General features: G+C 69.9%; 116 protein-coding genes and 1 tRNA gene (2 of these 117 cut by a window edge). 52 read left to right on the top strand and 65 right to left on the bottom strand.

What is annotated here, in order from left to right; all coding sequences use genetic code 11:
- The 3 genes from ftsZ to ACZ5KW_RS16545 form a co-directional block, all read right to left on the bottom strand.
- Window positions 1-1,006, bottom strand: the 5' portion of a protein-coding gene (ftsZ, locus tag ACZ5KW_RS16555; protein WP_343777050.1) for a cell division protein FtsZ. The gene continues 230 nt to the left of window position 1, outside the view; 1,006 of the gene's 1,236 nt are visible here — the first part of the coding sequence; it begins with the start codon at window positions 1,004-1,006; its stop codon lies off the left edge, out of view.
- A 4-nt stretch (window positions 1,007-1,010) separates the two neighbouring features.
- Complete coding sequence (locus tag ACZ5KW_RS16550; protein ID WP_004595187.1) at window positions 1,011-1,190, bottom strand: ribbon-helix-helix domain-containing protein; 180 nt, start codon at window positions 1,188-1,190, stop codon at window positions 1,011-1,013.
- 214 nt (window positions 1,191-1,404) lie between these two features.
- Window positions 1,405-2,004: a double zinc ribbon domain-containing protein gene (locus tag ACZ5KW_RS16545; RefSeq protein ID WP_343777051.1), complete on the bottom strand. Its 600-nt coding sequence runs from the start codon at window positions 2,002-2,004 to the stop codon at window positions 1,405-1,407.
- 158 nt (window positions 2,005-2,162) lie between these two features.
- Between ACZ5KW_RS16545 and ACZ5KW_RS16540 the strand changes: the two genes are divergently transcribed.
- The 3 genes from ACZ5KW_RS16540 to ACZ5KW_RS16530 are packed head-to-tail and all read left to right on the top strand — an operon-like array spanning window position 2,163 to window position 7,202.
- On the top strand, window positions 2,163-2,612 hold the full coding sequence (locus ACZ5KW_RS16540; protein ID WP_343777052.1) for a DUF7518 family protein: 450 nt from the start codon (window positions 2,163-2,165) through the stop codon (window positions 2,610-2,612).
- A 17-nt stretch (window positions 2,613-2,629) separates the two neighbouring features.
- Window positions 2,630-6,214 carry a chromosome segregation protein SMC gene (gene smc / locus ACZ5KW_RS16535; protein WP_343777053.1) on the top strand — a complete coding sequence of 1,195 codons (3,585 nt, stop codon included), beginning with the start codon at window positions 2,630-2,632 and terminating at the stop codon, window positions 6,212-6,214.
- Window positions 6,207-7,202: a ScpA family protein gene (locus ACZ5KW_RS16530; RefSeq protein ID WP_343777054.1), complete on the top strand. Its 996-nt coding sequence runs from the start codon at window positions 6,207-6,209 to the stop codon at window positions 7,200-7,202. The genes smc and ACZ5KW_RS16530 overlap by 8 nt, the downstream gene beginning before the upstream one ends.
- 363 nt (window positions 7,203-7,565) lie before the next feature.
- Here the strand turns inward: ACZ5KW_RS16530 and mtnP are convergent, their stop codons facing one another.
- The 13 genes from mtnP to ACZ5KW_RS16465 form a co-directional block, all read right to left on the bottom strand.
- On the bottom strand, window positions 7,566-8,444 hold the full coding sequence (gene mtnP / locus ACZ5KW_RS16525) for an S-methyl-5'-thioadenosine phosphorylase (RefSeq protein WP_343777056.1): 879 nt from the start codon (window positions 8,442-8,444) through the stop codon (window positions 7,566-7,568).
- A 67-nt stretch (window positions 8,445-8,511) separates the two neighbouring features.
- Entirely contained in the window at window positions 8,512-9,510 is a 999-nt protein-coding gene (locus tag ACZ5KW_RS16520; RefSeq protein WP_343777057.1) for a YeiH family protein, read from the bottom strand.
- Complete coding sequence (locus ACZ5KW_RS16515) at window positions 9,507-9,683, bottom strand: hypothetical protein (RefSeq protein WP_343777058.1); 177 nt, start codon at window positions 9,681-9,683, stop codon at window positions 9,507-9,509. Before ACZ5KW_RS16515 ends, ACZ5KW_RS16520 begins: the two co-directional genes overlap by 4 nt.
- 53 nt (window positions 9,684-9,736) lie before the next feature.
- Window positions 9,737-11,158 carry an FAD-dependent oxidoreductase gene (locus tag ACZ5KW_RS16510; protein ID WP_343777059.1) on the bottom strand — a complete coding sequence of 474 codons (1,422 nt, stop codon included), beginning with the start codon at window positions 11,156-11,158 and terminating at the stop codon, window positions 9,737-9,739.
- Window positions 11,159-11,279: 121 nt separating this feature from the next.
- Entirely contained in the window at window positions 11,280-11,921 is a 642-nt protein-coding gene (locus ACZ5KW_RS16505; RefSeq protein ID WP_343777061.1) for an HD domain-containing protein, read from the bottom strand.
- 12 nt (window positions 11,922-11,933) lie between these two features.
- Window positions 11,934-12,629 carry a phosphoribosyltransferase gene (locus ACZ5KW_RS16500; RefSeq protein WP_343777062.1) on the bottom strand — a complete coding sequence of 232 codons (696 nt, stop codon included), beginning with the start codon at window positions 12,627-12,629 and terminating at the stop codon, window positions 11,934-11,936.
- 101 nt (window positions 12,630-12,730) lie between these two features.
- Window positions 12,731-13,696 carry a bifunctional 2-dehydro-3-deoxygluconokinase/2-dehydro-3-deoxygalactonokinase gene (gene kdgK1, locus ACZ5KW_RS16495; protein WP_343777063.1) on the bottom strand — a complete coding sequence of 322 codons (966 nt, stop codon included), beginning with the start codon at window positions 13,694-13,696 and terminating at the stop codon, window positions 12,731-12,733.
- A gap of 125 nt (window positions 13,697-13,821) precedes the next feature.
- Window positions 13,822-14,424, bottom strand: a complete 603-nt coding sequence (locus ACZ5KW_RS16490; protein WP_371153035.1) for a DUF7519 family protein — start codon at window positions 14,422-14,424, stop codon at window positions 13,822-13,824.
- Complete coding sequence (locus ACZ5KW_RS16485; protein WP_343777066.1) at window positions 14,421-15,893, bottom strand: DUF58 domain-containing protein; 1,473 nt, start codon at window positions 15,891-15,893, stop codon at window positions 14,421-14,423. The genes ACZ5KW_RS16490 and ACZ5KW_RS16485 overlap by 4 nt, the downstream gene beginning before the upstream one ends.
- Window positions 15,890-16,444 carry a DUF7269 family protein gene (locus ACZ5KW_RS16480; RefSeq protein ID WP_343777383.1) on the bottom strand — a complete coding sequence of 185 codons (555 nt, stop codon included), beginning with the start codon at window positions 16,442-16,444 and terminating at the stop codon, window positions 15,890-15,892. The genes ACZ5KW_RS16485 and ACZ5KW_RS16480 overlap by 4 nt, the downstream gene beginning before the upstream one ends.
- 14 nt (window positions 16,445-16,458) lie before the next feature.
- Window positions 16,459-17,406, bottom strand: coding sequence for a DUF4129 domain-containing protein (locus ACZ5KW_RS16475; RefSeq protein WP_343777068.1), 948 nt, complete (start codon window positions 17,404-17,406; stop codon window positions 16,459-16,461).
- Window positions 17,407-17,455: 49 nt separating this feature from the next.
- Window positions 17,456-18,505, bottom strand: a complete 1,050-nt coding sequence (locus ACZ5KW_RS16470; protein WP_343777069.1) for an MBL fold metallo-hydrolase — start codon at window positions 18,503-18,505, stop codon at window positions 17,456-17,458.
- Between the two features lie 25 nt (window positions 18,506-18,530).
- Window positions 18,531-19,571, bottom strand: coding sequence for a PAS domain-containing sensor histidine kinase (locus ACZ5KW_RS16465; RefSeq protein WP_343777070.1), 1,041 nt, complete (start codon window positions 19,569-19,571; stop codon window positions 18,531-18,533).
- Window positions 19,572-19,684: 113 nt separating this feature from the next.
- On the opposite strand from ACZ5KW_RS16465, the gene ACZ5KW_RS16460 reads away from it, so the two are divergent.
- From ACZ5KW_RS16460 to ACZ5KW_RS16440, 5 genes are all read left to right on the top strand, one after another.
- A complete protein-coding gene (locus ACZ5KW_RS16460) occupies window positions 19,685-20,062 on the top strand; it encodes a hypothetical protein (protein WP_343777071.1) in 378 nt (125 codons plus the stop codon).
- Between the two features lie 318 nt (window positions 20,063-20,380).
- Window positions 20,381-22,639, top strand: a complete 2,259-nt coding sequence (gene purL / locus ACZ5KW_RS16455; RefSeq protein ID WP_343777073.1) for a phosphoribosylformylglycinamidine synthase subunit PurL — start codon at window positions 20,381-20,383, stop codon at window positions 22,637-22,639.
- 159 nt (window positions 22,640-22,798) lie between these two features.
- The gene (locus ACZ5KW_RS16450; RefSeq protein WP_343777075.1) at window positions 22,799-23,983 is read left to right on the top strand and encodes an ABC transporter ATP-binding protein; all 1,185 of its coding nucleotides are present in this window, start codon (window positions 22,799-22,801) and stop codon (window positions 23,981-23,983) included.
- A 38-nt stretch (window positions 23,984-24,021) separates the two neighbouring features.
- On the top strand, window positions 24,022-24,624 hold the full coding sequence (locus ACZ5KW_RS16445; RefSeq protein WP_343777076.1) for a hypothetical protein: 603 nt from the start codon (window positions 24,022-24,024) through the stop codon (window positions 24,622-24,624).
- Complete coding sequence (locus ACZ5KW_RS16440; protein ID WP_343777077.1) at window positions 24,602-24,868, top strand: hypothetical protein; 267 nt, start codon at window positions 24,602-24,604, stop codon at window positions 24,866-24,868. Before ACZ5KW_RS16445 ends, ACZ5KW_RS16440 begins: the two co-directional genes overlap by 23 nt.
- 97 nt (window positions 24,869-24,965) lie before the next feature.
- Here ACZ5KW_RS16440 and ACZ5KW_RS16435 read toward each other — a convergent pair whose 3' ends face one another.
- The 3 genes from ACZ5KW_RS16435 to ACZ5KW_RS16425 form a co-directional block, all read right to left on the bottom strand.
- Complete coding sequence (locus ACZ5KW_RS16435) at window positions 24,966-25,115, bottom strand: DUF7550 family protein (RefSeq protein ID WP_343777078.1); 150 nt, start codon at window positions 25,113-25,115, stop codon at window positions 24,966-24,968.
- A 46-nt stretch (window positions 25,116-25,161) separates the two neighbouring features.
- A complete protein-coding gene (locus tag ACZ5KW_RS16430; RefSeq protein WP_343777080.1) occupies window positions 25,162-25,878 on the bottom strand; it encodes a hypothetical protein in 717 nt (238 codons plus the stop codon).
- A gap of 290 nt (window positions 25,879-26,168) precedes the next feature.
- Entirely contained in the window at window positions 26,169-26,747 is a 579-nt protein-coding gene (locus ACZ5KW_RS16425) for a DUF7344 domain-containing protein (protein ID WP_343777082.1), read from the bottom strand.
- A gap of 465 nt (window positions 26,748-27,212) precedes the next feature.
- Here ACZ5KW_RS16425 and ACZ5KW_RS16420 point away from each other — a divergent pair, with 465 nt between their 5' ends.
- The 10 genes from ACZ5KW_RS16420 (at window position 27,213) to ACZ5KW_RS16375 (ending at window position 39,202) form a co-directional block, all read left to right on the top strand.
- Window positions 27,213-27,809 (top strand): hypothetical protein, encoded by a 597-nt coding sequence (locus ACZ5KW_RS16420; protein WP_343777084.1) that lies wholly within the window; start codon window positions 27,213-27,215, stop codon window positions 27,807-27,809.
- A gap of 448 nt (window positions 27,810-28,257) precedes the next feature.
- Window positions 28,258-28,713, top strand: coding sequence for a hypothetical protein (locus ACZ5KW_RS16415; protein ID WP_343777085.1), 456 nt, complete (start codon window positions 28,258-28,260; stop codon window positions 28,711-28,713).
- 359 nt (window positions 28,714-29,072) lie between these two features.
- Window positions 29,073-30,296: a TasA family protein gene (locus ACZ5KW_RS16410; RefSeq protein WP_343777086.1), complete on the top strand. Its 1,224-nt coding sequence runs from the start codon at window positions 29,073-29,075 to the stop codon at window positions 30,294-30,296.
- Window positions 30,297-30,311: 15 nt separating this feature from the next.
- Window positions 30,312-31,484: a TasA family protein gene (locus tag ACZ5KW_RS16405; RefSeq protein WP_343777087.1), complete on the top strand. Its 1,173-nt coding sequence runs from the start codon at window positions 30,312-30,314 to the stop codon at window positions 31,482-31,484.
- 147 nt (window positions 31,485-31,631) lie between these two features.
- A complete protein-coding gene (locus ACZ5KW_RS16400; RefSeq protein ID WP_343777089.1) occupies window positions 31,632-32,552 on the top strand; it encodes a hypothetical protein in 921 nt (306 codons plus the stop codon).
- Window positions 32,553-32,601: 49 nt separating this feature from the next.
- On the top strand, window positions 32,602-33,126 hold the full coding sequence (locus ACZ5KW_RS16395) for a signal peptidase I (protein WP_343777090.1): 525 nt from the start codon (window positions 32,602-32,604) through the stop codon (window positions 33,124-33,126).
- An 898-nt stretch (window positions 33,127-34,024) separates the two neighbouring features.
- Complete coding sequence (locus ACZ5KW_RS16390) at window positions 34,025-35,596, top strand: DUF1102 domain-containing protein (RefSeq protein ID WP_343777091.1); 1,572 nt, start codon at window positions 34,025-34,027, stop codon at window positions 35,594-35,596.
- 108 nt (window positions 35,597-35,704) lie between these two features.
- The gene (locus tag ACZ5KW_RS16385; protein ID WP_343777093.1) at window positions 35,705-36,640 is read left to right on the top strand and encodes a hypothetical protein; all 936 of its coding nucleotides are present in this window, start codon (window positions 35,705-35,707) and stop codon (window positions 36,638-36,640) included.
- A 151-nt stretch (window positions 36,641-36,791) separates the two neighbouring features.
- A complete protein-coding gene (locus ACZ5KW_RS16380) occupies window positions 36,792-37,955 on the top strand; it encodes a signal peptidase I (RefSeq protein WP_343777094.1) in 1,164 nt (387 codons plus the stop codon).
- A 5-nt stretch (window positions 37,956-37,960) separates the two neighbouring features.
- The gene (locus tag ACZ5KW_RS16375; RefSeq protein ID WP_343777095.1) at window positions 37,961-39,202 is read left to right on the top strand and encodes a DUF5305 domain-containing protein; all 1,242 of its coding nucleotides are present in this window, start codon (window positions 37,961-37,963) and stop codon (window positions 39,200-39,202) included.
- A gap of 96 nt (window positions 39,203-39,298) precedes the next feature.
- Here ACZ5KW_RS16375 and ACZ5KW_RS16370 read toward each other — a convergent pair whose 3' ends face one another.
- Window positions 39,299-39,493: a heavy-metal-associated domain-containing protein gene (locus tag ACZ5KW_RS16370; RefSeq protein WP_007344879.1), complete on the bottom strand. Its 195-nt coding sequence runs from the start codon at window positions 39,491-39,493 to the stop codon at window positions 39,299-39,301.
- Between the two features lie 100 nt (window positions 39,494-39,593).
- Between ACZ5KW_RS16370 and ACZ5KW_RS16365 the strand changes: the two genes are divergently transcribed.
- Complete coding sequence (locus ACZ5KW_RS16365; RefSeq protein ID WP_343777096.1) at window positions 39,594-40,184, top strand: AsnC family transcriptional regulator; 591 nt, start codon at window positions 39,594-39,596, stop codon at window positions 40,182-40,184.
- 69 nt (window positions 40,185-40,253) lie between these two features.
- A tRNA-Gln gene (locus ACZ5KW_RS16360) sits at window positions 40,254-40,326 on the top strand.
- A gap of 270 nt (window positions 40,327-40,596) precedes the next feature.
- Here the strand turns inward: ACZ5KW_RS16360 and ACZ5KW_RS16355 are convergent.
- Complete coding sequence (locus tag ACZ5KW_RS16355; RefSeq protein WP_343777097.1) at window positions 40,597-41,286, bottom strand: hypothetical protein; 690 nt, start codon at window positions 41,284-41,286, stop codon at window positions 40,597-40,599.
- A gap of 106 nt (window positions 41,287-41,392) precedes the next feature.
- Here ACZ5KW_RS16355 and ACZ5KW_RS16350 point away from each other — a divergent pair, with 106 nt between their 5' ends.
- Window positions 41,393-41,881: a hypothetical protein gene (locus tag ACZ5KW_RS16350; RefSeq protein WP_343777099.1), complete on the top strand. Its 489-nt coding sequence runs from the start codon at window positions 41,393-41,395 to the stop codon at window positions 41,879-41,881.
- Between the two features lie 30 nt (window positions 41,882-41,911).
- Here ACZ5KW_RS16350 and ACZ5KW_RS16345 read toward each other — a convergent pair whose 3' ends face one another.
- The 4 genes from ACZ5KW_RS16345 to ACZ5KW_RS16330 form a co-directional block, all read right to left on the bottom strand.
- Window positions 41,912-42,964 (bottom strand): hypothetical protein, encoded by a 1,053-nt coding sequence (locus tag ACZ5KW_RS16345; RefSeq protein WP_343777100.1) that lies wholly within the window; start codon window positions 42,962-42,964, stop codon window positions 41,912-41,914.
- Window positions 42,961-43,446, bottom strand: coding sequence for a FlaD/FlaE family flagellar protein (locus ACZ5KW_RS16340; protein ID WP_343777102.1), 486 nt, complete (start codon window positions 43,444-43,446; stop codon window positions 42,961-42,963). The genes ACZ5KW_RS16345 and ACZ5KW_RS16340 overlap by 4 nt, the downstream gene beginning before the upstream one ends.
- 127 nt (window positions 43,447-43,573) lie before the next feature.
- Window positions 43,574-44,392, bottom strand: coding sequence for a phosphatase PAP2 family protein (locus ACZ5KW_RS16335; RefSeq protein ID WP_343777103.1), 819 nt, complete (start codon window positions 44,390-44,392; stop codon window positions 43,574-43,576).
- 10 nt (window positions 44,393-44,402) lie between these two features.
- The gene (locus tag ACZ5KW_RS16330) at window positions 44,403-44,912 is read right to left on the bottom strand and encodes a zinc ribbon domain-containing protein (protein WP_343777104.1); all 510 of its coding nucleotides are present in this window, start codon (window positions 44,910-44,912) and stop codon (window positions 44,403-44,405) included.
- A 149-nt stretch (window positions 44,913-45,061) separates the two neighbouring features.
- Here ACZ5KW_RS16330 and ACZ5KW_RS16325 point away from each other — a divergent pair, with 149 nt between their 5' ends.
- From ACZ5KW_RS16325 to ACZ5KW_RS16315, 3 genes are all read left to right on the top strand, one after another.
- Window positions 45,062-45,925 (top strand): pantoate kinase, encoded by an 864-nt coding sequence (locus ACZ5KW_RS16325; protein ID WP_343777106.1) that lies wholly within the window; start codon window positions 45,062-45,064, stop codon window positions 45,923-45,925.
- A gap of 411 nt (window positions 45,926-46,336) precedes the next feature.
- Window positions 46,337-47,731 carry a signal recognition particle protein Srp54 gene (locus ACZ5KW_RS16320; protein ID WP_343777108.1) on the top strand — a complete coding sequence of 465 codons (1,395 nt, stop codon included), beginning with the start codon at window positions 46,337-46,339 and terminating at the stop codon, window positions 47,729-47,731.
- 176 nt (window positions 47,732-47,907) lie between these two features.
- Window positions 47,908-49,131, top strand: a complete 1,224-nt coding sequence (locus tag ACZ5KW_RS16315; protein WP_343777109.1) for an MFS transporter — start codon at window positions 47,908-47,910, stop codon at window positions 49,129-49,131.
- A 32-nt stretch (window positions 49,132-49,163) separates the two neighbouring features.
- Here ACZ5KW_RS16315 and ACZ5KW_RS16310 read toward each other — a convergent pair whose 3' ends face one another.
- Complete coding sequence (locus ACZ5KW_RS16310) at window positions 49,164-50,183, bottom strand: DUF7972 family membrane protein (protein WP_343777110.1); 1,020 nt, start codon at window positions 50,181-50,183, stop codon at window positions 49,164-49,166.
- Between the two features lie 57 nt (window positions 50,184-50,240).
- Entirely contained in the window at window positions 50,241-50,678 is a 438-nt protein-coding gene (locus tag ACZ5KW_RS16305) for a DUF2237 family protein (protein ID WP_343777111.1), read from the bottom strand.
- Window positions 50,679-50,819: 141 nt separating this feature from the next.
- Between ACZ5KW_RS16305 and ACZ5KW_RS16300 the strand changes: the two genes are divergently transcribed.
- Genes ACZ5KW_RS16300 through ACZ5KW_RS16290 form a run of 3 tightly spaced genes read left to right on the top strand, consistent with a single transcriptional unit; the run spans window position 50,820 to window position 53,894 of the window.
- On the top strand, window positions 50,820-52,643 hold the full coding sequence (locus ACZ5KW_RS16300) for a helix-hairpin-helix domain-containing protein (RefSeq protein ID WP_343777113.1): 1,824 nt from the start codon (window positions 50,820-50,822) through the stop codon (window positions 52,641-52,643).
- Window positions 52,640-53,200, top strand: coding sequence for a Mut7-C RNAse domain-containing protein (locus tag ACZ5KW_RS16295; protein ID WP_343777115.1), 561 nt, complete (start codon window positions 52,640-52,642; stop codon window positions 53,198-53,200). Before ACZ5KW_RS16300 ends, ACZ5KW_RS16295 begins: the two co-directional genes overlap by 4 nt.
- 49 nt (window positions 53,201-53,249) lie before the next feature.
- Complete coding sequence (locus tag ACZ5KW_RS16290) at window positions 53,250-53,894, top strand: DUF7095 family protein (RefSeq protein WP_343777117.1); 645 nt, start codon at window positions 53,250-53,252, stop codon at window positions 53,892-53,894.
- A gap of 26 nt (window positions 53,895-53,920) precedes the next feature.
- On the opposite strand, the gene ACZ5KW_RS16285 is transcribed toward ACZ5KW_RS16290, so the two are convergent.
- The 4 genes from ACZ5KW_RS16285 to ACZ5KW_RS16270 all read right to left on the bottom strand — a co-directional run bounded on the left by ACZ5KW_RS16285 (window position 53,921) and on the right by ACZ5KW_RS16270 (window position 57,165).
- Window positions 53,921-54,766, bottom strand: coding sequence for a class I SAM-dependent methyltransferase (locus ACZ5KW_RS16285; protein WP_343777118.1), 846 nt, complete (start codon window positions 54,764-54,766; stop codon window positions 53,921-53,923).
- Window positions 54,767-54,830: 64 nt separating this feature from the next.
- Window positions 54,831-55,286 carry a hypothetical protein gene (locus ACZ5KW_RS16280; RefSeq protein ID WP_343777120.1) on the bottom strand — a complete coding sequence of 152 codons (456 nt, stop codon included), beginning with the start codon at window positions 55,284-55,286 and terminating at the stop codon, window positions 54,831-54,833.
- 117 nt (window positions 55,287-55,403) lie between these two features.
- Window positions 55,404-56,240: a deoxyribonuclease IV gene (locus ACZ5KW_RS16275; protein ID WP_343777122.1), complete on the bottom strand. Its 837-nt coding sequence runs from the start codon at window positions 56,238-56,240 to the stop codon at window positions 55,404-55,406.
- Window positions 56,241-56,313: 73 nt separating this feature from the next.
- Entirely contained in the window at window positions 56,314-57,165 is an 852-nt protein-coding gene (locus ACZ5KW_RS16270) for a lipoate--protein ligase family protein (protein WP_343777124.1), read from the bottom strand.
- A 144-nt stretch (window positions 57,166-57,309) separates the two neighbouring features.
- Between ACZ5KW_RS16270 and ACZ5KW_RS16265 the strand changes: the two genes are divergently transcribed.
- The 9 genes from ACZ5KW_RS16265 to ACZ5KW_RS16225 all read left to right on the top strand — a co-directional run bounded on the left by ACZ5KW_RS16265 (window position 57,310) and on the right by ACZ5KW_RS16225 (window position 66,324).
- Window positions 57,310-58,224 (top strand): serine/threonine-protein kinase RIO2, encoded by a 915-nt coding sequence (locus tag ACZ5KW_RS16265; protein ID WP_343777126.1) that lies wholly within the window; start codon window positions 57,310-57,312, stop codon window positions 58,222-58,224.
- Window positions 58,225-58,411: 187 nt separating this feature from the next.
- Entirely contained in the window at window positions 58,412-59,674 is a 1,263-nt protein-coding gene (locus tag ACZ5KW_RS16260) for an ABC transporter substrate-binding protein (protein ID WP_343777127.1), read from the top strand.
- Complete coding sequence (locus ACZ5KW_RS16255) at window positions 59,671-60,675, top strand: FAD-dependent oxidoreductase (RefSeq protein WP_343777128.1); 1,005 nt, start codon at window positions 59,671-59,673, stop codon at window positions 60,673-60,675. The genes ACZ5KW_RS16260 and ACZ5KW_RS16255 overlap by 4 nt, the downstream gene beginning before the upstream one ends.
- Window positions 60,672-61,871, top strand: a complete 1,200-nt coding sequence (locus tag ACZ5KW_RS16250) for a FecCD family ABC transporter permease (protein ID WP_343777129.1) — start codon at window positions 60,672-60,674, stop codon at window positions 61,869-61,871. Before ACZ5KW_RS16255 ends, ACZ5KW_RS16250 begins: the two co-directional genes overlap by 4 nt.
- Window positions 61,872-62,759 (top strand): ABC transporter ATP-binding protein, encoded by an 888-nt coding sequence (locus ACZ5KW_RS16245; RefSeq protein ID WP_343777131.1) that lies wholly within the window; start codon window positions 61,872-61,874, stop codon window positions 62,757-62,759.
- A gap of 98 nt (window positions 62,760-62,857) precedes the next feature.
- The gene (locus ACZ5KW_RS16240; RefSeq protein WP_343777133.1) at window positions 62,858-64,093 is read left to right on the top strand and encodes an ABC transporter substrate-binding protein; all 1,236 of its coding nucleotides are present in this window, start codon (window positions 62,858-62,860) and stop codon (window positions 64,091-64,093) included.
- A complete protein-coding gene (locus ACZ5KW_RS16235; protein WP_198945714.1) occupies window positions 64,094-64,270 on the top strand; it encodes a hypothetical protein in 177 nt (58 codons plus the stop codon).
- Between the two features lie 142 nt (window positions 64,271-64,412).
- Window positions 64,413-65,225 (top strand): FAD-dependent oxidoreductase, encoded by an 813-nt coding sequence (locus ACZ5KW_RS16230; protein ID WP_343777135.1) that lies wholly within the window; start codon window positions 64,413-64,415, stop codon window positions 65,223-65,225.
- Between the two features lie 25 nt (window positions 65,226-65,250).
- Window positions 65,251-66,324 (top strand): DUF7551 domain-containing protein, encoded by a 1,074-nt coding sequence (locus ACZ5KW_RS16225; protein ID WP_343777137.1) that lies wholly within the window; start codon window positions 65,251-65,253, stop codon window positions 66,322-66,324.
- Between the two features lie 113 nt (window positions 66,325-66,437).
- Here the strand turns inward: ACZ5KW_RS16225 and ACZ5KW_RS16220 are convergent, their stop codons facing one another.
- Together ACZ5KW_RS16220 and ACZ5KW_RS16215 are read right to left on the bottom strand one after the other, a co-directional pair.
- Entirely contained in the window at window positions 66,438-67,499 is a 1,062-nt protein-coding gene (locus tag ACZ5KW_RS16220; protein ID WP_343777138.1) for a TrmB family transcriptional regulator, read from the bottom strand.
- A 98-nt stretch (window positions 67,500-67,597) separates the two neighbouring features.
- Window positions 67,598-69,943, bottom strand: a complete 2,346-nt coding sequence (locus ACZ5KW_RS16215) for an alpha-amylase family glycosyl hydrolase (RefSeq protein WP_343777139.1) — start codon at window positions 69,941-69,943, stop codon at window positions 67,598-67,600.
- Window positions 69,944-70,047: 104 nt separating this feature from the next.
- On the opposite strand from ACZ5KW_RS16215, the gene ACZ5KW_RS16210 reads away from it, so the two are divergent.
- Window positions 70,048-72,168, top strand: a complete 2,121-nt coding sequence (locus ACZ5KW_RS16210) for a DUF7997 domain-containing protein (RefSeq protein WP_343777140.1) — start codon at window positions 70,048-70,050, stop codon at window positions 72,166-72,168.
- A 399-nt stretch (window positions 72,169-72,567) separates the two neighbouring features.
- Here the strand turns inward: ACZ5KW_RS16210 and ACZ5KW_RS16205 are convergent, their stop codons facing one another.
- The 4 genes from ACZ5KW_RS16205 to ACZ5KW_RS16190 all read right to left on the bottom strand — a co-directional run bounded on the left by ACZ5KW_RS16205 (window position 72,568) and on the right by ACZ5KW_RS16190 (window position 75,232).
- Window positions 72,568-72,756 (bottom strand): DUF7511 domain-containing protein, encoded by a 189-nt coding sequence (locus ACZ5KW_RS16205; protein ID WP_343777142.1) that lies wholly within the window; start codon window positions 72,754-72,756, stop codon window positions 72,568-72,570.
- 84 nt (window positions 72,757-72,840) lie between these two features.
- Complete coding sequence (gene hisF / locus ACZ5KW_RS16200; RefSeq protein WP_343777144.1) at window positions 72,841-73,659, bottom strand: imidazole glycerol phosphate synthase subunit HisF; 819 nt, start codon at window positions 73,657-73,659, stop codon at window positions 72,841-72,843.
- 104 nt (window positions 73,660-73,763) lie between these two features.
- Window positions 73,764-74,861, bottom strand: a complete 1,098-nt coding sequence (locus ACZ5KW_RS16195) for a glycosyltransferase (protein ID WP_343777146.1) — start codon at window positions 74,859-74,861, stop codon at window positions 73,764-73,766.
- A 98-nt stretch (window positions 74,862-74,959) separates the two neighbouring features.
- Complete coding sequence (locus tag ACZ5KW_RS16190; RefSeq protein WP_343777147.1) at window positions 74,960-75,232, bottom strand: MarR family transcriptional regulator; 273 nt, start codon at window positions 75,230-75,232, stop codon at window positions 74,960-74,962.
- Between the two features lie 151 nt (window positions 75,233-75,383).
- Here ACZ5KW_RS16190 and ACZ5KW_RS16185 point away from each other — a divergent pair, with 151 nt between their 5' ends.
- Window positions 75,384-75,776 carry a PPOX class F420-dependent oxidoreductase gene (locus ACZ5KW_RS16185; RefSeq protein ID WP_343777149.1) on the top strand — a complete coding sequence of 131 codons (393 nt, stop codon included), beginning with the start codon at window positions 75,384-75,386 and terminating at the stop codon, window positions 75,774-75,776.
- Window positions 75,777-75,909: 133 nt separating this feature from the next.
- Window positions 75,910-76,629 (top strand): class I SAM-dependent methyltransferase, encoded by a 720-nt coding sequence (locus ACZ5KW_RS16180; RefSeq protein WP_343777150.1) that lies wholly within the window; start codon window positions 75,910-75,912, stop codon window positions 76,627-76,629.
- Between the two features lie 16 nt (window positions 76,630-76,645).
- Here ACZ5KW_RS16180 and ACZ5KW_RS16175 read toward each other — a convergent pair whose 3' ends face one another.
- Window positions 76,646-77,056 (bottom strand): TRAM domain-containing protein, encoded by a 411-nt coding sequence (locus ACZ5KW_RS16175; RefSeq protein ID WP_343777151.1) that lies wholly within the window; start codon window positions 77,054-77,056, stop codon window positions 76,646-76,648.
- A gap of 124 nt (window positions 77,057-77,180) precedes the next feature.
- Between ACZ5KW_RS16175 and ACZ5KW_RS16170 the strand changes: the two genes are divergently transcribed.
- Window positions 77,181-78,086 (top strand): dihydrodipicolinate synthase family protein, encoded by a 906-nt coding sequence (locus ACZ5KW_RS16170; protein ID WP_343777153.1) that lies wholly within the window; start codon window positions 77,181-77,183, stop codon window positions 78,084-78,086.
- Window positions 78,087-78,117: 31 nt separating this feature from the next.
- On the opposite strand, the gene ACZ5KW_RS16165 is transcribed toward ACZ5KW_RS16170, so the two are convergent.
- The gene (locus ACZ5KW_RS16165; protein ID WP_343777155.1) at window positions 78,118-78,909 is read right to left on the bottom strand and encodes a YkgJ family cysteine cluster protein; all 792 of its coding nucleotides are present in this window, start codon (window positions 78,907-78,909) and stop codon (window positions 78,118-78,120) included.
- Between the two features lie 115 nt (window positions 78,910-79,024).
- On the opposite strand from ACZ5KW_RS16165, the gene ACZ5KW_RS16160 reads away from it, so the two are divergent.
- A complete protein-coding gene (locus ACZ5KW_RS16160; protein ID WP_343777157.1) occupies window positions 79,025-79,471 on the top strand; it encodes a DUF5788 family protein in 447 nt (148 codons plus the stop codon).
- A gap of 24 nt (window positions 79,472-79,495) precedes the next feature.
- On the opposite strand, the gene ACZ5KW_RS16155 is transcribed toward ACZ5KW_RS16160, so the two are convergent.
- The 6 genes from ACZ5KW_RS16155 to ACZ5KW_RS16130 form a co-directional block, all read right to left on the bottom strand.
- Window positions 79,496-79,966: a Rieske (2Fe-2S) protein gene (locus tag ACZ5KW_RS16155; RefSeq protein WP_343777159.1), complete on the bottom strand. Its 471-nt coding sequence runs from the start codon at window positions 79,964-79,966 to the stop codon at window positions 79,496-79,498.
- An 88-nt stretch (window positions 79,967-80,054) separates the two neighbouring features.
- Complete coding sequence (locus tag ACZ5KW_RS16150) at window positions 80,055-80,654, bottom strand: DUF5789 family protein (protein WP_343777161.1); 600 nt, start codon at window positions 80,652-80,654, stop codon at window positions 80,055-80,057.
- A gap of 120 nt (window positions 80,655-80,774) precedes the next feature.
- A complete protein-coding gene (locus tag ACZ5KW_RS16145; RefSeq protein WP_343777164.1) occupies window positions 80,775-81,710 on the bottom strand; it encodes an aminotransferase class IV in 936 nt (311 codons plus the stop codon).
- Window positions 81,707-82,342 carry an anthranilate synthase component II gene (locus ACZ5KW_RS16140; RefSeq protein ID WP_343777166.1) on the bottom strand — a complete coding sequence of 212 codons (636 nt, stop codon included), beginning with the start codon at window positions 82,340-82,342 and terminating at the stop codon, window positions 81,707-81,709. The genes ACZ5KW_RS16145 and ACZ5KW_RS16140 overlap by 4 nt, the downstream gene beginning before the upstream one ends.
- Window positions 82,339-83,973 (bottom strand): anthranilate synthase component I family protein, encoded by a 1,635-nt coding sequence (locus ACZ5KW_RS16135; RefSeq protein WP_343777169.1) that lies wholly within the window; start codon window positions 83,971-83,973, stop codon window positions 82,339-82,341. Before ACZ5KW_RS16135 ends, ACZ5KW_RS16140 begins: the two co-directional genes overlap by 4 nt.
- 58 nt (window positions 83,974-84,031) lie before the next feature.
- Window positions 84,032-84,628: a helix-hairpin-helix domain-containing protein gene (locus tag ACZ5KW_RS16130; RefSeq protein ID WP_343777171.1), complete on the bottom strand. Its 597-nt coding sequence runs from the start codon at window positions 84,626-84,628 to the stop codon at window positions 84,032-84,034.
- A 102-nt stretch (window positions 84,629-84,730) separates the two neighbouring features.
- Between ACZ5KW_RS16130 and ACZ5KW_RS16125 the strand changes: the two genes are divergently transcribed.
- Together ACZ5KW_RS16125 and ACZ5KW_RS16120 are read left to right on the top strand one after the other, a co-directional pair.
- A complete protein-coding gene (locus ACZ5KW_RS16125; protein ID WP_343777173.1) occupies window positions 84,731-85,189 on the top strand; it encodes a transporter in 459 nt (152 codons plus the stop codon).
- Between the two features lie 125 nt (window positions 85,190-85,314).
- On the top strand, window positions 85,315-85,677 hold the full coding sequence (locus ACZ5KW_RS16120) for a DUF5789 family protein (RefSeq protein WP_343777175.1): 363 nt from the start codon (window positions 85,315-85,317) through the stop codon (window positions 85,675-85,677).
- A gap of 72 nt (window positions 85,678-85,749) precedes the next feature.
- Here the strand turns inward: ACZ5KW_RS16120 and ACZ5KW_RS16115 are convergent, their stop codons facing one another.
- The 7 genes from ACZ5KW_RS16115 to ACZ5KW_RS16085 form a co-directional block, all read right to left on the bottom strand.
- Entirely contained in the window at window positions 85,750-86,574 is an 825-nt protein-coding gene (locus ACZ5KW_RS16115) for a shikimate dehydrogenase (RefSeq protein WP_343777177.1), read from the bottom strand.
- 106 nt (window positions 86,575-86,680) lie between these two features.
- Window positions 86,681-87,817 (bottom strand): DUF373 family protein, encoded by a 1,137-nt coding sequence (locus ACZ5KW_RS16110; RefSeq protein ID WP_343777178.1) that lies wholly within the window; start codon window positions 87,815-87,817, stop codon window positions 86,681-86,683.
- A gap of 141 nt (window positions 87,818-87,958) precedes the next feature.
- Window positions 87,959-88,894, bottom strand: a complete 936-nt coding sequence (gene sppA, locus ACZ5KW_RS16105; protein WP_343777180.1) for a signal peptide peptidase SppA — start codon at window positions 88,892-88,894, stop codon at window positions 87,959-87,961.
- A gap of 152 nt (window positions 88,895-89,046) precedes the next feature.
- Window positions 89,047-89,970, bottom strand: coding sequence for a coiled-coil protein (locus tag ACZ5KW_RS16100; RefSeq protein ID WP_343777182.1), 924 nt, complete (start codon window positions 89,968-89,970; stop codon window positions 89,047-89,049).
- Window positions 89,971-90,282: 312 nt separating this feature from the next.
- Window positions 90,283-90,993 carry a hypothetical protein gene (locus tag ACZ5KW_RS16095; RefSeq protein WP_343777184.1) on the bottom strand — a complete coding sequence of 237 codons (711 nt, stop codon included), beginning with the start codon at window positions 90,991-90,993 and terminating at the stop codon, window positions 90,283-90,285.
- Window positions 90,994-91,151: 158 nt separating this feature from the next.
- Window positions 91,152-91,511, bottom strand: coding sequence for an ArsR/SmtB family transcription factor (locus ACZ5KW_RS16090; RefSeq protein ID WP_343777185.1), 360 nt, complete (start codon window positions 91,509-91,511; stop codon window positions 91,152-91,154).
- Between the two features lie 88 nt (window positions 91,512-91,599).
- Window positions 91,600-92,277, bottom strand: coding sequence for a 2,5-diamino-6-(ribosylamino)-4(3H)-pyrimidinone 5'-phosphate reductase (locus ACZ5KW_RS16085; protein WP_343777187.1), 678 nt, complete (start codon window positions 92,275-92,277; stop codon window positions 91,600-91,602).
- A gap of 93 nt (window positions 92,278-92,370) precedes the next feature.
- Between ACZ5KW_RS16085 and ACZ5KW_RS16080 the strand changes: the two genes are divergently transcribed.
- The gene (locus ACZ5KW_RS16080; protein ID WP_343777189.1) at window positions 92,371-92,496 is read left to right on the top strand and encodes a hypothetical protein; all 126 of its coding nucleotides are present in this window, start codon (window positions 92,371-92,373) and stop codon (window positions 92,494-92,496) included.
- A gap of 39 nt (window positions 92,497-92,535) precedes the next feature.
- Window positions 92,536-92,955: a VOC family protein gene (locus tag ACZ5KW_RS16075; protein ID WP_343777191.1), complete on the top strand. Its 420-nt coding sequence runs from the start codon at window positions 92,536-92,538 to the stop codon at window positions 92,953-92,955.
- 27 nt (window positions 92,956-92,982) lie between these two features.
- On the opposite strand, the gene metG is transcribed toward ACZ5KW_RS16075, so the two are convergent.
- The 8 genes from metG to ACZ5KW_RS16035 form a co-directional block, all read right to left on the bottom strand.
- On the bottom strand, window positions 92,983-95,169 hold the full coding sequence (gene metG / locus ACZ5KW_RS16070) for a methionine--tRNA ligase (RefSeq protein WP_343777192.1): 2,187 nt from the start codon (window positions 95,167-95,169) through the stop codon (window positions 92,983-92,985).
- Between the two features lie 303 nt (window positions 95,170-95,472).
- Window positions 95,473-96,381: a thiamine-phosphate synthase family protein gene (locus tag ACZ5KW_RS16065; RefSeq protein ID WP_343777194.1), complete on the bottom strand. Its 909-nt coding sequence runs from the start codon at window positions 96,379-96,381 to the stop codon at window positions 95,473-95,475.
- Complete coding sequence (gene dcd / locus ACZ5KW_RS16060; RefSeq protein WP_343777195.1) at window positions 96,378-97,001, bottom strand: dCTP deaminase; 624 nt, start codon at window positions 96,999-97,001, stop codon at window positions 96,378-96,380. The genes ACZ5KW_RS16065 and dcd overlap by 4 nt, the downstream gene beginning before the upstream one ends.
- Window positions 97,002-97,092: 91 nt before the next feature.
- Entirely contained in the window at window positions 97,093-97,836 is a 744-nt protein-coding gene (locus ACZ5KW_RS16055; RefSeq protein ID WP_343777196.1) for a YIP1 family protein, read from the bottom strand.
- Between the two features lie 54 nt (window positions 97,837-97,890).
- Entirely contained in the window at window positions 97,891-98,547 is a 657-nt protein-coding gene (locus ACZ5KW_RS16050; protein ID WP_343777198.1) for an NfeD family protein, read from the bottom strand.
- 127 nt (window positions 98,548-98,674) lie between these two features.
- Window positions 98,675-98,914 carry a DUF7312 domain-containing protein gene (locus ACZ5KW_RS16045; protein WP_343777200.1) on the bottom strand — a complete coding sequence of 80 codons (240 nt, stop codon included), beginning with the start codon at window positions 98,912-98,914 and terminating at the stop codon, window positions 98,675-98,677.
- Window positions 98,915-98,996: 82 nt separating this feature from the next.
- Window positions 98,997-100,754 (bottom strand): pyruvate kinase, encoded by a 1,758-nt coding sequence (gene pyk, locus ACZ5KW_RS16040; protein ID WP_343777202.1) that lies wholly within the window; start codon window positions 100,752-100,754, stop codon window positions 98,997-98,999.
- A 450-nt stretch (window positions 100,755-101,204) separates the two neighbouring features.
- The gene (locus ACZ5KW_RS16035; RefSeq protein ID WP_343777204.1) at window positions 101,205-102,140 is read right to left on the bottom strand and encodes a sulfide-dependent adenosine diphosphate thiazole synthase; all 936 of its coding nucleotides are present in this window, start codon (window positions 102,138-102,140) and stop codon (window positions 101,205-101,207) included.
- Window positions 102,141-102,629: 489 nt separating this feature from the next.
- Between ACZ5KW_RS16035 and ACZ5KW_RS16030 the strand changes: the two genes are divergently transcribed.
- From ACZ5KW_RS16030 to ACZ5KW_RS16000, 7 genes are all read left to right on the top strand, one after another.
- On the top strand, window positions 102,630-102,896 hold the full coding sequence (locus ACZ5KW_RS16030; protein WP_343777206.1) for an eL43 family ribosomal protein: 267 nt from the start codon (window positions 102,630-102,632) through the stop codon (window positions 102,894-102,896).
- Between the two features lie 4 nt (window positions 102,897-102,900).
- A complete protein-coding gene (locus tag ACZ5KW_RS16025) occupies window positions 102,901-103,035 on the top strand; it encodes a DNA-directed RNA polymerase subunit P (protein ID WP_007998131.1) in 135 nt (44 codons plus the stop codon).
- Between the two features lie 16 nt (window positions 103,036-103,051).
- Window positions 103,052-103,309, top strand: coding sequence for a KEOPS complex subunit Pcc1 (locus tag ACZ5KW_RS16020; protein WP_343777209.1), 258 nt, complete (start codon window positions 103,052-103,054; stop codon window positions 103,307-103,309).
- A gap of 120 nt (window positions 103,310-103,429) precedes the next feature.
- Window positions 103,430-103,816 carry a prefoldin subunit beta gene (locus ACZ5KW_RS16015; protein WP_343777385.1) on the top strand — a complete coding sequence of 129 codons (387 nt, stop codon included), beginning with the start codon at window positions 103,430-103,432 and terminating at the stop codon, window positions 103,814-103,816.
- 7 nt (window positions 103,817-103,823) lie between these two features.
- Window positions 103,824-104,066, top strand: a complete 243-nt coding sequence (locus ACZ5KW_RS16010) for a DUF3194 domain-containing protein (RefSeq protein WP_343777210.1) — start codon at window positions 103,824-103,826, stop codon at window positions 104,064-104,066.
- 165 nt (window positions 104,067-104,231) lie between these two features.
- Window positions 104,232-104,429: an HVO_0649 family zinc finger protein gene (locus tag ACZ5KW_RS16005; protein ID WP_343777212.1), complete on the top strand. Its 198-nt coding sequence runs from the start codon at window positions 104,232-104,234 to the stop codon at window positions 104,427-104,429.
- A gap of 24 nt (window positions 104,430-104,453) precedes the next feature.
- Entirely contained in the window at window positions 104,454-104,879 is a 426-nt protein-coding gene (locus ACZ5KW_RS16000) for a universal stress protein (RefSeq protein WP_343777213.1), read from the top strand.
- An 11-nt stretch (window positions 104,880-104,890) separates the two neighbouring features.
- Here the strand turns inward: ACZ5KW_RS16000 and ACZ5KW_RS15995 are convergent, their stop codons facing one another.
- From ACZ5KW_RS15995 to ACZ5KW_RS15975, 5 genes are all read right to left on the bottom strand, one after another.
- Window positions 104,891-105,445 (bottom strand): GMP synthase subunit A, encoded by a 555-nt coding sequence (locus ACZ5KW_RS15995; protein ID WP_343777214.1) that lies wholly within the window; start codon window positions 105,443-105,445, stop codon window positions 104,891-104,893.
- Window positions 105,446-105,581: 136 nt separating this feature from the next.
- Complete coding sequence (gene truD, locus ACZ5KW_RS15990; protein WP_343777215.1) at window positions 105,582-107,063, bottom strand: tRNA pseudouridine(13) synthase TruD; 1,482 nt, start codon at window positions 107,061-107,063, stop codon at window positions 105,582-105,584.
- Window positions 107,064-107,402, bottom strand: a complete 339-nt coding sequence (gene pth2, locus ACZ5KW_RS15985) for a peptidyl-tRNA hydrolase Pth2 (protein WP_343777216.1) — start codon at window positions 107,400-107,402, stop codon at window positions 107,064-107,066.
- Between the two features lie 101 nt (window positions 107,403-107,503).
- Window positions 107,504-108,322: a bacteriorhodopsin gene (locus tag ACZ5KW_RS15980; RefSeq protein ID WP_343777386.1), complete on the bottom strand. Its 819-nt coding sequence runs from the start codon at window positions 108,320-108,322 to the stop codon at window positions 107,504-107,506.
- A 201-nt stretch (window positions 108,323-108,523) separates the two neighbouring features.
- A protein-coding gene (locus ACZ5KW_RS15975; RefSeq protein ID WP_343777218.1) for a phytoene desaturase family protein crosses the window boundary here: on the bottom strand, window positions 108,524-109,544 show its 3' portion. It continues 512 nt past the right edge of the window; the window shows 1,021 of its 1,533 coding nt (coding positions 513-1,533); the start codon falls outside the window, past its right edge — the gene reads right to left on this strand; the stop codon is at window positions 108,524-108,526.

The following is a 109,544-nucleotide window of genomic DNA, read 5'->3' as shown; positions in this document are numbered from 1 at the left end:
GCGCGCTCTGGACGCCCGTCATGATCGCCATGACGCGCACCTTGCCCTTGTACTCCTCCTGAATGCGGGCGCCCCAGATCACGTTCGCGCTCGCGTCCAGTCGCTCGGTGATGTTGTTCGCGATCCCCTCGGCCTCTTTCAGCGTGAGGTCCGGGCCGCCCGTGATGTGGACGAGCCCGCCGGAGGCACCGCGGTAGTCGACGTCGAGCAGCGGGTGGTTCATCGCGTCGTTGACCACCTCTTGGGTCTTGTTCTTGTCTTGGGTCTCGCCGACGAGCATGACCGCCACGCCGCCCTGGTTCATGATCGTCGACATGTCGGCGTAGTCGAGGTTGATCAGGCTCGGTTGGGTGATCGTCTCCGAGATTCCCTTCACCGTCTCCGCGATGATCTGGTCCATCACGGAGAACGCCTTGCCGATCGGCAGGTTCGGGACGTAATCGAGGAGCCGGTTGTTGTCGAGGACGATGATCGAGTCGGCCTCGTTGCGGAGGTCCTCTAACCCCTCCTCGGCTTTCACCGTGCGGGCGCGCTCGACGTTGAACGGCGTCGAGACCATCCCGACGACGATCGCACCCTGCTCTTTGGCGATCTTCGAGACGACCGGCGCCGCGCCGGTGCCCGTGCCGCCGCCCATCCCGGCGGTGACGAAGACGAGGTCGGCATCGCCCAGTACCTCTTTGATCGTCCCCTGCGCCATCTCCGTGGCGCGCTCGCCCATCTTGGGGTCGCCGCCGGCACCGAGCCCCTGCGTGAGCGACTTGCCCACGAGGATCTTGGTGTCGGCCTCGATCATCTTGAGGTGCTGTTTGTCCGTGTTGATGGCGACGGTGTCGGCGCCGTCGACGCCGATGTTGTACAGCCGGTTGATCGTGTTGTTACCGGCGCCGCCGGCACCGACGATGACGATCCGAGGGTCCCCGAACTCGTCGTCGTCCATGTCGACGTCCATGTCGCGCTTCTCCGCTTCCGCGTTGTCGAGGGCGTCTTGAACGAGATCTTGCATCGATCTACACCTTGGCCCAGTTGCGGTTGCGGCCGCGCTCGTCGCGCTCGCCGTCCTGTTCGTTCAGCATGTCGCGGACGGCCGACCGGATCGCCTCGCTCCGGTTCGGGAACTCGCCCGTCTCCACCATCTGTTCGACCTCGTCGATCTGCTGTTTCGGAATTCGTAGTGTCACACGCTCCATTGGTATTCCCCCGGTAAGACGGCGAACACGCGACGCGTGTGTCTTACAGCGGTGAGCCGCCCGAATGCGGGGTTTCCCCCGCACCGGACGCCCGCTGTAAGACGACCGTCTTACGCAACTGAAGTCATCGAGCCTACCAATATAAAACTACCGGTGGTTGTAAGACAATCGGTGAAAACGCGCGTTCTGTGGCGTTTTGAGCCCTCTGAAGCGGTTATCGATCGTTCAACACGTCCGCAGCCGGGGTCCGGCGACCACAGCCGGGGCAGAACGCCCAGTCGGTCCGGAGCTCGTCGCCGCACTCGCAGAACGCCCTGTGGGACTGCTTTTCGCCGCAATTCGGGCAGTAAACGTGGTCTGCGGGCACCACATCGCCGCATCCGCTACAGGCGCTTTCCCCGGTCCGCGCGCCCTCCGTCTTACGCGGCGTCGGCTCCGCGTCGCTCGCCGTCTCACGCGTCACACGCACGTCGTCGTCCGGATAGTCCGACTCGGCGCTCGGGGCGTCGAGTGTGACGTTTACGTTGATGTCGCCGGCGGATCCGGACGTATGCGACGGCGTCGCCGCCCCGGTTGCGGGACCGAGCCGCTCGTCGAGCGCGGCGTCGAGCCGGTCGGCGATCAGTTCGTCGACGCGGTCCGCGAGAGCGTCGTCGACGCTGCCGTCCGTCCCGTCCGACGCGTCCGACGCGTCGGCGGCGTCCCCGCCGAGGTACGTCCGGAGCGCCTCTCGCATCACCTCGCTCTTCGAGGCGTCACACGCTTCCAGCCGGTCGACGAGGTCGTCGTCCGCCCGGAAGGTGATCTTACTCATACCAAGGGGGTACCGCCGGTCGGTACAAGTATCTTCCCCCGTCGTCTGACACGTTTCACGACGCCGAAACGTTCGGCCGCCGGCCCCCGATCGTGGTGCTTGATCACACGTGTGTCTGACGCAGATTTATACGCGTCGCGCGAGCACACGTGTGTATAATGAGTAACCGCGTCGAGGACCTCGAACGGCAGGTCGCGGAGCTACAGGCGGCGGTCAACGGGCTCACCGAAGAGCTCGTCGAGATGAAAGAGCGCGTCAGACAGCTCGAAGACGAACGCTCGGTGGGCGTCGAGACGGGTTCGACGGCCGGCTCGGCGGAAGCGACCGACTCGCCGGAGGCGACGCCGAACGCCGCCTCCGACGAGTCCGACGCGCAGTCCGCGACGGCGTCCGACGGCGAGCGGACGACCCACTCGGACGATCACGTCGACGTGTTCGAGTCCGTCGAGGGGTCGTCCGACGGTGACGAGGCAACGGCCGAGGCCGACGGAGACGACGTCATCGTGCCCGAGCAGTCGGCGACGACGCCGGACGCGGAGGCGTCGACCGACGAGGCCGACGAGGACGAGAGCGAGTCGAGCGAGGGCGACGACATCATCGTCGCGTAAGCGGTCGCCTCGACCACATGCACATCACTGAAGTCGTTCTGGACGGGTTCAAGAGCTTCGGGCGGACGACGAGGATACCCTTTTACGAGGACTTCACCGTCGTCACGGGGCCGAACGGCTCAGGGAAGTCGAACATCATCGACGGCGTGCTGTTCGCGCTCGGTCTCGCCCGCACCCGGGGCATCCGCGCCCAGAAGCTCACCGACCTCATCTACAACCCCGGCCACGACGGCGACGAGGCGGGCGACGGGCCGACGGAGGCCTCGGTCACCGTGGTCCTCTCCAACGAGGACGGCACCCTCGACCGGTCGCAGGTCGTCTCCGCCGCGGGCACCGAGAACGTCGGCGACGTCTCCGAGATCACGATCAAACGTCGGGTGAAAGAGACCGAGGACAACTACTACTCGTACTACTACCTCAACGGCCGGTCCGTGAACCTCTCGGACGTTCGGGACCTGCTCGCGGCCGCCGGCGTGACGCCGGAGGGGTACAACGTGGTGATGCAAGGTGACGTCACCGAGATCATCAACATGACCCCGTACCAGCGGCGGGGGATCATCGACGAGATCGCGGGCGTCGCCGAGTTCGACGAGAAGAAGGAGGCCGCCTACGAGGAGCTCGACACGGTCGAAGACCGGATCGGCGAGGCGGACCTCCGGATCGGCGAGAAGCAGGACCGGCTCGACCAGCTCGCGGACGAGCGCGAGACCGCCCTCGAGTACCAGGAGCTCCGCGACGAATTAGAGGAGTACCGCGGGTTCCGCAAGGCCTCGGAGCTGGAGGAGAAACGCGAGGCGCTCGCGACCGTCGAGGGAGACATCGACGACGCGGAGGCGAACCTCGATGACCTCCGCACCGAACTCGACGCCAGACAGGGGAAGCTCACCCGGCTGGAGGAGGATCTGGCGGACCTCAACCACGAGATCGAGACGAAAGGCGAGGACGAACAGATCGCGATCCGCTCGGAGATCGAAGAGATCAAAGGGGAGGTCTCGCGGCTCGAAGACAAGATCGAGACGGCCGAGTCGCGCGCCGAATCGGCCGAGAACGACCGGCGGCAGGCGTTCGTCCAGATCGACCGAAAGGAGGAGACGATCGACGACCTCGACGCCGAGATCCGCGAGACGAAAGTCGAGAAGGCGTCGGTGAAATCGGAGCTGGCGACGAAGCGGTCCGAACTCGCCGACGTGGAGGCGGAAATCGAGGGCGCGGACACCGAGTTCGACGAGCTGAAAGCTGATCTCGCGGAGAAGAAGGAAGCGATCGAGTCGCTCCGCGAGGAGAAAAACGAGACCCAACGCGAGAAGGACCGCCTGCTCGACGAGGCCCGCCGCCGCTCGAACGCGGTGAGCGAGGCCCGCGAGGAGCTGGAAGAGGCCCGCGGGTCGCTCCCGGAACACAAAGCGCGGATCTCCGAGCTGAAGAGCGAACTCGACAAAGCCGAGAAGAACGAGGCGACGATCGAGGACGCGGTCGCCGACCTGTTCGCCGAGAAGGCCGAGAAGGACGAGCGGTTGGCGGAGATCGAATCGACCCTCCGCGAGAAGCAGAACGAGTACGCCAAGCTGGAGGCGGCGGCCGACCAGCGGGGCGACGCCTCGTGGCCCCGGGCGGTCACCGAGGTGAAGAACGGCGGCATCGACGGCGTCCACGGCGCCGTCGGCGAGCTGGCTTCGGTCGAGGCCCAGTACGCCGAGGCCTGCGAGACCGCCGCGGGCGGGCGGCTGGCGAACGTCGTCGTCGACGACGACGGCGTCGGCTCGACCTGTATCGACTACCTGAAACAGCGGAACGCGGGGCGCGCGACGTTCCTCCCGATCACGAAGATGGACGACCGGAGCCTGCCGCGGAAGCCGTCGGTGCCGGGCGTCGTCGGCTTCGCGCGCGACCTCGTCGACTACGACGCCGAGTACGAGTCGATCTTCTCGTACGTCCTCGGGTCGACGCTGGTCGTCGAAGACATGGCGACCGCCCGGGACCTGATGGGCGACTACCGGATGGTCACCCTCGACGGCGACCTCGTCGAGAAGTCCGGCGCGATGACCGGCGGCTCCGGCGGCGGCTCCCGCTACTCGTTCACGAAGTCCGGCGGCGGGAAGCTCGAACGCCTCGCGACGGAGATCTCCGAGCTCGAAGACGAGCGCCAGTCGGTCCAAGCCGAGATCGACGCGCTCGACGACGACATCGAGGACGCGCGCGACCGCAAGGCGGACGCGGCCGAGCGCGTCCGGTCGCTGGAGACTGACGTCGAGCGCGCCGAAGACGAACTGGCCGAGGCCGAAGCCCGCATCGAGGAGCTGGAGACGGAACTCGAAGAGCTGGAGGCGGAACGCGAGTCCGTCGACGCGGAGATGACCGCGCTCGACGAGGAGCTGGCGGAGATCGACGCGGATATCGACGAGCTCGACGCGGAGATCGGTGAGATCGAAGCCGAACTCGCCGACTCGAAGATCCCGGAGCTCTCGGAGCAGGCCGACGAGATCCGCGCCGAGATCGACGACCTCGAAGGCCGGATGAGCTCGCTCGACGGCCGGATCAACGAACTGGAGCTAGAGAAGGGGTACGCGGAGGACGCGCTCGAAGAGCTCCACGACGACGTCGAGGAGGCCCAGAACGCGAAGGCGGAGGCGGAGGAGGCGATCGCCGACCACGAGGCCGAGATCGACGAGAAGCAGGTCGAACTCGACGAGAAGAAGGAGGCGATCGCCGACCTCGAGGAGGAGCTCACCGAGCTCAAAGCCGAACGCGAGGAGCTCCGCGAGGAGATCCGGGAGGCGACCCGGAAACGCGACGAACAGCGGTCGCTCGTCTCGGAGGCGGAGTCGGACCTCTCCGATCTCACCGACCGGCGCGACCGGCTCGACTGGGAGATCGACGAGTTAGAGTCGCAGGTCGGCGACTACGACGCCGACGAGATCCCCGACCTCGACGAGGTGGAGTCGCGGATCGAAGAGCTCGAAGCAGAGATGGAGGCGTTAGAGCCCGTGAACATGCTCGCGATCGACGAGTACGAGGAAGTCGAGGAGGCGCTCGACGAACTCCAAGAGCGCCGGGACGTGCTCGTCGAGGAGCGCGACGCCATCCAGGAGCGCATCGAGGGGTACGAGGCCGAGAAGAAGGCGACGTTCATGGAGACGTTCGAGTCGATCAACGACCACTTCCGAGACATCTTCGCCCGCCTCTCCGCGGGCTCCGGTGACCTCGTCTTGGAGAACCCCGAAGACCCCTTCGAGGAGGGGCTGACGATGAAGGCCCAGCCAGCCGACAAGCCGGTCCAGCGGCTCGACGCGATGAGCGGCGGGGAGAAGTCGCTCACCGCCCTCTCGTTTATATTCGCGATCCAGCGCCACAACCCCGCGCCGTTCTACGCGCTCGACGAGATCGACGCGTTCCTCGACGCGGTCAACGCCGAGCGCGTCGGCGAGATGATCGAGGAGCTGGCCGAGGACGCGCAGTTCGTCGTCGTCGGCCACCGCTCTGCGCTGTTGGAGCGGTCCGACCGCGCGATTGGCGTCACGATGCAGGGCGACAACCTCTCTGCCGTCACCGGGATGCAATTCGGTGACGACGCGGACGAAGATGGGGTGAGCGCCGATGACTGAGGACGACGCCTCGGGGTCGGGATCCGGCGGCGCCGTCCCCGACCTCGACCTGACGAGCGAGCGCGACGGGGCGGACCCGTTCGCCGACGAGTCTCCGGCAGACGGCCGCTCCGACTCGTCTGACGACGGTTCCGACTCGTCCGACGGATCCGTCTCGGCCGTGGCCGACGTGTCGCCGCCCGACGCGACCGACGACGACGAGGTCGAGCCGGTCGAACTCCTCGTCCAACTCGCCGAGGAGGGCGAGATCGAGCCGTGGGACATCGACATCGTCCAGGTGACGGACGCGTTCTTAGCGAAGCTCGACGAGACGGACCTCCGGACGACCGGGCGGGCGCTGTTTTACGCCAGCGTCTTACTCCGGATGAAAAGCGACGGGATGCTGGCGGACGACGACGAGGACGACGAGCCGGAGCCGGAGCCGTGGGAGGTCGCGATGGAGGGCGGCGCGCCCGACCCCGCCGACGGCGACTTCGACCCCGTCGACGAACTCGAGGCGGAGATGGACCGCCGGCTCGACCGCAAGAACACCCGCGGGTCGCCGGAGACGCTCGACGAGCTGGTCCGCGAGCTCCGCGAGGCCGAGCGCGGCTCGTGGTGGAAAGACTCCCGCGAGTACGACACCTCGGAGTCGCCGAGCGGGCACGCCCGCGGCACGCAGACGCTCGATTACCACGCCGGCGACGAGTTCCGGCAGGACGGCGAGCCGACCGCGGGCGAGGCGACCGACCGCACCCACGACGAGGACATCGAGGAGGTGATAGTGGAGATCGACAACGCCCTCCGGAGCCACTTCGAGCGCGGGCGCACGGAGGTGCTGTTCGCGGAGATCGAGACGGCGGGCGGCCGCCCGTTCATGACGTACCTCGCGCTGCTTTTCATGGCCCACCGCGGCTCGGTCCGGCTCCAGCAGGACGATCTGTTCGGCGATCTCTGGGTGAAAGACCCGTCGGCGATGACCGCGGAGTCGGAAGCGATCGCGGACTAGTACGTTTCCGAGAGTGTAGTCTGTCGGTTATAAACTGCGACTGCTGTCGTGAACATCCCTAAAGCCCCGGCCACTCGGCCACACGTGGTAGATCACAGATCCACGGTGACCTCTTCCAAAGCCCCAGTCGCGAGGACTCGGGGGCCTTGCTGTGCTCCTCGCTCACTCCGTTCGCTGCGGTGCTTGCTGCGACCGCCTTCGCCCTCGCGACTGCCCCTTTGAGTCCCGCCCGACAGCGACCGCACCGCGGCCTCACACCTCCCCACCCTCGCCGCTCACGCCCTGCGGGCGTTCGCGGCGTCCCTCGCGCGTGCGGTTCGCGGCCTACCGGCCGCTCACCGGCACGCGCCACCGCGAATCTAGCTATAAATAATCGCCCAGCAGCGGCTCGACGCGTTCCTTCGTCTCCGCCGGAATCGCCTCGGTCGGCGTGTTGACGGTGCCCTCCAGCGACGTGTGCGCGTCGCACTCGAGGTCCTCCGGGAGCGTCCGCACGGCCGCCTCGACGGCGGCTTTGATCGCCTTTTGATTCTGCTCCGCGTTTTCGAGCACCTCTTCGAGCGTCACCTCGCTGTCCTCCTTCCAGACGTCGTAGTCGGTGACGCCGGCGATCGTCGCGTACGCGATCTCGGCTTCGCGGGCCAGTTTCGCCTCCGGGATCGCGGTCATGCCGACGAGGTCCCAGCCCTGGCTCTTGTAGAACTCCGACTCGGCGCGCGTCGAGTACTGCGGGCCCTCGATACAGACGTAGGTGCCGCCCTTCACGACCTTCGTGCCGTCGTCGCCCTCGCCGCCCACGGCCGACTCCGCGGCCTCGGTGAGGTGGTCGACCAGCTCCGGGCTGTACGGGTCCGCGAACGGCTGGTGGACGACGACCCCGTCGCCGTAGAAGGAGAGGTCGCGGCCCTTCGTCCGGTCGTAGATCTGGTCGGGGACGACGAGCGTGCCGGGTTCGAGCTCCTCTCTGAGGCTCCCGACCGCGTTCGACGCGAAGATGTGAGTGACGCCCGCCTTCTTCAAGGCGTACATGTTGGCGCGGTACGGCAGGTCCGTCGGCGAGACGCCGTGGTCCGAGCCGTGCCGCGGGAGGAACGCCACCTCTCGCCCCGTGTCGCCGAACTCGCCGATCGTCACCGCGTCGCTCGGCGCCCCGTACGGGGTGTCGAACTCGACCTCCCGCACGTCGTTCAGGGGGAGCGCCTCGTAGATGCCGCTGCCGCCGATGAATCCGATAGTTCCCATACGCCGACTGCGCCCGCTCGCTACTTATAAGAACTGAACGCGGTCGGCGCGGCCGGTCTGGCGCGTCTCACAGCAGCCACCGCACCGCCGCGAGCGCGACCGCGCTCACCACGAGGAGGTGGACCAACACCGCGCCGACCGGCGCGGCGCCCACCGCGCGCATGTCGTCGACCCGGATCGAGAGCCCGAGGCCGACGAACGCCAACGCGAACAGCGCGTCCGACACGCGACCGATCGACGAAAGCGCCGCCGGCGAGAGCAGCCCGCTGTTCGCCACCGCCGCCACGGCGAGGAAGCCGAGCAGGAACTTCGGGAACTCCGCCCACAGCCGCCGAACGCCCGGGTCCGCCGCCGAGCGCGCCGTGTACGCCACCGAGTACGCGACCGCGACGCCGCCGAGCAGCGCGTTGCGCGCGAGCTTCGTCACGGTGGCCCACTGGCCCGCCTCCGGCGAGTAGGCGAACCCCGCGGCCGCGACCGGGCCGGTCGAGAACATGCTCACGCCCGCCCAGACGCCGAACTGCCGGCTCGACAGACCGAGCCACTCGCCCGCCAGCGGGAACGCGACCAGTGTCACGGCGTCGAAGAGCAGCACGGTCGCGGCCGCGAAGGTGATCGCGGCGCCGCGCGCGTCCAGTACCCGCCCGATCGCGACGACCGCGGAGACGCCGCAGACGCTCGCGCCGGCGGCCAAGAGCGACGAGGTCGGCGAGCCGATCCGGAACAGGCCGCGCGCGACGGCCTCGCCGAGCAGGAGCCCGCCGCCGACGACCGCCACCACGAGCGCGAGGACGGTCGGTCCCGCGGCGAGGAACTCCTCGACCGCGACCGCCGCGCCGAGCAGCACGATCCCGGTCTCCAAGAACAGCTTGTCGACGCCGACGCCCGGCTCCGCGGCCGCTGGCGTCCCGACGGTGTTCCCGACGCCGACGCCGATCGCGACCGCGACGACGAGCGGCTGGAGGCCGGGAACCGCGTCCGCGACGAGGGTCGCGGCGACCGCGCCGGCGGCCAGCAGCGCGAGGCCGGGAAGGTACGCCCGGACCGCCTCGGCGATCCCCGTCACAGCGCCTGTCCCGCGAGGTGTGCGGCGACGATCCCGAGCCCTAAGGCGAGCGCCTGCCAGCCGCGGTCGAGCGCGGTCCAGCGGTCGACGATCCCGGTGTCGCCCGCCGACTCGGGACGCGAGTCGGTCGCCGTCTCGTCGGCGTCGGACGCTCCGTCGCCGTTCGATGCCATTGGCGCGGTTCCGTCCGGACGCTACTTACCCGTGTCGCTCGCTTTCGGTCCGATCAGTCGTCGGCGGCGGCGACCTCTCCGTCCGTCTCGTCGGTCTCGGCCGAGCCGGTCTCGTCGTCACCGCCGTTCGCTCCCTCCTCGTCGAGACGCGGGAAGTTCTCGATGGTCGCCTCGCGGAAGGCCGCCTCGTCGAACTCGTGATCCTCGCCGACGAACTCCAGCACCGTCTCCACGTCCGTCATCGCGTTCTTCAGCGCGGTCGACGCCCCCGGCGAGGGCGTGATGTTGAACAGGATTCCGTCGCCGGTGATCTTCGCTTCGCCCATGTCGAGCTCCCTGTTCTCGGTGTCGACGATCTGCGGCCGCACGCCGCCGTACCCCTTGGCGCGGTCGATGTCGTCGAGGTCGACGCTCGGCACGACCTTCCGGACGTTCGGGAGGAAGGCGCGCTTCCCCACCGCCGGGAGGTCGTACACGAGGTTGCGCACGACGTACGGGAAGAGAATCTTGTCCGAGAGGATGTTGACGTAGCTCAGCACGGAGTCGGGGTTGAAGCCGAACACGTCGACGAAGTCGCTCACCGTCGAGAGGTGGCCGCGTTCGAGCGCGGGCACGAGCTTCGCGGTCGGACCGAACCGGGTGACCCCGTCGTCGTGAACGTCCGCGTCGCCGTGGACCGCCGCGAACGGGAGCTTCTTCATCTGGAGCGTGTACACCTTCCCGTTCAGCAGGTCGTCGGCGAGGAAGAAGCTGCCCGCGACCGGTAACAGCGACATCCCCTCGCCGTACCCCATCTCCTTGGCGAACTGGAGGCTGTGCGAGCCGGCCGCGACGACGACCGCCTCGGCGTCGAACGCGCCGTCGTCGGTCTCGACGGCGAACCCGTCGCCCCGGTCGTCGACCTCGGTCACCGTCGTCCCGAGGTGGACGGAGACGCCCGCCTCCTCGCGGGCGGCCTCGACGAACGACTCCGCGACCGCGCCGTAGTCGACCACGTAGCCGTCGGGCGTCTGGAGCGCCTTCAGCTCGGTGCCGGCGTCGCGGCCCTCGACGACCTTCGGCTCCAACTCCGCGATCTCCTCCCGGCCGATCTCGCGGAGCTTCGGGAACAGGTCGCCGAACCCCTCGTCGCGGTAGCGCTCCTCCAACGCCGCGACCTCCTCGTCGCCGACGCCGAGGACCATCTTGCTCCGCTTGCTGTGCATCTCCCGGTCGGGGTCCGCGCCCTCGAGGTAGCCGGCGAGCAGCTCGGCGCCCTCCTTGACCTCCTCGGCCTTTTCGAGGGTGTAGTTCGTCTCGATGTCGCCGAAGTGGAGCGTCTGGGAGTTGTTCGTCCGATGGGAGTTGATCGCGGCGATCTCCCGTTCCTTCTCGATCAGGGTGACGTCGTCGACGTCGGTGAACTTCGCGACCGTGTACAGGAGCGACGCCCCGCTTATCCCTCCGCCGATGATTACGAGATCCGTGTCAGACATGCGTACTGGTGTGTCACCCGGCGAGACGGCTTCCCGCATTAACCCTCTTGTCATCCGTGCGCGTGATCTCCGGGTAGAAACCCTACGAACGTCGATTAGCACGCACCACAGTCGTCGAACTCTACCGGTCGCGCGCGGCCCGGTACCGCTCGCGGATCGCCGCGAACAGGGCCCGCCCGGCGTCGGTCCGGAGCCGCGGCTCGCTCGTCGCGAAGAACTCGTCTAAGTCGTCGTACTCGCGGAACGCGTCGGGCTCGCCGCGCTCCGGGTCGTATCGGTCGTCGCGCTCGTAGGCGACCGCCTGGAGACAGGTGTCGAGGAGGTCACACTCCTTGACGAGGACCGCTTCCGGCGAGTCGCGGGCCTCGTACGCCTCCCAGGCGTCCCGGACGCGCTCGGGCAGCGGTCCGGCGAGGTCGCGCATGGCCTCGCGCTCCGTGGCCTCCTTGGCCTCGGGGTCCACCGCGCCCGCGGTCGAATCGGCGCGCGTCGCGACGTCGCCGGTCTCGGCCTCCGCCACGTCGTGGACGACGGCGAGCCGCAGGGCGCGGTCGAGGTCGACGCCCGGGAGGTCGGCGGCCAGTCGGTCGCCGAGCGCCGTGACGAGGTAGGCGACCCCCCACGAGTGGGCGGCGACCGACTCGGGCTCGTCGACCCCGCGGAGCTGCCAGCCGGTGCGCCGCTCGTCTTTCAGGTCGTACGCGGCGAGGACGGCGTCGAGGGCCGCGTCCGGGTCGTCGTCGTTGCGCGGTTCCTCCTCCATCGCTCCGGCCCGCTACTCGGTGAGCGCCCAGGCCTCCTCGCCGACGGGCTCGGCGACGTCTCGCCGGACCATCTCGGCTATCACCTCGTCGAGGCGGTCGGGCTGGGCGACCTCCATCTCGATCCGGCCGATACCGTGGTACTCCTCTAGGTAGTGGCGCAGGTCCTCCCGCGAGAACGCCGACTCGTCGGCGCGCTCCATCGCGCCCTCGGTGAGGTCGATCATGTCTTCGAGGAAGTTCCACGGGTAGACGACCCACGTCCACTGTTCGAGTCGCTCGCCCACGAAGTCCGGCTGGAACTCGGAGGTGCCGAGCAGCTGGAGCGTCGCGGTGCGGATCTCGGCGGCGTCCCGGTCGTCGACGTACTCTTCGGCGCGGCGGATCGACCCCCCGGTGTCGGCGATGTCGTCGATGATGAGGACGTTTTTCCCCTCGACGCTGCCCTCGGGCATCGGGTAGCGGATCTGGGGCTCGCCGCTCTTCTCGGCGGTGCCCACGTAGTGTTCCATCTTGAGGCTGGTGAGGTCGTTGAGCCCGAGGAAGTCACAGACGCAACGGCCCGCGAACCAGCCGCCGCGCGCTAAGGCGACGACCATGTCCGGCTCGAAGTCGGCCCGCTTCACCGCGTCGGAGACGTTGCGGCAGAGACCGTAGATGTACTCCCAGTTGGTGAGTGTACAGTCGAAGTCGTCCGGGAGGTCGCTCATACGAGCGTACCTGCCACCCGCGCGCTCATAAGGGTTTAGCTCCGCGGACGAGCGGTGACGCGACCCCCGAAACCGCTCTCTTGCCTACCGCCTCGCGACCGCTACCGATCGATGCCGCCCGCGCCGTCGACCACGTCCGCGACCTCCTCGGGCGTGACGACCGCCACGTCGCCGGTGACGGTTCGTTTCAGCGCCGCGGTCGCCGCGGCCCACTCCAGCGCGGCGCCGAGGTCGCCGCCGTCGATCCGCTTCGCGAGGTAGCCCGCGACGAACGCGTCGCCGGTGCCGATGGCGTCGATCGTCTCCGCGTCGAAGACGGCCTGTTCGTACACCGAACCGCCGCACAGCGCCACCGCGCCCTCCGCGCCGCGGGTGACGACGACCGTCTCCAAGTCGAACTCCGACGCCAGCCCGTGAGCGATCGAGACCGCGTCGCCCTCGCGTTCCAACACGTCGCGCGCGTCCCGCCGCGGGACGAACAGCGTGTCCACGTGTTCGAACAGGTCCTCGTAGGCCGTTCGCGCCGTCGCCGGGTCCCACAGCTTCGCCCGGTAGTTCAGGTCGAACGAGCGAGTGAGCCCCGCCTCGCCCGCGGCCCGCAACAGCGCCGTCGTCGTCTCCGCGGCGCGGTCCGACAGCGCCGGCGTGATCCCGGTCGTGTGAAAGCGGGTCGCGTCCGCGAACGAGTCGGTCGACAGGTCTCCGGGCGTCACCGTCGTGATGGCGGCGCCGGCCCGGTCGTACACGACGTTCGACCCGCGCGGCGCGCCGCCGCGTTCGAGGTAGTAGGTCCCGACCCGGCTCTCGGCCGCGTCCGTCCACGCCACCTCGGTGCGGACGCCGTGGCTCCGCAGTTCGTTCGTCACCCGGCGTCCGGGCGGCGAGTCCGGCAGCTTCGAGAGCCAGACGGCGTCGGCGCCGAGCCGCGACGCGCCGACCGCCACGTTGCTCTCGGCCCCGCCCGCCTGAACGTCGAGCCCGTCCGCGGTCTCCAGCCGCTCGCCGCGCGGCGGGGACAGCCGGAGCATCGTCTCGCCGAACGTCACGAGGTCGGTCACGCCGACCACCCCGTCGACGCGGTCGCTTCGATTCGCATACCCGTCCGTCGTCGGGCGAGTACAAAAGGACCCGCGTTCGGTCACCGACGGGCGCCGGGTCGCGGGATCGAACCCTCGCGAGCGCCCCGGGCCGGTCACCGAAGCGCCGAGGTCAGCGCGATGCCGCCGGCCAGAAGCAGCGCGAGCGCGGCCACCGGCTGGCCGCCGCCGACCGCGAGCGCGACCCCGTAGACGAGGCCGGCCGCCAGCGCGCCGACGAGCAGGCTCGACCCCGCGTGGACCGCGACGTTCCGCCTGACCCGCGCGCCGCGCCCGACCTGCTCGCCGAGCCCGACGCCGTGGTCCGCGACGTCCCACGCGACCGCGAGCCCGACGCCGGCCACGAGCACCGCCTCGGTCGATCCGCCGCGGTACCCCGCGAGCGCGAGTCCGACCACGCCGATCCCGACGCCCCACGTGAGCGGCCGCGTCGACGCTCGGAGCGCGCCGCCGAGGAAACAGAGCGCGGCGACTCCCAGCGCCGCACCGCCGATCGGATTCGCGACCGCGGCGGCCGTGGCCGCGACGCCCGCGGCCGCGAGGCTCGCGACGACGGCGAGGGTCGGCGGTCGCGCGTCCGTCTCGTGGAAGTCCGCGACCGCGTCGTCGCGTTCGGTTTCGTCGTCGGCGCCGTTTCGGCTCTCGCGAGTCGGCCGCCCGTCCCCTCGCTCCTCGCCGTCCCGGACCGCGCCGCTCATCGCGACCACCGCCTCGTCGCGGCCGCGACCGCCACCGGGAACGAGTCGTCGCGCCACTCGACGGCGCGGATGCCCGCCGACCGGAGCGTCCGCAGCCGCTGCCGGCGCTCGAACGTGCTCAGCCGCTCGCCCGCGGTCCCGGTCGCCGTGGGGTCCGGCGAGAGCACCGTCACGAGGTGGCCGTGCGCGTCGATCCGGCGGGCGAGCGTCGCCGCCGTCTCGTCGACGAGCGGCGTGAAAAAGAGGACCTGCGCGTCGGCCGGGAGCCGCCGCCGGAACCGCCGCAGCCACAGCGACCGGTAGAACCGCTCGTCGCTCGGGGTCGGCGCCAGCGCCGGGTCGGTGGCCAGCGTCTCGCGCCCCCGCGCCGCGTGGACGGTCCCGCTGCCCGGCGGGAGCCAGCAGTCGAGCGGCGACAGCGCCCCGATCCCGACCCGGTCGCCGCCGGCGAGGAGGGCGGAGAACGCCTGCCCCGCGGCCGCGACGCTCGCCTCCACCGCCGTCTCGGCGTCGGGGTCGGGGGCGACGTAGGCCGACTCGCGGGCGTCTATCAACAGCACGACGGTGGCGGAGCGCTCCTCGCGCAGTTCGACCGTCGACAGCTCTCCCGTCCGCGCGCGCCGGTTCCAGTCGATCCGCTTGAGCGGGTCGCCCCGGCGGTACTCCCGGGTCGCGTGGAACTCGACGCCCGCGCCGCCCACGTCGGTCGGGACCCGGCCGTGGTGGACGGTCGTCAGCCCGCGAAGCGGGAGGTCTCCGCCGGCGGACAGCTCCGGCGTACAGGCGATCCCCGTCGGCGCGTCGAGGGTCGTCCTCCGCTCGCGGCCGCCGGCCGCGTCGCGCGTGATCGCGGTCACCGGCTCCCACTCGTGTTCGCCGCGCGCCGCGCGCACGGTGTAGCGGAACTCGACCGCGGTCCCGGGCCGGAGCGCCGTCGCGACCCGGGCGGGACCGCCGACGACCGCCAGCCCGGGCGGCACGCCGTCGACGAGCCGGAGGTCCGGTAGCGTCGCGCCCCCGACGTTCTCGGCGCGGACCGTCACCTCGACCTCGTCGCCCGGGGCCGGCGTCGCGTCGCTCACCGACCGCGTCACCGCCAGCGTCGGCGTCGGCGCGTCGCCAGCCCGTGCGTACACGGCGTAGCCGACGCCGACCGCGCCGACGAGCACCAGCGACGCCTCTCGGACGAGCACGCCGAGACCGACCAGCGCCAGCGCCGCGCCCGCGACCCCCAGCCAGCGCTCCGTCTCGACTTCGCGTTCGTGGATGCGGGTCGTCGGAGCGTCGGCGGCGTCCGTCGCGGTCGCGCCGTCTTCTCCACCTGCCGCCTCGCCTTCCCGTCCTACGGCGTCGCGGTCGTTCGCGCTCGATTCGGCCGCTTCGTCCCGGTCCGTGTCGGTCGCCTCGGCCTCGTCGAGCGCGGAGTCGCCCGCGCCGGACGCGACCGCGGCCCCCTCGGGATCGCTCACGCGTTCCCCCCCGACTCGATCCGGTCGATCTCGTCGATCGCGGCCCGCAGCCCGTACCAGTAGTTCGAGCGCCCCCGGAGCCCGGCCGACAGTCGCAGCCGGACCGGGTACTCCGTCCGGGCGTCGAAGAACGCGGCGGCGACGCGGTCGTCCGTCCACGTCCCGTCGTCGAGGGCGGCCGCGGCCGCCTCCTCCGAGCAGTTGCGCTCGCGGGCGACGGCTGCGAGCGCCACCTCCCGGACGCGGTCCCGAAAGTCCCGTCGGTCCCGGTAGCTGCGCGGCGACGAAGCGATCACCGTCGCGATCCGCTCGTCGAGGTCCGCGCCCGGCACCGCCGCCTGCGCGCGCCGCTCCGGCTCCCCGGGGTCCGTCGCCAGCCGTCGGCGGTCGCGGCGCGCGTTCGCGTACCGCAGCCCCTGGACGACGCCGAGGACGCCGATCAGCGCGACGACGACCGAACTCGGAGAGATAGCGGCCGCCACGCCGCGGTCGAGCGCCGCGAGGAGGCCGACGCCGACCGCGACCACGCCCGCGAGGACCAGCGGCCGCACCACTGAGTCGCGGGTCACGAGTCGCCTCCGTGCCGCTCCTCGATCCGGCGCAGCGCCTCGACCGCCCGCCGCTCCCGGTCGTCGGTCGCGTCCTCGCCGCCGTACCGCACGCGCTCGAACACCTCGGTGAGCGCGGTCACGGGCTCCTCGTCGACCCCGGCGTCGACCGCGGCGGTCGCGAACTCCGCGGGCGTCGACGACGCGGGCCGGTCGACGTCGAGCACGTCGGTCATGTCGCGCCACGCCCGGTACACCTCGTTGTCCGCGTCCGACGACTCGATCCGGTCCGCGGCCTCGCCGGCCGTTCGCCCGATCGCGTCGAGTTCCGGCGAGTCCTCGTCGGCCGCCTCCGGGTCGGCGGCCGCGTCGCCCGCCTCCTCGTCGTCGCCGCCGGCGAAGAGGAGGGTCGCGACGCTCGCGACGATAGCGACCGCGACGACCAGCCCGAACAGGAGCTGCGGCGCCGACGCCGCCCCCTCGCCCCCGCCGAACCCGCCGCCGCCCACGGCGCCGGACGGCAACAGCCTCGTCCCGTTGCCGCCGAGGCCGAGCGACACCGAGAACTCTTCGCCGGTCGAGCGGCACGCCGACAACACCCAGAACAGGAGCCCGATCGGGGTGCCGACCGCCCCGGCGACGGCGGCGCTCGCCAGCGGCGACGCGGTGTCGTAGTAGGTCAGCCCGGCGATCAGCGCCAGTCCGACGAGCAGCGCCGCCAACGCCGGCGGCTGTCTGAATATCGGGTAGCAGAGGCCCGACGCGCCCACCGACCCCGAGTCGTCCGACGAGGTTAAGATTCCGGGGTCGCCCCCGCCTTCGCCGACGCTCGGAGCGTCGCCGGCGGCCCCGCCGAATCCGCCGCTACCGGTGTCGACGGCCGAGTCGAGCGTTCCGGCTGCGACGCCGAGCGCGACGAGAGCGAGGAGGGCGACGACGACCGCGGCGAGGGCGTCCCGATTCACGTCCCCGAATACGACGGCGGCGAGGAATACCTTTCGGCGACCGGATCGGTCACGCGTCTTCGCTTCCGTCGACGAGACCGTCGAGCGGCGTCGTCGGGAACAGCGCGTCGACGTCCGGGTCGGGATCGACGAGGCGATAGGCGTGCCCGTCACGCTCGACGACGCCCGCGTCCGCGAGGTGGTCGAGGTGGGAGAACGCCTCGCCGGGGCCGTGGAGGACGTGGATCCCGTCGAGGTCGCCGAACAGCGCCGCCGAGACCTCCCACGCGGTCGCGGGCCCGGACTCGCCGAGGACCTCGATCACGCGGCGGGTCCGGTGGCGGTGGTGGTCGAGTATCGTCGCCGCGCGCCGGCTCGGCTCGTCGATCCGCCACCGGTGGCCGGGGTGAGCCGCGTCGAAGTCGCGGTCGACGATCCGCGCGAGGCTCTCGGCGTAGGCCGCGAGCGCCCCGTCGACGCGCACGTCCGCGCCGCCGACGTTGGGCGTGTACTTCGGGAGCAGCGCGTCGCCCGTGAACGCCTCCTCGGTCGCGTCGGCGCCCGCGACCGGCTCGTGGTCGGGGACCGTTCGCGGGTCGAAGGCGAACCCGGAGAGGCCGGCGGTGTGGCCGGGGAGGTGGAGCGCTTCGAGGTCGACGCCGCCGACCGATATCGCGTCGCCGTCACCGAACGCCGTCACGTCCGCGGGGCGACCGGACAGACCGGTGCTGACGGCCTCGAAGAACTCGACCAGCCGCTCGCGGTCGGCTGTCGGCATCCCCCAGCGCTCGAACGTCTCGCGCTGGAGGTCGCGGTCGGCGAACAGCGGCGTCTCGCTGCCGTCGACGAGGCTCGCGTCCGCCTCGTGGACGTACACGTCGGCGCCGCTCTCGGACTGGATCTCGCCGGCGAGGCCCGCGTGGTCCGGGTGCCAGTGGGTGAGCGCGACGGCGTCGATGTCGGCGAAGGAGAGCCCGTGGTCGGCGAGCCCGTCGGCCAGTTCCTCGCGCACCTCCGGCAGCGCCACGCCGGTGTCGACGAGTCCGGTCGTCTCCCCGTCGAGTACGTACACGTCGTTTTCGCCCTCGAAGACGGTGTTCCCGAGCTGAATCCGCTTCACACGGTCCCGTCTCCGGCCGGGCATATCACGGTTGTCCCTCCGGATCGTCGACGCCCGCGAACTCGAACCGCGCGCCGCCGTCGGTTCCGTCCGTCACCCGGACCGACCAGCCGTGCGCCTCGGCGACGCTCTCGACGATGCTCAGCCCGTACCCCGTGCCCTCCGGGTCGGTGGTGTAGCCGGTCTCGAAGACGCGCTCGCGCTCGTCTCCCGGCACGCCCGGGCCGTCGTCCTCGACGGAGAAGCCGTCGTCGAGGTCGCCGAGCGTGACGCTCACGCCCGCGCCGGCGTGGTCGACGGCGTTGCGCAGGAGGTTCTCGAACAGCTGCCTGAGCCGGCTGCGGTCGGCGCGGACCGTCCGGCCGGTCTCGACGCGCAGCGACGCGTCCGCGGTGTCGACCCCGTCCCAGCACTCGCGGACGAGGCCCGCGAGTTCGACCGGCTCCCAGCCGTCGGTGCTCGTGCCGTCTCGCGCCAGCGCCAGCAGGTCTTCGATCAGCGCCTCCATCCGGTCGTGGGCGCGAGCCACGTCTTCGAGGTGCGGGGAGTCGCGCTCCTCACGGGCCAGTTCCAGTCGCCCCTGCGCGACGTTCAGGGGGTTCCGGAGGTCGTGGGAGACGATCGACGCGAACTCGTTCAGCCGTTCGTTCTGGCGCTCCAACTCGCGCTCGCGTCGCTTCCGCTCGCTCACGTCCCGGATGACGCCGACCCGGCCGACCTCCTCCTCCCGGTCGGGGTCGACCTGTCCGAACCGCATCTCCGCGGGGAAACTGGCCCCGTCGGCCCCCTCGAACTCGTACTCTATCGTGCCGACGTCGCGGCCCTCCTCGCGCATCGCCGCCCGCTCCGCGAGCGCTCGCTCCGCGGTCTCGTCGCTCACCCAGTCGTAGATGTCGGTACCGAGCAGGTCCTCGCGGTCGACCCCCTTCATCTCCGCGTACCGCTCGTTGACGCAGACGATCGTGCCGTCGTTGCGGATCGCGTAGACGCCGTCGTCGAGCGACTCCAATATCGTCTCGTACCGGCGCAGAATCTTCTCCCGCTGCTCGTCGTCGCTATCCTCCATGGAAGTCCATCTCTCAGTTCCACGCGTCGGATAATAAACCATCGCTGCGCCGTTCGCGGCCGCGCGTCGTTCGGATCCGTGCGTGCTTTTGTTCCCGCTCCCGTACCGAACCCATGGAGTACCAACCCGGCGTGTGTAACATCGGACCGACCCAACAGCGGCGGCGACTCCTCCTCGGCGTGGGATCGCTGCTGCTCGCGGCCGTCTACGTCGCCGTCTCGGTCGCCCTCGCGTGGCCGCGCTGGACGCTCGCGCTCTCGGTGTTCCCGCTGTACGGCGCGGCGATGGGCGCCTTACAGTACCGCGAGCGCTTCTGTATCGGCTTCGCCGGCATGGGCGTCTTCGACGTCGGCGACGGAGCGAGCGAGGTCCGAGACGAGGCGGCCCTCGCCGCGGACCGGAAGAAGGCGGTCTGGCTCAACGCGAAGGCGATGGCCATCGGCGGCGCCGGTGCGGTCGTCGTGTACGCGGCCGCCTCCGCGCTGCTTTGAGCGGGGAAACGCTTCGACTGAACGGGAGACCGCTTCGACTGAACGGGAGACCGCTTCGACTGAACGGGAGACCGCTTCGACTGAACGGGAGACCGCTTCGACTGAACGGGAGACCGCTTCGACTGAACGGGAGACCGCTTCGACTGAACGGGAGACCGCTTCGACTGAACGGGAGACCGCTTCGACTGAACGGGAGACCGCTTCGACTGAGCGGGGAAACGCTTCGACCCCGGCGTCAGCGTCCGCGACCGGCGAATGAGTATCCACGAACGTGCGTATAGAAAAGCATTCAAACCACCTCGGTGTCCACGTAAGTGAATGAGCCTGTCCGACCCGGACCACGAGCTCGTGACCGCGGAGCTCGGTCGGGAGCCCACGGCGGCCGAGGCCGCGCTGTTCGAGAACCTCTGGAGCGAGCACTGCGCGTACCGCTCCTCGCGGCCCCTGCTGTCGGCGTTCGACAGCGACGGCGACCAGGTCGTCGTCGGCCCGGGCGACGACGCCGCGGTCCTCGCCCTGCCCGACCCCGACGCCGCGGACACCCCCGCGGCCGAGCGCGACGCCGGCGACTACGGCGACCAGTACGTCACCTTCGGCGTCGAGAGCCACAACCACCCCTCCTTCGTCGACCCGTTCGACGGCGCGGCGACCGGCGTCGGCGGCATCGTCCGCGACACGATGAGCATGGGCGCGTACCCGATCGGGCTCCTCGACTCGCTGTACTTCGGCGGCTTCGACCGCGAGCGCTCGCGCTACCTCTTCGAGGGCGTCGTCGAGGGCATCTCCCACTACGGCAACTGTATCGGCGTCCCCACGGTCGGCGGCAGCGTCGCCTTCCACGGCGGCTACGAGGGGAACCCCCTCGTCAACGTCGCCTGCGTCGGCCTGACGAACGAGGGCCGGCTCGTGACCGCGACCGCACAGGAGCCCGGCAACAAGCTGGTCCTCGTCGGCAACGGCACCGGTCGCGACGGGCTCGGCGGCGCCTCCTTCGCGAGCGAGGACCTCGCCGAGGACGCCGAGACCGAGGACCGCCCCGCGGTCCAGGTCGGCGACCCCTACGCCGAGAAGCGGCTGATCGAGTGTAACGAGGCCCTCGTGGACGAGGACCTCGTCCTGTCCGCCCGAGACCTCGGCGCGGCCGGCCTCGGCGGCGCCTCCTCCGAACTGGTCGCGAAGGGCGGGCTCGGCGCCCGGATCGACCTCGACCGCGTCCACCAGCGCGAGCCGAAGATGAACGCGACGGAGATCCTGCTCGCCGAGAGCCAAGAGCGGATGTGCTACGAGGTCGACCCCAACGACGTCGACCGCGTGCGCGAACTCGCCGAGCGGTTCGACCTCGGCTGTTCGGTGATCGGCGAGGTGACCGACGGCAACTACGTCTGCGAGTTCGCCGACGCCGACGGCGAGTCCGAGACCGTCGTCGACGCCCCCGCCGAGTTCCTCGCCGACGGCGCCCCGATGAACGACCTCGCGAGCGAGCCGCCGAGCCAGCCCGACCGCGACCTCCGGGCCGACGCCCCGCCGCTCGACGAGGCGGTCGCGGCCGTCCTCTCGGCGCCCTCGACCGCGAGCAAGCGCTGGGTGTACCGCCAGTACGACCACGAGGTCGGCGCGCGGACCGCGGTGAAGCCGGGCGACGACGCGGCGCTGCTCGCGATCCGCGAGACCGAGTCGAGCGACGGCGCCGACTCCGCCGACGCCGACCCCGCCGACGCGGACGGCGTCGGCCTCGCGCTCGCCTCCGGCGCGAACCCGAAGTGGACCGCGGTCGCGCCGTACGAGGGCGCCCGCGCCGTCGCCTTGGAGAACGCGACGAACCTCGCCGCCGCCGGCGCGGTGCCGCTCGCCGCGGTCGACTGTCTCAACGGCGGCAACCCGGAGAAGCCCGAGGTGTACGGCGCGTTCAAGGCGGTCGTCGACGGGCTCGCCGACGGCTGCTCGGCGCTCGACGCGCCCGTGGTCGGCGGCAACGTCTCGCTGTACAACGACAGCGTCGAGGGACCGATCCCGCCGACGCCGACGCTCGCGATGCTCGGCACGACCCGGGGGTATTCGGCCCCGCCGGCCGCCCTCGACGCCGACCGCGCTGACGACTCCGAACTGCTGCTCGTCGGCGCCGGCGGCGACGCGCTCGGCGGCTCCGAGTACCTCGCGCACGCCGGCGGGAGCGACCGGTTCCCGACGCTGCCCGACGACTCCGGCGCCGCGGACGACCTCGGCGGCCTCGTCGCGTCGCTGGCCGCGGCCGCCCGCCACGAGTCGACGCTCGCGGCCCACGACGTGAGCGAGGGGGGGCTCGCGGTCGCGCTCGCCGAGCTGGTGACCGACGCCGCCGGCGTCGACGTGACGCTGCCCGACCGCGTCGCGGCCTTCGACGAGACGCCCGGCCGCCTGCTCGTCCAGACCACCGATCCCGAGGCGGTGGCCGCCGCGGCCGGCGACCTCCCCGTGTTCCGGCTCGGCGACGTGACGACGGACGGCACGCTCTCGCTCGCGGTCGGCGACGAGTCGGTCGCGCTCACCGCGGACGCGGTCCGCGACCACCGCGACGTGATCGACCGCGAACTGGACTGAGCCGTCTCGACGCGGCAGGTGAGCGCCTCTCCGGACCGGCGCATCCGCGCGTTCCGCCGATTTCGACGGCGCGAGAGGGAGCGATACGCTTTTAGGCCCTCCTAAAGTATGTGGCCGCAACCGCGGGACGCCGATCGATCCGGCGCCCGCCTCTCATCGATGGCATCAACGGAACACGTCGGGACGACGCGCTCGACCGAGTCGGACGACACGACGGCCGACCGAACGGACGGCGACGCTTCCGCTCGAACGGGAGCCGCTTCTGACGACGCGAACGCGCCGACCGCCGAGTCGGTCCTGTCGCTGTCGGGCGTCACGAAGGCGTTCGGCCCCGAGACCGCCGTCGACGACGTCTCGCTCGAGGTCCGGCCCGGCGAACTGCTGACGTTCCTCGGCCCCTCCGGCTGCGGCAAGACGACCACGCTGCGCACCATCGCGGGCCTCGAGGAGCCGACCGAGGGGCGGATCACCCTCGGCGGCGACGTGGTCGCGGACGACGACTCGTTCGTCCCGCCCGAGCAGCGCGACGTCGGTATCGTCTTTCAGAACTTCGCGCTGTTCCCGCACCTCAGCGTCCGCGAGAACATCGCGTTCGGGCTGACCGACGCCGACGCGGCCGAGAGCGAGGCCCGCGTCGACGAGCTGCTCGAACTCGTCGAGATGACCGACCACGGCGAGAAGACGCCCGACCAGCTCTCCGGCGGGCAGAAGCAGCGCGTCGCGCTCGCTCGCTCGCTCGCGCCCGAACCCGACGTGCTCCTCTTAGACGAACCGTTCTCGAACCTCGACGTGCGCCTCCGCGTGGAGATGCGCGAGGAGGTCCGCCGCATCCTGAAGGAAGCGGGAGTCACCGCCGTCTCGGTCACCCACGATCAGGAGGAGGCGCTCTCCATCTCCGACCGCGTCGCCGTGATGAACGACGGGAACATCGAGCAGGTCGGTCGCCCGGAGTCCGTCTTCGAGCGCCCCGAGTCGAAGTTCGTCGCCTCTTTCCTCGGCCGGGCGTCGTTCCTCGAGGGCGAGCTCCGCGACGGGAAGGTCGACACCGGTGTCGGCCGCTTCGACGCCGTGACGCTGGAGGGGTACGACACCGTTTACGACGGCGCGCCCGTCGACGTGCTCGTCCGCCCCGACGACCTCCGCGCGACGCCCGCCGCAAGCGAACTCGCCGACGGCGTCGTCACCTCGCGACAGTACGTCGGTCCCTCGTTCGTCTACCGGGTCGAACTCGACTCCGGCGAGGCCGTCCACTGCCTCCACAACCACGTCGAGGAGTTCGACCTCGACGAGCCCGTCTCCTTGGAGCTCACTGCCGACCACCCGCTCGCGTGGTACCCGCGGTGACGGGAGACGTTTATTCGGACTGGTGAAGACGATCCCCTATGGGTGGTATCGAACTCACCGATCGAGGCCTGATCGTCGATCGCGTGCCGAATCGACTCGACGAACTCGCTGCCGGATTCTCCGAAACTCTCTCCAGATTCGACATCGAACACGTCTTCGTCGCCGGCTACGTCGCGATCCTCGCCGGACGGTCGCGGTCGACGGAGGACATCGACGTGTTCATCGAGCGATGTTCGGCCGAGCAGATCGATGACCTCGTTACCGAACTCGAGGCGTCGGGATACTGGGGTCCGGCCATGCCGCTCTCGGAGATGTACGACAACCTCGCGAACGGAACGAACATCTGGGTGGCACCGGACGGCGAAATGGCTCCACACGTGGAGGTGAAGTTTCCGGGCGACGAGTTCGACGAGGCGTCGCTCCGGAACGCTATCGACGCACACGTCGGTGACGAGACCGTTCCGATCGGGCCCTTAGAGCTCCAAATCGCGTATAAACTCTCCCTCGGCGGACGAACGGATCTCGAAGACGCCGCACACCTCTACACCGTCTTCGGAGAAAGCCTTTCCACCGCCCGACTCGAATCGTGGGTAGAACGACTTGACGTCGAAGACCGGTATGAACGACTCAAATCCATCTGACTCGGACCCGACCGCCGCGGACGAAGCCCCGGCGCGAGCGCCGCGCTACGAACAGGTCGTCCGCTGGGCCGAGTACGTCAAGGACACGCCGGCCGCGGTGTGGGGACCACAGCAGAACGCGGTCGTGAACGGACAGGTCGACAGCGCGCGGGTAGCCGACGTGTCGGCAGAAGACCGGAAGCGGGTCCGGGCGTTCGCGGACGCAGAGCTTCAGAGGTCGGACGAACGCGACGTTGACGACTGATTTCCTCCTTCTGGACGACCTCTCAATTAGCGCTCAAAAATAGCGGCGCGACTACTTGAGTATCAGCGCTCGAAATCACGGTATCTGTACTGAACGCTCAGAACGTGACGAGGAACGGCACGGCGTACGCGAGCAGCAGGCCGATCAGGGTGACGGCCGCGCCGATGCCGACCTCGCGGCCACCGAACTCCTGCATCGGGGCGGTCACGCGCTTCTCCGGGTCCGGCTCGTGAGAGTGGTCGTCCATACCGTCGTGTGCGACTGCCGGATACAAAAACGCACCTGAACCGATCTCAGTTTTCGGGCACGTAATCGTCGCCGAACACGTCTTCCGCACTCGAACTCGTCGCGTCCGACGCAATGCCGTCACTATCTGCCGACTGACGGGTGAACAGGCCTACTCCCTCGATCTCGATTCCGACGATCTCGTCTCCGTTGTTCTCCCAGCCGAACCGTTTCTGTTTGAGCTCTTTTCCAACGGGCACAGAGACGGGATCCGTCGACCTGATGTCCCCGTTTCCACTCCCGCCGGGGCCACGAATGTAGGCCGTCGCGGTGACGTTACTAGTGTCGGACGAGCGGATCTTCACCCTCCCGTTACTGAGGAACTCCACGCTGATGTCGGAACTCTCCGTCTCGACACTTTCACACGTGAACGTGAAGGCTCGACTTTTATCGACCGTGGTCCCGCCGGCGCCACCACTGAAACGAAGGGAGAACTCCGCCTCCTTCGTCTCATCAGTCTCGCACTTGACGGTGACGAACGCTTCAGCACCGACTCCGAGAGTGTTCGTACTTCCTATTTCTATCGGGCCGTCGCTGCCGATCGTCTCGACGACGCTGTTTCTCCCCAGTTCGGTCACTGAGAGGCTCAACGGCCGTGCGAACTGGTTTTTGACCTTCACGACTCTCGTCTCCTCGTCCTCACGGACGACTTCGTCCGCTCCGTCCTCTCTCTTCGTCAGATCCTCGAGCCCGAGATACGCGTTCTCGTCTTCGACGACGTTCACGCTCACGTCCCGATCGGCGCCGACGCTGGAGAACGCGCCGGTCCCCGCGCTCGCCGCCGCGGCACTACCGCCGCCGAACAGGAGGATGAGTTGTCGTCGTTTCATGTCTGGGACTCGATAGCGGTCGGGGTCGCTCTCTGCTCGGCACTACGCGGAACGCCGGTATAATTATGCGGTGACGGAACCGGTTCTGGAACCCCCTGAAAGACGCGGAAACGACTTATCCTGAGCATAACCTGTCGTTCTGCCGTCGATCCCGGGTCGCGCCCAGTTGGGTCGCTCACCGCGCGCTACAGCTCCGGCGGCTCGTCCTCTTGCCCGACCTTCATCTCGGCGGTGTAGTAGTAGTGGGTGGCCGCCGAGAACGCGAAGGCGACGACGATGGCGACCGTCCACGCCATCTCGGGTAAGAGCACGAACGGCCACGCGCCGAGCCACACCGCGGCGGTGAGCGCGCTCGCGACGCCCGAGAGCCCGAGGTAGTACTGGCTCCACGGGATCTCGCGGCCCTCGACCACGTCCATGTACACGTCCATGTCCGCCAGCGCGGGCGTGGGCTCGACGATCCCGCGGTCCTTGTTGAACTCGACGACGCCCGCGTCGTCCATCTTCGGCAGGTGCGACTGCTGGAGCGCGGTGTACACGCGCTTGCGGTCGCTCCCGGTGATCTCCGCGACCTCGACGTCGTTCTCCCAGGCCGCGATCTGTTCGGCCATCTCCCCGATCTCGAGCGCGCCGTCCGACTCGCGTTTCAGCAGGTGGACCGCGAACCGCCGTCGCTGGTTCGCTAACACCGTGTACAGCTCGTCCTCCGAGATGTCAGTCGCCGGTTCGGTCCCCCCCTGTCCGACCTGTTGTACCGACGCCATTTCTTGTCAGACACATATGATCCAATCAACATAAACGCTCCGGTTGTGATAAGTTCCGAACACTTCGGTACTGCGGGAATTGACCGGACCGGATGTGAAGAAACACGTAAAATCGACCGAAGACGCGGCAATAAACGCGACACAACGATCGCTCCATTTTGATTTGAGCCGATCATGGCCCGTAATATCAGAATAGTAAAGAGTATTTTTGACTATCACTCTCCGAGAAAATTATGTCAGAAGCACAATAGTCCCGGTTCAAGGACCCCCTGGACGCGGGTCGGGTCGGTTTCAGGGCGGAGCAGAACCCTATCTTCGCTCGTTCAGTGACCTCCAGAAGTACTTCTGGAAATTCATTACAATATGGGATAGGTCCCATGGGTGTCGTAGAGCGACCTCGGGCGACGCGGGATGTCTCGCGTCGGCGGCCCGCGGGTCGTGTGCGGACAACGAGGTTACACAACTATGGCAAACCGACGCAAGTTCCTCGCCGGACTGGGCGCATTGGCTTCAGGTAGCGCGGCTGCGATGGGCACGGGCGCGTTCACGAGCGTACAGGCAAACCGCCAGGTGTCTGTCAACACCGCAGGCGACGCAAATGCGTACCTCGGCCTTTCTGGGGACGATGAATACGTTAGCGACGATTCTGCTGGTGGTGAATTAACGATTGATCTTGGCTCCCCCGATAACCTCGGGGCAGGCCCGACTGGAAGCGGTGACGCTGAAACCGAGGGAGATGGGTTCAACAACTCAGCAATCACGACTCTCGAAGGAATCATCACCGTAACTAATCAGGGAACGAAAGATGTTCGGCCTGACTTTGCTCCTGACGGAGATAAGTTTGATTCGGAGCAAACTGTTGACCTTCCAAACGCTAAAGTGATGTTTATGATTCCAACAAATAGCAAGGGTGTGGCCTCATTCCTATCTCCTGGTGATAGCATGAAAATTAATGCGAGAGTCGATACGACTGATGATGCTGATGGTGATGGCGGTTCGGATGATGAACTGACTATCTACGCGCACGACCGCCCGTTCGACGACGGACCCGACGGTCAATAGTACTGGTGCGGATTTAAATAATGGCTTGACTATCTACGCGTTCCAGATGTACCAGAGCTGACTATCGACACCCACCATCTTTTTCCAAGACTTCTGAATCTCAATAAATACCATCGCACAGCAAATACTGGGCCGGTTTATTCATATTCAATAATTTTACTTCTGCCGTTTAGCAGAAGGTTCGGGATTGACAAAAGAAACAGTGGGTTGATCGCCGGCTCCAGTCGCTCGTTCATCCGGTCAGACAACTAACCCCGAGTGAGAACAGACCGGCGAGGACCAATAGTGGGGCGGCCCCGGCGAGCATGTATCTCTATCTCGGCGAAGCACTTGAGCGCCGGTCTTGATACCCATCGATAAGGTAGATATCGCCTCGTCAACGTTCCGGCCGTGGTCTGTCTCGGGGCAGACTAGGTGTATTAGCTTCTGTAGTGTGGCAGAAATTAGTATGGGGGCGTTCACAAGTGTCGAAGCCGAACGCAGCGTCTCCGTCAACACGGCGGGCGACGCGAACGCGAACCTCAAATTCTCGAGTGGTAACGACTTCGTCACGAGCAATAACTGGAACCAACTCACGGTCGACCTCGGCGGTCCCTCGAACAGCGAAGGTGGACGGGGCTTCAATCGAAACGCCGCGTCGGTCATTCCGGAAGTGTTCGCGATAACGAACCAAGGCGAAGACGACATCGAGCTCTCAATCGAGTACTCGGGCAAGGGGAGAGTCGTCTCCGACGTCGACAACGCTGACCTCGAGTGGTCCGAGGGCGTCTACTTCGAGCTCGCGGACGAGGAGAACGGGACTCTCGCTCCAGGTCAGTACACCACGGTCGATGTCGCGGTCGTCGAGCAGAATGGGAACAGCGTCAGCGGCGGGACGCTCACCATCAACGCGGACCAGCTCTAAGCGCCCGCCACAGTTCGACTCTTTCTCCGCCGGACCGATATCGTTCGCAGCGGCTTCTCTCGGTATCGGACACGCTCGGCACCAGTCCGACACTCGGATCGGTCGATCCCGTCCCCTACCCAAGTTCCGCAACGCTCGTCGGTGGTCGTGTTACCGGAGTGGATATAAGCCGCACCAGAGGCAGCGTATGTGCGCTTCAGGCACTGCTTGAAGCACTTCTGGAGGGGTCTGCTGCTCGTATCGAACTGATTGACAAACCTCAACTACAGCGTGAAGACACTTCAGATGCCTTATGAATAATACCCCTTAGTCAGTATGAATGAGTGAGCGCGGTGCGATGCCGCGCGGTGTTCAAACCGATGTCTGACGACAACAGCAGCTCGATCGAACTGAATCGCCGCCGGGTGCTCGGTGCGCTCGGCACAGTCGGTGTCGCCTCCGCGGGCGCGGGTGCGGGAACGTTCGCCCTGTTCAGCGACACCGAGAGTAGTACTGGGAACAGCGTGCAGGCAGGGACGCTAGATCTGACTGCTGATACTACCCAGAGCTTCAACGCCTCAGCTACCAACCTCTCACCGGGTGGTTCCACTAACACCGTTCAAGTCGAACTCAACAACGTCGGTTCAGTTAGTGCTGACCACGTGGAACTCTCCGTCGATTACAGTCAAAATGACGGATCCGAGCCGTCCGATGACGATCTTTCAGCGAACGTTACTGCTCAGGCGTTCGCCGAACGGCTATTCGCTTCGACGCTTGACTATGCCGGAAGCGGAATCGGGCTCGGTCCCAGTGCGTTCCAAACATTCACTTCCAACCCGGAGGGAGCGGCAGTTGTCGATATCGGCGGTGACGGGAGTTCGGATGTAGAACTCTCTCGGGTTCCGGACCCCGCCGCAGATGGGTCCCGACAGGACGTTGTGCGTGCAACGTCTAATGGGACTGCGACTAATGACTATGCTCTTTCCATAAGAGATGTGGGTAGTATCTCAATCACTAATATCGCTGCCGGAGATATCACGTTCGACTATTACGCTGGAACAGAGAACACGAATGCACCAGATGAGGTGTTTGTGTTGCTGAACGATTCGGGCACGAACCGTCTTGTGAGTCACACTGGTAACAAGAACTCACCAGACGCGACGGAACAGTGGGAGACCCGTGATGTGGGCGGAGAGATCGCGGGTGCAGATGATAGCCCCGGAGCTAATTATGTCTGGAAAGAGATAGCTCCGAACAATACCACTTATTCGAAACCCAGTAATGGTGGACTCTATTCTGACCTCCCCAGTGCGACAATTGAGGCAGTCGGATTCGGCCGTGGTACGACCGGCGGCGGTGACACCATTGAAACGTACTACGACAACCTAGTTGTGGACGGAACGAACTACAAATTCCGCCCTGTCTCCCTAGACGACATCGCTAGCCGTGGGGTGTTCGACTCACTCGTTCCTATTTCTGGAACGAGGACGTTCGAAGCCGAGTTCGAACTTGATCGGCTCGCAGGCAACGACTTCCAGGGCGACGGCGTTGATATCTCCTTCACATTCGGACTGGCACAGGAGAGCGGTCAGAGCGTGCTGTAACTGAGGTGACCATCCATGAGCGACGATTCCAGTAGCCCGGTCGAGCTCACCCGGCGTCGGGCGCTCGGCGGGATCGCGATGATCGGCGCGGCGTCGTCAGCCGCAGGTGCGGGAACGATGGCACTGTTCAGCGACGAGGAAACGAGCGGGAACAACACGGTCCAGGCCGGAACGCTGGACCTGAGCGTCAACGGTGATGGTTCGAACGCCGTCATCGACGTCTCGAACGTCGTTCCGGACGAGAGCGGTGAGGATTCGACCACGCTAACCAACGCTGGCACGCTTCCGGGATACCTCGCGTTCGGAATCACGGGGTTCCGAACCCCGGAAAACGGCGTCAACGATCCCGAAAGCGAGTCGCCACACGAAGACGATCCGGAGGGGTCGAGTTCCGGCGGTTCGCATACGGGCGAACTCGCACAGAGTCTCGAACTCCGGACCGAGCTGGTCGTCGGTGGCGAGACGCATCAGTATCTCGTCGGTCACGAGCCGGTTGACGGCGACGACGGATTCGTTCTGGCGTCGAATCTCTCGCTCGGTCCGTACGACATCGACGAACTCGAACTCTCGCCGGGGCAGTCGGTCGACTTCGTCACCGACTACCGCGTGCTTAACGCCGGCAACGAGATCCAGAGTGACAGCGTCGAGATCGAGGCCGAGTTCGGACTCACGCAGGAGCCGGATCAGATCACGCTCCCGGAGCAGCGTGACGTGCCGGCGACCGCTGTCGGTGCGAGCGATGATCAAAAGAACGCCGGCGTCGAGTTCGAGTACGCGAACTCGTTCGACCAATCGCTGACGATCAACAACGTCCACGTCCAGCCGGACGACACCGACCTGACTCTCGTGAGCGATCGGAACGGTGGAACGGACTACGAGTCGTTCACTTTCAACGCCGATCTTCACGTCGAGACGCCCAGCGGTGACGCAAACGGCTGGGTCGACGGCGGCTCCGATCAGTTCCAGGTTCCCGGCTGGATCGATCTCGATTCAGACGGCTACAACGACGCTGCGGATCAAGAGGCCGTCCTGTCCGCGGACGGCACGGCCATCATAAATCTCTACGCGTTCCGGAACGGGTCCGGAAACAAAGAGGAGATGTCCGGAAACCGCGTCTCCGTCACGCTGGACGTGACGCTCGCGGACGGAACCGATACGTTCGTCCCCCTCGTGATGACGCCCGACTGAGGCGACTGCGAGGAAACCGACCCACGGTGGTGCCTCGCGGCGGTTCGATTCCGCCGGTGGGTCTTCGCCCGACGACGGGTACACACGGCACGCAGGCGACGGACGATACCGGCGCGGCAGGGCTCAAACAGACTTCACGACAACGAGATGGCTTCAGACGAGACCGGAATCGGCCGACGAAAGTTCCTCTCGAGCGTTGCGGTCATCGGTGCGTCGAGCGGCGCGGCCGGCGTCGGAACGTGGTCGCTGTTCGCCGACGAGTCGAAAACGAGAGGAGAGATCCGAGCCGGAACACTCGAACTCTCCACGGCGGACAAATCGGCGGCGTCGATCTCGATCGGCCCCGTTTCGTCCGGAAATGAGGGCATCGAAACCGTCGAACTGGCGAACGAGGGGTCCGTTCCCGGAAACCTGCGCCTCGCTATCGGAGGCGTCGCTCCGTCTGGCGGACGAGCGGAGTCTAAAGATAACGCTTCAGAGGGAAGGGACGGCAGTGATACCTCTTCGGGCAGCGTTACTGCTGTCGAGTTTATCGGTTGCGGGAAGGCTGACCTGGTGATCGCTGAGAACGCGAGCCTTCCCATCGAGGTGACTGCCACAGTTCGGCGTGGCGGTGACCTCAGAGAGAGCGATCACACCATCGAGGCCGGCGGTTTGAAACGATCGGGCGGATCAAATAGACAGGACGACCGGGCCTCGATCAATCCCAAGGGAGGAAAGCTCGTTCGAGTGACCATCGGCGAACGCACATGGCGGAACCCGTCTCCGTGCGCTCAGCCGGACGAACATCCCGGTTCGAGCGAGGACCTCCTCAGTGCCATCACCGCCGAAATCGGGTTCACCGATGATCCGGCCCAGACCGGTTCTGCGCTCTTCGGTCCGTCCCGGCTCGACGAGATCCGGACCGGTCGAACCGTCGAATCCGATCGAACGCTCACGCCCGTCGACGACGATACCGGCCGAGCCTCAACCTTCCTGTACGTCGCTTGGGAAGCGAGTGACGAGCTCGAACAGGCGAACGGAGATGACCGTATTGCGATCGAACTACGACCTGAATTACAAACATGAACGTGATACTTCAGCAGATCACAACCGCAGCGGTTACGGGTGGTTTGGAATGAACCAGAGTTTGATTCGCAAGGGTGGAGCGATCCTTCTCGTCCTTGTTGTCATCCCCTTCGTTATTTTCGCAGTGCCTCAGGCAGTCGGAGCGAGCAACTCGTACGTCGTCCTTTCCGACAGTATGTCTCCGTCGATTAATGCCGGAGACGTTGTTTTTGTCGGCGATACTTCGCCAAATGAGATCGAGGAAGGCGACGTGATCACGTACGAGCGGCCTGATGAATCCCAATTAATCACTCACAGAGTGATAGAGGTCCAAAGCGAAGGGGGTGAGACTACGTTCCGGACCCAAGGAGACGCGAACGAGGAACCGGACCCGAATCCGATCCCCGCCGGCAACGTCATCGGGGTAGTTATGTTCCACCTTCCGCTTCTCGGCCACGCGATATCGTTTGCCGGGTCAGACCTCGGGATTGTGTTCTTCGTGATCGTGCCTGCCGTCGGTCTCGTGATATCCGAACTATATGACCTCTACAAAGACGCCACTGCGGCCTCCGTGGAAGGTGGTGGTGGAGAATGACGGGCGAATTACTTCGGGTCGTCGTGTCGGTTGTCCTCCTCATGACAGCGACGGTGATCGGTGGTGGCTTCGGGTGGAACGCGACCGATGCCGGCCTGTCTGATTCCGAATCAGTCGATGTCGGCATTGAGGTCTCAGACACGTCGTCTTCCCAGTCCAACGATTCGACAACTCGCTCGCAGAGCGGAAACACCAGCACAAACGGGTCCGATAGTGTAGCAAATACGACCACGGAGTCCTCTCAAGACGATCCGGGCCGCAATTCTACCACGTCTACGTCCAACAACTCGTCGAGCACGCAGCCAGATGGAAACAACCTCACGAAGGATAACTCGTCAGCGGACTCGAACGCGAGCCCTCCGGCGACAAACGGATCTGCGCCGGCAGGGAACTCGACACAGCAGACTGGATCAGGCGGGAACGAGTCCGTGAATTCGTCCGACTCAGCGAACACCACCGACTCCTCCGTAGTGACTGGCTCTTCTTCCGAAACCAGTAACGGAACTCAATCGGAATCGAACTCGACACAGCAGGCTGGAGCAGGCGGGAACGAGTCCGTGAATTCATCCGGTTCAGCGAATACCACCGACTCCTCCGTAGAGACCGACTCTCCTTCAGAACCCGAAAACGGAACGCAATCGGAGTCGAACTCGACACAGCAGAGCGAGACGAACAACACCGAAAACCAAAGTCTAACCCAGTCGAACCAGACGAACCGGAGCTCCAACCTGGATACCGGTAGAACCCAACCGCGAGAACCCACAAGGAACGAAGACGTAGAGTTTGGTTCTAGATTTTCAAATACGGTGGCTGATAGCCGTACGGCGGACCAACAAGCACTCCCTTCAACTGCGTCTGGTACCGCATAACCACCACTGATCGGAGCATAGTCTCATTTATGTCTACCACCCGCCGCACCCTGACCCTCACGCTGCTCCTCGTAGCCGCAGGGTCGCTCGCGTTCGCCACGGGCGCGGCGGTGATCGACGGCCCGGCCGACACCGTCGCCGACGGCGACCTCGCGATCGAGCGGGCCGACGGCCCGAGCGGGCGGTACGCATACTTCGATAGCGACGACGAGATCGCGATCGACGTCTCCGCGTCGAACCCGAACGTCCGGGATCCCTCTTTCGAGGGCGTGAACATCGGGACGACCGGGAGGATCGACGACGTGTTCGAGATTACGTACACCGCCGACCAGTACGCTCGCGTCTGGATCGACCACCCCGACGAGAACGTCACCTTCGTCGCGGACGGGACCTCGATCGAGGGCCGGTCGAGCAACGTCACCCTCGCCCCGAACGAGACGGTCGCGGTCGGCCTCCGGATCGACGCGCGCGGCGCGGCGGCGGGCACGGCGCTCGGCGGCGACGACTTCGACATCCGCGCCGAGATCGCCGAGCCGGAGGACGCGGGAACGACGGCGCTGAACAGCGACGACGCCGACGACGCCGAGGACGGCGGCGCGACCACCACGGTCCGAGCCCTCGCGGCCGACACCCGAGAGTTCGACGCCGGCGGCCTCTCGCCCGGCCAAGCGGTCACCTTCGACGCGGGTCGGATGGAACTCGCGGGCGGCAACGTCACCCTCGACCGCGTGCGAATCGCGGACACGCCCGGCGGCGACGTGGGCTTCCGGACCGTCGGTCGGCCCGGGCCGTTCGCCTCGGCCGGACCGCTGGCCGACTCCCGCGGCGCGGCGCCGAACGGCTACTTCGAATTCAACCACACGTTCACCGCCGAGGAGGTGTCGGGCGTCCGCTTTTCGGTCAGCGTCGACCGCGAGTACCTGAACGACACCGGCGGCGACCCCGAGGACCTCGCCCTGTTCCGCCGGTCCGAGTCGGAACCCGACGGCTGGGAGCGACTGGAGACCGAGCGCGTCGACCCGTCCGTCCGCCAGTTCCTGGACCTCCCCGAGGACCGCGTCCACGTCGAGGCGACGACCGACGACTTCTCGGTGTTCGCCGTGGCGACCGAGCGCCCGGTGGTGCGCGCGACGGGGGCCTCGCTCGACCGGACGGCGGTCGCTCCGGGCGAGTCGGTCGTCGTCCGCGCGACGGTCGCGAACGAGGGCGGCGCGGACGGCTCCCGCGAGGTGACGGTCACCGCCGACGGCGACCCGGTCGCGACGCGGCTGGTCGACCTCGACCCGGACGAGTCGACCGCCCTCGCGTTCGAGCCGGCCTTCGACGACCCCGGCACGTACGAGGTCGCGGTCGGCGACGCCGCGGCGGGGACGCTCGTCGTCGGCGACCCCGGCGGCGACGAGAGCGACGGGGACGGCGCGGCGTCCGCGGGAGGCGGATCCGACGCGGGCGACGCCGGTTCGAACGACGCGAGCGACGCCGCCGACTCCCCGACCGAGGAGCCGAGCGGGATCGACCCGTCGAACCTCGGCGGCCTCGCCGCGTTCCTCGTCATCGTTCTCGTGAGCGTCGCCCTCGTCCGGCGGATGCCGCGGTCGTGACGGCCGTCTCCTCCCGACGCGGTCGGTCCGCGCTCCGCTCGCGCGACGGGCATCACGACCGGAGCGAGAGCCGACAGCGATTAACCGAGCGCCGTTGAATCGACCCTCGTGAGCGACCGCTCGTCGGAGACGGACCGGTCGATCCCCGGCGCCGGCGAGAGCGGGGGGTCCGTCGCGGACCGGGACGCAGACGGCAGCCCGGGATACGCCGCGTTCGTCGAGGAGCTGTCGGCCCGCGTCCGCGCCGTCGACCTGCTCGGGCTCGCGGTTCCGCCGGCGGTCCTCGTCGCGGTCTTCGCGCTGCCGGAGGCGACCCGCCGCTCGCTCGCGTTCGCGTACACCGAGCCGACGCTGCTGTCGGCCTTCTCGTCCCACTACGTCCACCTCGGGACGAACCACCTCCTCGGTAACCTCGCCGGGTACGGGCTCCTCGCCGGGGTAGGCTACGCGCTCGCGGTCCTGAGCGGGCGGCGGCGCCTCTTCTTCACCGCGTTCGTCACCTACCTCGGCGCGTTCCCCTTCGCGCTCTCCGCGCTGAACCTCGCGGTCCCGCGGAACGCGATCGGGTTCGGCTTCTCCGGGATCAACATGGCGCTTGCCGGACTGCTCCCGATCCTGTGGTACTGTTACGCGCAAGACCGGTTCGCGCCCGGGGCCTCGGTCGCCGCGCTGCCCGCGGTCTTCTTCGCGCTCGTCGGGTGGATCGCGCTTCTCGCGCTGCCGGTCTCGACCGAGGGGGTCGGGTTGGCGGGGCTGTCGATCGGGATCGCGGGCGCTTTCCTCGCGCTGCTGTACGCGGCCAGCAGCGAAGTGCGCCTCCCGCGGTCGCTCCGTAAAAAAGCGAAATCGGTCGCCTCGCGTCCCGGCTACGGTGATCTGCTCGCCGTCGGCGCGGTGGTGGCAGTGGGCTACCCCGTCGTCGGCTTCCCGGCGGACCCCGCCGGCGGCGGGAGCGTCGTGAACCTGTACGTCCACCTCCTGGGCTTCTGTCTCGGATTCATCGGCCCCTTCGCGCTGTTGGCGGGCGGCGCCTTCGACGAGTGATTCCGCCGGCGACCCCCCGGATTCGCCTCCACCCACGAACTTATTAGGGCCCGCCGCCGTTCAGCGATCGACGGCTACCTGACGCTCGGGCGACAGGAATCGCTTCGCCGCGGTGGCCGCTTCGAGACCGCCTTCGACCGAGACCGACACCATGTCCATCAAACGAACGCTGTCCGTGGCCATCCAGGCGGCCGCGGTGCTGGTCGTCGTCTCGCTCGTCGTCGGCCAGTTCCTCGGACAGCCGATCCTCCTCAGCTACGTCGAAACCGGAAGCATGCAGCCGACGCTCTCTCCCGGCGACGGGTTCGTGGCGATCCCCGCGCAGATCGCCGGCGGGATCGGTCCGGGCGACGTCGTGACGTTCGAGGCCCAAGAGATTCAGGGCGGCGGGCTGACGACCCACCGCGTCGTCGAGGAGACCGAACGCGGGTACGTCACCCGCGGGGACAACAACCCCTTCACCGATCAGGACGGGGGCGAGCCGGTCGTTCAGGACGCCGAGGTCGTCGCGAAGGCGCTCCAAGTCGGCGGTAGCGTCGTCGTGATCCCGCACTTGGGCACCGCCGCGATGGGGTTCCAGTCCGCGCTGCAGTCCGTCCAGACCTGGCTCGCGGTGACGTTCGGCGTCCGGTCGCTCCAGGGGACGCAGGGGCTCGCGTACATCATCTTCGGGCTGTCGGTGGTCGCGTACGCAGTCGACTGGTACCGCAACGCCGGCGGCAGAGACCGGGAGGCGCGCGACCGGTCCCGCGACGACGGAACCTCCGTGATGGCGATCCTCGGCGTGCTTGCCCTCGTGTTGATGGCGACGGCGACGGCGGCGATGGTCGTCCCGGGCGGCACACAGGAGTACGGCGTCGTGAGCGCCGAGTTCGAGTCGGAGAACCCGACCGTCATCGAGAGCGGCACGAGCCAGGAGATCGAGTACGTCGTCCCCAACGCCGGGCTCGTCCCCGTGTACGCGTACGTCGAACCCGCGAGCCCGGGCGTCGACGTCGAACCGCAGCGCCTCTCCGTCGGCAGCCGCGGCGAGGCGTCGACGACGGTGACGCTGTCCGCGCCCGACGAGACGGGGTACTACCGGCTGTTCGTCGTCGAACACCGCTACCTCGCCGTGTTGCCGCCCGGCGTCGTCGACGAGCTGTACGGGGTCCATCCCTGGGCGCCGCTGGTCGCGATAAACGGTCTGCTCGGGGGCGGCATCGTCGCCGCCGGAGTGGTGATGTTACGCGGCGAGCCCGCCCGGCTCCGGTCGCGAGGTTCCCGCGAGCGCCCGCCGCTGTACAAACGCATCCTCCGCGAACTCTACAGGTGACACCCATGTCTTCAGCTCCTTCCGAAAGCCGCCTTCGGCTCCGCGCCGTCCTGAACGCACAATCCACCGCGATCCTGATCGCCTGCCTGCTCCTCGTCGCGGTCGGGGCCGGCCTCGTGTACACCACGCACGTCGACCCCGGCACGGAGACGGAGAGCCGGACGGTCTCGTCGCTGACCGTCGAGAGCGAGTACCGGCACAGCGCGACGGTGACGGAGCCGAACGCGGTCTTCGACACCGGCGCCGTCCTCGACGGGCGCGACACGTACTTCACGCGGATCGCCCCGGAGCTCGACGTCGACGTGGCGACGAGCTACACCGCGTCGAGCGCGGAGGACGTGACCGTCGAGATCGCCTCGACGCTCGTGATCCGCAACGTCGGCGAGGGCGGCACCGTCTACTGGCGCGAGACGGAGCCGCTCGCGTCGCAGTCGGTCTCGGGCGTCGACCCGGGCGAGACGGTGAACGCCTCGTTCGCGCTCAACAGCACGGCGATCGACGGGCGAGTGGCGTCGATCGAAGAGCAGCTCGGCGCCTCGCCCGGGCAGACGGAGACGTTCGTCACGACGTCGGTCGCGGTCGACGGGTCCGTCGGCGGCGTTCCCACGGCGTCGACGCAGACGCTGGACATGACGGTCACGCACGGCGGCGACACCTACTCCGTCAGCGAGCCCGGCGTCCGGTCCGACACCGCCAGCCGCACCGAGCAGGTGAGCGTCCGGCGAAGCTACGGGACGCTCCGGTCGTTCGGCGGCCCGCTGCTCCTGCTCGTCGGCCTGCTCGGTGCCGCGGGGACGGGGTACGCGACGCGGGAGCTCGACCTCGCGCTCACGCCGACGGAGCGCGAGTACCTCTCGTACCGCGACGACCGCTCGGAGTTCGACGAGTGGATCACGGCGTTCCGGCTCCCGCCGTCGGTCCACGACCGCCCGACCGCCGAGGCGGAGTCGCTCCGCGACCTCGTCGACTTCGCGATCGACAACGACACCGGCGTCGTGGAGGACCCGACGACCGGCGCCTTCCACGCGGTCGCCGGAGAGTTCGTCTACACGTATCGCCCGCCGGCTCCGACGGCGGACTCGACCGCGACCGACTCGACTCCCTCGGCGGACGGCGATTCGCCGGACGACGAGACCGGTGCCGCGGACGTCGACGTGGCCGAGGAAGCGGACGGCCGAGAGATCGGTTCTCAATCGACGGAAGGCAGCGCGGCAGAGCCGGACGAACGGGGCGACGACCGCGCCTGATCTCGCCGCCCTGCGTCGGCGAGCGCGTTCGGGTGAAAAGGGTCCAACGGTTCGAACGCGCGGGACGCGTGCGCCGTCGTCTGCGTGTTTCGATTCCTACGCGGACGCCTCGTAGCCGGCGTCCTCGATGGCGGCCACGACGGCGTCCACGTCGACGTCGCCCTCGACGGTCGCGGTGCCCGCCTCGTGGTCCGCGCTCGCCGACTCGACGCCCGGGAGCTCCCCGAGCGCGTCGGTCACGTTGTCCTCACAGCCCGTACACGACATGCCGTCGACGTCTATCGTCGTCATACTCGCCGGTTGGCGCCGCGGGCACAACTGCCTTTCCGTCGCCCCCGTCGCCGACCGGTTCCCCGGTCTCCTTTTGCCCGCGCCGGCCGAACGGGCGGCCATGCGCACCCTCGACGAGACGGACCGCGAGATCATCCGGCTCCTCATGGCGGACGCGAGGCGGCCGTACAGCGACATCGCCGAGCGGGTCGACCTGTCGGCGCCCGCCGTGTCGGACCGGGTCGACCGCCTCCGCGAGGTGGGCGTGATCGAGGGGTTCACGCTCCGTATCGACGGGGACGCGCTCTCGAACGGGCGGACCGTCCTCGCGACGCTCTCGGTCGCCCCCGGGGACGCGGACCGCGTCCACGAGGCGGTCGCGAGCCACGAGCGCGTCGAACACGCGTTCCTCACCGCCGACGGCGAGGTGACGGTCTCCGCGCGGGTCGAGACGGGGACGGCCCGCGGCCTCGTCGACGACGCGGTCGGACTGGACGCGGTCCGCGAGCTGTCGGTGCGACCGATCGACGCCCACGAGTGGTCGCCCGCCGTCGGCGACGCGGACCTCGCGGTCGAGTGCGTCGAGTGCGGTAACACCGTCACCGCCGAGGGCGAGTCCGCCCGCGTCGACGGGACGCTGTACCACTTCTGTTGCGGCTCCTGTCGGGAGAACTTCGAGGCGCGGTTCGACCGGATCGAGGAGGGTGCCTAGCTGCGACGCGGCGCCCCGCGCGTCGGAGAGAGTAACGTACTTGAGTCCCCGCCGGTTAGCCGAACTCGCAGTCCCGTGGTGTAGTGGCCAATCATAATGGCCTTTGGAGCCATTGACGGCGGTTCGAATCCGCCCGGGACTATTTCGCGCCGAACAATCTCGTGAGGCGTAAATATCCTCAGTGGTTCGAACCCAGAGGACGAGTGCAGCGAGTCCTCGCGGTTCGAATCCGCCCGGGACTATTTTGCGCCGAACAATCTCTTGAGGCGTAAATATCCTCAGTGGTTCGAACCCAGAGGACGAGTACAGCGAGTCCTCGCGGTTCGAATCCGCCCGGGACTATTCTGTGAAACCAGCCTTCCGAGCCGCAGGAACCGGAGTTCAGACGTAGCCGACGAGAAACGTCACGACATCACTCCAACGTGACGGCGAACCCCCACTGCGCCGACGACTGCGGCTCCGCGTCGTCGGAGACGACGGAGGCGGTCGTCTCGAAGCGGTACTCGCCGACCGGGAGACAGGCGTCGGTCTGGTCGTGCGTCGCGTACAGGTCGATCGGTCGGCTCCGCGACTCGCCGGGGCCGAGTTCGAAGGTCCGGTACTCCTCGGTCACGGCGACGGTGTCGGTGAGCCGCCAGCAGTCGGGCTCGGCCGGCGCCTCGACCTCGGGTGGAAGGAAGGTGAGCGCCCCCGAGCCGTCGCTGACGTACTCGAAGTGGACGGCCCGCCCCTCGCCGACCCTGACTTGCCCATCGCTCGTGTTCGTGACCGTCGTCCGGAGCCGGGGAGGGTAGTCGGTCGTCGCGGCCTCCCTGACTACCTCCACGTCGAGGTCGACCGGGAGCCCGACGTCGCCGTCGGTCGAGACGAGGCTGACGCCCGGGCCGCCGGTGCCCTCGGGACGGGTGCCGCCGGCGTCGTCTCCGGTGCCGTCTCCGCCGTCGTCCGATCCCGGCAGTTCGTCGTCGCCGTCGGCGTCGTCGTCGCCGTCGTCGGCGTCGTCGTCGCCCTCTCCGGGATCGTCGGACGCACAGCCGGCGAGACAGGCCGCTCCGCTGACCCCGCCCACACCGCGGAGATAGCGCCGTCGCGTCGGACTCATGCCTCGTCCAGGACGCCGCGGCGGATATCCTTGTTGATTGGTAGCATGATCTGTGGCCGACGATCCGGGTGTGTCATTTTTTATCACGTCCCTCGTTACGGGGTGTATGGACCCGACCCGATACCGAGATGCGGTCGCCGCCAACGGACGTAAGCACGGCTTCGACACGGTCGAAGAGGGGGCAAACGGCTTCGAGCAACTGTGGGTAGCGCGGGACGAAGACGACACGATCGGCTCGGTCGCGGTGTTCGCGACCCTCGTCGCGGAGCCGGACGTCGACGCGGAGGCGCTCGTCGCGACCGCCGAGTCGTTCCGCGACGTGCTCGCCGACCGGGTGGACGCCAGCCCGCAGCGGGCCGACGGCGGCAAGAGCCCGACGCCGATCGGGTACGTGACGTTCGCGGTCTCGGACCCGGACGCGTCGCTGCTCGACGCGATGTCCGGGTTCACCGTCGCGCGACGACGCACGAACGTGTTCCCGCTCGTATACGACTGCGAGGCCGAGCGGCTCCACCGCCACGACGTGCCGCGGCTGAAGGGACGAGGCATCTACCGTCGGCAGGCCGAGGACGCCGAGCGGCTCTTCGGCGTGTAGGCGGGCGGTAAAAACGGGTGGTCGACGCGCTCAGACGAGTCGCTGGGCGATCCGCGCCGCGCCGTCCGCGGCCGCGGTCGCGGGGTCGTCCGGGGAGACGACCTCGACGTCGCGGTCGAGCTCCTCGCTCAGGCGCTTCTCGAACTCCTCGGTGAGGCCGGGAATACACGCCATCCCGCCGGTGGCGGCGAGGGGGCGGCCGAGCGCCAGCTGGTACGGCTTCATGTGATCGTTCGCGAGCTCGGGGAGGAACTCGTTGGCGACCACGTCGACGGCCTCGTCGATGTAGCGGTCGATCGGCTCCTGAACGCCGCGGTCGACGGTGAACTCGTGGCTCCCGCCGCCGGGCTGTTGAACCACGTCCGTGAACGGCTCGAAGTCGTACACGTCGCCGTGCTGCTCTTTGTACTCCCGCGCGGTCGTCCGGTCGATGTGGACCCGCCCTTGGGTCTCCTCCTCGACGGCGGCGACGATGCGGCGGTCGACCTCGTTGCCCGTCACCGAGCCGGTCGAGAACGGCGAGAGCTGCTCGCCGCGCCGGTAGGCGCACGCCTCCATCGTCGTCGAGCCGAGGTTCACGGAGATGAACACCTCGTCTATCGCGTCGAGCCCGTCGCCGTAGGCGGGGATCGCCCCGCACAGGGACTCGGGGTAGCTCCGCGTCTCGACCTGACCGATCGACGAGCCCTCGATCACCGATTTGAGGTTCTCGACGCCCGCCTCGTTGTCGATGGTCGGTACCGCGTAGACGACCGCGCTGTCCTCGGGCACGTCGTGGGCGTCCACGACCGCCTCGAAGAAGCGCTCGGCGTCCGCGACGCTGTCGTCGTCCTCGGGGAGTCCCGACCGGAGCATGAAGCGCACCCGGTCCGGGTACTCCACCGCGGCCTCCTCGCCGAACAGCACCTTCTCTTCGCCGGTGATGGCGTCCTCGTAGGTCGCCAGGCAGGTCAACACCGAGTGGCGCTCGCGGCCGCCCCGTCCGTCGGGGATGTCGAGCACCGTTCGAGTGCTACCGAGTTTCACGCCGACCGCTGCCGATTCGTCCGTTTCGTTGATGTCCGTGGATTCGTCGTCGCTCATTGGTCACTCGCACACGAAGCGATCCGGACGATGGAGACGAGACTGATCCGGTGGTCCGCGGGGATGAACGGCCGGTCACGCGCCGGCGTGTCGAACCCCTCGAGGCGGCGCGTCAGCGCCGCGACCGCGTCGTCGCCGACCCAGTCGAGTTCGCCGTAGTAAGACAGCACGTCTCGGGCCCGCACGTGGCCGCCGACGTCGACGAGGTAGCCGAGCCACTCGCCGATCTCGCGTTCCGCGGCGGGCGACGCCGGGATCGCCGTCAGATACGGTCGATCGACCGCGTCGCCGCCGTTCAGCCGCACCCCACGCTGACGCTGGAGCAGCTCCGTGAACGCGGCCGAGCGCGCCGCTTGCTCGGCTCGGTTCCGGTTAGGCTGCCGGAGCGCCCGCTCCCGAGGCGCTCCCGCTCCGTCGGTTCGCGGCGCGTCCGCGATCCGGCGCAGTTCTCGTACGTCGTATCGTCGTGGATTCAGACTCATGTTCCGTCCGTCGTTCGCGTCCGTACCCTCACCGTCACGGCGGGATCATATGATAGTTGGCCCTCAGTTATCACCGATGAGAAACTACGCCCCGCTTCCATCGGCCCACCCGACGAATTCCATCGGCTCACCCGACGATCCGGTTCGCGGCCGCGACGCTGCCCGCCGCGAGGACCGCGCCGGCGACCACGTCGGCGGCCCAGTGGATGCCGAGGAACAGGGTCGCGACGACGATACTCGCCGCTAGCACCGCGGCCACGGGCGTCCACCGCGGGAACTCGTCGCGCGTCGAGACGGCCGCGAGCAGGACCGTCACCGACAGCGCGGTGTGAAGCGACGGGAAGACGTTGGTCGCGGCGTTCACCTGCGAGGTGAGCGTCGTCACGCCGCCGAACCAGTCGAGGAGCAGCGGCTCGACCGTCGCCGCGTCCGGGTCCGCGCCCGGGACCCGCGGGTAGTTTCGCGGCCCGTAGGCGACGATCCCCCCGTAACAGACGATCGCGACCGCGTAGTTGACGGCGTACGCCGCGACCAGCCGCTTCAGCGGACGGAGGTCGTCGGCGAACGCGTACACCGCGACCGGCGCGGCCACCAACACGACGTAGCCGACGACGTACGCCGGCCCGAAGTAGTACACCGCGACCCGCGGGATCGCGTCCTGTACCGCGGCCACGAAGTCGCCCTCGATCGCGTATATCGCCGTCGTCGCGCGGTAGCCGTACTCGAACGAGAACGCCTCCAGCCGCCGTAACAGCCCCTTGTTGATCAGGAGGATGAGCGCGAGCGAGCCGACGTACGGCGCGATCCCGACCGCGCGATCGCGGAGCAGTCCGCGGTCCGCGACGACGGTCCCGATCCGGTCGCGACCGACGCAAAAGAGGAGGACGAGCGCGAACGCGACCAGCGCCGGCCCGGCGACCGCGCCGGCGGTCACGACGAATCCCACGGTCAGCGGGTCACTCCGGTTCGGCCCACGGGAGCGGCTCGGTACACCAGTGACAGAAGTCGAGGTCGGCGTCGGCCTCCTTGCCGCAGTTGGGACACGTCACGTCCGGCGGCTCGCCGTCCTCGCCCGCGACCGCCGCGGTCGGCGATCGCCCGGTGCCGGCCGTCGCGTCGTCGGCGTCCGTGCTCGCGACCCGTCGGCGCATCGCCTCGGCGGCGGCGGCGCGCTCGCGTTCGGCGACGTCCGCCCGCCCGACGAGATACGCGTCGAGCGCGGACAGCGCGGCCAACACCGTGATCGGCAGGGCCACGTCAGTCGGGATCGCGGCCGACACCGCCATGGGGTCCGCGAGCGGGTCGACCGGTTCGACGTCGTACAGCGCGAGCAGCGCGACCGCGCCGCCGACGATGGTCAGGTGCCACAGCAGCGCCCGCCCCCACCGGCGCAGGGAGAGGTGGCCGAGCCCCGGGAACGCCAGCGCGAGCACGGCGGCGAGGACGGGACGCAACTGGTTTCGCATACGGCCGCGTTTCGCTCGGGCGGTACTTAGGCCTGCGGTGTCGCGACGGAGTCCCGTCGTCCGGCCCGCTCGTTGTGCCCGCCCCCGTCGGCGGGGCTGACTCGTCTCGGATAACAACCGTTAATCGCGGCCCCCCCGTCCGCGGCCACATGAGCAGCCAGCGGGCGACCGCGTTCGTCCCGGGTCACGTCACCGCCTTCTTCAGCGCCCACCCCGCCGACGATCCCTCGGTCGCCGGCTCCCGCGGCGCGGGCGTGACGCTGACCGACGGCGTGACCGTCACCGTCTCGGCGGGCGACGCGAGCGACGCCGCGAGCGACGAGACGGGCTCCCGGACGATCGACGGCCGGACCGGGTCGGTCGGCGCGGCCGAGGACGTCCTGGCCGAACTCGACGCGGTCGCCGCCGACGTCGCGGTCGAGACCGACCTCCCGATCGGCGCCGGCTTCGGCGTCTCCGGCGCCGCGGCGCTCGGGGCCGCGCTCGCGGCGAACGCCGCCCTCGACCGCGGCCGGTCGGAGAACGAACTCGTCGGGATCGCACACGCCGCGGAGGTCGGGCGCGGCACCGGCCTCGGCGACGTGGTCGCGCAGGCGCGCGGCGGGGCCCCGATCCGCCTCGAGCCGGGCGCACCGGGGGTCGGCGAGCTGGACGCCGTGCCCGCGGCGGCGCGCGTCGAGTACGTCACGTTCGGTGAGCTGTCCACGGAGGCGGTCCTCGGCGGCGACACGGCCGCGCTCTCCGCGGCCGGCGAGGACGCGCTCGACCGGCTCCGCGCCGACCCGCGGCTCCCGACCGTGATGGCCGCCGCGCGGCGGTTCGCCCGGGAGGCCGACCTGCTCGTGTCCGAGGTCGCCGACGCGCTCGACGCGGTCGACGAGGCGGGCGGCGAGGCCGCGATGGCGATGCTCGGTCGCACCGTCTTCGCGCTCGGCTCCGGGCTCTCGGACGCCGGTTACGAGCCCGAAGTCTGTCGGATCGACGCCGCGGGCGCGCGGCTCGTCGAGCAGTAAGCGACCGGCAACTCTCCTGCCGGTGGCGCGTGCCTCCGAGCGGCCTCCGGCCGCGAGGAGCACGCGCGAGGGAGTCAGTCGCCGGAGCGAAGCGGAGGCGACTGACGAGGCTGGGGAGGCGTGAGGCTGCGGTTGCGGTGCTGTGCGGGATGGGACTCAAAGGGGCAGTCGCGAGGGCGAAGCACGCCGACGAAAGCACCGCAGCGAGTGAGCGGAGCGAACGAGCGAGGCGCGCAACGAGGCGCGCGAGTCCTCGCGACCGGGGCTTTGGAGGTGTTCTCCCCGGCAACAGCCACGTCTCGCCAAGCGGCTGGAGCTATAGCGGCATCTGCCGAGGGTCCGTGATCAGCGACGTATCCCGCGCCCGCCGACGAACAAAGCTTTACCGCGTCGCCCGCCTAGCTCCGGCAAATGGTACTCGACGACCTCGGTACGTCCCTGCGGAGCAGCCTCGACAAGCTCCAGGGGAAGACCACACTCTCCGAGAGCGACGTCGAGGAGATCGTCAAGGAGATCCAGCGATCGCTCCTCTCGGCCGACGTCGACGTCTCCCTCGTCATGGAGCTGTCGGACTCGATCAAGTCCCGCGCGCTCGAAGAGGAGCCGCCGGGCGGCACGACCGCCCGCGACCACGTCCTCCGGATCGTCTACGAGGAGATGGTCGAGCTCGTCGGCGACTCCACCGAACTCCCCTTAGAGAACCAGACCATCCTCCTCGCCGGGCTTCAGGGGTCGGGGAAGACCACCTCGGCCGCGAAGATGGCGTGGTGGTTCTCGAAGAAGGGCCTCCGGCCCGCGGTCGTCCAGACCGACACCTTCCGGCCCGGCGCGTACGACCAGGCGAAACAGATGTGCGAGCGCGCCGAGGTCGACTTCTACGGCGACCCCGACAACGACGACCCGGTCGACATCGCGCGCACCGGCCTCGAAGAGACCGCGGACGCCGACGTTCACATCGTCGACACGGCCGGTCGCCACGCCCTCGAAGACGACCTCATCGACGAGATCGAAGAGATCGAGGGCGTCGTCGACCCCGACCGCTCGCTGCTCGTCTTAGACGCCGCGATCGGGCAGGGCGCGAAAGAGCAGGCCCGCCAGTTCGAGGAGTCGATCGGCATCGAGGGCGTGATGATCACCAAGCTCGACGGGACCGCGAAGGGCGGGGGCGCGCTCACGGCGGTCAACGAGACCGACTCCTCTATCGCCTTCCTCGGCACCGGCGAGACCGTTCAGGACATCGAGCGGTTCGAGCCCTCCGGGTTCATCTCGCGGCTGCTCGGGATGGGCGACCTCAAACAGCTCTCCGAGCGCGTCGAGCGCGCGATGCAGGAGACCCAAGACGAGGACGACGACTGGGACCCCGAGGACATGCTGAAAGGGGAGTTCACCCTGAAGGACATGAAACGGCAGATGGACGCGATGAACAAGATGGGCCCGCTCGACCAGGTGATGGACATGATCCCCGGGCTCGGCGGCGGGATGATGGACGAGCTGCCCGACGACGCGATGGACGTCACCCAAGACCGGATGCGCCGCTTCGAGCGCATCATGGACTCGATGACGGAGGAGGAACTGGAGAACCCCCGCGTCGTCGGCCAGTCCCGCGTCGAGCGCATCGCCCGCGGCTCCGGCACCGACGAGGAGACGGTCCAGCAGCTGCTCGAACAGCACTCGATGATGGAACAGACCATCGGTCAGTTCCAGGGGATGGGCGACGGCGACATGCAGCGCATGATGAAGAAGATGGGCGGCGAGGGCGGCGGCGGCCTCGGCGACATGATGGGCGGCGGCAAGGGGCCGTTCTAACGTCTCGCCGGCCGGCCTGACGACCCCCGCCGACTCTCCGCGCCGACTCTCCGCGCCGACCGCCGCGACCCGGAACCAGGGTCGAGGCGGGGCCGTACGGCAGCGGTGACGGACAGCGCGGTACGGGTGGACGACGGTTCAGACCTTTTATGTTGGCCACCGGGCAAGCACGCCCGATGGGCTCCCGACGGATCCGCGAGTACGACGCCTTAGTCCTCGTCTCGCTCGTCTGGTTCCTCGGGAAGTTCGTCCGCTACCTCTTCCCGCCGCTGTTCGAGTCGATCCAGTTCGCCTACGACGTGAGCAACGCGACCGTCGGAACCGCGTTCACCGGCTTCATGATCGTGTACGCGCTCTTACAGTTCCCGAGCGGCGCGGTCGCGGACCGGGTCGGCCCGGTCCGAGTGATCGTCGCCGGCGCGCTCGTCGCCGGGACGGGGTCGCTCGCGCTCGTCTTCGACGCTCCCTTCGCCGCCCTCGTCGCCGCGATGGTCGTCATCGGGGCGGGCACGGGGGTCCACAAGACCGTCTCGGTGCGGCTGATCGCCCGCGTCTACCCCGCGCGGACCGGACGGATGCTCGGCGCGCACGACACGCTCGGCGCGCTCGGCGGGGTCGCAGCGCCGGCGGTCGTCGCCGCGGTCCTCTCGGCGCCGCCCGCGCTGGCGGCGGTCCTCCCCCGGCTCCCCGGCGCCGACTGGCGCGCGCCGTTCCTGCTCACGGGCGTTCTCGCCGTCTCGCTCGCGGTCGTGACAGGGCTCCGACTTCGCGGCGATACGCGCCTGGGCGGCGCGAGCGACGCCGACGGCGGCGACTCGCCCGGCGCGCGCGAGTACCTCCGGCTGTTCGCGGACCGCCGGTTCTCGGCGTTCGTCCTGGTAACCGTCGCCTTCTCGTTCGCGTACAACGGGACGGTCGCGTTCCTGCCGCTGTACCTCTCGGAGGCGGCCGCGCTCCCCGCGACGACCGCGAGCCTGCTGTACTCCGCGCTGTTCGCGGTCACGTTCGTCCAGCTCGTCTCCGGCGACCTCTCCGACCGCCTCGGCCGCTTCCCGGTCATGGTCGCCGCCCTCGGGCTCGCGACGGCGGCGCTCGCCGGCCTCGTCGCGCTCGCGGGGGCCGGCGCGGTCCCGCTCGGCGCCCTCGTCGTGGCGCTGGGGCTCGGGTCTCACGGCTTCCGCCCGGTCCGCGGCGCCTACCTCGTCGAGGCCCTCCCCGACCGGCTCGCCGGCGGCGGGCTCGGCGTCGTCCGGACGCTCCTCATGGGCGGCGGCGCGCTCGCGCCCGCTGCGGTCGGAATCGTCGCCGACGCGGCCGGGTTCCGGCCGGCGTTCGCGCTGCTCGCGGGGTCGATGGGGCTCGCGGCGGTCGTCGCCGCCGGGCTCTGGGTCACGGAGTGACCGGGGCGGTCGCGCCGCCGAGCGGCCGTCGATCAGGTCTCTTCGTCCGTCTCTCGCAGGATGAAGGGGCCGATCGAGAGGGTCCGCTTCGTCACCGTCGCGATACGGAGGATGTAGGCCAAAAGCAGCGCGAACGGGACGAGCGAGGCCGCGGCGGCGGCCGCGACCCAGACGACGACGGCCTCGACCCCGAAGGCCGTCGTCGCGGGCGCGGCGGCGTCGAAGAAGGCGACCATCCCCGCCGCCACCAGTAGCGCCGGGACCGCGGCCGCGAGCATCCGCCGCGAGAGATCGATCAGCTCCCACTGGAAGTACAGCGTCTTGAAGTGCTCGCGGGCGGGCCCGAACAGCCGCAGCGCCTCGATCAGGTCGTCGAGCGCCGCCGTCGCGGGCTCGTTCAACTCGTCGCCGTGGCGCTCGCGGAGCCGCCGGGCGGCGAACAGCTTCCACGAGTAGTTGAAATCGAGGACGGCTCCGATCACCTCGAACGCGCCGAACCTGGCCCCGTCGAGCTCCGCCGTCGTCCGGGAGGCGTTCTCGACGACGGCGGTCGTCAGATCCTCGACCGCCCCGTCCAGTTCCCCGTCGGCCGGCCCGGAGACGGCCTGGCGGAGGGCGGTCGCTCGCTCGCTCGTCGTCTCGACGAGCGCGCCGAGGAACGTCGCCGGATCCGTCGGACTGACGGGCTCGCCGAGGATCGCGGCCGCGTCCCGCCGGAACTCCATCGCGCCGTCCATGCGCTCGCGCTGGTCCCCGACGGCGCCGAGCTCCTGTGAGAGCACCAGCTGGTTCAGGGTGAGGACGAGCGTGACGCCGGTGATCGTGGCCGTGAGGAGCCCCTGGAACAGCGTGTCCACGGAGTCGCCGCCGCTGACGGCCTCGGCGGCGCCCGGAAGGAGCGCGCCGGCCGCGAGCAGTCCGAGGAAGACGACCGACAGGATCACGGCCGTGACGAGTCGCCTGTCGGCGTCGAGCAGGAGCCACAGGACCGCTCGGTTGCGGTCGGCGCGCTCGCGAAGTCCGTCGTCCGGCGCCCCGCTTTGCCCGGTCATGCCTCCGACTCCCGGCCCGGGATCAAAAAGCCTCTGGAGCCCCCGACCGGGCTCGCGTCAGTCGAGCGGTTCCGGCTCGAACGCCTCGGCGTCGAACTCGTGGTCTCGGAGCCGGTCGGCGTCGACCGCCCGCAGCACGGACTCGTCCGTAGCCTCGAGGACGACCGGCGGCGCGACGCCCGCCTCGGCCGCCTCGATCCACCGGCCGACGCAGAGACACCAGCGGTCGCCGGGCGTCAGGCCGGGGAAGTCGAACTCGGGACGCGGCGTGATCAGGTCGTTGCCGCGGTCGCGGCTGTACCGGAGGAACTCGGCCGTGACGACCGCACAGAGCGTGTGCTCGCCCACGTCGCCGTCGACGTCGCGGCAGTGGCCGTCGCGGAGGTAGCCGGTGGTCGGATCTCGGCCGCAGGGTTCGAGGTCGCCGCCGAGGACGTTGCGGTCGTCGCGGTCGTCGCGGTCGCCGGGACCGCGGTTCGGGTCGTCGGGAGACACGTCGATCCGTCGGGCCGCAGGCGACTTGTGGCTGACGGCGGTCGCGACCTCCTCTCCCGAGACGCGGGCGAAGTCGGACCGCCGTCGCCCGCCGGGACGCCGCCGGACGATATAAGCGGCGGGCGACCGAACTCCGGACAGATGAGCCGGAACGACGAGGTCGCGACCCGGTTGGAGGAGTTCGCCGACCTGCTGGAGGCGACCGATGTCGAGTACAAGCCGACCGCCTACCGCCGAGCGGCCGAGAACGTCCGCGACCACCCCGCGCCGATCGAGGGGCTCGCGGCCGACGGCGAGGAGGCGGTCGCCGAGATCGACCGCGTCGGCGACGCCATCGCCGCGAAGATCGTCGAGTACGTCGAGACGGGGACGATCGAGGAGCTGGAGGAGCTCCGCGAGGAGCTGCCGGTCGACATGGCCGGCCTGACCGCGGTCGAGGGCGTCGGTCCGAAGACGGTCGGGACGCTGTACGACGCGCTCGGGATCGCCGACCTCGACGAACTGGAGGCCGGCGCGGAGGCGGGCGAGATACGGGAGGTGTCCGGGTTCGGCGCCAAGACGGAACAGAACATCCTCGACAACATTCCGTTCGCCCGCGAGTCCCGCGAGCGGACCCGCCTCGGCGACGCCCGCCCGGTCGCGGACGACGCGCTCGCGTACCTCGGCGACCGCGACGACGTCCAGTCGGTCGAGGTGTGCGGGTCGATCCGCCGCTGGAAGGCCACCATCGGCGACGTCGACGTCCTCGTCGCCAGCGACGAGCGCGAGCCGATCGTCGAGGCGTTCACCGAATGGCCGGCCGCGGACGCGACGATCGAGGCCGGCACCGGGAAGGCGAGCGTCCGCGCGAACGGCACCCGCGTCGACCTCCGGATCGTCGACCCCGACGAGTTCGGCGCCGCGCTCCAGTACTTCACCGGCTCGCGCGCCCACAACGTGACCGTCCGAAACCGGGCGATCGACCGCGGGCTGAAGCTGAACGAGTACGGGCTCTTCGACGTGAGCGACGTCGAGGAGGCGGCCGACGACGCCGACGGTGCCGACGCCGAGGGCGGAGGTGACGCCGAGGACGAGACCGCGGACGCCGAGGACGCCACCGCGACGCGGGCGGGCGACCGCGTCGCCGGGGAGACGGAGGACGGGGTCTACCGCGCGCTCGATCTGGACCCGATCCCGCCCGAACTGCGCGAGGACCGCGGCGAGGTCCACGCCGCCGCCGAGGGGCGCCTCCCGGTCCTCGTCGAACCGGGCGACCTGCGCGGCGACCTCCACACCCACACCGACTGGTCGGACGGCGGCTTCTCGATCGCGGAGATGGCGACGGCGGCCGCCGACCGCGGCTACGACTACCACGTCGTCACCGACCACGCGACCGGGCCGGGGATGGTCGGCGGGGTCGGCCTCGACGAGGACGACATCGAGGAGCAGGCGGCGGCGATCGCGGCGGCGGCCGAGGACGTCGACATCCCGATCTTCCACGGGATCGAGGCCAACATCGACGCCGACGGGGCGCTCTCGACCGATCCCGAGACGCTCGCGGCCCTCGATCTGGTCGTGGCGTCGCCCCACGCCGCGCTCGGACAGGACGCCGACGCGGCCACGGAGCGGCTGGTCCGGGCGGTCGAACACCCGCACGTCGACATTCTCGGCCACCCGACCGGTCGCCTGATCAACGAGCGACCCGGCCTCGACCCGGACGTCGAGGCGGTCGTCGAGGCCGCCGCGGCGAACGGCGTCGCGATCGAGGTGAACGCGAACCCCGCCCGGCTCGACGCGGACGGCGAGTTCGTCCGGGCCGCCGTCGAGGCGGGCGCGACGATCGCCGTGAACACCGACGCGCACGCCCCCCGCGAACTCGATAACGCCCGGTACGGCGTCCACACAGCGCGGCGCGGCTGGGCCGAGGCAGCAGACGTGCTCAACGCGCGCTCGCTCAACGGCCTCCGGTCGTTCCTGCTCGAATGACGGAGGGGGACGGCGGCGATTCGCTCGACGGCTCGGGGCCCTCCGTCGGGGAGCGGCCGCCGGTCCTGATCGACGTCATGTGCGGCAAGCTCGCCACCTACCTCCGGCTGTGCGGGTACGACGCCGCGTACGCGCTCGACCGCGGGGTCGAGGCCGACGACCGGCTCCTCTCGCTCGCGGCCGCCGAGGGACGAGTGCTCGTCACCCGCGACCGCGACCTCGCGGCTCGGGCTCCCGCCGCCGACCCCGCGGTCGACTCGGTCCTCCTCGCCGAACGCGACGTGCTCGATCAGCTCCGCGAGCTCGACGCGGCCGGCTTCCCCGCCGAACTCGCCGACGAGCCGACCCGGTGCGGGGCGTGTAACGGGCCCGTCGAGCGCGTCGCGTCGACCGCGAACGAGAGCGACGACGACCCCGTCGCTCCCGCCGACCGCCCCGACTACGTCCCCGACGAGGTGGGAGCGGCCCGGCCTGGGTGGCGCTGTACGGACTGCGGGCAGTGGTTCTGGAAGGGCGGCCACTGGGACGACGTGGCGGCCCGGCTGGACCGCGTCTGAACCGGGCCGAGCGTAACCGGTTTGCCCGCCCGCCGCCTACGCCTCGCCAATGGAACGCGAACGGGCAGTCGACCGATTAGAGTCGCTCGTCGACCGCGTCGCGGGCGAGCCGATGCCGGTGCCCGTCCGCGAGGTGTGGGCGTTCGGCGACGTGGCGCTCGGGCTGGACCCGGTCGAGCGCCTCGACGTCTACCTCACCAAAGACGTGATCATGGGCGGCGACGCCGACGCGGCCGCCGAGTTCGCGGCCGAGTACGGCGTCCAAGGCGTCGGCACCACGGTCGACGCCGAGTGGGCGGCGGCGAACCCGGACCAGGTCCGGACGAGCGACAACGGGTACGCCGCCCCCGAGAAGTGTCTCGCGGCCGAGCTCGTCGCCGACGACGAGCCGATCCACCTCGAAGTGTGTAACGCGAGCTTCGAGGACAACGTCCGCCAGCGGCTGAAGGGCGCGCTCGCCCGCGACGCCTACGAGGAGGTGCTCGACCCCCGCGGCGTCTGCCTGTGGGTCGACGGCACGCGCGACGACGAGGCGTTCGAGCGCCTCCGCGAGGCCTCCCTCGCGATGCCGACGCTGCCCGCCGCGCTCGGAATGCTCGGCGCCGACGAGGACGCGGCGAACGAGGCCGCGGACGTGCTCAAACGGCAGCGGGCCGAGCAGGAGGGCGCGTCCGTCCGCGGCGACATGGTGTAAGCCGGCGACGGCAGCCCCCACGCCGTTCAGCGACGCTCGCTCGCGTCCCTGACTCGCCCCACCGTCACGTCGAACGGGACGTACTCGACGCGCTCGTACTCGCCGGCGTCGATGGCGTCGACCACCTCCCGGCCCATCTCGCGCCAGCGCCCGCGGAGGTCGTCGTAGGCCGCCTCGGAGGTCGCGGCCACCAGCTCCGCCCGGTGGTCGGCCAGTCCCGCGCCGGACGCCTTCCGGGCCGCGGATCGGAGCGCCGGCTCGTCGTACGGGGGTTCGGTCCGCTTCTCGTGGACGTAGCGCCGAGTGCGGAGGTCCGTGACCCCCGCCGCCTCGAACGCCTCGCGGACGCGGTCGCCGAGCGCCACGTCCGTGCCGACGCCGTCGACGTACGCCTCGCGGGCCTCGCGCTCTAACCGCTCCTCGGCGACGACCGTCGAGGCCACCCGCACGTCGGCGTTGTCCGGTTCGACCGCGGCGACGAGGTCCGAGGAGACCCGGCCGAGCTCTCGGACCGCCGCGGTCGGGTCGGGGAGGTTGATGAGGAGGGCCTGACAGACGGCCAGATCGACCGCCCCGTCCGCGACGGGGAGCCGCGTCGCGTCCCCCGCGAGGTAGCCGATCCGGTCGTCGCTCTCCTCGCGGGCGACCGCCAGCAGGTCGCGGTCCGCGTCGACGCCGACGACCGACGCGTCGGAGCCGCTTTCCCCTCCGCTCGCCTCCGCGGCCAGCACGCGGGTCAGCTCGCCCGTCCCGCAGCCGACGTCGAGGACGCGCTCGCGGCTCGGCAGCCGGAGGTCGGCGAGGGCGTCGCGACCGTCATCCCACATCCCGCGGCGGGTGTGCTCGAGGTACTCGGCGGAGAAGCGTCGCACGGGCCCGCTTCGCGGGGGGCGAAAATAAACGTCCGGAGATCGGTCGCCGACGGTCACGACCGGCTCAGTCGTCGTCGCCGCTCCCGAAGCCGAGCAGGTCGGCGGCGAGGACGGCGGTCACGCCGGCGCAGTAGCCGAGGAACGCGCTCGTCAGTCCCACCGCGGCGAAGCTCAGCGTCACGTCGCCGATGGCCGGGTCGCCGCCGTTGACGCCGGGGACGCCGACCGCCGTCCCGACGAGAACGAGCCCGCCGAGGACCACCGCCGGCACGACGCCGACGGCCAGACACGCCGGTCCCCCGCAGCGGGCGTAGGCCCCGGCGGCCGCCAGCGGCGCCGGCGCGTAGAACACGAGCAGCGGCAGCAGTCGGTCGGTGAGCGCGGTCGCCGCCGTCACGTCGGCCGACTCGGCGGCGAACGCGACGAGGTGGCCGAGCGCCACGACGGCGGCGAACCCGATCACCAGCCAGACCCCGAGCCCGCGTCGGCGTCCGACCAGCAGCGCCTTCGTGGTGGGCATGACCGTGGATCGCTCAGCGCGATACTTAAATCCGCGTCGGACGCACGACAGCCGTTCCGCCGCGGTCGTCGGCCGATTCGCCCGTCTCACGCCTCGACACCTCTCGTCTCGATCGTCTCAGTCCTGACGGAGGTCGCGCACTCGGTCGATGTTCCACGCGAAGCTCTTGCCGTCCTCCGTCGGCGTCTCTAACGCGAGCGGCACGTCCGCCAGCCCGGGGTGGTTGAGGAAGCGCTCCATCCCCGCCTCGCCGATGTGGCCCTCGCCGATGTGGGCGTGTTCGTCCTTATTGGTGCCGCAGGCGTGTTTCGAGTCGTTGAGGTGAACGTACCGGAGGTGTTCGAGGCCGATCACGTCGTCGAACTCGGCGATCGTCTCGTCGACCGCTTCCGGCGTCGAGAGGTCGTAGCCCGCGGCGAAGGCGTGGGCCGTGTCGAGACAGACGTCGATGTCGGTCTCGGTGCGGTCGATGACGCCCGCGAGGTGTTCGAACTCGCCGCCGAGCTTCGTCCCCGCGCCCGCGTCGCTCTCGACGAGGATCGTGACGCCGTCCGGGACGTCGACGTCGTCGATCACCGAGGCGGCGTTGTCGAGACCGCCCTCGACGCCCGCGCCGGTGTGGGCTCCGAGGTGGACGTTCACGTAGGGGATGTTCAGCTTCGCGGCCGCGTCGACCTCCTTTTGCATCGCGTCGAGCGACTTCTCGCGGAGCCCCTCCTTCGGCGTACAGAGGTTCACGAGGTAGGAGGTGTGGATCACCCACGGGCCCTCCAGGTCGCGTTCGGTGCCGTCGCGGAATCGCTCGGCCTCCTCGTCGCCGATGTTCGGGTCCTGCCACACCTGCGGCGAATGGGTGAATATCTGTCCGCAGTTGCCGCCGACATCCACCTGGTTCGCCACGGCGTTGTCGACGCCGCCGGCGATGGAGACGTGCGCTCCGACCTTGAGGCTCATACCCTTCACACGCGTGCGGTCGAAAAAGCCCCTTCGGAAGCGGGCGGTGGCGCGTCACCGACGACCTCCGCCGCTACGCTCTGGAGTCCCCGGGCCGCGTCCGCACCCAGCCGTCGTCGCGGTACTTCGTCTCGACCAACTCCTCGGCCCGGTCCAGCTCCGCGTCCGTCCACGACCCGTCGAGGTCCACGGTCGCGTCGGGTGCGGTGCCCGCCCAGTCGGCCAGCGCGGACTCCAGCGCCGCCACCGCGTCCGCGCGGTCGACGTCGGTGAGCTCGTCGATCCCCACGACGCGCTCGCCGAACGCCTCGGCTGTCACCGGCGGGTCCGCGAAGGTCGCGAGGTGGCGCACCGCGTCGACCGCGAAGGTCAGCGAGCCGTGTTGAACGACCGCGTCGCGTTTGCGGTACTGCGCGTTGCCGGCGATCTTCCGCCGCTTTTCGCCGCCGGGGCCCGCGGCGACCACGTCGTGTGCCGGGTGGAGTTCGCGGAGGTAGCAGGCCGGGTGGTACAGCTCCGGGACCGACTCCTCGACGTAGTCCGCGTCGACGCCGAGTCGGTCGAACGCGTCGAGGATCGGTTCACACAGCAGGTGGTAACAGTCGAGCAGTTCGCCCGGCACCGTCTCCGCGGGGACCGCGATCGAGTACGCGATGTCGCCGTGCGCGTCGTGATAGATCCCGCCGCCGCCGGTCTGTCGGCGCGTGACGTCGATCTCCTCGCGATCGCAAAACTCCCATCCGACGGTCTCCGGGTCCTGATGGCGGCCGAGGGTCAGACAGCTCGGGTCCCAGCGATAGGTCCGGAGCGTCGCGGGGCCCCCGTCCGCGGCGGTCTCGGCGGCCGCCTCGTCTAACGCCATCTGCGTCGGTCCCGGTCGCTGCTCTTCGCGAATCAGCCGCCAGTCGACGGCGGGCGCGGTCATACCGGCAGGTCGGGCGCTTCGCCGAAAGCGGTTGCGCTCGGCGTCGGTCCCCGCCACGTTTCGGATTTGATATCGCGGTATCCACTATACGCACGCTCCGTCGAACGCGCGTCCCTTTTAGGAATCGCCGGAGTAGGGGCGCGTATGGTTCGAAACGTGGCGAGCGACATGGCGGCGCTCGAGCCCGAGGACTTCTACCTCCTCTCGGGCGTCGAGCAGGGGATGCGGTTCTCGGAGTGGGTCCGCCGCGACAAGATCCCGGACTACGCCGACCTGACGCGGGAGGAGGTCGACTATCGGATCGACCGCTGTCTCGACCGCGAGCTGATCGAGCGGAAGACGATCCAGTACGAGGGGTACCAGCTCACATTCGAGGGATACGACGCCCTCGCGCTCCGGACCTTCGCCGAGCGCGAGACGATAGACGGCGTCGGGTCGCCCCTGGGGCTCGGCAAGGAGGGCGACGTGTACGAGGCGCAGTCGTTCAGACCGCTCGCCTTGAAGTACCACCGCGAGGGGTACACCAACTTCCGCGAGGTGAACCGCGAACGCGAGTACACCGCCGACCGGGACCACGTCTCGTGGCTGTACACCGCGCGCAAGGCGGCCGAACGCGAGTACGAGGCGATGGAGGCGATGTACCCCGACGTGAGCGTGCCGCGACCGGTCGATCACAACCGGCACGCCATCGTGATGGAGAAGTTCGCCGGCGTGGAACTCGCGCGCGCGAAGCTCGACCCGGAGCAGGCGGTCGGCGTCCTCGACCTGATCCTCCGGGAGCTGGCGACCGCCCACGACCTCGGCTGGGTCCACGCGGACGTCTCCGAGCACAACGTCGCCGTCGCCGAGAGCGGCGTGACGATATTCGACTGGCCCCAGGCGGTGCCCGTCGACCACGAGAACGCTCGGGAGTTCCTCGAACGCGACGTCGAGAACCTCCTCCGCTACTTCGGCCGAAAATACCCCCACGAAGTGCCGAGAGACGTCGATACCGACGGAATCGCGGCCGCTATCGCCGACGGCTCGTTCGAGAGCGTTCGGTCGTTCGGCGCGGAATAAATCACATGGCGCGATACGAAATCTCGTCTCGGGCGTGATCCGCGGTTCTCCCTCGCTGCGGTCACGAAGGGTTCTCGCCGCCGTCGCGGTGCGCCTGCGCCGCGCGCTCCGCTCTGGGCCTCCCCTCAGGTTTTAGGGTCGCCTAACATTCGAAACCGTCTTAATTCTTTAGGCAGGCCTAAATCGTATGGAACGAGACGCGGACCGACCCGCCGGCACGCGACGCGACGCGATTAGATATTGCGGCGCCGTCGCCGGCGCCGGACTGCTCGCCGGATGTAGCGGCACCGAGTCGGCGCCGGACGGCTCCGACTCCGCGGAGGGAGACGGCTCCGTGGACGACGGCTCAGGCGGAGACGACTCGCCGAGCGAGAGCGACGCGGACTCGTACACGGCCGAGATGGCGCCGGTCGGCGAGGTCACCTTCGATTCGGTCCCGGAGGACGTCATGGTGTACAGTCTGCTGTACGCCGACCTGGCGGTGGCGCTCGGGCACGGCGACGCGGTCAACTCGCTCGGGTTCGACGCCGAGGCGGGCGGGAACACGCTGGACGCCTACTACGCGGACCTCGACGGCGTCTCCTTCGACCGCGAGGGACTGACGCAGCTCAACTCCGGGTCCGGCGGCGGCATCTCCGTCGACCGCGAACTGCTGTACGAACTCGACTCCGACCTCCACCTCGCCGACCCCTGCCTGTTCGCGTCGTTCGACGGGTGGAGCGAGGACGAGGTGGCCGACGTCCGCGACCGCGTCGCGCCGTGGTTCGGGAACGTCTACAGCCGCCGTCACTCCGAGCCGCCCGAGGCCTGTCGCGACGACTACGCGTACTACACCCTCCCGGAGATCGGCGAACGCGTCGCCGCCGCGTTCCGCGAGTCGGAACGCTTCGCGCAGCTCGACGCCGTTCGGCGGGACCTGATCGAGACGATCCGGAGCGATCTTCCGCCGGAGTCGGAGCGCCCGACGGTAGCCGCGCTCATCTACATGGACGGGACCTACTACCCCTCCCGGACCGACGGGCCGGGGTTCGCGAACGCGCACGTGCGGCCGTTCGACGTTCCGGACGCGTTCGCGGGCGACGACGTCACCTACGAGACGGCCTACGACCACGAGCAGCTACTGGAAGTCGACCCCGACGTCGTACTCCACCAGTACGGGATCGCCTCCTACTACGACGTGGGCGCGACCCGCGAGGATCTGGCCGACCACCCGGTCGCGGGCGAGCTTTCGGCGGTCGCGAACGACCGTTTCTACCCCTCCGGGGACCCCGTTCAGGGGCCGATCATGAACCTGTTCCAGCTGGAGATGACCGCGAAGCAGCTGTTCCCCGACCGGTTCGGCGCGTGGCCGGGCTACGAACACGGCGACGACTACCCCGAGATACCGGCCGACGAGCGCCTGTTCGACCGCGACGCGGTCGCTTCGATCGTCACCGGAGGGGCGGAATGAGCGACGCCGCCGATCGCGACGTGGTCGTGGTCGGCGGCGGCCCCGCCGGCTGTGCGGCCGCGGTGTTCGCCGCCCGCGACGGCCTCGACGTCGCCGTCTTCGACCGCGGTCGGTCGTCGCTCGCGCGCTGTGCGCACTTAGAGAACTACCCGGGCTTCCCGGCCGGCATCGACGTCGGGACGCTCGCCGACCTCATGCGCGCGCAGGCCGAGCGCGCGGGCTGCGCGGTCGTCGTGGACCTCGTCGAGTCCGTCGAGCGGTCGGAGGCCGACGGCGAGCGGTCGGGCGTCGACACCGACGGACGCGAGGCCGAGGGGTTCGTCGTCACGCCGCAGGAGGGGGCTCCGGTCACCGCCCGCCGGGTGATCGCGGCGACCCGCTACGACGGCGAGTACCTGCGCGGGCTCGGCGACGACGACGCGATGTTCGAGGTCCACGACCACGCCGGCGAGACCCACGAACACTTCGACCGCGAGTACGCCGACCGCGACGGGACGACCCCGGTGGACGGGCTCTACGTCGCCTCGCCGTCCGACGCCGACCGACAGGCGATAACCGCGGCGGGGCGAGGGGCCCGAGTCGGCAAACGGGTCGTCGCGGACGCGCGGGTCGACGACGGCTGGTGGCCGGCGGCGGCCGAGCGCGTCGACTGGGTCCGCCGCGACGCGGAACTCGACGACGAGTGGGCGGACCGCGACCGCTGGGCCGAGTGGTTCGACGCCGAGCACGCGGACGGACCGGTCGACCCGGACTCGGAGCGGTTCGCGCGGGTCCGCGAGGCCGCCGTCGACGCCGCGCGCTCCGCGTACGTCGACGCCGACGAGGAGGAGGCCCGCGCGGCGGCGGGACACCGCGCGCTCGCCGCCCACCTCGACCCGGAAGCGGTCGTCGACGCGCACGGGACCGACGCGCTGCTCGACGCGATGGACGACGAGGCGGTGGCGACGTACGCGGCCGGCGACGGACCGAACGCCGGGCCGGTCGAGGAGGGAACGCGATGAGCCGCGACGGACCGACGGCCGGCGGCGACGGACGGACGATCGGCGGTGGGGTCGCGGGCGGCCGAGCGGCGGCCGACGGCCGGCTCGGGTGGCTGTTCGATCCCCGCCTCCTGACGGTCGCGGCCGGGAGCCTCGCCCTCGTCGTCCTCGCGGGGCTCGTTCAGGTGAGCTTCGGGGCGTACTCGATGACGGTGGGGCAGGCGTGGCGAGCGGTCCTCGACCCCGCGGTGCTGCTCGACCCGCGGTGGCTGCTCAACTTCCTCGCCGGCGAGGAGCTCATGCGGGCGATCACGGGGTTCCGGGGCGAGCTGCCGGAGCTCGGGCGCGAGACGCTCGTCGTCTGGAGCATCCGCCTGCCGCGGGTCCTCGTCGGCGTCATCGTCGGGATGAACCTCGCCGTCTCCGGAGCCATCCTCCAGGCGGTGACGCGGAACGAACTGGCGAGCCCGTTCATCCTCGGCGTCTCCTCCGGGGCGGGGCTGATGATCCTCCTCACGCTCGTCGTCTTCGGCGGGCTCTCGGCGTTCCTCCCGGTCATCGCGGCGCTGGGCGGCGCGGTCGCGTTCCTGATCGTGTACGCCATCGCGTGGAAGAACGGGACGAGTCCGGTCCGACTCGTCCTCGCTGGCGTCATCGTCGGCACCGTCTTCAGCAGCCTCCAGACGGGGCTGTTCTTCTTCGCCGACGACATCGGCGTCGTCCAGTCGGCGATCCAGTGGACGACCGGATCGCTGACGGGGACCGACTGGGAGCAGGTGCGGATGGCCCTCCCGTGGACGCTCGTCGCGCTCACGCTGTCGCTCGCGGGCTCGCGGCAGCTGAACCTCCTCCTCCTCGGCGAACAGACGGCGAAGTCGCTGGGGATGTCGATCGAGCGAGTGCGGTTCGGACTCTCCGGCGTCGCCGTGCTGGCGGCGGCCGCCAGCATCGCGGTGGCGGGCATCGTCAGCTTCGTCGGGCTCATCGTCCCCCACGTGGTCCGGAACCTCGTCGGCAGCGACTACAAGCGCGTGATCGTCGGCTGCCTGTTCGTCGGCCCGGCGCTGATGGTCGGCGCCGACGTGGGGGCGCGGCTCGGGATGAGCGTGCTGACCGGTGCGGACTCGCAGATCCCGGTGGGGATCGTCACCGGACTGGTCGGCGGGCCGTACTTCCTGTACCTGATGCGGCGACGACAGAACGTGGGTGACCTCTGAATGTCCATCGAACGCGCGAACGCGACGGAGCGGGACGAATCGGGCGACCCGAACGAGACCGAGGGACGGCACGGAACCGACGCCGCGGACTCCGACGCGAGCGACCTCGACGGCGAGGACCTCGTGCTGGGCTATCCGACGGCCCCCGAACCCGTGATCGACGGCGAGTCGATCGCGGCCGAACCCGGCGCGGTGACGGCGCTCGTCGGTCCGAACGGCTCGGGCAAGAGCACCCTCCTGAAGGGGCTCGCGAACCAGCTCGCGCCGGAGGACGGCTCCGTGCTGCTCGACGGCCGAGACGTTCACTCGATGGAGACGAAGGCGCTCGCCCGGAAGCTCGGGCTGCTCTCACAGGAGAGCACGTCGCCGGACAGCATCACCGTCGAGGACCTGGTGTACCACGGGCGCTACCCGCACCGCGGGTTCTTCGAGCGGACGACGGAGGCGGACGCCCGCGCGGTCGAGCGCGCGATCGAACTGGCGGGCTGTGGCCACCTCCGGGACCGCGAGGTCGGGAGCCTGAGCGGCGGGCAAAAGCAGTTGGCCTGGATCGCGCTGGTGTTGGCACAGGACACCGACGTGCTCCTGCTCGACGAGCCGACGACGTTCCTCGATTTACACCACCAGATGGAGGTGATGGAGATAATCGAGACGCTGCGTTCGGAGAGCGAGGTCACCGTCGTCGTCGTGCTCCACGACATCGAACAGGCCGCCCGCCTCGCCGACCGGATGGTCGCGCTCAAGGACGGCGAGATCCGAGCGCGCGGCCCCCCGGAGGAGGTCGTCACGGAGGACCTGCTCTCGGAGGTGTTCCGCGTCGACGCCGACGTCGTCGACACCGACCGCGGTCCCCGGGTCACGCCGCTGCGAGCCAGACACGAGGAGTGAGCCGACTCGTCGTCCCGGAGCGCCTCGGGTCGCCGCCCACTGTTTTAGGTGGGCCTAAAGATCGGAGCGGTTAAGTTGTTTTAGGCTAGCCAAAAAATATGCCCAACGACGAAGCATCCCCGGAGTCGACTCGCAGAGCGTTCGCGAAGTACGGCGGCGCGGTCGCCCTCGGCGGCCTCCTCGCCGGTTGTACCGGCGGCGCCGAGTCCGACTCGCCCGCCGGCGACGCGGACGGCTCCGGATCGACCGACGACGGCTCGGCCGGATCGTCGGACGAGTCGGACGACGCCGACGACGGGAGCTACACGGCGTCCATCTCGCCGACGGGCGAGGTGACGTTCGAGTCGCCGCCGGAGACGGTGTTCACGCGGCTCACCCACCACGCGGGCATGGCGTTCGCGCTGGGGCGGGGAGACGACGTCACCGCGCTCCACGCGCCGGACTACTACGACGGGCTCTGGAACCAGTTCGTCGAGCGGCTCCCGGGCGTCTCGCTCGACTGGTCGGGCCTGTACTCCTCGTGGCAGCCGGACAAAGAGAAGCTGTACGAACTCGACAGCGACCTCCACCTCGCGGACCCGGCGTGGATCACCCGGCAGGACGCGTGGAGCCGAGAGGACATCGACGAGATCGCCGAGCGCGTCTCGCCGTGGTTCGGCAACTCGCTGTCCGACCGCCGTCAGGAGCCGACGGGCGAGTGGGCCGACGGCTACCAGTACTACGGCCTGTGGGAGCAGTTCGAGATCGTCGCCGAGGCGTTCCGGGAGCGCGAGCGCTACGAGGCGCTCGCCGAGGTCCGAGACGGACTCCTCTCGACTATCGAGGACGGCCTCCCGCCGGAGTCGGAGCGCCCGACCGCGATCATGGTCGCCGCCGCCGACATCGAGCAGATCTACGCGTACACGCTGAGCAACCCCGGATTCCTCACGTCGCACACGCGTCCGCTCGGGCCGCGCGACGCCTTCGAGGGGAGCGTCGACTCCGGCACGGTCGTCGACTTCGAGACGATACTCGAGGCCGACCCCGACGTCATCCTCTACCTCGGCGGCTTCGAACCGGGAACGGACATGGCCGGCCGGCGGGCCGCCTTCGAGGAGGACCCGGTCGGCTCGGAGGTCACCGCGGTGAAAAACGACCGCATCCACCCGCAGGGCGCCCGATATCAGGGACCGATCCTCAACCTCTTTCAGCTGGAGATGACGGCGAAGCAGCTGTATCCCGAGGAGTTCGGCGCGTGGCCCCGCTACGAGGAGGGTCCGTACCCGGAGATCCCGGAGGACGAGCAACTGTTCGACCGCGAGCGGGTCGCGGACGTCATCAACGGGGGCCCGTAGATGCGCGCCCGCGAGTGGACCGTCGCGGCGACGTACGGCGACCCGACCGACTACGACGTGCCCGCGCTGCCGACGTGGCGCGTCGAGCGCGGCGGGAACGGCGACCTCGCGTTCGCGGCGACCGACCGCGACGAGCCGTTCATCGCGGCCGAGCGACCGGTTCGGGTGCGCCGGTGACCGGCGCGGGACGGGCCGTTCGGACGCCGCGGTCGAGCGCCTCCCGCGACCGAAGTCACTACTTCGGCGCGCCCGTGCCGACGGGTATGGACCAGACCGAAATTCGGGCGGTCGACAGCCGCCCACACCGGGTGTTCGGCCGATGACCGACGACGCGACCGCAGCGCGCGACGTGGCCGTCGTCGGCGGGGGCGTCGCCGGGCTCTCCGCGGCCGTCTTCACGGCCCGACAGGGGCTCGACACCCTCGTCGTCGACCCGGGCGAGTCGATCCTCCGGCGCAACGCGCGCCTCGAGAACTTCCCCGGGTTCCCGCTCGGGGTGAACCCGCGCCGGCTCCTCGACCTCCTCGGCGAACAGGCCGAGACCGCCGGCGCGGACCGACTCGACGCGCGGGCCACCCGGGTCGGGACGGTCGGCGCGGTCGACGACCCCGCGGCGGCCGACCCCGACCCGGCGGCGAGCGCGCGGTCCGACGCCGCCGCCGACGGCGCGCGGTTCGTCGTCGAGACCGACACCGCCGACCCGGTGCGGGCGCGGTACGTCGTCGCGGCCACGAAGAACGAGGTCGGCTACCTGGAGGGGATCGACGGCGTCGGGGTCGTCGACCGCGGGAAGTCGTACGTCGACGTCGACGAGCGCGGCCGGACCGGCGTCGACGGCCTGTACGCGGCGGGGCGGCTCGCGGAGAAGCCCCACCAGGCCGCGGTGTGCGCCGGCCACGGCGCCGAGGTCGCGGTCACGCTGTTGGAGGACGACGACGCCGCCTTCTACCACGACTGGGTGGCGCCGGAGGGGTACTTCACCGACCGCGGCCGCGAGGTGCCGCCCGGCTGCGAGGAGATCGACGCCGACGAGCGCCGCGAGCGCGAGTCGACCGCGCTCGACGCGACCCGCGACCGATTCGCCGAGCCGCACCCGGACCCGCAGGAGACGCACCCGAGCCTCGAGGAATGACCGACCCGACGACAGAAATCGACCCGTGATCGGAACCACTCTCCGCGAGATCGCGGACCACATCGAATCGCTCGCGGCCGCGGACGGCGAGTTCTCGCTCGTCTGCGCCCGGTACGGTGACCGCCCGGTTCCGGCCGCGGGGCTGCGGTTCGACAGCCGCGAGACGGCCCGTGCGGCCGCCCGCGCGACGGAACAGTACCGCGACGCGCTCCGGCGGTACGACCCGGAGCTCCCCTTCTACGACGTCGTCGTCAGACAGGAGTTCGCCGAACCCCAGTCGCGTCCGACGGGGCGAGACGACGGATCCCCGCCGGCAGTGCCCGAGGACGGCGGACCGCTGTTCGCGCCCGACGAAGCCGAGCCGGTACCGGACCGGCTGCGGGAGCGGATCGTGGACGACGCCGCCCATCGCCGGCGCGCGGGCGACGACGGCGAACGCGACGGGGACCGTGCGGACCGCCCCCGACCGCGCGAGTCGCTCGAGCGGGGGCGGCGCCGCGACCGCGTCGAGTTCTGTCACGCCGCGGCGGCGGCGACGTTCGAGGCGCTCTCCGCGGGCGGACACGAGCGCGCCGAGTCGGCGGTGATGGACGCGTACTTCTCGCTTGCCGAGCGCGTCTCCGACCCCGACGAGCTCTGTCTCTGCCTGCTCGAAGCGATGGGGGCCGCCCTCAACCGACACCTCGGTCCGACGGCGCAGGCGGCGGTGGTGGCCGACGCCGCCGAGCGCCTCCCCGACCCGCCGGAGCCGTCCGCCGCCGATCCGGTCAGCGCGGCGTTCGACCGCCTCGCGGCCGTCGGCCTCGTTGAGGGCTACGAGCGCGCCGGCGACGCGGGACCGGCCCCGGAAGCCGGGGCCCCCGACCACGCGACGGTCCGGATCAGCGGGTACGCGCTGTCGCCTACGGACGGACGGGTCGCGACGCTCCCGGCCGCCTTGGAGGTGTGCCGTCGGGACCCGCGGGGACGCATCGCCGGGACCGCCCTCCTCGCAGCCGCCGGCGACCCGACCGGCTCGGACTGGTGGGTCAGGGTCGACCCGCAAGCTCCCTCCCTCGACGGCGGCCCGTCGACCGCGTCGGTTCCCGGGAGGAACTGACCGCCGCCGTGGCGACGCGCCGACCGCCGCCGCTCCGGCTCTCCGCGCTTCGGCCCTCCGCGTCCGGTCCCCCGCGCGCCGGCCTCTCGTACACCGGCGCCCGCGTCGCCGCCCTACTCCTCGTCCGGCTCGATCCGCACGAGGTCGGCCTCGACGTCCTCGACGAACGCGCCCTGGCCCCCCACTGTGACCTCGCCGTCGTCCGTCTCGACGACGAGGGAGTGTTCGACCGGGAACTCGTTGTTCGTCGGCTCCACCATCCCCTGTTTCGCCTCGACGACGCGCCCGACGACCTCGGCCGGCTCGTCGTCGTCGGTCCACCTGCCGGCGACGGTCACCCGCGGCGGGTCGCCGGCGCGGAGCCGTAAGGTCGCCTGGAGGACGGTGTGTCTGAAGTCCGTGTACTCGGCCGGGAGCGGCGCCGGGTCGGCGACGAGGACCTCGGTCGCGGCGGGCCAGTAGTTCCCGAGGAACGAGCCGACGATCACCGGCGCGAGCTGTTCCTGCGCGAAGGCGATGGCCTGCCGGTCGGTCGTCGACCGGCGGAGCAGTTCGGGCGGGGCGACGACGCCCGCCGCGGAGTCGACGGTGAGCAGCGTCGGCATCGCCTCGCTCCAGGTCCGGACGACGTTCGCGACGCCCGACAGCGCCGGGTCGTCCGCGCCGAGGTCGGCCGCCGCGTCGGAGACGACGAGCAGGACTAAGACGCCGCGGTCGACCGCGTCGACGAGCGCGTCCCTGATCTCGGGGAGCTGTCCGGCGGTGAGCGACAGCGTCACCTCGGAGTCGGCGTCCTCGAGCAGCGAGCGCATCCGCTTGAGGACGGTGACGCGCGACTTGATCACCTCGAACTGCTCGGCCTGCCGCTCCACGCGCGAGTACCGCTCCGCGAGCCCGGGCCGCATCGCGTCCACGTCGGACCGGAGTCGGTCGATCACCTCGTCCGGCGGGTTCGCGCGGATGGTCGTCGGCACGACGTGGTCGTTCACCTCGACGAAGCCGCGCTCCGCCAGCGACTCGCTCACGCTGTAGACGTACCGCTTCGAGACCCCCGCCGCGTCGGCGACGGTACTCGCCTTCGCCTCGCCGTGTTCGAGCAGACTGAGATAGGTGTCGACCTCCTTGTCCGAGAGTCCGAAGCGGCGGAGGAGGTCGGTCAGCGTCCGGTCGTCCATACGAACGCCCCGTCCGAGCGACACTTATAAGGGTCGGTCCGGGGCGGCGTCCGTCGAATCTGCCGCGCGTATCGACCCGTGACACCGCTCCGCCCGACCTACCGGAGGACCGCCACCGCGTCGACCGCGACCCGCGTCTCGCCGTCGTCGGCTCCCTCGGTCGCGCCCCGAAGCGAGCCGTCGCCGAACAGGTCGGCGTCGACCGAGTCCGGAACCGCGACGGTCGCCGGTTCGGCGGCGAAGTTGACGACGACGAGGAGCGCGTCCTCCTCGGGGTCACCGGCCTCCGCGCGCTCGGTCGCGGTTCGCTCGTAGGCGGTGACGCGCTCGGCGTCGCCCTCGATCACCCGCACGTCGGCCGCCCGCCCGCCGAACTCGACCGCCCCGTCGCGGAGCAGCGGCTCGGCCTCGCGTAACGCGGCCAACTCGCGGTGGAAGCCGGTGAGGTCGTTGTCCCCGTCGTGCCACCGAACGGGGCCGCGGTACGTCTCGTTGCCGCGCTCCTGCCCGGCGTAGATCATGGGCGCGCCCGGCAGCGTGAACGTCACCGCCGCGGCCGCCCGGAGCGCGTCTCGACCGTACTCCGCGAGGTAGCGGTCCTCGTCGTGGTTCTCGACGTACCGCATCTGCGAGCGCCCGTCGCCGAACCCGAGCCACTCGCCGCGCGCGAGCGCGGTCTCGACCGCGTCCGCCGGTTCGTCGCCGGCGCCGATAGCGCGGAGCGTCTCGTACAGGGAGGTGTCGTAGTGGCGGTGGAACTCGCCCTCGCCGTAGAACGGGTCGTGGGGCAGGGTCTCGTCTAAGAGGAGCACGTCCTCGGGGACGCGGTCTGCGACCTCCTTCCAGAAGCCGTGGGGGACCCCCCACGCCACGTCGGCGCGGAACCCGTCGACGACGGCGGCCCACTCGTCTATCACGTCGAGCAGCCACGCGCGCACCGCCGGGCTGTCGTAGTTGAGGTTCGGGATCCGGCCCCACTCGAAGTAGTAGTCCGGCATGTCGCCGTCGCCGAGTTCCGCCCAGTCGATCCCGGTCACGTCCGCCGCGCCGTCGGTCCGGCGGTAGTGGTCGGCGTACGCGTCGACCCCCGCGGAGTGGAGTTGGAACGCCGGGTGGTCGCGGGAGGTGTGGTTGATCACCAGGTCGAAGACGACGCGGATCCCGGCCTCGTGACACGCGTCGACGAGCGACTCGAACGACTCGCGGGAGCCGAGGTCGCTCGCGGTGTCGTAGTAGTCGGTGACGTGGTAGCCGTGGTCCGTCGGCGAGGCGAGGACCGGCGTGAGCCAGAGCGCGTCGACCCCGAGGTAATCGAGGTACTCGACCCGTCGCTCGATCTCGCGGAACGTCGTCGGCAGGGTGTCGCCCGCGAACGATCGGACGAAGACCTCGTAGATCGTCGGCGACGCGGCCCACTCGGGCGTCGCGTGCGGGTCGTCGACGGCGACGGCCTCCGCGTCCGCGCCGCCCGCGTCGGGCCCCGGCTCGATCCGAACCGTCTCCGCGGCGCCGTAGCGCTCTCCGCGGGGCACCGCGTGTACTCGAACCGCGTCGGCGACGCCGTCGCCCCGGAGGTCCTCGAGCGGGACCGAGAGCGTCCGCCCGTCCGCCAGGGACTCGATCGCCGCGACCGTCTCGGGGTCGGCGTCGCGGTCGTCGACGAGGAACGTCACGTCGATCGCGTCCGGGTCGCCGCCGCGCTCGACGCCGTCGATGGCGGGAGCCGGCTCGGCCGCGGCGGTCAGCCGGAGTCGGTCGGCCGCGTCCGTCTCGTCGGCCTCGACGACCGTCGCGTCGAGCGAGACTCGCGGCCGGCCCGGACCGGGCACCTCGCAGACGCCGTGAGACGCCGCCGATCGGTCGTCGTTCGGGACGAAGCCGTACCCGTGCCTCCCGGGTGGAACGCGCACCGAGGCGACCCACTCGTCGCCGTCGCGCTCGGGTCGGTGGCGCGCCAGTCGGTTCTCGCCGTGCGCCCACAGGAGGGAGACGCGGTCGACGTCCTCGTCGACGGCGAGGTCGGCGGCCGGGACGCGGATCTCGGCCTCGCGCCGCTCGTCCGGGAAGGCCAGCACGCGCTGGCGGTGGCCGCCGTCCGGGGCGTCGAGCGCGAGGACGTAGGTGCCGGGGACGTCGGGGACGAGGTGGACGACCGGGTCGTCCTCGCGGCTCGTCTCGCTCGCCCGCAACACCGCCGACGCGGCCGTCGCGTCCGCGGACGCGTCGGCTCCGACGCCATCCATCGCCCCGTCCGCGCCGCTCGCGACCGCCGGACTCGGCGGGCCGCTCGCGGTCCGGTCCGGACCGTCGCCGGCCGACAGGGCGCTTTCGGCGGGGGCGTCGCGGACGCGCCAGCGGTACGTTCCCTCGGGGTCCGGGGCTCGCGGCGCCAGTTCCACCGACTCGCCGACGCTCGTCGTTCGCGGGGGGCCGGGTTCGTACACGCCCGGTCTCTCGTCGCGCCGGCGTATGAGGGTTTCCGTCTCCGTAACGAATGAAAAATAATTACACCAAAGCTTCATACGCGGTGGCCGCGTGTAACCGCGTAATGCAGCTTCGCGACGCGCTCGATGACTACAAGCGCCACGCCGGCGACGGGACGCGCTTCCCCGGCGAGCGGCGCACCGTCTCCGGTCGGTTTTCCGGCGGCGACGGGCGGCTCGTCCACGTCGGCGACGACGGCGAACTCCGCGATTTCGGCTACCCGCTGACGGGCCAGACCGGCCTCGTCCGGTCGCGGATCGGGCTCGCCGTCGGCGACGAGGTCACCTGGCTCGACGAGGCCGACACGACACAGCGGTACGTCGGCGACACCGCGCTGATCGAGACGACCCACGAGACGGCCCGCGGGACGGTGGCCCGCCACGACGTCACGCTCGGCGACGCACACCTCACCCGAGCGTCGGTCGATCTCTCGGACGACGCCGACCCCGATGACGCCTCGCTCGTCGTCTACGCCCGCTTCGCCCCCGACGGCCGCGACGACCGCGTGGGACAGCTCCGGTTCGACGACGCCGTCGAGGTGTACCACGCCGACGAGCACGACTTCCTCGCGAGCGCGACCGGCTTCTCCGACCTCCGCGGACAGCTCCCGACGACCTTCCCCGAACTCCTCGACGACGACCCGACGGAGCTCCCCCGCGACCGCGACGGCGACCGCTACGAGGAGGAGCGCCTCTCCGGCGAGGTGATCGCCGACGTCCCGTTCGAAGACGGCGTCGCGACGGTCGCCACCCTCCTGACGGACCGGAACGAGACCGACCGCGAGGCGGCCCGCGACCGTCTCGACGCGCTCTTTTCGGACCTCGACGGCGTCGACGCGCTGACCGACGCGGCCGCCGACGCGCTCCCCTCGGTCCCCGAGTCGGCGCCGGCGCGCGACTCGGTCGTCGCCGACCTCCGGGTCCTCTCGCTTCTGTCCGCGCCCTCCGGGCTCCGGATCGCGGGCCCCGACTTCGACCCCTACTACGAGCACTCCGGCGGCTACGGCTACACCTGGTTCCGCGACGACGCCGAGATATCCGGGTTCCTGCTCGGCGCCGCGGACGCGGTCGGCGTCGACCTCGACGACTGGCACGCCCGCTCCGCGCGGATGTACGTCGACACGCAGCGCCCCGACGGGTCGTGGCCCCACCGAGTGTGGCCCCGCGACGGCGCGCTCGCGCCCGGGTGGGCGAACGCCCGCATCGAGGACGGGCCGGACCTCGACTACCAGGCCGACCAGACCGGCAGCGTCGTCGCGTACCTCTCGCAGGCGCGCGCCGCCGGCGTCTCCGTCGACGGTCTCGACCGGACCTTGGTCGCCGCGCTCGCGGGACTCGACCGGACGCTGGAGATCGACGGTCGACCGGTGGTCTGTCAGAACGCGTGGGAGGATTCGGCCGGTCGGTTCACCCACACCGCCGCGACGTTCCTGGAGGCGTACAGCGAACTCGGCCGCCACGGCGAGGGGCTCGCGGTCGACGCGCTCGACGACCCCGACGCCGTCCCCGGCGCGGAGTCGCTGCCGGACGACCTCGCCGCGCACGCCCGCGACCAGGCCCGCGAGGTGTACGCGGCGCTCGACGACCTGTGGGTGCCCGAACGCGGGTGTTACGCGCTCCGCGAGACGCCCGACGGCGGGATCGACGACCGGATCGACTCCTCGACGCTCGCGCTCGCGGCCGCGCACCGCTCGTTCGACGCGCTCGGTGGGGGCGCGACCGGCTCCGGCGAGGGCGGCGCGGTCGACGAGGAGCGGCTCGACCGACTGGTCTCGCACGTCGAGACGGTCGTCGACGGGCTCTACCACGAGACCGACGCGATCACCGGCCTGATCCGCTACGAGGGCGACGGCTGGCGGCGGACGGGACAGGACTCGGAGAAGGTGTGGACCGTCTCGACCGCCTGGGGCGCGAACGCGTGCGCGGAGCTGGCCGCGCTGCTCGCCGCCCGCGACGACCCGCGAGCCGCCGAGATGGTCGAACGCGCCCGCGACCTGCTCTCGCACGTCTCGCCCGGCGGCTCGCTCTGTGAGCCGACGACGTACCTCCCCGAGCAGTTCTTCGACGACGGGACGCCCGACAGCGCGACGCCGCTCGGGTGGCCGCACGCGATCCGACTGGCGACCGTCGCGCTGCTCGACGACGAACTGCCGCAGTTCGCCGACCCCGCCGCCGCGGACGACTGACCGACGGAGACGATTCTTTCTGCCCCCTTAGTGCGGTGGCGCGCGCCTGTGAGCGCTCGAAGAGCGCGAACAGCGCGTGCGAGGGAGTCGGTGGTCCGGAGCGAAGCGAGGACCACCGACGAGGCTGGGGAGGCGTGAGGTGCTGTGCGGAGCGGTACGGGGCGGGATTCGAAGGGGCAGTCGCGAGGCCGGCGCACGCTCGCTGCGGTCCTCAGTCACTCACGGCGTTCGTTCCCTGCGGTCCTTGGTTCGCCTGCGCCGGCCTCGCGACTGGGGCTTCGGTGGTGTGCCGCTCGCCAGCAACGGCCGATGAGCGAGCGATCAGGGCTTCGAAGCTAGTCGCTATCCAGTCACGATCGACAAAAACAACTGAGTGCCAGAAACGCCGCAAAACCGCCTCTATCGCCACTCTTCGCGCGGGACACAGTCCGACTCCCGGACCGTGACCCAGCGGGTCGTCCGCTCGTCGGGGTCGACGTCCCGCTCGAAGAACGTCACCTCGCCGCCGCCGTCGCCGTCGTCGGTCCGTTTGCAGACGAGCTCCGGCGACCCGTCGCGAACACGTGCGGATGACGTGGACGTGGACATACGTGACAATTCGCTCTCGGTCGGATAATAACTGTTGGTTTCGATCGGCCAGAAAGAAAGAGTACGAAGGTAGTGAACGCCCCGTCAGCGCCTGACCGGGACGCCGCGCTCGTCGAGGTACGCCTTCGTCTCCTCGATGGAGTAGTCGCCGAAGTGGAAGATGGAGGCCGCGAGGCCGGCGTCGGCGTTCGCCTCGGTGAACACCTCGTACATGTCCTCGGGGCTCCCGCAGCCGGAGGAGGCGATGAGCGGCGTCGACACCGCCTCGCCGACCGCCTTCATCAGGGGAACGTCGTAGCCGTCCTTCGTCCCGTCCTTGTCGATGGAGTTGACGAACAGCTCGCCGGCGCCGCGCTCCTCGGCCTCCTTCGCCCACGAGACGGCGTCGATGCCGGTCCCCTCGCGGCCGCCCTTCTTCGTGCACTCGAACCACACCGTCTCGCCGTCCTCGTCCTCGTAGAAGTGCTCGCCGGCGTCGTCGTGGCGGCGGCGCGCGTCGATGGAGATGACGATGCACTGGCTGCCGAACGCGGCCGCGCCCTCCTCGATGAGTTCGGGGCGATCCAAGGCCCCGGTCGTGATCGACACCTTGTCCGCGCCGGCACGGAGCGTCTCCTTGATGTCGGCCTTGGTGCGGATGCCGCCGCCGACGGTCAGCGGGATGAAACACTCGTCGGCGACCGCGTTGACCACGTCGAGCATCGTCTCCCGGCCGTCGGCGCTGGCGGTGATGTCGAGGAAGACGAACTCGTCGGCCCCGGCCGCGTTGTACTTCTTCGCCAGTTCGACGGGGTCGCCGGTGTACTCCAAGTTCTCGAAGTTGACGCCGGTGTACACGGCGGCGTCGCCCTCGTCGTCGAGGTCGACGTCGATACAGGGGATGATACGCTTCGTGAGTCCCATTCGTTACCTGGCCGTAGTCCGCGGCTCGGGTTAAAATGCGCGGGGCTCGCTCGGCGATGTCGGCTCGGTCGGGGTCGACCCCGTCGGGTTCGTCACTCTACGACTCAGTCGAGCCTGTCGTCCGCCTCGGTCCGGGGCTCGCCGTCCGCCTCGCCTCGGCCGTCGCCGTCCGCCTCGACCCGTCCGTCGTACTTCGCGACGGCGCGGTCCGCGCGCGTCGAGATGCCGTTCGGGTTCCGGGCGGGGCTTCGGTCCTTCCGCCGCGCGACCAGTCCGTCGGAGGTCCCGCCGGTGAGCCCCAACAACACGTCGCGGCCCGTCGCCGCCCACCGCGAGGGCGTCGACTCGCCGCGGACCACGTCCCCGGCGGCGTCGACCGCGTCGCTGACCGCGTGCGAGCCGGTCCGGAGGAGCACCGAGGGCCGCACGCCGTAGTTCTTCGTCAGCCGGTAGGCGAGCGCGCGGTACTTCCAGCCCCACTCGTGGGCGCTTCGGCCGCCGTCGGCGGCGGTCGGCGTCGGTAGTTCCTTCCGCGCGGCCATCTCCGGCCGCCACGCGACCCCGCAGTCCATCCGCGCGAGTCGGTGGGCGGCGTCGCGCGCGCCGCCGACGCGCAGGTACTCGTCGAAGCCGTCGAGGTCCCGAACGGCGTCCTCTCGGAACGCGACGTTGCCGCCTTCGAAGTAGGTGACGTCCCGGCCCGAGATCCGACTGCGTTCCGGCTCGCTCGGCTCGTCGGCGACCGCGTCGTCCCTGTCGCCCTCCATCGCGTCGTCCCTGTCGCCCTCCATCGCGTCGTCCCTGTCGCCGCCGTTCGCCCCGCCCGCGGCTTCAGATCCGTCGGTCGTCTCGTCCCGGGGAATCGGCGTCACCGGCCCCGAGACCACGGGCGCCTCGTTGAGGCCGGCCGTGACCGCCTCGCGCCACCCCGGATCGATCCGGTTGTCGTAGTCGACTAACGCGACCGCGTCGCCCGTCGCCACCTCGATGCCGGCGTTGCGGGCGACGTTCACCGTGCGGTCGGAGATCTCGACCAACACGTCGACGTCGTCGCGGTCGCGAACCATCCCGGTCGTGCCGTCGGCCGAGGGGCCGTTGACAACGACCACCTCTGCGTCGGGGGCGTGCGCCGCCAGCGAATCGAGACAGGCGCCGAGCCTGTCCCGACCGTTGAGCGTCGGAACGACGACCGAGAGGTCCATACGCTGTGGTATCGGTGCGAGAGGGTAAAAAGGACTGCGTGTGTGGCCGACCGGACCGGCCGTTTCGCGTCAGGCCGACGGACGCGGGCCGAACCGGCTCAGACGGTGAGGTAGTAGACCTGCTTGCGCGCGTCCTTGAAGCTGTACCGCGAGTCGACGAGACCCTCCTCTTCGAGGCGGTTGAGCGCGTAGCGGACGGTGCGGTCGGGCAGGAGCGACTCCTCGGCGAGGCCGCCCTGCGAGAGGGGCGCGTCGCCCTCCAGTACCTTCGCGACGAGTTTGGCGCTCGGGGGGAGCTCGCGCAGGCGGTCGCGATACTCACTTTCCGACAGGCGATCTTGGTCAACGGTCTCCGCGGGACTGGTACTCATGTCTCACACGAATCCTGCGGATAGTGGTAAAGGTTGGCTACATATAGGGGAATCTGCCTGTGATAATATAATGTGTTAATATCACTCGTCGGCGAACCGTCATTGGTGATCGATCAGGCACGTTTTCCGGCGAGCGTCCGTACTCCGCGGCGTGATACCCGAGTCCCACGTCGACATCCTCGAAGCCGAATCGTACGCGCACTTCGCCACCGTCGGCCCGGACGGGCTCCCCCACGTCACGCCGGTGTGGGTCGACCACGAGGACCGAGAGTACGTCCTCGTGAACACCGCCCGCGGGCGACGCAAGGAGCGGAACGTCCGCAACAACCCGAAGGTGGGCGTCAGCGTGCTCGATCCGGACGACCCGTACAGATACGTCTCCGTCCGCGGCGAGGCCGAACTGACGGAGGAGGGCGCGCGCGAGCACATCGACGAACTCGCCCGCCGGTACTTCGGCGTCGACGAGTACCCGCACCACGACGAGGAGGGGGGCGCGCGGGTGATAGCGCGGATCCCCGCCGAGAGCGTCGTCACGAGCGGATGATCGAGTCGCGCGTCGCGCCCGTTGCGGTCGCTCCGAGCGGGACCGACCGCCCCGACTCCGGCCGACCGCGTCGGGGTCGGGGCCGGACCGTATCCAGTACGGTTTTGTCGGTCCGGCGTCCATCACGGACAACGTGAAGGGACAGGATTGGTACCAGGCCGACGAGGTCGCCGAGGAGTACGACGACGTCCGCTTCTCCGGCGGCGGACAGCTCATCGACCGCCGGGAGAAGGAGGCCGTCCTCGCGGCGTTGGGCCCCATCGATCCGGGTCACCGCGTGCTGGAGGTCGCCTGCGGCACCGGTCGGTTCACGACGATGCTCGCAGACCAGGGCGCGGACGTCGTCGGTCTCGACGTCTCCCGCGAGATGCTCGAACAGGCCCGCGAGAAGGTCGCCGCCGCCGGCCACGCCGACACGGTCGAGTTCCTCCGCGGCGACGCATCGCGGCTCCCGTTCCCGGACGATCACTTCGACACGGTCGTCGCGATGCGATTCTTCCATCTGATGGACGACCCGGTCCCGTTCGCGAAGGAGCTCCGCCGGGTCAGCCGCGATCAGGTGTTCTTCGACACGTTCAACAGACGCAGCCTGCGGACGCTGTACACTTGGCTGCTCCCGATGGGGTCCCGGCTCTACTCCGAGCGGCAGGTCGCCGCCATGCTCGGTGAGGCGGGGCTCACCCTCTCGAACGAGGAACACGACTTCGTGCTACCGTACGGCTTCTACCGGGAGCTTCCGGGTCCCGTCGCGAGGCCGTTTCGAGCCGCCGACGAACTCGCCGGGAACACGATCCCCGGCGACTACGTCGCTTCGGTGTCGTACTGGGACGCGCGCGTTCCGGACGACGCCTAAGCGGGCGCGCCGCCGTCTACACCGCCGCTTCGACGACCTCGCCGACGGCGAAGTTGGACTTCACTTCCGTCACTTCGATCTTCACGCGCTCGCCGACCTCGGTGTCGGGGACGATGATCACGTAGCCGCGCTCGACGCGGGCGATCCCGTCGCCCTGCTTGCCGAGGTCCTCTATCTCGACGTACCGCATCTCGCCCGGTTCGACCGGCGGCTGCGGGCCGTCGTCGCTCCGCGAGGCGGAGTCGTCGACGTCCCCGCCCGCGTCCGCGGACCCGTCGCGAGCGACGAGCGCGACGCGGTACGTCTCGCCCGGCTCCAGGGATCCGGTGTCGATCTCTCGGTTGGGGATGTCGACGACGTACTCGCCGTCGTCGGCTTCGCGTACTTCGGCGCTGAACAGACAAAGGAGCTTCTCGGAGATTTCCATAGTAGACTCCACCGAATGCTGGTAGCGGGCCAGTATAGTTGTACCGCCGACACAGTTAGGAATCGGCGGGCGGCGAGCCCCGCGAGGACCAACGCCTTTGTCGCCACCGGCCGAACGGCCGCACATGACGATACTCGATCTCCCCCACGCGGCCGTCTCGCCCCCGATCGTGACGCCGTTCGACGCGGACGGCGACGTCGACGCCGACGCGCTCGCGAGCCACGTCGACGCGCTCGTCGAGGCCGGCCTCGACGGGATGGTCCCCTGCGGGACGACCGGCGAGTTCGCCAGCCTCGACGACGACGAGCGCCGGACCGTGACCGAGACCGTCGTCGACGCGGCCGACGGGCGGGTGCCCGTGATCGCGGGTGCGGCGGACACGACCGTCTCGGGCGTCCTCGACCGGCTCCGGGCCGCCGCCGACGTCGGCGCGGACGCGGGGCTGGTGACGCTTCCGTACTACCACAACTCGACGACACCGGCGGGACAGCGGGCCTTCCTCGACGCGGTCGCCGACGGGGCTCCCCTTCCGGTGTTCCTCTACGACATCCCGTCGACGGTCGGCGAGGCGATCGAACCCGATGTCCTCGCGGCCGTCGCCGAGCACGAGTCGGTCGTCGGGCTGAAGGACACCAGCGGCGACGTGTCGGCGATAGACGCGGCAGTCGACCGGACGCCGGACGATTTCACCGTGTTTCAGGGCGTCGACGATCTCCTGTACCCGAGCGCGAGCCTCGGCGTCGACGGCGGCATCCACGCCCTCTCGCAGGTGATCCCGGAGGTGTTCGTCGCGCTCGGCGAGGCAATCCGCGAGGGCGACGACGACCGGGCGCTGACGCTCCACCGGCACGCGGTCGCCCCGCTGTTCGCGCGCTGCGCCGACCACGGGTTCGCGCCCGCCACGAAGGTCGCGGCCGCGCACCGCGGGTTCGTTCCCGACCCCCGCGTCCGGCCGCCGCTCACGCTCCCCGACGAGCCCGCCCGCGAGGCGATCCGCGCCGACGTGGACGCGGCGCTGGACGTGGCGTGAGACCTGCGCTCGCCCCGTCGACCCCTCCCGTTCACGCTCCGTCGACCGGTCGGCCGTCCGCCTCCTTCGGGCCCTCGGAGTCGAAGACGACGACGTCGCCGTCGGCTCGCTCTCGGGCGCCGGGGTCGTAGCCGTCGCGGACGCCGATGGCCTCTTCGAGCTCCCGGACGGCGCGCTCCTTCAGCGCGGCGGCCAGCTCCTCGGCGTCCTCCCGCGAGATGTCGCGCCCGAGCCCCTCGCACTCGTGGGCGCGGACGACGCCGGCCTCGTCGACCGCCTCGCCCATCGGCTGGCTCGTCCCCTCCAACGCGACGCTGAACGGATACGTCTGACAGATGAGCGGGCGCGCGTCGTGGACCGCACACGCCCCCTGCCCGTCCGACTCCTCGTAGAAGGTACAGTCGCCGCAGCCGTCGGTCGCGAGCGCCCACTCGAACGTCTCGCCGCTCGGCTCGCCGTCCGCGTCGGCGTCGAGCCCGAACGGCATCGGGCGGGCCACGTCGCGCCAGTCGTACGCCTCGTCGGTGCCGTCTTCGGCGGCGTCGGCGACCTGGCGGACCTCGTCCGGAAAGACGGTCGCCGTGTGGGGCTCGCGGTCGGCGTCGTCGCCGTCGTGGCAACCGGACCCGCTCTCGGCGCTTGCCGCTCCGTCGCCCTCGTCCGCGCCCGCCCCTGCGGGCGCGCCTCCCGCCTCGTCGGGGGCGTACCCGGTACAGCAGCCCCCACAGCGCGTGCACTCGAAGCCGATGGACTCGATGGCGTCCGCCAGATCCGCGACGGCGAGGTCGCGGGCCGCGTCGAGTTCGGCTTCGAGCGACTCCATACCTTCCACTTGCGGCGCGGCGCGGTTAACGTCGTCCCTTGCGGGCCTGCGACCGGTTCGCCCGGGACCGACCGGGGCGAAGGAGCGAAGTACGTCCGCCGCCTACCGGCTCGGCGTGAAGGAGTTCGAGCGGAAACAACTCTTAGAACGGGTCAACCGCGAGGCCTCGACGGTCGGCGTCGAGATCCCGGAGTCGATCGAGATACAGGGCGAGGCGATCGACCTGCGCTCGTTCGTCTTCGAGATCAAGCGCCGCGACTCGGTCCCGCCCGGCGAGCGCGACCGCGTCGAGCGCGCCAAGCGGAACCTCCGGCGCGAGCGGATCGACCGGCTCGAACCCATCGAAGAGAACGAGGTGAGCCGCGAGGAGGGCGAGGATCTGGCGGCGTCGATCATCGGCATCGACCGCGCGCTGGAGGCGCTGGAGGGGCTCGACGCCCCCGACCCGGAGACCGAGGCGAAGCGACAGGAGGCCGCCGACCAGAAGCGATGGATGAGCTTCCTGCGGAAGGCGCTCGGCCGCGACGACGCGGGCGGGAGCGGCGGGCGGACGCGCTTTTGAGCCGTCGCCGGCGGCGTCCGACCCTCAGTTTCCGGTGAAGTCGATCCGCGAGCCGCTGCCGTCGCCCTTCCCGTCGGAGGGGCCGATCCGCACGAACTCGTAGGCGTCGTCGTCGAGGTACACCGCGCCGTCCGCGACCGCAACGGCGACCGATTCGAGGACGGCGCCCTCACAGGGGCCGAAGTTACAGTAGCCGCCGTCGGCCTCGAAGGTCGCGCCGTGCGTCTGACAGAACACCTCGCCGTTCCGGACGAACGCACCGTCGTCCTTGTCGAGGCGCACGTCCGTCCAGTGCTGACAGTAGTTCCGGAACGCGCGCACCTCGCCGGCGGCCCGGGTGAGGATCGCCTCGACCTCCGGCGACCCGTCCTCGCCCTCGCCGAGGTCGCCCTCGCCCTCGTCGACCGTCTCGGGGTCGACCGGTCGCAGCGTCGCGAGCAGCGTGCTCTCCTCCGGTACCTCCTCGACGCCGGCGATCCGGCGGTGCTCGTCCATGTCAGAACGAGGCCCGCTGCGGGTTTGAACGTTGTGCGTTCCCGCGTCGGAGGCGGGCGCTACGGCACGGCGCGGCGCCCGAAACCCCCTAGACGCCGAGCCACTCGTCGTCGCGGACCTCGTAGCCGTGTTTCCGGCAGTACTTCGCGGCCTCTCGGCGGACGTCTCGCGACCCCGGAATCTTCTCGTCGTCGCGTATCTTCTCGACGATCCAGTCGGCCATGACCGTGATCCCCTCGTCGTCGTCGTCGCCGTCTATCGCTTCGAGCGCTCGGAACGTCCGCACGTAGGCCTCGCGCTGGGACGCGCTCAGCTCCCTGTTCGGGAGCGGGTCGCTCGCCTCGACGATCCGCTTCATCGCCGCGGCGATCGTCGGTCGCTGAATCCGAGCCCTCACCGCCGCGGGCGAGTCGAACGTCTCCGCCTCGGCGTCGGGCACGAGGTCGGCGACGGCGTAGGTGCCGACGGCCGACTCGATCTCGCGGTCGCCGACCGCGGAGACGATCGCCGCCCCGGTCGCCGGGAACGTCACCGCGTCGAGCGCCGTCTCGAAGTAGGCGAGCTCGGAGGTGTCGACCGGCGGTTCGACCTCGTCGCCGCGCTCCAACTCGGCGGATATCTCTCGTTCGCGCTGGCGTCGCTCCTCGTCTCGGGCCTGCTTGTCGCGGCCGCTCTTGTCGTCTGCCATTCGTCCATCTAGGTCCCTCGGCGGGATAATGCTATGGTCGAGGGCGTTCGACCCTCTCTGAGCGGTCCGAGGGGCTTTCCGCCGCCGATCCGACGGCACCTCGGCGCTCCCGTGACTCACTCACAGCCGTTCGCCGTCGTAGTGCGCCTCCTCGATCCGGCGGTCGAACAGCCGCGAGATCAGGGTGGTGAGCGGGCCGGCGACCGCTTCGCCGTCGCCGTCGACCGCGATCCCGTCGACGGTCGCCACCGGCCGGACCTCCCACGTCGAGTTCGTGAGGAACACCTCGTCGGCGTCGCGGACGGCGTCCGGCGCGTAGGTCCCCTCCTCGACCGGGATCCCCTCCGACTCCGCGATATCGATCACGGTCTCTCTGGTGATGCCGGGGAGGACGGGACCGTCGAGCGAGGGCGTCCGGAGCGCGGCGCCGTCGGCGAAGAAGATGTTCGACGTCGCCCCCTCCGCGACGTGCCCGTCCGAGTCGAGCATCAGCGCCTCGTCGGCGCCGGTCACCCGGAGTTCCAGTCGGGCGAGGATGCCGTTGAGGTAGTTGTGCGTCTTGGCCGCCGCGGGGACCGCACGGTCCGGGACCTTGCGCGTCTTCGTCGTCTGTACCGCGGCCGGCCCGTCGTGGACCGGGTCGCTCCCGGCGCCGCCCCGGGGGAGCGGCTTCGCGATCACCACGACGGTCGGATCGACCTCGGGGGCCGGATCGAGCGTCCCCGGCTGGACGCCGCGCGTGACGGAGAGTTTCACGTACGCGTCCGCGAACTCGTTGGCGGCCAGCGTCTCGTCGACTCGTCGCTTCAGCTCCGCGTCGGCGATTCCGTGGTCGAGCCCGAGCGTCTCGCAGGTTCCCGCCAACCGGTCGGCGTGGGCTTCCCACCCGAAGAGGTCGCCGCCGTACGCGCGCATCGTCTCGAAGGCGGCGTCGCCGTAGGCGAACCCGCGGTCCTCCACCGAGACGGTCGCTTCCGCGGCGGGGACGAGGTCGCCGTCGACGTGATAGACCCGGTCGGCGTCGCTCGCGTCCGCCCCCTCGGCCGCGTCGCTCATCGCTCACACCCCGCCACGAAGTTTCGCACCAGCCGCTTTCCCCGAGGGGTGAGGATGCTCTCCGGGTGGAACTGGACGCCGACGTGCGGCTTCTCGCGGTGGCGCACGCCCATCACGACCTCGCGCTCGTCCTCGGTGCGCGCGGTCTCGACGAGTTCGTCCGGGAGGTCCTCCCGCTCGACGCAGAGCGAGTGGTACCGGCCGACGCGAAGCCGGTCGGGGAGCCCGGCGAAGACGCCCTCACCGTCGTGGGTGATCGTCGACGGCTTCCCGTGGACGACGTCGGGGGCGTGTCCCACGCGGCTCCCGCGGCTCGCACACAGCGCTTGGTGCCCGAGACAGACGCCGAACACGGGGCGATCGAGCTCGAAGACCGCGGTCGAGACGCCCGCCTCCGCCGGGGTGCCCGGGCCGGGCGAGACGACCACGCCGTCGGGGTCGAGGGCGCGGATCCCGGCCACGTCGATCGCGTCGTTGCGTCGCACCGTCACCGCGCCGGCGACCTCGCCGACGTACTGGACGAGGTTGTACGCGAACGAGTCGTAGTTGTCGACGACGAGGACGCGCGCGTCGGACTCGCCCGCGCCCGGACGCCAGCCCGCTCCCCCTTCGGTCGCGTCGGTACCCGTCATCGCTCGACCGCCTCCTCGACCGTCTCGTCGACCGCCATGCCGCCGGCCGCGAGCGCCTCGTCGACCGCGCTCACGAGGGCGCGCGCCTTCGCGAGCGTCTCCTCGTACTCGGCCTCCGGGTCGGAGTCGTGGACGATCCCCGCCCCGACGCGGAGGTGGTACTCGGCGGCGTGGCGGACGAGCGTCCGGATGACGATGGACAGCGTCGCGCGCCCGTCGAACCCGGCCGCGAACATCGACCCGGTGTAGGGCCCTCGGCGCGTCGGCTCCAACTCGTCGATTATCTCCATCGTCCGCGGCTTCGGCGCGCCGGTTATCGTCCCGCCGGGGAAGCAGGCGGCGACGGCGTCCGCGAGACCCACGTCGATCCGCGCCTCGCCTTCGACCAGACTGACGAGATGCATCACCTCGCTGTAGCGGTCGACGCGGCGGTACTCGGCGACGTCGACCGTGCCGAACCGCGACACCTTGCCGAGGTCGTTGCGCTCCAGATCGACTAACATCGCGTGTTCCGCGCGCTCCTTCCCGTCGCCGGTCAGTTCGGCCTCCAGCGCCGCGTCGTCGCTCGCCGTCGCTCCCCGCGGACGCGTCCCCGCGATCGGCTCCGTGACGAGACGCGCGCCGCGCTCGGGGTCGGCAGTCGGCTCGCGCTCCAAGAGGAGTTCCGGGCTCGCGCTCACGAGGTCGACGCCGCTCGGCCGGCCGCCGAACTCGATCAGTCCGGAGTACGGGGCGGGGTTCACCCGTCGCAACGCGCCGTACGCGTCGAGCGGGTGAACCGCGGCCGGCGCGGTCAGCCGCTGGGAGACGTTCGCCTGGAACGTGTCGCCCTCGCGGACGTGCGACTTCACTCGCCGCACCGCGTCGGCGTACCCTTCGCGGCCCACGTCGCTCTCGAAGGTCGCGCTCTCGGCTCCCGGGGCCGGCGCGCCCCCCGACGCCGGGTCGCCGGTCTCGATGCGGTCTGTCAGGTCCGTCGCCCGGGCTCGCCCCGCCTCGAACAGCGCGTCGAGCGCGTCGCGGTCGGCGCTCGGATCGTCGAGGCCGTCCGGAACCCGCGGGCACGCGGTGACCCGGAGGGTGACGGGCGCGTCGTCGTCAGTAGTCGGCTCACCCGCTTCTACCGGGCACTCCCACGCCGCGACCCGGTCGAAAAGCGCCGCCTGAAGCCGCGGGACTCCCCGGTCGTCGACCGCGCCGGGGCCCTCGGGGGCCGCGGGCGGAAACGCCTCCAACTCGCGGGCGACATCGTACGAGAGCCACCCGAACGCGCCACAGGGGTACGGCACCTCGCAGTCGCCACGCGCCAGCGTCTCTGCGTCGAGAAGTCCCTCCAGCGCCGCCAGCGACGGCGACGGCCGCCGGTAGTCACCCGTGCCCTCGGACTCGACGACCGCCGCCTCGGCGTCGGCGGTCAGGCGTTCGACCGGGTCGACGCCGAAGTATCCCCAGCCGGACTGGCCGCCGGTCGTCTCGTAGAACACGCCGCCCGGGCCGTCCCGCGCCCGGCGGTAGGCCGCGAACGGGTCGTCGACCTCGACCCGAACCTCGACCGGGACCCGTGCGCCGTCGGGCGCCGCGGCGGCGACCGCGCGGAACCGGTCCCGATCGGTGTGTACCGTTCGCCTCATGTGAATCCGTTCGGCGGAGGCGACGAAACAGTTGCGGTCGCCCGAACGGACGCGCCCGTCAGAACTCCGTCGCGCGGTCGATCCACGTCGCGGCGCGCTTCTCGCCGACGCTCGTTCCCTCGGCCACCTCGGCGGCGTCCGCGTCGGCGAGGTCGCCGATCGACTCGATCCCGATCGAGGCGAGTCGCTCGGCGTAGGCGGGCCCGATGCCTTTGATCTCCTCGACGCTCGGGCCGCGGTCGTCGTCGTCGACCGCGACGTCGTCCGCCTCGCCCGCGGCTTCCGCCGGTTCGGCCGCCGTGGTATCGTCGACCGCGTCGGCCGCGGTATCGTCGGTCTCGCCGCCCCCGTCGTCGACGAGCGACTCGGTCGAGGCGGCGGCCTCCGTCTCCGTGGCGACTGGCTCCTCGGCGCCCCCCTCGGCCTCGTCGGTCGATTCGGCTTCGTCGACGGGCACGTCGTCGGTCGGCTCGGTCTTGTCGACGGGCACGTCGTCGGTCGGCTCGGTCTTGTCGACGGGCACGTCGTCGGTCGCGTCGTCCTCGGCGGCCGACTCCGACTCGCGCTCGACGGTCACTTCCGTCTCGGTGGATTCGCGCTCAGTCGAGCCGCTCCCGAATCCGAGTTTCTCCTTGAGCTTCTGGAGTAGAGCCATTGGCGACCGCTACACGTGCGAGATATTTAAAAACCGTCTCCGCCGCGATCGCCGCTCGCTCGTCCTGCCGGTTTATAAGTGCCGTCGGCACATTCCGGCCGTATGGACGTTCTCAACCCCGTCATGTGGTCGGTCCACGTCGGCTTCGCCGTCCTCTGGGTCGGCAGCGTGCTGTTCGTCACGCTCGCGGTCCTGCCGCCGGCGCTCCGCGGCGATATCGGGACCACGGCGCTCGGATCCGTCGTCGGTCGACTGCGCTGGATCACCCGGATCGGTGCGGTCGCGTTCGTCCTCTCCGGCGGCCACATGGCCGGCACGCTGTACACGTTCGAGGGCTTGACCGGCACGCCCCGCGGCCACCTCGTGTTGACGATGCTGGGCCTGTGGTTCGTCGGGACCGGGCTCGTCGAGGTCGCGGGCTCGAAGCTGGCCGACGGACTCGACGCGGACAAACTCCGCGAGCCCGCCCGCGACGCCAAGCCGTTCCTCTACGGCGCGTCGGCGGTCTCCGTCGGACTGATCGTCACCGCGGGCCTGCTCGCCGCCCCGACGCTGAGTTAACGCCCGCCGCTGTCGACGGTCGGTTTTGAACCCGTCCCCGGCCGGAACCGACCGCCGAGCCGCTCGTCTCGTCCGCAGAACTGTGACGCATATAATCAGAAATCACCGCCGCGTAAAATGCGTCCGTGTTTATCGGTTTCTGTCGCCTAGCCAGTGACACAGAGGCCGACACTTCGGTTCTCGACACACACATGGAATACTCAGACGCCGAGCGGGTCGTCGAGCAGTCGTTCGAGTTCCCGGTGACGCGCGAAACCGTGCTCGAAGGAATCGGTTCCGTCGAAATAGAGTCTCCCTCCGGCGACTCGGTGACCATCCGGGATATCCTCGATCCGGTCGAAGAGGAGAGCTATCTGAGCTCGGACGCCCTCTACGCCACGATCGTGGGCAACCTCGACGAGACGTTCATCGGCCGCAAGTACTACGACGACCGCGGAAGCGTGACGCTCGAGGGCGAAGCGGGCGACGAGCCCGACCCCTCGTTTTGACCGCGCCGGGAGCGACGCGGGTCGGGCGCCGAGCGTCTCGGCGGGATCGACCGCCCGCGACGCCGGCCTGGCTCACTCCAACTCCGCCCGCAGCGCCGCGTTCATCGCGTCGACCGGCGCCGTCTCGCCCGTCCAGACCTCGAACGCCTCCACCCCTTGGAACAGCAGCATCCACGCCCCGTCGACGGTCGTCGCGCCCGCGTCGGCCGCCTCCCGGAGCAGGCGGGTCTCGATCGGCGCGTACACCGCGTCGAGCACCGCGAGGTCGCCGTGGAGGTGCGCCGCGGGGACCGGCGTCTCCTCGGGCGCCTCCATGCCCACGCTCGTCGCGTTGACGAGCAGGTCGGCGGCCGCGACGCGCTCGGCGAGGTCGTCGAGACCGCCGCCGGTCGCGCCTGGGACCGCCTCCGCGAGTTCGACCGCCCGACCGGGGGTGCGGTTCGCGACGTGGACCGTCGCGCCCGCGTCGGCGAGCGCGAACGCGGCCGCCCGCCCCGCGCCGCCCGCGCCCACGACGAGCGCGTCGCGGCCGTCGATCGCCACGTCGTGGTGCGCGAGCGCCCGCGTCACCCCGGCCGCGTCGGTGTTGTGACCGTGCGGTCGGTCGGCCTCGCCGGCCCTGACCGGGCCGTAGTCGACCGTGTTGACCGCGCCGATGCGCTCCGCGAGCGGGGCGGGGTCGACCGCCTCCAACACGTCCCGCTTGAACGGCACCGTGACGTTGAGTCCCGCCACGCCGAGGTCGGCACCGCCTTCGATCGCCGCGGCCGCGGCGTCGGCGTCGGGTTCGAAGGTCACGTACCGCGCGTCGAGTCCGAGCGCCTCGTAGCCCGCCTCGTGCATCGGCGGCGAAAGCGAGTGTCCGACCGGGTTCCCGATCAGTCCGTACACGTCCATGCCCGCTCACGCGGCCGCGACCGTCAAAAGCCGGTCGGTCGCCCGGCGGCGAGGCCTTCCGACCGCCGCCGCGGGTCTCGGTCGGGTCAGCGCCTTTCGCCGGCTCTCACTCCCGCCGACCGTCCGCGTCCCGCTCCGTGTCGATGACGTCCTCGAGGGTCTCGGTGCCGACGTCGCTGGCGACCTTGACCCCGACGAGCGACACGACGATGCCGCCGACGATGAACGCCGCGAGCTGTTGGACCGGCGTCATCGCGACGCCGTACACGGACAGCGGCTCGTGGATCGCCTCCTGCGCGAGGAAGTAGCCGGCGAACCCCCGGACGACCAAGGCGACGGCCGCGATGACGAACGGCAGGTTGAGGTAGGGCGTTCGGATCTCCTCGTCGCGGATCAGTTCGTCGAGCAGGCGCCCCACGGAGGCGGTCACCCCGGCGATCGCGAACCACGGCACCGCCGAGTAGACGAATTCTACGGCCTCGACGAGCCGGGCCGACTCGGGGCCGAGGTTCGAGGCGGCGAGGAACCCGAAGAAGCCGCCGACGAGGGCGAGTCCGCCGGCGACGACGTACGTCACGATCGACACCTGTCCGGCGTACAGGGCCTCGCGGATCCGCTCGGGCATCCCGGCCACCAGCCGGTCGATCGCGAGGCCCTTGTACAGCAGCGCGGCGCCGAGCAGCCCGGCGACGCCCGCGATCGCCTCGCCCGCGGAGAACCAGTAGAACAGCGCGGGAAGCAACAGCAGCGCGACGCCGATGGGGACCAACACCGTCGAGCGCAGCTGCTCGTCGGCGAGGAACTGTTTGAGCAGGTAGTAGGTGGACTCGATGTCGCGCGCCTGTCGGACGACGACGCGGTCGACGGAGTCGACCGGGATCCGCGATTCGACGACGGGAAGCACGCGCTCGTCCTCCGCCGAGTCGACGACGACGATCGCGGCCCGCGGCTCGTAGCGGTCCACGAGGTCGTCTAGCTGGGACGCGATCGACCGGTCCGCGCCGACGGCGGTGTCGCTCTCGGCGGAGACGACCGCTACCACCGACTCCTCGCGTTCGTCCCTGAGGTCGCGAGCCACCCGCAGCGACTCCAGCAGGCAGTTCACGCTGGCGTCTTCGGGGTCGTCCAGCCCGGCGTCGGTGACCAGCGACCGGACGGCCTCCCAGCCGGCGACCGGCATCGGGACGTTGGTGGCGCGACCGATCGCCCCGGAGCGGTCGACGCAGATGACCAGCGTCGTCACGTGTCGACTCACACCGCGGTCGGACAAAAATCCTCCCCGTGCGGCGCCGCGCCGCGTTCGCCCCCGGAAACCGGCCGATCGCGCCGATATCGCCGGGCCCTCGTCCGGACTCCAGTGGTCGTCAGCGGCCCCCGGCGGTCGTCACCGAAGCTCCACGTCGATGTCGCCGCCCGAGCCGCCGAACACGCTGGCGGCGCCGTTACCGGCCGCGAACGCCACCCGCTCGGCGCCGATACCGAGTCGCTCCGCGAGCCCGCGCTCCGGCGTGAACTCCCGCACCTCGGGCTCCGCTCCGAGGAGGTCGGCGAGCCGCGCTTCCACGTCGTCTATGGTGCCGAGGTCGTCGACGAGCCCCATCTCCGCGGCGTCGTCGCCGAGGTACACGCGGGCCTCGGTCTCCCGGATCTCGTCGGGGTCCATGTCGCGGCCCTCGCTCACCGTCTCGACGAACTGCTCGTAGTAGCCGTCGATGATCCCCTGGAGGTACTCGCGTTCGTCCTCCTCGATCTCGCGGAGCGGGACGCCGGCGTCCTTGTACTCGCCGGCCGTGAACTGCTCGTAAGAGATGCCGAGCTTGTCCGCGAGGCCGGCCGCGTTCGGCCGCGAGCCGACGACGCCGATGGAGCCGACGAGGCTCGCGTCGCGCGCCCACAGCTCGTCGCAGCCGCTCGCGATCCAGTAGCCCCCGGACGCACAGAGGTCGGTCGCGTACGCCACGGTCGGCCCGTCGAACTCGGCGACGGCCCGGCGGATGTCGTCGCTCGGCACGACCTCGCCGCCCGGCGTGTTGAGCTCGACGAGCAGCGCCTCGACGTCCTCGTCTTCGTCGGCCGCCTCGACCTGTTCGACGATCTGGTCGGCGGTCGCGGCGCCCGACCCCGACAGCGGCGACGGCCGCCCCTGATTCCGCCGGATCGGTCCCGACACGGTCACCTTCGCGGTGTTGTACGTCTCGGCGTCACCGAACCGTCCCCCGGTGAGCCGCGCGAAGACCGCGCGTCCCGCGAGCGTCGTCGCCGCACCCACCGCTGCGGCCGCGAGCAAGCCCTTCCGTCCGTTCGCCGGCGCGTCGTCCATACCGACGGTTGGCGACGCACGCGTTTATAAGCTGCCGTAGCTGGGGTCGGTCGTCCCGGTCGTCGCGCTCGGCGTCGCTTCGACCGACGCTCGCGGCGCTCGCCGTTAGAAAAACCGCAGAAAATCGCCGTCGAACCGCGCTGTCGGCCGGCTTACAGGAGGCCGGTCTTCTGGAGCTTCATCAGGTCCTCGGTGTCGAGCGTCTCGCCCTCCTTGAACTTCTGATAGATCTCCTCGGCCTCTTCCTTCTCCTCTTCGCGCTTCTCGGCGCGCTCGTCTTTCCGCTCTTCCTCCTCCTTCTTGTCCAGCTCGCGCAGGCGCTTCTGGACGCGCACGAAGTCCTCGTGGTGGCGGTCGGCCGCCTCCTGCGCCTCCACGAACAGCTCGTGCATCTCGTCGGCCTCGTCACGGATGTCGTCGGCCTCTCGGTAGGCCTCGATCATCTGGTTGTGGTGTTCCTGGGCCTTGTCCGCGAGCTCCGTCACCTTCTGGTGGTGCTGGGACGCCTCGGAGCGGACCTCCTCGGCCTCCTCGACGAGCTCGTCGAGCTCGCTCGTGTCGTCGACCTTCTCCTTCTTCTCGGCGAGCTTCTCGCGTTTGTCGTCGATCTTCTCGATGAGCTCGCGCTCGTCTTCCGCGTCGAGGACCTCCGTCTGCTGACGGAACTCGAGGTCTTCGATCTCCTCTTTGAGCTCCTCGATGGACTTGCCGGAGCCGAGCTCCAGATCCTGTTTGAGCTCCTCGACCTCGTCGAACAGCTCGTTGGCATCGGCGTTGAGCTCGTTGCGCTTGTCCTTGTGTTCCTGGACCTGCTCGTTGAGCTCGTCGCGGTTCTCGCGGTGTTCCTGGGCCTCGTCGACCTTCTCGCGAGTCTTCGCGTTGAGGTCGTCGCGCTTGGAGGCGCGCTCGGAGGCCATCTGGTTCAGCTCGTTGCGTCGGTCTCGCAGCTGACCGGCTCGTTTGATGAGCTGGCCCTTGGAGCCGTTCTCCAAGTCGTCTTCAGAAAGGTCCACGTTGTCCGCCTCGTCCATCGGTTCCACGTCGTACTGCTCAATGACTTCTTCTTTCGTTACCATTTGTTATCTCTCCATCACCGCTCCGGCGATAGCGGACGCTCGCTGTGGTGCGTCGGGCCGTCGGCAAGAACTTCCGTTCATTTCAGCGTGCGATTCCACCAGCGCCAGAGGCGTTCTGGTACCGCTAACTACCTCTGGATGCCATATAAATACTTCGGTGATTTTCGTGCGTACCGGTGCCACGGAGCGTGTACCCCAGGATTTCCGTGGTTACGGTTCACACGCCGTTTCCCAGCGGGCCGACGGCCGCGATTCGGGACGCACGGGCGGTCCGACGGGGTACCCGGCCGGTGATCCCGTCGTCCGGGCCGCTCACTCCGCCGACGATCCGGCCGTCTCGAGCAGTTCGGTCCGGACCGCCTCCAGCGTCTCGATGGCCCGGTCCAGCGACTCCCGCCCGCGCTCCTCGTCGTAGAAGTGCGTCAGCGACTGCGCACGGTTCGCGATCGCCTCGCAGCAGGCGTCTACCTCGTCGTCCCAGTCGTGTCCGTTCTGTTTCATGAGGTAGTGGATCAGCACCCAGTCGCCGACCGGTTTCGGGTTCGCGTCCGTCGGCTCGCCGACGGCGGGGAGGTCCTCCTCGAACTCCCGCAGCAGGTCAGCTGTCGTCCGCGAGATTATCGGCCGGAGCCGGAAGACGAGGTCTCCGCCCCGCTCGCCGAAGCCGTCGACCATCTTTTCGCGGGCGTTCTCGTACGGGCCCTCCGTCCACGGCAGCACGTCGACGGTCTCCAGCAGTCCCCGCTCCCGGCATCGATCCCAATGCGGGCGCTCGGCGTCGATCGCGGCCGCCGCGTCCGGCTCGCCCGTCACCACGAGGATGGCGCCGCCGCCGTCGACCACGGTGCCGCCCGCGAGCTCGACCGGCGGCTCGTGCGTGGCGGTGTCGCCGAACCGCCAGAAGTACGCCGACACCACGTCGTCGCGGGCGTCGAGCCGATCGAGCGCCGGCGGCATGTACGTCCGTAGGAACCGCCGCTCCGCGTCCAGCGGCATCCGAAACGTGACCTGTGTGGTCCGCATACACGAACCGTGTCCCCGAAGCGAAATAAGTCATTTTAGAAACACTTTTCATAAAACGATCTGACACGTCGCGGGACGGGCGTCCGTCTGGAGACGGCCGACGGGCAGGGAACGCGCTACCGTCTTGAGGCGGACGGCGGACCGGGATCGCGCGGCCGTCAGGGGCCCGCGGCGAGGTGGACGTGGACGAGCCGGTCGCAGTCGGCCTCGCCGCAGACCGGGCAGTCGGACGTCTCGCCGGCCAGATCGGACTCGCCGACCGACACGCCGGACCCGCCGGCGACGACGAGCCCCTCGCCCCGATAGGTCAGCGCGTAGCCCTCGCTGCTCTCCCTGACAAACTGGTCTAGCAGTTCGCTCAGGTGGTAATTGAACCGACCCGGGTCGGTCACGCCGACGCGGGACTTCAACTCGGTGAACGACAGCGACTCGTCGGCGTCGGCCAGCGCCCTGAGGATCTTCACCCGCGTCTCGTTCGCGAGCGCGGAGAGCGCTCCCGTGAACTCCTCGGTCACCATGCGCGGTGGCGAGGGGCGGAGCGTGGTATACTTTGTGGGGGTCCCCCGTCCGCCGCGGGCGACCCCGGTCGCGCCCCCTCGTCGCCGGTCACGGCCCGTCGTCTCCCTCGACCGCGTACGAGAGGACGACGCCGTCGTCGAGCCGCTCCGTCTCGGTGAGCGTCAGATCGGGGAACCCCTCGGTGAAGCCGGTGCCGTCCGCCAGCGTGGGCGCGTCGCGCCCGCCGATCACCAGCGAGCCGACGTACACGTGGAGTTCGTCGACGACGCCCGCCTCGAAACACGAGAAGATGACCTCGCCGCCCCCTTCGATCATCAGGCGGTCGACGCCGCGGTCGGCGAGCCGATCGAGCCCGGTCGCGATGTCGACGCGCTCCTCGCCGGCCACGATCACCTCCGCGCCGGCGTCGGCGAGTTCCTCCCGGCGCTCCCGGTCGGTCGCGCCCGAGACGAGCAGGTACGTCGTCGCGGCGTCGTCTAAGATCCGGGCGTCCACCGGAGTCCGACCGGTGGAATCGACGACGACCCGTGCGGGATCGCCGGACCGTCCGTTCCGTAGCCGCTCGACGCGGCGGTCCTCCTCGTCGAGCGTGAGGTGCGGGTCGTCCGCGAGGACGGTCCCGACGCCGACCAGCACCCCGTCCGCGGCCGCCCTGACGCGGTCGACGCGGTCGAAGTCCTCCGGTCCGGAGATCCGGAGCTGTTCCCGGCGGCGGCTGGCGAGTTTCCCGTCGACGCTCTGGGCCGCGTTGACGACCACGTACATGTGACCACCCTCTCGCGGCTCCCGGTTGGTCGTTTCGGTGGGGCGGACGCTCCCGGCACAATACCTATCCGACGAGGTCTCATGGTGGTGACAATGAGGCTGTCAACGGTTCTCATCATCCTCGGCGCGGTGGTGTTCGTCCTCCCGATCCCCGGCACGTTCGTCCTCGGCGCGCTGATCGCGTTCGCGGGGCTCGCCGCTCGCCTGTTCGGGCTCTGACTCGACACCGTTTTGCCGCCCCTGGCCGAGCGCTCACCCGTGTCCGACCCAACAGCGCACCACGTCGGGATCACCGTCGCCGATCTGGACCGCGCCGTCGAGTTCTACGCCGAGACGTTCGACCTCGACGTGCTGGCCGAGTTCTCGGTCGGCGGCGACGCCTTCGCCGAGGCCGTCGCCGTCGACGACGCGTCCGCCTCGTTCGCGCACCTCGACGCGGGCGACGCGGTCGTCGAGCTCGTCGCGTACGACCCGACCGGCGAGCCGACCGCCGACCCCGAGCTGAACCGACCGGGCGCGACCCACCTCGGCCTCACGGTCGACGACGTCGAGGCGTTCCACGCAGACCTCGCCGACGACGTGGAGACGCTGAGCCCGCCGCGGACGACCGCGAGCGGGACGACGGTCCTGTTCGTTCGCGACCCGGAGGGGAACTTGATCGAAGTGCTGGACGCCTGAGCGGCGCGGTCTCGCCGCCCGTTCGCCTCACTTCACCTTCGTGCCCGGCCCGGCGTCCTCGAAGGTCGTCAGGAGATCGGCCTCCTCGCCGGCGGCCAACACCATCCCGTTCGACTCGACGCCGAACAGCTCCGCCTTCTCCAGGTTCGCGAGCACGATAACCTTCGTACCCGGCAGATCGTCGATGTCGTGAAGCTGCTTGAGGCCCGCAACGATCGTCCGCGTCTCCGGGCCGACGTCGACGCTGAGCTTCAGCAGGTCGTCGGCGCCCTCGATCCCCTCGGCCGCCTCGATCCGACCGACCCGGATGTCGAGGTCCTGGAACTGTTCGAAGCCGATGCGGTCGTCGCTGATGGGTTCGATGTCGGTCATGTCGGTGTCGTCGGTCGTTTCGGCCGCGTCGCCCGCGTCGTCTTCACCGCCTTCGTCGGCCGCGTCGCCATCGTCGCCGTCGTCGTCGTCGTCGCTCTCCGACTCGGCGACGCGCGCTTCGAGCTTCTCGTTGAGCGCCTCCACTCGCTCGTCTTCGATCTGCTCGAACAGCTCCTCGGGCTCGTTCAGGTCGCCGGCCGGCCCCCCGCGGGCCGCCTCGACGGTCGCGTCGTGGACGGAGCCGGGCTCGCCGAGCTGGGCCCAGAGCCGCTCGCTCTTCTCGGGGGCCAGGGGCTCGAACAGGACCGCGATCGCCTTCGCGACCGCGACGCAGTCGTAGATGACCTGTTCGGCCTCGTCGGGCTCCTCGTCGACGAGCTTCCACGGTTCGTTGCGCTGGATGTACTCGTTGCCGAACCGGGCGAGACCGGTGACGGCGTCGCCCAGCGCGCGGACGGAGTAGTCGTTGACCGCGGCCGCGAACTCGTCGACCGCCTCGTCGATCCGCGCCGCCACGTCGCCGCTCGGCGCGTCGGCGTCGGGGCCGTCCTCGTAGTTGCGGTGGGCGAAGAGGAGGGAGCGGTAGAGGAAGTTGCCGACGGTGCCCACGAGCTCGGTGTTCACGCGCTCGGCGAACTTCTCCCACGAGAAGTCCACGTCCTGTTGGAACCCGCCGTTGGTCGCGAGGTAGTAGCGCAGCGGGTCGGGGTGGAACCCCTCGTCGAGGTACTCGTCGGCCCAGACGGCGCGGTCGCGGCTGGTCGAGAACCCCTTCCCGCCGAGCGTGACGAAGCCGCTGGCCATCACCGCGCGCGGTTCGGCGTGGTCGGTCGCCTCCAGCATCGCGGGCCAGAAGATCGTGTGGTGCTGGATGATGTCGCGGCCGATCACGTGGACGATCTCGCCGCCCTCCGGGTGCGCGTCGCTCGCGCCCTCCTTCCAGGCGGTCTCCCAGTCGAAGGCGTCGGCGCCGACGCGCTCGGTGAACTGCTTCGTCGAGGAGATGTACTCGATCGGGGCGTCGACCCAGACGTACAAGACGAGGTCCTGGGGGTCGGCGGCTTCACCGCCTTCACGAGGCGACTCCGTCGCCTCGCCGCCCGGGTAGTCGATCCCCCAGTCCATGTCGCGGGTGATACACCAGTCTTGAAGCCCCTGTTCGATCCACTCGCGGGGCTGGTTCCGGGCGTTCGAGGTCCCTTCGAGCCGGTCGAGGAACCCGGTGAGGTAGTCGGCGAACTCGGAGACCGCGAAGAACTGGTGGGTCCGTTCGCGGTACTCGGCGGGGTTGCCGGTGATCGTGGACTCGGGCTCTTCGACCTCGCCGGGCTCGAGGTGACGCTGGCACCCCTCGTCGCACTCGTCGCCCCGGGCGTGCGCGCCGCAGTACGGGCAGGTGCCCTCGACGTACCGGTCCGGGAGGTACTGGTCGTCCACGGGATCGTACGCGACCATGATCTCCTTCTCGTAGAGGTGGCCGGCCTCGTCGAGGTCGCGGACGAGCTGCTGAGTGATCTCGGTGTTCGTCTCGTCGTGGGTGTGGCCGTAGTTGTCGAAGTCGACGTTGAACTTCGGGAACGTCTCGGCGTACTGCTCGTGCCAGTCGAGCGCGAAGTCCTCGGGGGAGACCCCCGCCTGTTCGGCGTTGACCGCGACGGGCGTCCCGTGCATGTCCGAGCCGGAGACGAACGCGGTCTCCTGGCCGAGTCGTTCGAGCGCGCGGCTGTACACGTCGCCGCCGACGTAGGTGCGGAGGTGGCCGATGTGGAGGTCGCCGTTGGCGTACGGCAGTCCACAGGTCACCACCGCCGGGTGGTCGGTGGGGAAGTCGTCGTGGCTCATGTGGTGTGTGTATGTCGTGTGTCGGTCGATCGGGTCTAAAGCCCGCTGGTTCGGGGCCGTCCGCGGAGCGTCCCGCTCACGCGATGGCGGCGGTCTCGATCGCGTCTCGTCGCCGGCGGCCCGAGCGCTACGGGAAGGCGACGGGATTCGCCGCCGCGCCGTCGTCGACCGCGTTACCGGTCGGCGCCGACGCGACGGGTCCACCCGCCGCTAGAAGGAGCGCATCCGCATCCCGAGCCGCCGGTGTCGCGTCACGACCGATCGTTCGTCGTCGCGGGAAATAAAACCACTCGCCTCGGTGGCTCACAGCAGGCCGCGGACGATCCGGGCCGCATCGGCGGCGGTCGGCGCGAGGACGTAGATGATCGGCTCGACGCCGACCGCGCCCGTCTGGTAGCAGACGAGCGCGTCCGCGTCGGCGGGGAGGTCGGCGCCCGCGACCGCGTCGGCGACCGCCTCGCGGGTCGGTCGCTCCGCGTCGAACTCCACGGTCGGGTGGTCGGCGGCGAGCGCGTCGACCGTCTCGGAGTCGTACCGGAGGTTGACCGCGCCGCGGACGTCCGCGCCGCCCTCCCGAGCCGCGAGCAGCACCGTCGCGACGTGTTCGCTGACGCCGAACTCCGGCTCGCCGGGGACCATCGCCCGGCCCTTCACGTCGACGAGCCGCCCGGGGACGGCGGCCACGTCGTCGACCGTCGCGGCGTCGGCGAGACACTCCGCGACGTTGGCGCCGACGTTCGGGATGAGCCCGGCGAAGCCCGAGGCGTTCGTCAGGGTCCGGAGCCCGCGGCGCACCGACGTGAGGACGCGCTCGCGCTCGCGGAGCCCGCTGTCCGGGTCGTGGACGGAGAACTCCACGTCCGCCTCGGCGAGCGCCGGCATCGCCTCCTCGTGGAGGTCGGCGAGGAGGTCCCCCTCCTCCAGCTGGCGGATCAGCACCTCGATCTCGACGAGCGCGGCCACGGGCGTGAGGTCGCCGCTCGCCAGCCCCTCGCCCACGCGCTCGACGAGGTCGCGCACGCGCTCGTCCGCGACGATCCGACCGTGTCGGGCCACGTCGCCGGCGGCGTACTTCGAGACGGCCGACTGCGAGATGCCGAGCGCGTCGGCGACCTCCGACTGGGTGAACCCGCGGTCGCGGAGGTCCTCCGCGAGCATCGAGCGGACCGTCGGGAGGAACTCGTCGACGACGACCTCCTCGATGAACCTCATTCCCGATCACCGCCCGACGGGTCCCGCCCGTCCCCGCCCCTCCCCGTGAACTCTGGGTCGTCGCCGATCCGCGACGCCTGCGGTCCGTCCTGCCCCTGGTACTTCGACCCCCGCTCGGCGCCGTACGGGCGGTCGGCGGGGCGTTTCAGCTCCGTGAAGGTGAGCTGCGAGACGCGCATGCCCGGCGAGAGCGCCACCGGCGCGGTCCCGAGGTTCGACAGTTCGAGGGTGATCTGCCCCTCGTAGCCGGGGTCACACAGGCCGGCGGTCGCGTGGACGACGATCGCGAGCCGGCCGAGCGAGGACCGCCCCTCGACGTGCGCGACGAGGTCGTCCGGGATCGCGACGCGCTCGACGGTGGTCCCGAGCACGAAGTCGCCGGGATGGAGGATGAACTCCTCGCCCTCGGGGACGGTCGTCTCCGTGACGTACTCGCTCACCTCGCCCGCGTCGGTCGGGTGGATACAGGGGATGTTGGTGCGCTGGAACTCCAGGAAGCGCTCGCCGAGCCGCAGGTCCACGCTCGCGGGCTGGACCTGCTGGTCGACGTCGTCGAGCGGCTCGATCGCCAGGTCGCCCTCGGCGAGCCGGTCGAGGATGTCGGCGTCCGACAGGATCATACCGAGAGGGGGAGCGCCGGCGGGTTAAAAACTCCCGAATCCGCGGGCGCCCGGTCGTCGTTCCGCGGCCGACGCCGTCGTTCCGGCTCGTTCAGGCCGCCGCGATCAGGAGCGCGACGGCGGCGAAGAGCGTCGCCACGCCCGCCGCGCTCGCGCGGTCGAGGTCGTGTTCGGCCTCCAACCCCCCGACGACGACGAACCATTGGATCCCGATCGCCACCGCGGACGCGACGAGGAGGGGACCGGTCGCGGTCGTGATCGCGGCCACGAGTTCCCGGGTGAGCGCCTCGATCGTCGTTCCCGTGAGCGTCGCGGTCGAGAGCGTGTACCAGATCGCCGCGACGCCGGCGATCACCCGGAGCAGCTCGCCGACGAGCGCCCAGCCGGCGATCACGAAGCTGTCGCCGACGGACCCGGACCCGCCGGCGACCAGCGCGCCGGCGTGGAGCGCGAGCGCGAACAGCCCCCACCAGAGCGGCACGCCGAGCAGCCCGTAGTGGAGGTAGCCGGCCGCGGCCTCCCGGAGCTCCGAACCGGCGTCGACCTCGATCCGCGCCGGCTCGTCGCACGCTTCGTCGAACGCGGAGTCGGCGTCGTCGCCGAACGTCTCGCAGGTCGACTCGGGCGGACGGTCCGGGTTGTCGACGGTGACCTGCCGGTCGACGGTCGCGTCGAAGACGGCGCCGAGCGCGAGGATACCGACGCTCGTTCCGATCGTGACGAGCACGAGGGTCGCGACCGCGACCGTGGCGGCGTCGCGGCCGCGGAAGGCGCCGCGAACGCGGTCGAGAAGGGCGCCGAACGGACGGATGAGGGCGGCGAGCGGGGAGGGCACGACTTGACGGTTCTCAGTCGAAAGTAAGTGTCTTTTCGCTCGATCGCGCCGGCCTCACTCTCGTTCCAACTCGGTCTCCGGATCGGACTCGTCGACGGCGTCCGTCGAGGCGTCCTCGTCGTCGGCGTCCACCGAGGTCCCTTCCCCGGCCTCGCTCGCCGCGGCCTTCCGAGCGCGGTCGGCCGCCAGCTCGCGGTCGATGTCGTCTTCGACGTACCCCATCGACTCCACGGTGACGACGTTGCCGCCGCCGGGGTCGACGACCATCACCTCCTCGCCTTCCTCGATCGCCCCCTCCATCGAGCGGGCGGAGTAGTGCGGGTTGAAGCCGCCGCCGGCGAGTTTCACCTCGCCGCCGGTCGGGGTCACCCGCTCCGTGACGGTGCCGGTCTTCCCCTTCAGCGCGTCGCTGTCGCTCGTCTGCTGTTGGCCCTTCCCGCCGTAGAGGTCGAACTCGTGGTACCCGTAGAAGGCGGCGGCCCCGAACACGAGCGTCAGCAGGGCCATGAACAGCGTGAGGAACGCCCCGGCGACGCCGAGCGATGCGAGGACCAGGCCGCCGAGGCCCGCACCGATGAGCGCGATGCCGACGACGATGAAGTTCGCGCCCGGCGCCAGCGCCTCCGCCATCGAGAGCAGCAGCCCGGCGGTCAGAAGCAGCAGCGGGAGGGTGTCCGGCGAGATGAGCCCGGACTGTGCGAGCGCGTCCATGTTCGCCCCTACGGCCCCGGCGTGATAAGTTGTGGTGCGAGTCGTTTTCCGGCCGCGACAGCCCGAGTGGACCGGCCGGCCCCGCCCGCGTCGCCGGCGCCGCCGGCCGCTCCGGGGCCGACCGCGCTCAGAGGCCGACGAACAGCACGCCGACCGTGATCGCGACGCCGAGAACGATGAAAACGGCGTGTTCGACCTCGACGTCGCCGGGCTCGATCGGCACGTCTTCGGGGGTGTGCGTGTCCTCGGTGACGCCGTCGGGTCCGACCTCGTCGACCGCGAACCGCCATCCCTCGCCGTCGGCGTCGTCGGTCCGGGTCTCGTTCGCCCGGCTGCGCGTGTCGCCGTCGGCGTCGTCGTCGCTCATGGCCGCGGCTACGCGAGTCGCGGGTAAATGACTGACGGGTGGGGTGACCGCCGGATGCGACACCCCGAACCGCTGACCGATCTTACCGGTTGCGGGCCGCCCGGAGGACGTCGCCGTCGTAGACGACGCCGCGCTCGCCGTCGAGGGTCACCGTGGTCCCGTCCGCGACCGACTCGGGCAGGTGGGCGCCGGAGACCATCGGGACGCCGAGTTCGCGGGCGACAACGGCGGGGTAGCCGGTCATCCCCTCCCGGGCGTCGATGATGCCGGCGACCCGGTCGAGGTCGCCGGAGAACTCCCCGTCGAAGTCCGGGCCGAGCGCGATCACGGCCCCCTCCGGCAGCGCGTCGAGGTCGCCGTCCGCGGTCCGGTGGACGGGCGCGGCGACGTGGCCGGCGACGACCGCCTTCCCGGTCACGAGCGTCTCGGCGGCGACGTGGACCTTCAGGGTGTTCGTCGTGTTCGTCCCCTCGAACTCGGTGAGCATGCCGGAGAGGACGACGAGCGTGTCACCCGACTCGGCCCCGCCGGTGTCGAGGGCGGCGTCGACGGCGTTGTCCAGGACCGCCTCCATGTCGTGGGCGTACTCGGTCAACACGGGGCGAACCCCCCACGAGAGCGCGAGCTGTCGGCGGACGCGGTCGTTCGGCGTCGTCGCCACCACGGGGACGCCCGGCCGGAACATCGCGGTCTTCCGGGCGGTGAAGCCGGACTCTGAGACGGCGACCACCGTCGAGGCCCCGATGTCGCGCGCGAGGTACCGCGCCGAGCGCGCCAGCGCCTCGGTGCGCGACCCCTCGTCGGCCGTCGGGACGCGCTGCTCGCGCGTCTCCGCGTACTCGTCGCTGGACTCGACCTGCCGGACGATCCGGTCCATCGTCTCGACGACGTTCACGGGGTCGTCCCCGATGGCGGTCTCGCCCGACAGCATCACGGCGTCGGTCCCGTCGAGGACCGCGTTGGCCACGTCGGAGGCCTCGGCGCGCGTCGGCCGCCGCGAGGAGACCATCGAGTCGAGCATCTCCGTCGCGGTGATGACGGGGACGCCCTCGTTGACGCAGGTCCGGATGATCCGCTTTTGGATCACGGGCACGTCCTCCAGCGGACACTCCACGCCGAGGTCCCCGCGGGCGACCATCACGCCGTCGGCGGCGTCGACGATCCCCTCCAAGTTCTCGACCGCCCCCGCCCGCTCGATCTTCGCGACGATCGGGATGTCGTCGCCGCCGCGGGCCTCGAGCTCGTCGGCGATCTGGTAGACGTCGTCCGCGTTGCGCACGAACGAGGCGGCGACGAAGTCCGCGTCGGCCCGGGCCGCGAGGTCGAGTTCGGCCTCGTCTTCCGGGGTGATGAGGTCCACGTCGATGGCGACGCCGGGGAGGTTCACGCCCTTGCGGGAGCCGAGCTTCCCGCCGGAGACGACCGTCGCGACCACGGACTCGCCGTCGACGCGCTCGACGCGGCACTCGATCCGACCGTCGTCGAGCAGGATGGTGTCGCCCGGGCCAGCGGCGCCGATCGAGTGGGTGAGGCCGACGCGTTCGGGCGTGGCCTCGTCGCCTTCGAGGAAGGTGACCTCGGAGCCCCTCGCGAGCGAGATCGGCTCGTCGATCTCGGCGGTCCGGACCTCCGGGCCCTTCAGGTCGACCATCACCGCGAGCGGGTCGTCGATCTCGTCGTCGACCTCGCGGGCGCGCTCGATCACCGTCTCCCGGTGGTCGGTCGTCCCGTGACTGGCGTTGAGCCGGACGACGGACATCCCCGCGTCGGCGAGGCCGCGGATCGTGTCCCGGTCGTCCGAGGCGGGACCGATCGTACAGACGATCTTGGCGTTTCGCATACCGCCGGGTTCGACGCAGGGCCGGAAAAAGGCATCCGGTTGCGTCGCCACCGAGTAAACGTTCGTGACAGTCGCCCGAGCGGCCGCGATACGGCCGGAATCGGGAACTGCGAAGGAATCTTAGCTATCAAGAGCGGTGCGGTGGCGCGTGCCTGCGAGCGGCCGCCACCGGTGGCCGCGAAGCAGCACGCGCGAGGGACGCGGCGACCGGAGCGAAGCGGAGGGAGCCGCGAGGGTGGGGAGGTGTGAGGCTGCGGTTGCGGTGCGGTCGGGGCGGGACTCAAAGGGGCAGTCGCGAGACCGCCGGAGGCGTCTCGAACGACAGCGAGCGTACGGCGGTCTCGCGGCTGGGGCTTTGGAGGAGTTCGCAGGCTATCTGGGGGTAGTCAGTGATCGCTGATAGATTGAGGCGTCGAAGGGGAGGGTTGCCGGAGCGTCAGCGGTGGGGTATCAGTCGTCGGCGGGTGCGGGCGCGCTGCCGGTCGACAGCGACACCTCGGGCGCGTCCACCTCCAGCTCGTCCAGGGCGGCCTGTGCGGCGCGCTTCCCGGAGACGAGCATCGCGCCGAACGTCGGGCCCATCCGCGGGAGCCCGTGGGCGGTCGCGACCGCCATCCCCGAGGCGATCAGGCCGTCGTGGACGACGCCGGTGTGTTCGACGACCGCGTCCTCGCTCTCGTCGACCCACATCGAGTCGTGGCCGGGCGAGTCGTGACCGGGCGCGCCGTACTCGCCGTCGCCGGTCTGGTCCATCCCGGTGTTGTGCTCTTTCGCGTGTTCGATGCCCGGCGCCGAGAGGACGCCGCGCTCGTCGAGTTTGCTGATCGCGACCGCGTCGTGACCGGTCGCGTCGATCACCAGGTCGGACTCCACCGCGATGGGGTCGACGCAGGTTATCTCGCGCGGGAGCGCGTGGACGGGCGTCCAGTTCATCACGATCCCCCCGACGCGGTGGTCGTCACGCACGACGAGGTCGGTGAACTCGGTCATGTTCTGGACGCGCGCGCCGGCGTCACAGGCCGCCTTGATCAGCCCGGAACAGGCCTCCGGTCCCGCCGCGGTGTAGAGGCCGTCCACGTCGTCGACCGGTTCGTACTCGACGTCGAGGTCGTCGAGGATCTCCTGTGCGGGGTCCCGGACGGTCACGGTGTTCATGAGGAATCCACCCAGCCAGAACCCGCCGCCGAGGTAGTTGTTCTTCTCGACTATCATCACCTTCACGCCGCGCTCGGCCAGCTCCTTCGCGGCCATCAGTCCCGAGGGACCGCCGCCGAGAACGATCGCGTCGGAGTCGGTGAAATCGAGGAACCCATCGGTCCACTCGTTCCCGATGGCCTTCGTCACGTCTGTCTCGCTCACGTCGCTGAAGCCGTCGAATCCTTTCATACAACTTGGTAGTATTACTAGGTTGTGAAAGGCGTTGCGGTCGGGACTCGGTCGTATTCACATGACGTACCGGTAGCACGGCGGCGTACACCGCCAAAGCCCAAGTCGCGAGGGCTCGGTGCGCTCGCTTCGGTCCTCGTCGCTCACTTCGTTCGCTCCTTCGGTCCTCGTCGCTCACTTCGTTCGCTCCTTCGGTCCTTGCGTCGCGCGCCTTCGCCCTCGCGGCTGCCCCTTCGAGTCCCGCCCCGGACAGCACCGCAGCCTCACACCTCCCCAGCCTCGTCGCTCCCTCCGGTCGCGACTCCCTCGCGCGGCGCTCCTCGCGGTCGCCGAGGGCGACCGCTCGCAGGCACGCGCCACCGCATTCGCGTTGCCGATTGAGTATCATCGCTACGCCGACTGTCGCTGTCGCGTCCGGATTCCCGCCACCGTCACCGACCGCCCCAACTCGTAGCCTTTTTACCCGCGCTGGCGGTAGAAGTGGCTACTATGGCTGAGGACAAGGCACGAAGCACCGGGAGCGCGGGCCGATTCGGGGCTCGCTACGGCCGGGTCGCCCGCAAGCGTGTTCAGGACATCGAAGAGGAGATGCGCAACGCGACCGTCGACGGCGACGACGTCAAGCGTAAGGGTACCGGCATCTGGGTCAACGAGGAGACCGGCGAGACGTTCACCGGCGGCGCGTACCGCCCCGAGACGCCCGGCGGTCGCACCGTCCGCCGCTCCATCCGCGCCGCGCTCGCCGACGAGGAGTAAGGCGATGAGCTACAAGTGCTCCCGCTGTAAGCGCGACGTCACCCTCGACGAGTACGGCGGCGTGCGCTGTCCGTACTGCGGCCACCGCGTCCTCCTGAAGGAGCGCGGCGGCGGCATGAAAGAAGTCAACGTCGAGTAACGCGGTCTTCTCCCCCGTGACGGCGACGCGCGCACACGAGACGCTCCTTTCGTTCACCTACCCTTCCGAGCGCCGCGCTCGCCTCGTGGCCGCCGCCCTCGGCCCCGAGGTCGGCGAAATCGACGACGCCCGGTCGGCCGCGACGGTCGACCGCGAGGGCGACGCGGTCCGCGTCCGCGTCCGCGCAGACGACCTCGTGGCGCTGCGCGCCGGCGTCAACAGTTGGTCGCGACTCGTCTCCGTCGCCGAACGCGTCGGTGCGAAACGCGAATGAGTGTCGAGTGAGACTGCCGTTAACACGCCTTTCCGGGGCTCTACCCCCCGGCTGCCCCGTCGTCGGAGAAGTCGGGGGTTTTTCCGTCCGGGCCGCCTCGGTCCGCCCATGCAAGGGAACATGCCGCCCGAGGCACAGGAGAAGATCGAGGAACTGCAGGAGCTTCAGGAGACAGCACAGCAGGTCTCCGAACAGCGAGAGCAGGCGCAGAGCGCCCTCAACGAGTCGAAGACGGCCCTCGACGCCCTCGAAGACGTCGACGAGGACGCCGGAATGTACCGCGAGATCGGCGAGGTCCTCGTCGAGACGGACTACGAGTCCGCCTACGACGACCTCGAGAACAAGGTCGACTCGCTCGAGGTCCGCGTCGAGCAGCTCGAAAAACAGGAGGAGCGCGTCGAAGAGCAGTTCGACGACCTCCAGAGCGAGCTCCAGCAGATGCTCCAGGGCGGCGCGGGCGGCGGCGGTCCGATGGGTCCCGGCGGTCCGGGCGCGGGCGGCGCGTAAGCGAGCGATGAGCGACGAGCCGACGGACGAGGAAGTGGTCCGTACCGCGGCGGAAGCCGCGGAGGGCGTCGTCTTCGCCCACTACGACCAGTCGGCGGTGACGGACCTCGACGTCACGGTGACGTTCGAGGAGGGCGTGCTCGACGTCGACGTCTACCTGAACGCCCCCGACGACCCCGACCCCGACGAGGTCGCCCGCGAGGCGGCCGAGACCGCCGGCGAGGCGGTCGACGAGCTGTTCGCGGAGTAGGTGGCCGTCTCCTCTCGTTTTCTACGGTCCACGAGCCGACGCTCAGCCACGTCTCCACGCGTTTCCGCACGGTTTCCGACCGAAACCGGCGCGCGCAGGCCGTCTCGTCCCTGCGGCACTCGACCACCGATAGCTATTAGCCACCTGCGTGGGAACTGTTAGCGCATGTCAATAAAGCGCGGCGGCAGGTCGGCGTTCGAGCGGCTGCGCGCGCGTCTCGACGAGCGGTCGCACGCCTGCGAGGAGTGCGGGTTCGTCGACGACGCGAGCGAGTGGGAGGCGGCCACTACGGGGGCGACCGTCGAGTACCGCCGGGAGTGCCCGAGCTGCGGGACCGAGCACGTCCGACGGTATCGGCTCTGAGACGGACGAAGCGGCCGCCTTGCGATGTACGACGCGATCCTCTGTCCGACCGACGGGAGTCCGGGAAGCGACGCGGCCGTCGAGCACGCGTGTTCCCTCGCCGACCTGGCGGACGCGGAGATACACGCGCTGTTCGTGGTCGACGAGATGACCGCGGGTGCGGACAGGTGGGACATGATCGTCGAGCGCGAGGAGGAGCGCGGCGAGCGGGCGCTCGACGCTGTCGGCGCAGCGGGCGCCGAACGGGGCGTCCGGGTCGAGAAACACCTCCGACGGGGTCGCCCTCACGAGGAGATCCTCGACGCCGCGACCGACTACGGCGCCGCCCTGATCGTGATGGGAACGCACGGCCGGACCGGCGTGGGACGGTTCCTCACCGCCGGGTCGGTCGCCGAGCGGGTCGTGCGACACAGCGAGGTTCCGGTGTTGACCGCGCGGCTCGGACCCTGAGCGCCGAGCGCTTACGTCGACTCGCAGATCGCGACGAAGTTCTCGAAGACCTCCTCGCCGCGTTCGGTGTGTGCGACCTCCGGATGCCACTGGACGCCGTACAGGTCCGCGTCGGGGTCGGACATCGCCTCGATGCCGCAGACGTCGGAGGTGGCGGTGCGGGCGAACCCGTCGGGAAGCTCCGTCACCTCGTCGGCGTGGGAGGCCCAGACGCGCGTCTCCGGCGCGAGCGAGCCGACGAGCGGGTCTTCCTCGTCGACGATCTCCACGTCGACGTCGGCGTAGCCGCCGTAGTCGCCCGAACCGACGGTGCCGTCGAGTTCGGCGGCGATCAGCTGCATGCCGAGACAGATCCCGAGGACGGGGAGGTCGCGGTCGAGGTACTCGGGCGCGTTGCCCACGCGGTCCATGTCCGGGCCGCCCGAGAGGACGATCCCGTCCGCCTCCACCTCGTCGACCGGCGCGTCCGCCGAGACGATCTCGGTGTCGACGCCGATGTCGCGGAGCGCCCGCCGTTCGAGGTGCGTGAACTGGCCGTGGAGGTCGATGACGACGATCCGAGTCATGGCTCCGATTGACGGCACCCGCACAAAAGCGGCTCGGAACGAACGCAGTATCGTGGTGGTTCCGGTGACTGAACGACTCTCGAAATACACAGACGTGGATCAAACGGCTCGATCCCGCGCGACCGACTCCCCCTCCTCAGAGGTCGAGCGGGCCGCTCTTCGTGAACTCGCGTAGCAGCACGGTCGCGTACGAGCCGCTCGGGAGCGCGAACTCGAAGCGGGGGTCGCCGCCCGCGAACGACGCGTCGAGGTCGGTCCGGAGGAGGAGCGCCCGCCGGGTCCCCTTCGAGTCGAACTCGCCGGGAAGCGCGAAGTCGCTCGGCTCGATCCCGGCGTCGGCGAGGACCTCACGCTCGATCTCCCCGGGTTCGCCGTCGCCGAGTTCCGTCTCGGTGCCGACGAGCGGCGCGGTGACGAACGCCCGTCCGCGCTCGCAGTGGCGCGAGACCACCGACACGCGGTCGGCGTCGACCCGCTGGAGCCGGTCCGTGTCCGGCGCGTACAGCCCGTCGGGCGCGTCGTCGTCCGCGAAACAGACCACGTCGCCGGCGACGGGGCGGTCGAACGGGAGCCCGCGACGCAGCCGCTCGCTCACGATCCGGTTGAAGCAGAACGACTGGGCGGCGTTGACGAACAGCCGCTGGAGGTTCGACGGCACCGCCTCCAGCGCGTGCCACCAGTCGTCGTGGTCCGGCGGCGCGGCGGGGTCGACGTCGCGGTCGGCGAGCCGGTGGACCATGGAGCGCTCGAACCGGAGCTTGCCCGGAATCGCGTCGAGACAGCCGCTCCAGTCGCCGTCGCCGCTGCCGTCGGCCGCGGAACGCTCCGCGTCGTCGCCGCCGGTCGCGACGCCCCCCTCGGCGACGGCGGCGTCCACGCCGAAGGCGGCGTCGACCCGGTCGCGCGCGGCCCGGGTGTCGTCGGGCTCCGTCTCGGCCGGGTTGCCCGCGTACAGGCGGACCGCCTCGCGCGGGTCGTTCCGGGCGACGGCGAGGCCGACGACGTGCGTGACCGGTCGTCGGCTCCCGAACCGCTGCTGGCCGAAGTAGTTCGGGACGCCGACGGTCGCGTCGGTCAGGGGGTCGCCATCGGAGTCGTCACCCGCGAACGCCCGGAGGTCTCTCGCCGCGTCGGCGACGCGCTCGGGGGCCTCGTCGACGGTGTCGGCCACCCGGATGTCGAAGGCGTTGCCCGCGAGGTCGCCGAAGGAGAGCCGCCGGCCCGCCCGCCCGAGCGGTTCGATCTCGGCCCCGCGGATCTCGGGGAGGTCCCCGTGGTCGACGCCGCGGAGGGTGAACAGCTGCGTGGTGACGGCGCGCTTGTCCTTCGTCCCCGCCCACGAGACGCGCTCGCGGCTGATCCCGAGCGCGTCGGAGACCCGTCGCGCGAAGTCGTTGGTGTCCCAATCCCGCAGCGTGACGCGGACGACGAGCTCCGGGTAGCTCCCGACGTCGGCGTCGAGCGGCTCCGCGTCGAACGCCTCGACCTCTCGGACGCGGAAGTCCTCGGGGCTGGCGCGGAGCCGCCCGCCGATCCCCTCGGCGCCGCTGACGTAGTGTTCGATCCCGACCGCCCGCTCCGTCGGGTGCGCCTCGCGGAGGGTGTACTCGGGGGCCATTCAGTACAGCGAGAGGTCGCCCGTCACGCGGTCGACGGTCTCGTCGCGCCCCGGCCCGACCGCGAGCGCGGTGACGGTGCCGGGCTCTAGCTGGGTGTGGCCGGCGTCCCGAACGATCGCGTACGGCAGTCCCTCGGTGTCGGCCTTGTCGGCCAGCTCGAACAGCTGGCCCTCGGAGTTCGCCTTGAGAACGACCTTCTTCTGTCCCTCCCCCTGCCACTTCTTCCGCGTCCGTCGGCCCGCGTCCTGGTACGCCGACAGCGAGGCGTGCGCGACCTGGGCGGCGAGTTTCCCCTCGCCCATCCCGATGTCAGCGCGCGCGACGATCGCCTGTTTCATACCGTCTCCACCGCCGCCGCGGGTTTAGCGCTTTTCTCTCGACCGCCGCGGCTTCGGCTGGCGAGCGGCGACTGAAAAAAACGCCGACCGAAACCGCGTCGTCAGTCGTCCGCGGGAGCCGCGCCGCCGCGAGAGGCCGAGCCGAGGCCCGAGGCCATGGCGGCGACCGTGCTCTCGTTGTTGACGACCCACCGCAGCAGGAGGAACGCGAAGAGGTACTTCGCGATGACGTCCATCCCGCTGTAGGCCCACGAGGTGACGGCGACGTCGAGCACCGCGATCCCCTCTGCGCCCAGCGCCCAGAAGATCGGGTAGCCGAGCCAGAGGACCACGGTGAGGACTTTCAGCGTGTTGAAGATGTCCGCGGTGCCGGCGACTTCGGCGTCCTCGGCCCACTCGGCGAGCAGGATGTAGAGGACGACGACGAAGAACGCACAGCTGATCCCGTACCAGACCCAGCGCAGCAGGTACGAGGACGTGGTCAACGCGGCGGCGAGACCGGTGACACACATTCCGATGTCGGCGACCACGGCGGTGAACAGCTTACTCATGTTCGTGCCGGCGAGGAGGCCGAGCGCGATGAGGATCATCGGCGTCGACAGCGCCCACGTGAGGTACCGCCCCCACGGGGTGAACACGCCGCCGTTCGGTCCGGTCCCCGCCCCGGCCAACGCGTGTCCGGCCGGCATTTCGAGGAAGCTGACGGTGAGCCCGGAGACGAGCCCGGTGTAACTGGAGATCGATACCAGCGGGACCATCAGCGTCGCGACGAAGATCAACTGCGCGCGCGGGTCCTCGACGTTCCGCCCCATATAGACGAACGCGAGGATCGACAGGCCCGCGAGAGCGATGTTCACCCACAGCGAGGCGCTCAACAGCGCGTCCGCCTGAATGTATTCGAATATCTCGGTCTGTGTCATTTCGAGCGGGACGATTCCCTGCGCGAGTACGTCGGCCGCTGCTGTTTCGAGCATGTAACGTCCCCGGGTACGTAACGTATCAATTAAAAGGACCAACCTGACAGGTAAGGCTTTTCTTACGGATTCTCATCTTGTGCCGGATTATTAGAAATATTCTTGTTCTCTGTACCAAAATTGGACGAGAATTTACGAACACGCCGTTCAGCGTCCAACAAGCGGTAGCCGGTCGAACCGCCCGCCGGCAACGTCCGCCTCGATCGCGGCCGCGCAGTGTTCGCCGCCCAGCAGGCACATCGGCACGCCGATCCCGGGATTGCTACTTCCGCCGACGTAGTAGAGGCGGTCGGTTCCTCGAACGCGCGGTCCGGGGCGGAGCGGTCCGGTCTGGCGCATCGTGTGCGCGAGTCCGAGGGCGCTCCCGCCCGGCTGGTCGAACCGCTCCGCGAACTCCGAGACGCACGCCGACTCCTCGACGACGATCCGGTCGCGGAGGTCGACGCCGGTCCGCGACGCCACCGCGTCGAGGACGCGATCCCTGAGCGCGGCCCGGTTTTCCGGCGTGTCGTCGAGGCCGGGCGCGAGCGGCACGAGCGTCACGACCGCCTCGTGGCCGTCCGGCGCGACCGCGGGGTCGGTCCGCGACGGGACGTTCACGTACACGACCGGCTCCGTCTCTCCCGTCGGCCACGCGGGGTCGTCGAAGATCGCCGCGAAGTGCGGGTCCCAGTCGGTCGGGAGCGCGAGCGTGTGGTGTGTCAACTCCTCTATCTCTCCTTCGACGCCGAGGTACAGCAGGTGCGCCGCCGGCCCGTACGTCCGCCGCTCCCAGTAGTCGCCGAGCCGGGGGACCGTCCCCTCCGGGAGCAGCTCGCGTTCGACGTGCGCCGGCGGCGCGTTACAGACCACCCGGTCGTGGACGTAGCGGTCGCCGCCGAGTTCGACCTCGATTCCGTCGCCGAGCGGGTCCAACCCCGTCACCTCGACGCCGGTGTGGACGTCGGCGCCGGTGTCGCGGGCGACCGTCTCGACCGCCTCGACGACCTCGTACATCCCGCCCATCGGGTAGTAGACGCCGAGCCCGTAGTCGACGTGGCTCATGAGCTGGTACAGCGCCGGCGTGTTGTGCGGCGATCCCCCGAGGAAGACGAGCGTGTACTCCAGCAGCTGCCTGAGCTTCGGGTGGTCGACGTACGAGCGCACCGTCTCGTCGAGGCTGGAGAGG

It is taken from the genome of Halorubrum ejinorense, from assembly GCF_055389685.1.
This window is presented reverse-complemented; position numbering and strand designations above follow the sequence as displayed.

Excerpts from the sequence above, each read along its gene's own strand:
- ACZ5KW_RS16130 (WP_343777171.1), bottom strand. The coding sequence starts at position 84,628 with ATGGCTCTACTCCAGAAGCTCAAGGAGAAACTCGGATTCGGGAGCGGC.
- metG (WP_343777192.1), bottom strand. The coding sequence starts at position 95,169 with ATGAGCCACGACGACTTCCCCACCGACCACCCGGCGGTGGTGACCTGT.
- ACZ5KW_RS16280 (WP_343777120.1), bottom strand. The coding sequence starts at position 55,286 with ATGCCCACCACGAAGGCGCTGCTGGTCGGACGCCGACGCGGGCTCGGG.
- ACZ5KW_RS16235 (WP_198945714.1), top strand. The coding sequence starts at position 64,094 with ATGCGCGCCCGCGAGTGGACCGTCGCGGCGACGTACGGCGACCCGACC.
- ACZ5KW_RS16330 (WP_343777104.1), bottom strand. The coding sequence starts at position 44,912 with ATGCGAAACCAGTTGCGTCCCGTCCTCGCCGCCGTGCTCGCGCTGGCG.
- ACZ5KW_RS16025 (WP_007998131.1), top strand. The coding sequence starts at position 102,901 with ATGAGCTACAAGTGCTCCCGCTGTAAGCGCGACGTCACCCTCGACGAG.
- ACZ5KW_RS16240 (WP_343777133.1), top strand. The coding sequence starts at position 62,858 with ATGCCCAACGACGAAGCATCCCCGGAGTCGACTCGCAGAGCGTTCGCG.
- ACZ5KW_RS16005 (WP_343777212.1), top strand. The coding sequence starts at position 104,232 with ATGTCAATAAAGCGCGGCGGCAGGTCGGCGTTCGAGCGGCTGCGCGCG.
- ACZ5KW_RS16300 (WP_343777113.1), top strand. The coding sequence starts at position 50,820 with ATGAGCCGGAACGACGAGGTCGCGACCCGGTTGGAGGAGTTCGCCGAC.
- ACZ5KW_RS16405 (WP_343777087.1), top strand. The coding sequence starts at position 30,312 with ATGAGCGACGATTCCAGTAGCCCGGTCGAGCTCACCCGGCGTCGGGCG.
- ACZ5KW_RS16450 (WP_343777075.1), top strand. The coding sequence starts at position 22,799 with ATGGCATCAACGGAACACGTCGGGACGACGCGCTCGACCGAGTCGGAC.
- ACZ5KW_RS16310 (WP_343777110.1), bottom strand. The coding sequence starts at position 50,183 with ATGACCGGGCAAAGCGGGGCGCCGGACGACGGACTTCGCGAGCGCGCC.
- ACZ5KW_RS16410 (WP_343777086.1), top strand. The coding sequence starts at position 29,073 with ATGTCTGACGACAACAGCAGCTCGATCGAACTGAATCGCCGCCGGGTG.
- ACZ5KW_RS16050 (WP_343777198.1), bottom strand. The coding sequence starts at position 98,547 with ATGGACGCGCTCGCACAGTCCGGGCTCATCTCGCCGGACACCCTCCCG.
- ACZ5KW_RS16065 (WP_343777194.1), bottom strand. The coding sequence starts at position 96,381 with ATGAGGTTCATCGAGGAGGTCGTCGTCGACGAGTTCCTCCCGACGGTC.
- ACZ5KW_RS16350 (WP_343777099.1), top strand. The coding sequence starts at position 41,393 with ATGGACCCGACCCGATACCGAGATGCGGTCGCCGCCAACGGACGTAAG.
- smc (WP_343777053.1), top strand. The coding sequence starts at position 2,630 with ATGCACATCACTGAAGTCGTTCTGGACGGGTTCAAGAGCTTCGGGCGG.
- ACZ5KW_RS16365 (WP_343777096.1), top strand. The coding sequence starts at position 39,594 with ATGCGCACCCTCGACGAGACGGACCGCGAGATCATCCGGCTCCTCATG.
- ACZ5KW_RS16320 (WP_343777108.1), top strand. The coding sequence starts at position 46,337 with ATGGTACTCGACGACCTCGGTACGTCCCTGCGGAGCAGCCTCGACAAG.
- ACZ5KW_RS16045 (WP_343777200.1), bottom strand. The coding sequence starts at position 98,914 with ATGAGCGACGACGACGCCGACGGCGACACGCGCAGCCGGGCGAACGAG.
- ACZ5KW_RS16150 (WP_343777161.1), bottom strand. The coding sequence starts at position 80,654 with ATGGCAGACGACAAGAGCGGCCGCGACAAGCAGGCCCGAGACGAGGAG.
- ACZ5KW_RS16145 (WP_343777164.1), bottom strand. The coding sequence starts at position 81,710 with ATGAGCGACGCGGCCGAGGGGGCGGACGCGAGCGACGCCGACCGGGTC.
- dcd (WP_343777195.1), bottom strand. The coding sequence starts at position 97,001 with ATGATCCTGTCGGACGCCGACATCCTCGACCGGCTCGCCGAGGGCGAC.
- ACZ5KW_RS16165 (WP_343777155.1), bottom strand. The coding sequence starts at position 78,909 with ATGGAGTCGCTCGAAGCCGAACTCGACGCGGCCCGCGACCTCGCCGTC.
- mtnP (WP_343777056.1), bottom strand. The coding sequence starts at position 8,444 with ATGGGAACTATCGGATTCATCGGCGGCAGCGGCATCTACGAGGCGCTC.
- ACZ5KW_RS16325 (WP_343777106.1), top strand. The coding sequence starts at position 45,062 with ATGAGCAGCCAGCGGGCGACCGCGTTCGTCCCGGGTCACGTCACCGCC.
- ACZ5KW_RS16375 (WP_343777095.1), top strand. The coding sequence starts at position 37,961 with ATGTCTTCAGCTCCTTCCGAAAGCCGCCTTCGGCTCCGCGCCGTCCTG.
- ACZ5KW_RS16415 (WP_343777085.1), top strand. The coding sequence starts at position 28,258 with ATGGGGGCGTTCACAAGTGTCGAAGCCGAACGCAGCGTCTCCGTCAAC.
- ACZ5KW_RS16015 (WP_343777385.1), top strand. The coding sequence starts at position 103,430 with ATGCCGCCCGAGGCACAGGAGAAGATCGAGGAACTGCAGGAGCTTCAG.
- ACZ5KW_RS16545 (WP_343777051.1), bottom strand. The coding sequence starts at position 2,004 with ATGAGTAAGATCACCTTCCGGGCGGACGACGACCTCGTCGACCGGCTG.
- pyk (WP_343777202.1), bottom strand. The coding sequence starts at position 100,754 with ATGCGAAACGCCAAGATCGTCTGTACGATCGGTCCCGCCTCGGACGAC.
- ACZ5KW_RS16250 (WP_343777129.1), top strand. The coding sequence starts at position 60,672 with ATGAGCCGCGACGGACCGACGGCCGGCGGCGACGGACGGACGATCGGC.
- ACZ5KW_RS16100 (WP_343777182.1), bottom strand. The coding sequence starts at position 89,970 with ATGGTAACGAAAGAAGAAGTCATTGAGCAGTACGACGTGGAACCGATG.
- purL (WP_343777073.1), top strand. The coding sequence starts at position 20,381 with ATGAGCCTGTCCGACCCGGACCACGAGCTCGTGACCGCGGAGCTCGGT.
- ACZ5KW_RS16275 (WP_343777122.1), bottom strand. The coding sequence starts at position 56,240 with ATGAGCCTCAAGGTCGGAGCGCACGTCTCCATCGCCGGCGGCGTCGAC.
- ACZ5KW_RS16540 (WP_343777052.1), top strand. The coding sequence starts at position 2,163 with ATGAGTAACCGCGTCGAGGACCTCGAACGGCAGGTCGCGGAGCTACAG.
- sppA (WP_343777180.1), bottom strand. The coding sequence starts at position 88,894 with ATGGACGACGCGCCGGCGAACGGACGGAAGGGCTTGCTCGCGGCCGCA.
- ACZ5KW_RS16010 (WP_343777210.1), top strand. The coding sequence starts at position 103,824 with ATGAGCGACGAGCCGACGGACGAGGAAGTGGTCCGTACCGCGGCGGAA.
- ACZ5KW_RS15995 (WP_343777214.1), bottom strand. The coding sequence starts at position 105,445 with ATGACTCGGATCGTCGTCATCGACCTCCACGGCCAGTTCACGCACCTC.
- ACZ5KW_RS16220 (WP_343777138.1), bottom strand. The coding sequence starts at position 67,499 with ATGGACGACCGGACGCTGACCGACCTCCTCCGCCGCTTCGGACTCTCG.
- ACZ5KW_RS16295 (WP_343777115.1), top strand. The coding sequence starts at position 52,640 with ATGACGGAGGGGGACGGCGGCGATTCGCTCGACGGCTCGGGGCCCTCC.
- ACZ5KW_RS16425 (WP_343777082.1), bottom strand. The coding sequence starts at position 26,747 with ATGGCGTCGGTACAACAGGTCGGACAGGGGGGGACCGAACCGGCGACT.
- ACZ5KW_RS16500 (WP_343777062.1), bottom strand. The coding sequence starts at position 12,629 with ATGAGCGACCTCCCGGACGACTTCGACTGTACACTCACCAACTGGGAG.
- ACZ5KW_RS16380 (WP_343777094.1), top strand. The coding sequence starts at position 36,792 with ATGTCCATCAAACGAACGCTGTCCGTGGCCATCCAGGCGGCCGCGGTG.
- ACZ5KW_RS16210 (WP_343777140.1), top strand. The coding sequence starts at position 70,048 with ATGCAGCTTCGCGACGCGCTCGATGACTACAAGCGCCACGCCGGCGAC.
- ACZ5KW_RS16080 (WP_343777189.1), top strand. The coding sequence starts at position 92,371 with ATGAGGCTGTCAACGGTTCTCATCATCCTCGGCGCGGTGGTGTTCGTC.
- pth2 (WP_343777216.1), bottom strand. The coding sequence starts at position 107,402 with ATGAAACAGGCGATCGTCGCGCGCGCTGACATCGGGATGGGCGAGGGG.
- hisF (WP_343777144.1), bottom strand. The coding sequence starts at position 73,659 with ATGGGACTCACGAAGCGTATCATCCCCTGTATCGACGTCGACCTCGAC.
- ACZ5KW_RS16135 (WP_343777169.1), bottom strand. The coding sequence starts at position 83,973 with ATGAGGCGAACGGTACACACCGATCGGGACCGGTTCCGCGCGGTCGCC.
- ACZ5KW_RS16085 (WP_343777187.1), bottom strand. The coding sequence starts at position 92,277 with ATGTACGTGGTCGTCAACGCGGCCCAGAGCGTCGACGGGAAACTCGCC.
- ACZ5KW_RS16000 (WP_343777213.1), top strand. The coding sequence starts at position 104,454 with ATGTACGACGCGATCCTCTGTCCGACCGACGGGAGTCCGGGAAGCGAC.
- ACZ5KW_RS16505 (WP_343777061.1), bottom strand. The coding sequence starts at position 11,921 with ATGGAGGAGGAACCGCGCAACGACGACGACCCGGACGCGGCCCTCGAC.
- ACZ5KW_RS16490 (WP_371153035.1), bottom strand. The coding sequence starts at position 14,424 with ATGAGCGGCGCGGTCCGGGACGGCGAGGAGCGAGGGGACGGGCGGCCG.
- ACZ5KW_RS16175 (WP_343777151.1), bottom strand. The coding sequence starts at position 77,056 with ATGGAAATCTCCGAGAAGCTCCTTTGTCTGTTCAGCGCCGAAGTACGC.
- ACZ5KW_RS16245 (WP_343777131.1), top strand. The coding sequence starts at position 61,872 with ATGTCCATCGAACGCGCGAACGCGACGGAGCGGGACGAATCGGGCGAC.
- ACZ5KW_RS16345 (WP_343777100.1), bottom strand. The coding sequence starts at position 42,964 with ATGAGCGACGACGAATCCACGGACATCAACGAAACGGACGAATCGGCA.
- ACZ5KW_RS16440 (WP_343777077.1), top strand. The coding sequence starts at position 24,602 with ATGAACGACTCAAATCCATCTGACTCGGACCCGACCGCCGCGGACGAA.
- ACZ5KW_RS16035 (WP_343777204.1), bottom strand. The coding sequence starts at position 102,140 with ATGAAAGGATTCGACGGCTTCAGCGACGTGAGCGAGACAGACGTGACG.
- ACZ5KW_RS16095 (WP_343777184.1), bottom strand. The coding sequence starts at position 90,993 with ATGCGGACCACACAGGTCACGTTTCGGATGCCGCTGGACGCGGAGCGG.
- ACZ5KW_RS16445 (WP_343777076.1), top strand. The coding sequence starts at position 24,022 with ATGGGTGGTATCGAACTCACCGATCGAGGCCTGATCGTCGATCGCGTG.
- ACZ5KW_RS16355 (WP_343777097.1), bottom strand. The coding sequence starts at position 41,286 with ATGAGTCCGACGCGACGGCGCTATCTCCGCGGTGTGGGCGGGGTCAGC.
- ACZ5KW_RS16460 (WP_343777071.1), top strand. The coding sequence starts at position 19,685 with ATGGAGTACCAACCCGGCGTGTGTAACATCGGACCGACCCAACAGCGG.
- ACZ5KW_RS16290 (WP_343777117.1), top strand. The coding sequence starts at position 53,250 with ATGGAACGCGAACGGGCAGTCGACCGATTAGAGTCGCTCGTCGACCGC.
- ACZ5KW_RS16190 (WP_343777147.1), bottom strand. The coding sequence starts at position 75,232 with ATGAGTACCAGTCCCGCGGAGACCGTTGACCAAGATCGCCTGTCGGAA.
- ACZ5KW_RS16255 (WP_343777128.1), top strand. The coding sequence starts at position 59,671 with ATGAGCGACGCCGCCGATCGCGACGTGGTCGTGGTCGGCGGCGGCCCC.
- ACZ5KW_RS16195 (WP_343777146.1), bottom strand. The coding sequence starts at position 74,861 with ATGGACCTCTCGGTCGTCGTTCCGACGCTCAACGGTCGGGACAGGCTC.
- ACZ5KW_RS16270 (WP_343777124.1), bottom strand. The coding sequence starts at position 57,165 with ATGACCGCGCCCGCCGTCGACTGGCGGCTGATTCGCGAAGAGCAGCGA.
- ACZ5KW_RS16515 (WP_343777058.1), bottom strand. The coding sequence starts at position 9,683 with ATGGCATCGAACGGCGACGGAGCGTCCGACGCCGACGAGACGGCGACC.
- ACZ5KW_RS16090 (WP_343777185.1), bottom strand. The coding sequence starts at position 91,511 with ATGGTGACCGAGGAGTTCACGGGAGCGCTCTCCGCGCTCGCGAACGAG.
- ACZ5KW_RS16205 (WP_343777142.1), bottom strand. The coding sequence starts at position 72,756 with ATGTCCACGTCCACGTCATCCGCACGTGTTCGCGACGGGTCGCCGGAG.
- ACZ5KW_RS16125 (WP_343777173.1), top strand. The coding sequence starts at position 84,731 with ATGGACGTTCTCAACCCCGTCATGTGGTCGGTCCACGTCGGCTTCGCC.
- ACZ5KW_RS16155 (WP_343777159.1), bottom strand. The coding sequence starts at position 79,966 with ATGGACGAGCACCGCCGGATCGCCGGCGTCGAGGAGGTACCGGAGGAG.
- ACZ5KW_RS16395 (WP_343777090.1), top strand. The coding sequence starts at position 32,602 with ATGAACCAGAGTTTGATTCGCAAGGGTGGAGCGATCCTTCTCGTCCTT.
- ACZ5KW_RS16140 (WP_343777166.1), bottom strand. The coding sequence starts at position 82,342 with ATGACGGGTACCGACGCGACCGAAGGGGGAGCGGGCTGGCGTCCGGGC.
- ACZ5KW_RS16115 (WP_343777177.1), bottom strand. The coding sequence starts at position 86,574 with ATGGACGTGTACGGACTGATCGGGAACCCGGTCGGACACTCGCTTTCG.
- truD (WP_343777215.1), bottom strand. The coding sequence starts at position 107,063 with ATGGCCCCCGAGTACACCCTCCGCGAGGCGCACCCGACGGAGCGGGCG.
- ACZ5KW_RS16435 (WP_343777078.1), bottom strand. The coding sequence starts at position 25,115 with ATGGACGACCACTCTCACGAGCCGGACCCGGAGAAGCGCGTGACCGCC.
- ACZ5KW_RS15980 (WP_343777386.1), bottom strand. The coding sequence starts at position 108,322 with ATGACACAGACCGAGATATTCGAATACATTCAGGCGGACGCGCTGTTG.
- ACZ5KW_RS16510 (WP_343777059.1), bottom strand. The coding sequence starts at position 11,158 with ATGTCTGACACGGATCTCGTAATCATCGGCGGAGGGATAAGCGGGGCG.
- ACZ5KW_RS16260 (WP_343777127.1), top strand. The coding sequence starts at position 58,412 with ATGGAACGAGACGCGGACCGACCCGCCGGCACGCGACGCGACGCGATT.
- ACZ5KW_RS16230 (WP_343777135.1), top strand. The coding sequence starts at position 64,413 with ATGACCGACGACGCGACCGCAGCGCGCGACGTGGCCGTCGTCGGCGGG.
- ACZ5KW_RS16550 (WP_004595187.1), bottom strand. The coding sequence starts at position 1,190 with ATGGAGCGTGTGACACTACGAATTCCGAAACAGCAGATCGACGAGGTC.
- ACZ5KW_RS16315 (WP_343777109.1), top strand. The coding sequence starts at position 47,908 with ATGGGCTCCCGACGGATCCGCGAGTACGACGCCTTAGTCCTCGTCTCG.
- ACZ5KW_RS16265 (WP_343777126.1), top strand. The coding sequence starts at position 57,310 with ATGGTTCGAAACGTGGCGAGCGACATGGCGGCGCTCGAGCCCGAGGAC.
- ACZ5KW_RS16420 (WP_343777084.1), top strand. The coding sequence starts at position 27,213 with ATGGCAAACCGACGCAAGTTCCTCGCCGGACTGGGCGCATTGGCTTCA.
- ACZ5KW_RS16530 (WP_343777054.1), top strand. The coding sequence starts at position 6,207 with ATGACTGAGGACGACGCCTCGGGGTCGGGATCCGGCGGCGCCGTCCCC.
- ACZ5KW_RS16370 (WP_007344879.1), bottom strand. The coding sequence starts at position 39,493 with ATGACGACGATAGACGTCGACGGCATGTCGTGTACGGGCTGTGAGGAC.
- ACZ5KW_RS16465 (WP_343777070.1), bottom strand. The coding sequence starts at position 19,571 with ATGGAGGATAGCGACGACGAGCAGCGGGAGAAGATTCTGCGCCGGTAC.
- ACZ5KW_RS16390 (WP_343777091.1), top strand. The coding sequence starts at position 34,025 with ATGTCTACCACCCGCCGCACCCTGACCCTCACGCTGCTCCTCGTAGCC.
- ACZ5KW_RS16030 (WP_343777206.1), top strand. The coding sequence starts at position 102,630 with ATGGCTGAGGACAAGGCACGAAGCACCGGGAGCGCGGGCCGATTCGGG.
- ACZ5KW_RS16340 (WP_343777102.1), bottom strand. The coding sequence starts at position 43,446 with ATGAGTCTGAATCCACGACGATACGACGTACGAGAACTGCGCCGGATC.
- ACZ5KW_RS16170 (WP_343777153.1), top strand. The coding sequence starts at position 77,181 with ATGACGATACTCGATCTCCCCCACGCGGCCGTCTCGCCCCCGATCGTG.
- ACZ5KW_RS16400 (WP_343777089.1), top strand. The coding sequence starts at position 31,632 with ATGGCTTCAGACGAGACCGGAATCGGCCGACGAAAGTTCCTCTCGAGC.